This window comes from Buttiauxella sp. B2 (genome assembly GCF_006376615.1).
Taxonomy (GTDB): Bacteria; Pseudomonadota; Gammaproteobacteria; order Enterobacterales; family Enterobacteriaceae; genus Buttiauxella.
The window spans coordinates 1-102,142 of record NZ_VEXQ01000016.1 but is presented as its reverse complement, the minus strand read 5'-3'; the positions used below and the strand labels follow the sequence as shown (position 1 = coordinate 102,142).

Sequence of the window (102,142 nt, the reverse complement as noted above, 5' to 3'; positions counted from 1 at the left end):
GGTGCGAAGAGAGGGACTTGAACCCTCACGTCCGTAAGAACACTAACACCTGAAGCTAGCGCGTCTACCAATTCCGCCACCTTCGCATACCCACAATACCGAAGTATTGTAACCACGGAGGCGCATTCTAGATGTTTTCAGCGCGTCGTCAACAGTTAATTTGGTGCCGCATTTCTAATCGCTGTAAAAAGCGGCACTGCGTGTGTTAGCGCTTCTTCTTTGCCCCACGAACAACGACAGAGCGGTAAACTTTGAAACGACCCGTCTGTGCGATCACTTCGTGGTTACCAAACGTTTCATCCAGCACGTCTGGATACGCGAGGAAGGCGTTTGCCACAATGCGTAATTCACCACCAACACTCAGGTGGCGAATCGCGCCACGAATCAGTTGGTGTGCAGCATCAAGGCTAGTTTGCAGGCCATCGTGGAAAGGTGGGTTAGAAATAATCATGTCAAAACGACCATTCACTTCGGAATAGACGTTGCTGGCGATAACCTCGCCTTCAATACCGTTAGCAGCAAGCGTTGCGCGGCTAGCTTCAACGGCTGGAGCGGAAACATCGCTTAATGTCAGACGAACTTTTGGAGAGTGCTTAGCGAGTGAAACAGCTAACACACCTGCGCCACAACCCACATCCAGCACTTTACCTTTGGTATGCGGAGTTAACGTGGAAAGCAGTAATTTACTGCCGGTATCCAGGCCGTCGCGGCTAAATACGCCTGGCAGTGTTTTCACGTTCAGACCTTCGTGTTGATACTCATCCCACCAGGAATGTTCATCAAATTCCGGCTGTTTCTCCAGGCTGCCATGATAGAAACCGCAACGACGCGCACTATCAATTTTATTGAGTGGGCTGAATTCGGCGAGCATTTGCTCAGCGCTACGTACACCACTGCGGTTTTCACCCACGACAAAAATGTCGCTGCCAATCGGCATTAACGACAGGATATTCATTAACTGGAACTGTGCTTCTGGCTTGTTCTTCGGCCAGTAATAAACCAGGGTATTACAGTCGCCAATTGTGCTGGCATCAGCCACCAGACCGTATTGTGCATCTTCGCCCATTTGAGCGCTTAATACCTGCCAGTGGTGAAATTGCTGGGTATGAACGCGACTTGCTGCCGTTTCAAAACGGGCTGGCAGATCGTCTTGTAAGTCACCGGCAAACAGCACGCGGCTTTCGGTAAAATCATCGCTATGGCGCAGTAGCACTTCACTTGCCGGGGTTAACGCAGTCATCAAATTACTCCTGGAAAATCAGAACCGGGATTATACACTTCTTACTCGAAGTTGCAGCGGCGTTAACTGCACTCACTCACCCGAATCACTTACCCAAAAGTAAGCTCATCGGGATGAGCTCCCTTGTCGCCTTGCTGCAACTCCGATTAATTTGCGTAAAAGAGCTTTAATGGCGCACATTCGATGAATTTGCTATATTTGCGCCCCAATTGGCACTCTCTATCGGGTTTCGCTATGTCTCATATACCTTTGCGACGTGACTGGTTGTTACAACAACTGGGCATTACCCAGTGGGAGCTGCGACGCCCGGCCGCGTTGCAGGGCGAAATTGCAGTCTCACTGCATAAAAACGTTAAGTTACTGATGATCGCCGAAGATCTGCCTGATTTAAGCGATCCGCTGGTTACAGATGTTTTGCGCAGCTTGAACCTGGATGCTCAGCAGGTCATGCAATTAACGCCAGAACGGGCCGCGATGCTGCCAGATGAAAGCCGCTGTAATAGTTGGCGGTTGGGTGTGAGTGAACCGCTCCCCATTCCTGGCGCGCAGTTAGCGACCCCCGAATTAAACGAGCTTTATCATAATGGCGCCGCTCGGCAGGCGCTGTGGCAGCAAATTTGCGAACATGAACACGATTTCTTCCCTCACCACAAGTGACTTAGCGGCGGCTTACGCCATTGAACTTCGCAGCCATGCTTTCCCATGGAGTGAAAAAACCTTCGCCAGTAATGAAGGTGAACGCTATTTAAATTTCCGTCTGGATGTTGACGGTAAAATGGCGGCATTTGCTGTGACACAAGTCGTGCTTGATGAGGCGACGTTATTCAATATTGCGGTCGATCCTGCTTATCAACGCCAGGGTTTAGGTCGTCAGTTGCTGGAGCATTTAATCAGCGAGCTGGAAGCGCGAGATGTGTTTACCCTGTGGCTTGAAGTGCGTGCCTCCAACCGAGCAGCGATTGCACTTTACGAAAGTCTGGGCTTTAACGAGGCGACAATTCGTCGTAACTACTACCCGACAAAAGAGGGCAGGGAAGACGCTGTCATCATGGCATTGCCAATAGGTTAAAACGAAAGGTGTGGAAATGAACTGGGACTGGATTTTATTTGATGCTGACGAAACGTTGTTTACCTTTGACGCTTTTGGCGGCTTACAGCGGATGTTTCTCGATTATAGCGTGACCTTTAACGCTGAGGATTTCCAGGATTACCAGGCCGTTAACAAACCTTTATGGGTCGATTACCAGAACGGTGCCATTAGTGCGCTTCAGTTACAGCATCAGCGTTTTGAGGGATGGTCGGAAAGATTGTCAGTGCCTGCCGGCGACCTGAATGCGGCTTTTCTCAATGCTATGGCCGAAATTTGCGCGCCCTTGCCCGGTGCGGTTTCTTTGCTTAATGCACTAAAAAATAAAGTAAAAATAGGCATTATTACCAATGGTTTTACTGCATTGCAGCAAATTCGCCTCGAGCGCACAGGTCTACGAGACTATTTCGATTTGCTGGTGATTTCCGAGCAAGTTGGTGTTGCGAAGCCAGATAGTAAAATTTTTGATTATGCTTTTGAGCAAATGGGCAATCCACCGCGCGACCGCGTATTGATGGTAGGCGACACGGCGGAGTCAGATATTTTGGGCGGCATGAATGCAGGGATTGCGACCTGCTGGCTCAACGCCCACGGACGAAACTTGCCAGAAGGCATCGCGCCAACATGGGAAGTGACCTCACTAAGTGAACTGGAGCTACTGTTGTGTAATTGATGATTGCATCTACCCGCCATATTTCAAGTTGCATCTTTGTTGGCTGCATTCATTCACCCGAATCACTTACCGCCTCAATGCAGCTCGAATTATTTTGGGTACCACATTGATTGTTAAACCTGACCTGATGGGTAAAATAGCCGTCAGGTAACGTTCATTTGCCGCGCAGCCATGACTGTGCGCAATTCACAGAAGATTTCATTATGACTTTGTCTCCTTTTTTGCAAGAAGTGGGGAAACGCCGCACTTTTGCGATCATTTCTCACCCCGATGCCGGTAAAACGACCATCACTGAAAAAGTGCTGTTGTTCGGACAGGCAATTCAGACTGCGGGTACCGTGAAAGGCCGTGGCTCTAACCAGCATGCTAAATCTGACTGGATGGAAATGGAAAAGCAGCGTGGTATTTCGATTACCACATCGGTTATGCAATTCCCGTATCATGATTGCCTGGTCAACCTGCTCGACACCCCGGGGCACGAAGACTTCTCCGAAGATACTTACCGTACTCTGACCGCCGTTGACTGCTGTCTGATGGTTATCGACGCTGCGAAAGGTGTTGAAGATCGTACCCGTAAGCTGATGGAAGTTACTCGTCTGCGCGATACGCCAATTCTCACTTTTATGAACAAATTGGACCGCGATATCCGTGATCCAATGGAAGTGATGGATGAAGTTGAACGTGAGCTGAAAATCGCTTGTTCACCTATCACCTGGCCAATCGGCTGCGGCAAATTGTTTAAAGGTGTATATCACCTTTATAAAGACGAAATTTATCTCTACCAGACCGGTAAAGGCCACACCATTCAGGAAGTGCGTATTGTGAAAGGGTTAGATAACCCTGAGCTTGACGCCGCTGTGGGTGAAGATCTTGCAGCCCAACTGCGTGATGAGCTGGAACTGGTACAGGGCGCTTCCCACGAGTTTGATCGTGAGCTGTTCCTTGAAGGCGAGCTGACTCCTGTCTTCTTCGGTACTGCGTTGGGTAACTTCGGTGTTGACCATATGCTTGATGGCCTGATTGACTGGGCTCCGGCGCCGATGCCGCGCAAAACGGATACCCGTGAAGTTCAGGCTGCGGAAGATAAATTCACCGGCTTCGTCTTTAAGATTCAGGCCAACATGGACCCGAAACACCGCGACCGCGTTGCGTTCATGCGTGTGGTTTCCGGTAAGTACGAAAAAGGCATGAAATTGCGCCAGGTTCGTACCGGTAAAGACGTGGTGATTTCTGACGCTCTGACCTTTATGGCAGGTGACCGTTCGCATGTTGAAGAAGCTTACCCTGGCGATATCATCGGCTTGCATAACCACGGCACCATCCAGATCGGCGATACCTTCACCCAAGGTGAAATGATGAAGTTCACCGGCATTCCGAACTTCGCGCCGGAACTGTTCCGCCGTATTCGCCTGCGTGACCCGTTGAAACAGAAACAGTTGCTTAAAGGCTTGGTGCAGCTTTCTGAAGAAGGCGCGGTACAGGTATTCCGTCCTATTGCTAACAATGACTTGATTGTTGGTGCGGTGGGTGTGCTGCAGTTTGACGTGGTTGTAGCGCGTCTGAAAAGTGAATATAACGTTGAAGCCATTTATGAGTCGGTCAACGTTTCGACTGCCCGTTGGGTTGAAAGCACTGACGTGAAGAAGTTTGAAGAATTCAAACGGAAAAACGAAATGCAGTTGGCTCTCGATGGTGGCGATAACCTCGCTTATATTGCTCCAACTATGGTCAACCTGAACCTGACACAAGATCGTTACCCGGAAGTTACGTTCCGTAAAACCCGCGAGCACTAATCGTCTCTCAGGGCGCGGCAGCCGTCGCGTCCTGCTACTTTCCCCGTCTTATTAATCCCTTACGGAATGTTCTTAATTTCCCGTATTTCGCCCTCGCCTGCCTGTTTTTCAACCATTCCTACCATGCAATTCCGTGATTGTTGTCTATATTTAACAAAGCAATGACAAATTGGCTGGTCGAATATGCCATGAAGTATAAGGTTTTTGGCAGGTTTGATTATCCCGATTTTGATTGGCGCTATTAAAAGCTGAACGGAAAATTTTTAGGCTGTATCACTGGCCTGGTTTTTAAGGAAAGCCATTACGATAAGGCTTGCGCTCAAATTGTGAGCAAAACTATAGGAATTAATCGATGACTATGACTACGACTAAGATTTCTAAAACTCTGTTGGCTGTTGTTCTTGGCTCTGTGTTGGCGAGCGGTAGTGCGTTAGCTGAAGACACTATGCTGAACAAGACGGAATCTACAGCAAACACAGCAGGTGAAAAAATTGATAGTTCTGTAAAAGACGTCGGTAATTTCATGGATGACAGTGCAATCACCGCGAAGGTAAAAGCTGCTCTCGTCGATAACGAAGCGATCAAAAGTACCGATATCTCAGTGAAAACTGAAAAAAAAGTGGTGACGTTAAGTGGATTTGTTGAAAGCCAGGCTCAGGCTGAACAGGCAGTAACAGTAGCTAAAGGCGTGGAAGGGGTTTCTTCCGTGAGCGACAAACTCCATGTGCGTGATGCTGGCAGTCAATCCGCCAGCGGTTATGCGGGTGACACCGCAACCACCAGTGAAATCAAAGCTAAACTTTTAGCGGATGACCTCGTCCCTTCACGCAAAGTGAAAGTGGAAACTACCGACGGCGTTGTTCAGCTATCAGGCACTGTAGATTCGAATGCGCAATCTTCGCGAGCTGAAAGTATCGCAAAAGCAGTCGATGGCGTTTCAAGCGTCAAAAACGACCTGAAAGTGAAGTAACAAAGAGCATACACAAACTTTCTCCTCAGGCATCGCCGGGGGAGTAGGTCAGCAACATCGTTACTCATATATCGCCAATGAGTGCGTGTCTCGCACTCATCCAGAAGCGATTCGGGTTCACTATGGTTAAGGAGAAGCTTATGTTTCGTTGGGGCATTATTTTTCTGGTCATTGCGTTGATTGCAGCAGCACTGGGTTTTGGTACTCTCGCGGGTACCGCGGCAGGCGCTGCAAAAATTGTCTTCGTGGTAGGTATTATTCTGTTCCTGGTAAGCCTGTTTATGGGTCGAAAACGCCCGTAGCGTGCTATACCCGTCATACTTCAAGTTGTGGGGGTGTTGGCTACACTCACTTACCCCAGTCACTTACCTTAGTAAGCTCCTGGGAATAAGTTCCCTGGCCGCCTACCCACAACTCGAATTATTTAGGGTCTATACTATTTTAGAGAACAGACCAGAGAGCCAGTCTATTTTCATTTAGACTGGCTCTCGCGTATTCAAACTACATAAAAACTTAGAACTTAGGGAAGCAGGGTGGGACAACGCATACCCGTTACGCTCGGCAACATAACGCCGCTTGCGCTAAAAACGTTTCGTCCCGGTAAACTCGCCATTGTTTGTGAAGGCGGCGGGCAGCGTGGGATATTTACAGCCGGTGTGCTGGACGAGTTTATGCGCGCAAATTTCAACCCGTTCGATCTCTTCTTAGGCACCTCTGCGGGTGCACAAAACCTTTCGGCTTATGTTTGTCACCAGCCTGGTTATGCCCGAAGGGTGATTACCCGTTTTACGACGACGCGTGACTTTTTTGACCCCTTGCGCTTTGTGCGCGGCGGCCATCTCATCGATCTCGACTGGCTCGTAGAGGCTACCGCCACCAAAATTCCGCTCTCAATATCGACCGCCGAAAAACTGTTTGAATCCGGTAAAGCATTTTATATGTGCGCCTGTCGTAGCGATGACTATACGCCGGGTTATTTTTCCCCTGACAGTGCTAACTGGCTGAATATACTTAAAGCCTCCAGTGCGATTCCTGGTTTTTACCGCAGCGGTGTTGAAATTGACGGTATCGGATACCAGGATGGCGGAATCAGTGATGCGATTCCGGTGAGAGAAGCGGTGCGCCTGGGGGCCGATACTCTGGTGGTTATTCGCACTGTACCTTCGCAAATGTATTACACGCCTGAATGGTTTAAACGCATGGAGCGCTGGCTTGGCGACAGCAGTCTGCAACCGCTGCTAAACCTGGTGAATCATCATGAAGCCAGCTATCGCGAGATACAGAGCTTTATTGATAAGCCTCCAGGAAAACTGCGTATCTTCGAGATCTATCCGCCAAAACCGCTGATGAGTATGGCGCTTGGGAGCCGTTTACCCGCGCTGAACACGGACTATAAAACGGGTAGATTATGTGGACGCTATTTCCTTGCAACCGTGGGTAGAATGTTGGTGGCTCAACCGCCAATCAAGCGCCATCATCCGCGGATTGTTGTGCCAGGCTCAGTTGTCGTCCCTTCTCCAGTGGTGACTCAGGAACCTTTATCCAAAGCGGTCATTGAGACTCCAGAAGCGAACGATTCCACCTTTAATAATGAGGATTCGGCGTGACGATGATGTTTTACGATACCCACTGTCACTTCGATTTCCCCCCGTTTCGCGACGATGAACCCCATAGCCTTGCGCTTGCCGCACAGTCGGGTGTAGAGAAAATTATTGTACCGGCCATTGAAGCCGACCGTTTTGCCACGGTTCTGGCACTGGCAGACAATTATTCGGCACTGTATGCCGCACTGGGCTTGCATCCAATTATGATTCATAAGCACCAGGACGCCTCGCTGTCGTTGCTCGAGTATTATCTGCAACAACGCCGACAAAAACTGGTGGCGATTGGTGAGATTGGCCTTGATCTCTATATGGAAAACCCGCTTTTTGATAAACAAGAAGCGATGCTGGATGCTCAGCTAAAGCTGGCAAAACGTTACGATCTACCCGTTATCCTCCATTCGCGTCGTACACATGACAAACTCGCAGCCCACTTAAAACGTCACGACTTACCTCGAACCGGCGTTGTGCATGGTTTTTCAGGCAGTTTGCAACAGGCGGAGCGTTTCGTGGCATTAGGCTACAAGATTGGTGTCGGTGGGACGATAACCTATCCGCGAGCAAGTAAAACACGCGATGTGATAGCGCGTTTACCTCTCAGCGCATTAGTACTGGAAACGGATGCTCCCGATATGCCTCTTAATGGATGGCAAGGGCAACCCAACCGTCCAGAACGCATTGCTGAAGTTTTTCAAATGCTATGTACACTTCGTTCAGAACCTTCAGATGTTATGGCAAATGCTTTTATTCATAACTGCCACGAATTATTCGAAATCAAATAGTCAGTAACAAAATGTGATGATGCTCACTTTATAAGATAAACGTTTCCCTCGATTTGTAGAAATACGTGATTGCCATAGCATTTGGTGGGCCTGGTAACGCTATAATCCCGCCGGCTGTTGGCTTTTAGCTTGGTTTTCTTATTTCAATCAATACACAGGGATTCTGTATGCAACTACTCATGGGTTTGATCGGCATGATCGTTCTGCTGCTGATCGCCGTTTTACTTTCCAGTAATCGCAAAGCGATTAATCTTCGTACCGTATTGGGTGCATGGATTATTCAGGTCGGTATCGGGGCGTTGATCCTGTATGTTCCGGTCGGTCGTCAAGTCCTGCTGGCAATGTCCGAAGGGGTAGCTAACGTTATCGCTTACGGTAACGCTGGTATTTCCTTCCTCTTCGGTGGGTTGGTTTCGGACAAAATGTTTGAAGTTTTTGGCGGCGGCGGTTTTGTTTTCGCACTGCGCGTTCTGCCAATTATCGTCTTCTTCTCTTCTCTGATTGCTGTGCTTTACTACCTGGGCATCATGCAGTTAGTTATTCGTATTCTCGGCGGTGGCCTGCGCAAGATTCTGAAAACGTCGCGTACAGAATCCCTGTCTGCAACAGCAAACATCTTTGTTGGTCAGACTGAAGCGCCACTGGTTGTTCGCCCTTATATCGCCACAATGACGCGTTCAGAGCTGTTCGCAGTAATGTGTGGTGGTTTGGCATCCGTTGCAGGTTCGGTATTGGCGGGTTACGCGCAAATGGGCGTGCCACTAGAATATCTGATTGCCGCGTCCTTCATGGCAGCACCAGGCGGCTTACTGTTCGCTAAAATCATCCTGCCTGAAACTGAAACACCAAACGATGCACCTGAACTGGAGTCATTGAAAAATGATCCGGATCGCCCAGCAAACGTGCTGGATGCAGCGGCATCCGGTGCGGCTTCTGGTATGCAGTTGGCTCTGAACGTAGGTGCAATGTTGCTGGCGTTTGTGGCTTTGATTGCACTGCTTAACGGTATGCTTTCTGGGATTGGCGGTTGGTTCAACTACCCGCAACTGTCTATGGAATTGATTCTGGGCTGGGTGTTCTCACCGCTGGCGTGGGTTATCGGTGTTCCGTGGAGCGAAGCTAACGTTGCAGGTTCCTTTATCGGCCAGAAGCTTATCATCAACGAATTTGTCGCGTATCTGAACTTCGGTGAATACCTGAAAGATGACGCGACCGTTGCAGCAGCAGGCCTGCAAGTTCTGTCCTCCCACACCAAAGCAATTATTTCCTTCGCACTGTGTGGTTTTGCTAACCTTTCTTCTATCGCTATCCTGATTGGTGGCCTTGGAAGCATGGCTCCAAGCCGCCGTCATGATATTGCGCAGTTAGGTTTGAAAGCTGTTGCAGCAGGTACGCTGTCTAACCTGATGAGTGCAACAATTGCCGGGGTCTTCCTGTCATTATAAAAAGGTTATGTTAAAATTATAACATCTCTGTGAAATCAATGGCCGGCGCTTTCGTCGGCCATTTTTTATTCCTGAACAGCATTTTTACACTGTCTAACGTTGTTAAATCACATATACTGTAGAAAGTATGTAATTACACCTTTGGCTTTTGTGAAGCAAAACACAAAATCATCCGGATAGTAAATGTTATAATTATAACATTGCTACTGATGATGTGCGGTGAGAAGGATCTCAACGTGATGGTGACTCGCGTTACCTCTGCTCTTCAAGGAACCAAGTCCGCTCCAACGTGTTGAGTTTCGCAGCCAGAAACTTTCATACCCGTCATACTTCAAGTTGCATGCGCGTTGGCTGCTTTCGTTCACCCGAATCACTTACTTGAGTAAGCTCATCGGGATTCTCTCGATTGCCGCCTTCCTGCAACTGGAATTATTTAGGGTAATTATCTTTGTTGGAGAGTATTTATGACCGATTTAACTGCAAGCAGCCTGCGCGCCCTGAAATTAATGGACCTGACAACCCTGAACGACGATGACACAAATGAAAAAGTGATCGCCCTCTGCCATCAGGCCAAAACCTCAGTCGGCAACACCGCAGCTATTTGTATTTACCCGCGTTTTATCCCAATTGCGCGTAAAACTCTGAACGCACAAGGCACACCTGATATCCGTATTGCTACCGTGACTAACTTCCCGCACGGCAACGATGACATCGAAATCGCACTGGCTGAAACCCGTGCTGCTATTGCTTATGGTGCAGACGAAGTTGACGTGGTATTCCCATACCGTGCGCTGATCGCAGGTAACGAGCAAGTTGGTTTTGAGTTGGTGAAAGCCTGCAAAGAAGTCTGTGCTGCGGCTAACGTTCTGCTGAAAGTGATCATCGAAACTGGCGAACTGAAAGAAGAAGCGCTTATTCGTAAAGCGTCTGAAATCTCTATTAAAGCCGGTGCAGACTTCATTAAAACCTCAACGGGTAAAGTGCCCGTTAACGCAACTCCAGAAAGCGCACGCATCATGATGGAAGTTATTCGTGATATGGGCGTTGAGAAAACCGTTGGTTTCAAACCAGCTGGTGGCGTGCGTACTGCTGAAGATGCAGCGCTGTTCCTGTCTATTGCTGATGAACTGTTTGGTGCTGACTGGGCTGATTCCCGCCACTACCGTTTTGGTGCTTCCAGCCTGCTCGCGAGCTTGTTAAAAGCTCTGGGTCATGGCGACGGTAAAAGCGCAAGCAGCTACTAATCTCTTCCTTGCGGCGGTTTTGCCGCCGCATTTCACCTGATGAACTCAGGGGGTTACCTTGTTTCTCGCTCAAGAAATTATTCGTAAAAAACGTGATGGTCATGCTCTAAACGATGAGGAAATTCGTTTCTTCATTAATGGTATTCGGGATAACACTATCTCTGAAGGGCAGATTGCCGCGCTGGCAATGACCATTTTCTTCCACGACATGACTATGCCGGAACGCGTATCACTGACCATGGCGATGCGAGATTCGGGAACCGTGCTGGACTGGAAGAGTCTTAATCTGAACGGTCCAATCGTTGATAAACATTCAACGGGCGGCGTGGGTGATGTGACTTCTTTAATGCTCGGCCCAATGGTGGCGGCATGTGGTGGTTATATCCCAATGATCTCTGGCCGCGGTTTAGGCCATACCGGTGGTACGCTCGATAAACTCGAAGCGATCCCTGGTTTCGATATTTTCCCGGACGATAACCGTTTCCGCGACATCATCAAAAACGTTGGCGTGGCGATTATTGGCCAGACTAACTCGCTCGCACCGGCTGATAAGCGTTTCTACGCGACACGTGACATTACCGCGACCGTAGACTCTATTCCGCTTATCACCGCATCAATTCTTGCGAAGAAACTGGCCGAAGGCCTGGACGCGCTGGTAATGGATGTGAAAGTTGGCAGCGGCGCATTTATGCCGACCTATGAGCTTTCTGAATTACTCGCAGAGGCGATTGTAGGCGTGGCGAATGGTGCTGGAGTGAAAACCACGGCATTGCTGACTGACATGAATCAGGTGCTGGCATCCAGCGCAGGTAATGCTGTTGAAGTTCGTGAAGCGGTGCAGTTCCTGACGGGCGAACATGTTAACCCACGCTTGCATGAAGTCACCATGGCGCTGTGCGTGGAAATGTTACTTTCCGGTAATCTGGCGAAAGACGACGCGGAGGCACGCCTCAAACTGCAAGCCGTGCTGGATAACGGCAAAGCTGCGGAAGTATTTGGACGCATGGTTGCGGCACAAAAAGGCCCTGCAGACTTCGTAGAAAACTATGCGAAGTACCTTCCAACTGCGGTTCTTAGCAAAGCTGTTTATGCAGACCGTGCAGGTTTCGTCAGCGAAATGGACACACGTACGTTAGGCATGGCGGTGGTTTCCATGGGCGGTGGTCGTCGTCAGGCTTCTGACTCCCTTGATTACAGCGTTGGTTTCACCGACATGGCTCGTCTGGGTGAAAGTGTGGATACCGAACACCCGCTGGCAGTGATTCATGCAGCGAGTGAAGCTCAATGGCAGGAAGCTGCGCAAGCTGTGAAAGCGGCAATCAAAGTTAACGGTACAGAACCAGTCGAAACACCAGTCGTGTATCGCCGTATTAGTTAAATACTGGCATACTGATCTGATCACTTTTTGAAACGCCCCTGGGCGTTTCAGGCGCTACTTTGCAGGAGAAATTATGAAACGTGCATTTATTATGGTGCTGGACTCTTTCGGCATTGGCGCGACTGAAGATGCTGACCGCTTTGGCGATGTTGGCTCTGACACCTTTGGTCATATCGCAGAAGCTTGTGCAAAAGGCGAAGCAGACAAAGGCCGTAAAGGGCCACTGAATCTGCCAAACCTGACGCGTCTGGGTCTGGTTAAAGCCGCAGAAGGTTCTACCGGTAAAATCCCAGCAGGTATGGACGGTAACGCAGAAGTTATCGGTGCATATGGTTGGGCGCATGAGTTGTCATCAGGTAAAGATACGCCGTCTGGTCACTGGGAAATCGCTGGTGTACCTGTGCTGTTTGAGTGGGGCTATTTCAGCGACCATGAAAACAGCTTCCCGCAAGAATTACTGGAAAAGCTGGTTAAGCGTGCAAACCTGCCTGGTTACCTCGGCAACTGCCACTCTTCCGGTACGGTGATTCTGGATGAGCTGGGCGAAGAGCATATGAAAACCGGCAAGCCGATTTTCTATACCTCTGCTGACTCCGTATTCCAGATTGCATGCCATGAAGAAACCTACGGCCTGGATAAACTCTACGAACTGTGTGAAATCGCACGTGAAGAGTTGACCGAAGGCGGCTACAACATTGGTCGTGTTATCGCTCGTCCGTTCATCGGCGATAAAGCGGGCAACTTCCAACGTACCGGTAACCGTCACGATTTAGCTGTTGAACCGCCAGCACCAACTGTGTTGAAAAAACTGGTTGATGAGAAAAATGGCCAGGTGGTTTCTGTGGGTAAAATTGCGGATATCTACGCTGAAGTCGGTATCACCAAAAAAGTGAAAGCGACAGGTCTGGATGCCTTGTTTGATGCCACTATCAAAGAGATGAAAGAAGCGGGCGACGACACTATCGTGTTCACCAACTTCGTTGATTTCGACTCATCTTACGGCCACCGTCGTGATGTTGCAGGTTATGCAGCAGCGCTGGAACTGTTCGACCGCCGTTTGCCTGAGCTGATGGAACTACTGAAAGAGGACGATATTCTGATCCTCACCGCTGACCACGGTTGTGATCCAACCTGGCAGGGTACTGACCACACGCGTGAGCACATTCCAGTGCTGGTCTACGGCCCGAAAGTGAAAGCTGGCTCGCTGGGACACCGTGAAACCTTCGCGGATATCGGCCAGACTGTGGCGAAGCACTTTGGTGTTTCTGACATGGATTACGGTAAGAACATGCTCTAATTTCGTTGGGCAGATGAGCTTCTGCCCAGACGTTAACCTCTTAAAACAAGGATATAAAGATGGCAACGCCACATATTAATGCAGAAATGGGTGATTTCGCAGACGTCGTTTTGATGCCAGGCGACCCGCTGCGCGCGAAACATATTGCAGAAACTTTCCTCGAAGATTTTCGTGAAGTAAACAACGTGCGTGGCATGTTGGGTTACACCGGTACTTACAAAGGCCGCAAAATCTCTGTAATGGGCCACGGTATGGGGATCCCCTCCTGCTCTATCTACACCAAAGAACTGATCACCGATTTCGGCGTGAAGAAAATCATTCGTGTGGGTTCCTGCGGCGCGGTACGTGCTGATGTGAAACTGCGTGATGTGGTTATCGGCATGGGTGCTTGCACCGATTCTAAGGTTAACCGTCTGCGTTTCAAAGACCAAGACTTCGCAGCAATCGCTGACTTCGATATGGTTCGTAACGCAGTAGATGCCGCTAAAGCGCTGGGCGTAGACGCTCGCGTAGGCAATATCTTCTCCGCAGACTTGTTCTACACTCCGGACCCGCAAATGTTTGACGTAATGGAAAAATACGGCATTTTGGGTGTGGAAATGGAAGCTGCGGGTATCTATGGCGTGGCAGCAGAATTCGGCGCGAAAGCCCTGACTATCTGCACTGTGTCTGACCATATCCGTACTCATGAGCAGACAACTGCAGAAGAGCGCCAGACTACCTTTAACGACATGATCAAGATTGCTCTTGAATCTGTATTACTGGGCGACAAAGAATAAGTTTGCTGTTGTGTAAAAGGCGCCGATTGGGCGCCTTTTTTGTTTGTATCGGGTCTCGCTTAGCGTACCGTCTGTGCAATCCACGCGCTCAGTTCACGCAATTCCATTTCCTGTTCCGGGAAATCGACAATCAGCGTTTCGCACTGTTGCTGCAAAATATCGCTACGATACACACTACCCTGTAAACGAGTCGCCAACGCTTCTAATGGCGCAGGGTTCAGGCTGTCGGTAAATATCTGCGTGCGAGTGATATGACCTTTCTCAACATCGAAGTGCAACTCAACACCACCCCATGTGAAACGCCTCTCTAACAAGTGGCTAAATGCCGGAGCCTGGCCGAAGTTCCACTCCCAACTACTTTGGCGTGCGAAGGTTTCAGCGAAACCCGGTAAGTCAGGCAGGGCATCTGGGGAGATGTGTTCCGCCTCTGCGCGTTCCCCGTAGTAAGCAAAGAAAGACTCACATACTGCATTGCAAATTTGCTCGTGTGTCAGGCCGGGCAGGAGATCGCCGAGGTTAGCAACACGTCCGCGTACCGAGGTAATTCCTTTAGCCTGAAGTTTTTTCTCATCAGGATTCAGGTAATTTGCCAGACGGCTTAAATCAGCGTTGAGCAACAACGTGCCGTGATGGAAACCACGATCCATCGTTTCTTTATAAGCTGAGCCGGAAACTTTGCGCACACCTTCTGCCGTGGCGACTTCCAGATCGTTTCGTCCCGAAATCTTTGCATCGATACCGAGCGAATTCAGCGCATTCACCACAATTTCTGTAGACACACTTTTATCGTATTCTGGTTTTCCGGCCATAAACGTAAAACAGGTATTTCCCAGGTCGTGGAAGACTGCACCACCGCCGCTGCTGCGTCTTGCCAGTCGCACGTTATCTTCTTCCATGCGCCGGGTGTTGCACTCTTTCCACGGATTCTGTGCCCGGCCAATAACCACCGTATCTGCGTTGCGCCATAAAAAGAGCACGCGTTGAGTGGCGGGCATCTGGCGGAAAATACATTCCTCTACGGCCAGATTGAACCAGGGATCGTACGAGTCAGAAATAAGCAGACGTAACGTAGACATAGAAGAAATCCTTTCTTACTTAGGGTTTATTAATGCTCTGTTCTTCCTCATCTTCTTTAACTTCGGTATTCGCAGTTAGAAGGAAAGGAGACTGCTGCCAGCGGGTACGTTTGCCCTGTAAAAGGGTACGAGCCAGTACAATGCCAATCGCCAGTGCCAGCAACATCATCAGACGTAAAATGTTGGTAGTGTTATCCACTTGCTTGGCTTCAGTGGCGAGCGTGTGAGTATCTAGCGTGATACGCAGATAGCCAACCGGCCCATCTTTATCTTCAATCGGTTGAACAATTTGCTGATTAAAATAGCTGCCCGCTTTTTTACCATCCAGGGCCAGCCTGTCGCGCACGCCGATTCCTTCTCCGGCCCGTGCAATTTGAGCGCCGCCATCATCGTAAACGCCCGCATCTAAAATGCGGCTGTCTTTCGTTAATAAAGCCAGAACGGTTGAGATCTTTTTCTCATCCGGGTTTTCTGATTTCATCAGTGGCAGCAGGTTATAACTCACCTGACGAGCCAGCGTTTTTGCCAGATCTTCAAGCTGCACATTACGGGCTTGCTGATGTCCCTGGCTAAACCACGACGCTCCCTGCATCAGCGCGACTAAAAGTGCGAGGCAGATAAGTACAATCACTGCACGATGCAGTCTGAATTTCATTTTTGCCAGAGCCATAATGCACCTTAGGAAAATTGCCGGTTTTACTGCGCAGTTTAATGTTGCCAGAAGCCGCACAGACAAGGTAGCCTCATGCGTTGTTTTGTTCCGAATACCCTTCATCATTCGAATTACAAGGGTGTTGGCTGCACTCACTTACTTCAGTAAGCTCTTGGGAATAAGCTCCCATGCCGCCTACCTATAATCCGAATGCTGAAGGGCATATTAAATATTTTCAGGAGCTGTAATGCCAAATAGTCTGACCTGGTGCGACCTGCCGACCGATGTCTCTCTCTGGCCTGGGTTACCGCTATCGTTAAGTGGTGATGAAGTTATGCCACTCGATTACCGTGCTGGCCGCAGCGGTTGGCTTCTGTATGGTCGGAATCTGGATAAAGAGTGCCTGAATCGCTACCAGCGTAAACTGGGCGCTGCCATGGTTATCGTTACCGCATGGTGTGTTGAAGACTATCAGGTTATTCGCCTGGCGGGTTCATTAACACCTCGTGCAACTAAGCTTGCCCACGATGCCGGTCTGGATGTAGCCCCGCTGGGTAAAATTCCACATCTACGCACGCCTGGCCTGTTGGTGATGGACATGGATTCCACCGCAATCCAAATCGAGTGCATTGATGAAATCGCCAAACTGGCGGGTACCGGCGAAATGGTTGCGGAAGTGACCGAACGAGCGATGCGCGGCGAACTGGACTTCACCGCCAGCCTGAAACAGCGTGTTGCAACGCTCAAAGGTGCCAATGCTTCAATTTTGCGCCAGGTTCGTGATGAACTGCCGTTGATGCCAGGGCTGACTTCGCTAGTGCTCAAACTGGAATCACTGGGTTGGAAAGTGGCAATTGCGTCCGGCGGCTTCACTTTCTTTGCAGAATATTTGCGTGACAAGCTGCATCTGCACGCTGTTGTGGCAAACGAACTGGAAATTTGCGATGGCAAGCTGACTGGCGAAGTGATTGGTCAAATTGTTGATGCACAGTTTAAAGCTGAAACACTCAAGCGCCTGGCGGATAAATATGAAATCCCAGTCGAGCAAACTGTCGCTATTGGTGATGGAGCCAATGATTTACCGATGATTCAGTCCGCTGGTTTGGGTATCGCTTTCCACGCGAAGCCGAAAGTAAATGAGAAAACAGAAATCACTATCCGTCATGCTGATTTGATGGGTGTGTTCTGTATTCTCTCAGGTAGCCTTATCCAGGAAGAGCGCTAATGGCGAAAGCTCCAAAACGTGCCTTTGTCTGCAACGAATGTGGTGCAGATTATCCTCGCTGGCAGGGTCAATGTAGTGCCTGTCACGCATGGAACACTATCACTGAGGTGCGCATTGCTGCCTCTCCGACAGTTGCGCGTAACGAGCGTTTGTCAGGATACGCCGGAAGTGCAGGCGTCAGTAAAGTACAAAAACTTTCTGATATAAGCCTCGAAGAACTACCTCGTTTTTCAACCGGGTTTAAAGAATTTGACCGCGTGTTGGGTGGCGGTGTTGTGCCAGGTAGCGCCATTTTGATTGGCGGTAACCCTGGTGCGGGTAAATCGACTTTGCTGCTGCAAACCCTTTGCAAACTCAGCGAGCAGATGAAAACGCTGTATGTGACTGGCGAAGAATCGTTACAACAAGTCGCCATGCGTGCGCATCGTCTGGGTTTACCCACCAATAATCTGAATATGCTTTCGGAAACTGGCATCGAGCAAATCTGCATGATTGCCGAAGAAGAAGCGCCAAAACTGATGGTTATCGATTCCATTCAGGTCATGCACATGGCGGATGTTCAGTCGTCGCCAGGTAGCGTGGCACAGGTGCGTGAGTCTGCCGCTTATCTGACGCGTTTTGCCAAAACGCGCGGCGTGGCAATCATCATGGTAGGTCACGTCACCAAAGATGGTTCGCTTGCCGGGCCAAAAGTGCTCGAACACTGTATCGACTGTTCGGTGATGCTCGATGGCGATGCCGATTCCCGTTTCCGTACCCTGCGCAGCCATAAAAACCGCTTTGGTGCGGTGAATGAACTGGGCGTCTTTGCCATGACAGAGCAGGGTCTACGTGAAGTCAGCAACCCTTCAGCTATTTTCCTGAGCCGTGGTGATGAAGTGACTCCCGGTAGCTCGGTAATGGTGGTGTGGGAAGGTACGCGTCCGTTACTGGTAGAAATTCAGGCGCTGGTCGATCAATCCATGATGTCCAACCCGCGGCGTGTCGCCGTTGGCCTGGAACAAAACCGTCTGGCTATTTTGCTGGCCGTTTTGCACCGCCACGGTGGCCTGCAAATGGCTGACCAGGATGTGTTTGTCAACGTGGTAGGTGGTGTAAAAGTCACCGAAACCAGTGCCGACCTGGCGTTATTGCTGGCGATGGTATCCAGTCTGCGCAATCGTGCTTTGCCACAGGATTTAGTGGTGTTTGGTGAAGTTGGGTTGGCTGGTGAAATTCGCCCCGTCCCGAGTGGCCAGGAACGTATTTCTGAAGCGGCAAAACATGGTTTTAAGCGTGCAATCGTGCCGCAGGCAAACGTACCGAAAAAACTACCAGAAGGAATGCAGGTTTTTGGTGTGAAAAAACTCGCTGATGCGCTCTCGGTGTTTGACGACTTATAATTGAATGATTTGCGGCAGAATGCCGTATTTTTGCAGGAGGCAGGCAGCATGTCGTCTTTCGAGTATCTGAAGACCGCAATTCGTCAGCAAAGCGTTACGCTGCAACAGGTGGCAGAATCCTGCGGCATGACCAAGGGCTATCTTAGCCAGTTACTGAACGCCAAAATTAAAAGCCCAAGCGCTCAAAAACTGGAAGCATTGCACTGTTTCCTTGGCCTGGAATTCCCCCGGCGTGAGAAAAAAGTCGGTGTCGTGTTCGGTAAGTTTTATCCGCTACACACCGGACATATATATTTAATTCAGCGGGCTGCAAGCCAGGTTGATGAACTGCATATCATCATGGGTTACGACGAAACTCGCGACCGGCTGCTGTTTGAAGACAGTGCCATGTCACAGCAGCCCACAACGGGCGACCGTCTGCGCTGGCTGCTACAGACATTCAAATACCAGAAAAACATCCGTATTCATTCGTTTAACGAAGAAGGGATGGAACCGTATCCGCACGGTTGGGATGTCTGGAGTCGCGGTATCAAAGCTTTTATGGAAAGCAAAGGCATTAACCCCGACCGTATCTACACCTCAGAAGAGGGCGATGCACCGCGGTTTATCGAACAGCTCGGTATCGAAACGGTGCTTATCGATCCCAAACGTACTTTTATGAATATCAGCGGTGGGCAGATTCGTGAAAACCCGTTCCGCTATTGGGAATACATTCCAACCGAAGTAAAACCATTCTTTGTCCGGACCGTCGCTATTTTAGGTGGGGAATCGAGCGGTAAGTCGTGGATGGTGAATAAGCTTGCCAACATTTTCAACACCACCAGCGCCTGGGAATTCGGGCGTGACTATGTCTTCTCGCACCTCGGGGGCGATGAGATGGCGTTGCAGTATTCCGACTATGACAAAATTGCCATTGGTCATGCTCAGTACGTTGATTTTGCAGTTAAATATGCCAATAAAGTCGCATTTATTGATACGGACTTTGTCACCACACAGGCATTTTGCAAAAAGTATGAAGGGCGTGAGCATCCGTTTGTACAGGCGCTTATCGACGAATATCGTTTCGATCTGGTGATTTTGCTGGAGAACAATACCCCGTGGGTGGCTGATGGATTGCGCAGCCTCGGCAGTGATGTAGACAGAAAATCCTTCCAGAATCTTTTGGTGTCGATGCTAAACGAGAACAACATCAGCTATGTGCATGTAGAAGAATCTGACTACGATTCGCGATTCTTGCGTTGTGTTGAATTAGTGAAGAACATGATAGGCGAGCGCGGGTAAAGTGTCTTTGCTAAAAAAATGGGGCGCATTTAGCGCCCCCTTTTTATTACTTGGTCACACGTTTGTACTTGATGCGCTTAGGTTCCAGGGCTTCCGCACCCAGGGTGCGTTTCTTGTACTCTTCGTATTCGGTAAAGTTGCCTTCGAAGAATTCAACTTTGCCTTCATCCTGATAATCCAGAATGTGGGTAGCAACACGGTCAAGGAACCAACGGTCGTGCGAGATAACCATTGCACAACCTGGGAATTCCAGCAGGGCGTTTTCTAATGCGCGCAGGGTTTCGATGTCCAGGTCGTTTGTTGGTTCATCGAGCAGCAATACGTTACCGCCAACTTGCAGCAGTTTCGCCAGATGCAGACGGCCACGCTCACCACCAGACAACTCACCAACACGTTTGCCCTGGTCAACGCCCTTGAAGTTAAAGCGGCCAACGTAGGCACGACTTGGCATTTCGGTGTTACCGATACGCATGATGTCCTGCCCGCCGGAAACTTCTTCCCACACGGTTTTACTGCTGTCCATGGAATCACGGAACTGATCGACGGAAGCCAGTTTAACGGTTTCGCCCAGTTCAATGGTGCCACTGTCAGGTTGTTCCTGGCCGGACATCATTCTGAACAGGGTAGATTTACCCGCGCCGTTCGGGCCGATGATGCCAACAATCGCGCCTTTCGGTACGGAGAAGGACAAGTCTTCAATCAGCAGACGGTCGCCGTAGGATTTACGCAGATTGGTAACTTCAATGACTTTATCACCCAGGCGGCTGCCTGGTGGAATAAACAGTTCGTTGGTTTCGTTACGTTTCTGGTATTCGGTGCTGTTCAGTTCTTCAAAGCGAGCCAGGCGCGCCTTGCCTTTAGACTGACGGCCTTTAGCGCCCTGACGTACCCACTCCAGCTCTTTCTCAATGGATTTACGGCGGGCCGCTTCCGATGAGGCTTCCTGAGCCAGACGAGCATCTTTTTGCTCAAGCCAGGAGGAGTAGTTACCTTCCCACGGAATACCTTCACCGCGGTCAAGTTCCAGAATCCAGCCTGCAACGTTATCAAGGAAGTAACGGTCGTGAGTAATCGCCACAACGGTGCCTTCGAAGTCATGCAGGAAGCGCTCGAGCCATGCCACGGATTCTGCATCCAGGTGGTTCGTTGGTTCGTCGAGCAGCAGCATGTCTGGTTTTTCGAGCAGCAGGCGGCAAAGTGCCACGCGGCGGCGTTCACCACCAGACAGGTTAGCAATTTTTGCGTCCCAATCTGGTAGACGCAGTGCATCAGCAGCACGCTCCAGTTGAACGTTCAGGTTGTGACCGTCGTGAGCCTGAATAATCTCTTCCAGCTTACCTTGCTCGGCCGCCAGTTTGTCGAAATCGGCATCTGGTTCAGCGTACAGTGTGTACACTTCATCAAGACGTTTTAAGGCACCGACAACTTCAGCTACGGCTTCTTCAACCGATTCGCGAACTGTGTGCTCCAGATTGAGCTGTGGTTCCTGCTGTAAGTAGCCGATTTTCAGGCCTGGTTGTGGGCGGGCTTCGCCTTCAATGTCGGTATCAATGCCGGCCATAATGCGCAGCAGCGTGGATTTACCGGCACCGTTCAGACCCAGTACACCAATCTTGGCGCCGGGGAAGAAACTGAGCGAGATATTTTTCAGAATATGACGTTTCGGCGGAACAACTTTGCCGACACGATGCATGGTATAAACGAATTGAGCCACAGTGCGACTTCGCCTCTTTTTCGTGATTTAAGGAGTAGCATATCAGTGGCGAAGTGTAGCCGTTTTCGACAGGTAATCCCAGCAGGGTAAGTGGGATGTGTTACCCGAAACAGCCTTAGTGCTTTTATCGACAAAATAACGCCCTCTGACGTGGCGTAACTGCAATACCAGAGTTAGCATGAAGTTATTAGTGGCGGCATGATGCTGCCTGTGGAAATGTGAGGAGAACTTGTGGGTAGAGCCAAACAAGTCGTAGGGCGATTGCTAATAGCAATGGTGGGCCTTGCGGCACTAACTCAAGCCGTTCGTGCGGATTCGCTGGACGAGCAACGCAACCGCTACGCACAAATCAAACAGGCGTGGGATAACAAGCAAATGGATGTGGTGGCGCAAATGATGCCCACGTTGCAGGATTATCCGCTTTATCCCTATCTCGAATATCGTCAGATAACTGACGACTTAATGAATGAGCCAACCCTTGTCGTCAGCCGCTTTGTTGAAGCGAATCCTACGTTGCCACCTGCTCGTTCGCTGAAATCTCGTTTTGTGAATGAATTGGCTCGCCGTGAAGACTGGCGTGGGCTTTTGGCATTCAGTCCAGAGCAGCCGGGCACCACAGAAGCAAAATGCAATTATTACTATGCAAAATGGAATACCGGGCAGGTAGACGCTGCCTGGGCGGGTGCTAAAGACTTATGGCTCATGGGTAAAAATCTCCCGTCAAGCTGCGATCGTCTGTTTTCGGCATGGCGTTCTTCCGGGACTCAAGATCCGTTGGCTTACCTGGAACGTATTCGGCTGGCAATGAAAGAGGGCAATACATCGCTGGTCAGTAATCTTGCGAATCAAATGCCAGCAGAGTATCAGACCATTTCTTCTGCTCTTATCAGTCTGCAAAATGATCCAAACACAGTGCTGACATTTGCCCGCACTGTAGGGGCAACGGACTTTACACGCCAGGCTGCGGCGGTCGCATTTACACGTGTCGCGCGCGATGACGTAGAAAATGCCCGCATGATGATCCCCTCGCTTGTGCAAGCGCAACAGCTCAATGACTCTCAGGCCCAGGAACTAAGAGATACAGTTGCCTGGCGCTTGATGGGCAACGATGTTACCGCTGAACAGGCCGCATGGCGCGACGATGCCATCATGCGTTCAGAATCGACAACGCTGGTTGAAAGACGTGTGCGTATGGCGTTGGGAACTGGCGATCGTACGGGTCTGAATACCTGGCTTGCACGTTTGCCAATGGAAGCCAAAGAGAAAGATGAATGGCGCTACTGGCAGGCTGACCTGCTACTGGAACGTGGCCGCGATGCGGAAGCTAATGAGATCCTTCGTTCGTTGATGCAGCAACGTGGATTTTATCCGATGGTGGCGGCGCAGCGTTTAGGGGAAGAGTATCCGTTACGTGTCGACAAAGCGGTTGCCGTGAATCCTGCGTTGGTTCAGGGTGCTGAAATGGCGCGTGTACGCGAGCTGATGTATTGGAACATGGATAACACCGCACGCAGCGAATGGGCAAACTTGATAACCAGCCGCAGCAAACCAGAGCAGGAAGGATTAGCGCGTTACGCGTTCGAGCAAAATTGGTGGGATCTTAGCGTGCAGGCAACGATCGCCGGAAAACTTTGGGATCATCTGGAAGAGCGTTTCCCACTGGCTTACAAAGACATTTTCTCTCGCTATGTCAGCGGGAAAGATATCTCGCAAAGTTATGCTATGGCGATTGCGCGCCAGGAAAGTGCGTGGAATCCAAAAGTCCGCTCACCTGTCGGGGCGAGTGGTCTGATGCAGGTTATGCCAACTACCGCCACACATACCGTGAAAGTGTTCAATATTCCAGGCTACAGCAGCCCTGGACAGTTGCTCGACCCTGAAACCAATATCAATATTGGTACGACTTATTTGCAGTCTGTTTACCAGCAATTTGAGAACAACCGAATTTTCTCATCGGCTGCGTATAACGCAGGCCCTGGGCGAGTCAGAACCTGGCTTGGAAACAGTGCCGGACGTATTGACGCGGTGGCATTTGTCGAGAGTATTCCATTCTCGGAAACGCGCGGATATGTGAAAAACGTGCTGGCTTATGACGCGTATTATCAATACTTCATGGGTAAATCTGCGCCATTGCTAACGGATGCTGAGTGGAAACGCCGTTATTGATTTTGAGGTGTTTACACTCGTTAGCATTCGAGGTGCAGCAACGTCCCTCGATTTGAAGGATGACGGGTATATGTTATGCTGCTGTACTAGTTGAATGGTATGGTGGCATAACATGACTCAGCACTCTCAATACTCGGCAGAGCACGCCGAGCAAAGTAATCAAGAGTGGCTCCGCTTTGTGGAGTTGCTACAGCAATCTTTCGATAAGCAACTGCATATGCCGTTGCTTATGTTATTGCTGACGCCAGACGAACGCACGGCCCTGGGGACTCGGGTTCGAATCATTGAAGAGTTGTTACGTGGTGAAATGAGCCAGCGGGAACTTAAAAATGAACTGGGTGCGGGGATTGCCACTATTACGCGTGGTTCAAATAGCCTGAAATCCGCTCCGCCAGCGTTACGTGCATGGCTGGAGCAAGAACTGTTGAGCGGTAAAAGCTAAGCAGTGTAAACGTTATTATGAAACGGGCTCAGCGCCAGAATAACCGCCTGATGGTAAACACTGCTACGAGTGAGTTTACCGGCGGTAAATACCCCAATCGCACCTTCTTTACGACCAATCTCATTGATACCGGTATATTCTGACATCACTGGCCCTAAAGCTTCACCCGCGCGTACTTTTTCAAGAATGATGGCGGGAAGGGGGAGGGTTGCCGAACGGGCTTCGCCACGCTGATTCTGGTTTTCAATCACCACCCAGCTAAAAGTACTGCCATCATCAATTCCCGCCTCAACTGCAACCCAAAAATTAGCTTCTGGGCGAACCTGACGGGCATTCATCACCCTGCATCGTGCGCCAGTTCTCGTTTCATGGTTTCCGAAGGGTTGTTCAGGCACGCCACTATCGACGGCGACGGGTTCAATATGGCAGCATCCTTCACCATAGATGTCGTCAAATGCCTGGTGAATTGCCTGAATTTTCGCTGGATTGGTTGTTGCACAGACGACATGGTACATAATCAGTAAAACTCTCAAGAAATTGTTGCCGCAGTATAACGGATAAAACGCATGTTACAGGTATACCTTGTTCGCCACGGCGAAACGCAGTGGAATGCAGAACGTCGCATTCAGGGCCAGTCAGACAGTGCGCTGACTGAGAAAGGAGAACGTCAGGCCGAGCAGGTGGCCGAGCGGGCTAAAACGTTAGGCATTACGCATGTGATCGCCAGTGATTTGGGGCGTACTCGCCGCACCGCTGAGATAATCGCGCTCGCGTGTGGTGTTGATGTCACTCTGGATGAGCGTTTGCGTGAGCTGGATATGGGCGTATTAGAACGCCGCAATCTGGACACACTAAATGAAGAGGAAGAGGGCTGGCGTCGTCAACTGGTGAACGGTACTGCTGGTGGGCGTATCCCGGAAGGCGAAAGCATGCTCGAAATGAGTGGGCGTATGCACGCGGCTTTAAATGCTTGCCTTGATTTGCCGTCTGGCAGCCGTCCATTGCTGGTGAGCCACGGTATGGCACTAGGTTGCCTGGTGAGCACTATTCTGGGGTTACCGGCCTGGGCTGAACGCCGCTTACGTTTAAGAAACTGTTCAATTTCCCGCGTTGACCATCAGCAAAGCCCGTGGCTGGCTTCTGGCTGGGTAGTTGAAACAGCAGGGGACATCTCGCATTTGAACGCCCCTGCAATGGACGAGCTACAACGCTAACGATGTATACCCATCATCCTTCAAGCCGCAGGGGTGCTGGCTGCACTCACAAACCCCAGTCACTTACTCAAGTAAGTTCTTGGGGATTTGCTCCCTTGCCGCCTACCTGCAACTCGAAGGCTAACGGGTATGATATTAGCGACGAACAGGAATGAGGTACTCGCAACGGATCTGCAGTGGTCGGTCCTGAACACGCGCTTCTTCTTGCGGGAAGAAGCGTTCAATGTCCTGGCCTTTACGGCGAGTCAGGTTAAGTGACGGCATGCAAGTGCCGTACACCGTCAGGATAAACTCCTGCAAACCAGTGCCTGGCCCTTCGTAGTCGAACTGCACATAATCCCCCCCTTCCAGCTTGACCGGACGAGAGTCTGGCAAGAACCCATTCGCCATTTCTGGTGTCAGTGCCGTGGTATAAAATACTTCCTGCTCATCGTCTTTCTCAATACTTGGGCGTGGTTCATGCAATCCGTACAATACGCGCGGTAGAGTAGGTGCGTTGCCGAGGAATTGTGTCCAGAATTGGATACGCATTTCGTTACGGAAATCAGAAACTTGTTCAAGTGTGCAACTGTAACTCTGAGTTACGCCGACCAGATTCGTTTCCGGCAGAGTGACAAATTGCGCATGAGGTAGAGCAAAGTCATCTAAACGTAGCGGCGGACGCATACCAAAAGCGCTCCAGTCAGGGGAACGGCGATACAGTGCGGGCGTTTGCGCAAACTGTTTTTTGAAGGCGCGAGTAAACGTCTGTTGAGAGTCAAAACGGTACTGCAAAGCAATATCAAGAATGGGCCGAGCGGTTAAACGCAATGCTACAGCTGATTTCGATAAACGACGTGCGCGGATATATGCACCGATGGCATGACCCGTAACTTCTTTAAACATCCGTTGTAAATGCCACTTGGAATAACCTGCTTTGGCCGCAACATTATCGAGTGATAACGGTTGATCCAAATGACCTTCCAGCCAGGTTAATAGATCGCGAATGATCCCTGTCTGATCCATATAATATCCTCATCCTGACACGGTGAGTGCCGTTAATGTGCGCGATGATAGCACTTTTTGTTGATCTGACATTCAGAGTTTTTTTTAACAAGTCGTGCCAAAATCAGTTACTCATTCCGACAATTTTATTAATAACGTGATATTTAACGACTTTTCAGACCAATGTGTTAATAGTCTCTAAAGGCAATCTTAACTAATGGTAACAATATGAAATATAAAGTTTTAGCCGTACTGAGTTCATTACTGTTTATTTCGCTGGGCGTTAGGGCCGAACAAATCGGTTCAGTAGACACCGTATTTAAGATGATTGGCCCTGATCATAAGATCGTCGTAGAAGCATTCGATGACCCGGACGTAAAAAACGTGACTTGCTATGTTAGCCGAGCGAAAACGGGTGGCATTAAAGGTGGGCTTGGTCTGGCAGAAGACACCTCTGACGCTGCAATTTCTTGCCAGCAGGTTGGGCCGGTAGAGCTCAGCGAGAAAATAAAAGCGGGTAAAGCGCAGGGCGACGTTGTCTTCCAGAAACGGACTTCATTGGTGTTCAAGAAGCTGCAAGTTGTACGTTTTTACGATGCTAAACGCAACACGCTGGCCTATCTGGCCTACTCCGACAAAGTCGTTGAAGGCTCGCCAAAAAATGCAATAAGTGCCGTGCCGATTATGCCGTGGAAATAATTGTATGACAGCAAGGAGCACATGATGAGCCAGGCCACTATCTGGTTAGTCGAAGATGAAGCCAGCATTGCCGATACGCTTATTTATATGCTGGAACAGGAAGGATTCACGGTGCGCGGGTTTTCCAGAGGGCTGCCAGTATTGGACGCTGCGCGTGAGCAGCGTCCAGATTTGGCTATTCTGGATGTGGGATTACCGGATATTAACGGCTTCGAACTTTGCCGACGCTTGTTGGCTGATTATCCGGAATTACCGCTGCTGTTTCTTACCGCCCGCAGTGAAGAAGTCGACAGATTAATCGGCCTGGAAATCGGTGCTGATGACTACATCGCAAAACCCTTTTCCCCTCGCGAGGTATGCGCAAGGGTGCGAACCGTGCTGCGCCGTTTGCAGAAGCAGCGTCAGGCACTTGCCGCAGGTGTGCAGCGCATAGGTTTGTTCGAGCTTAATCAGATGGCGGCACAAATTTCCTGGTGCCAGCAACCGCTACAGCTCACGCGTTATGAATATCTCTTGCTGAAAACTTTCTTGCAGTGGCCTGGCCGTGTTTTTTCACGCCAGCAGCTAATGGAACAGGTGTGGAATGATGCTGAAGAGAGCTTTGACAGAACAGTGGATACGCATATTAAAACTCTGCGTGCGAAGCTGCGCCTGATTAACCCGGATCTTTCCCCCATTAATACTCACCGTGGCTTAGGTTACAGTCTGGGAGTCAGTTAATGCGTATCGGTTTGCGGCTGCTGCTAGGCTATTTTTTGATTGTGGCGGTGGCTGCCTGGTTCGTATTGTCGATTTTCTTGCAGGAAGTGAAGCCTGGCGTACGGCGTGCAACCGAAGGCACTCTCATCGATACGGCAACATTACTGGCTGAGTTTGCGCGTGCCGATATGCTAGCCAACAATGCTCAAAACGGGCAGTTGGCTCAAGCGTTTTCTCATCTTAATACTCGGCCTTTTCAGGCAAGCATCAGTGGGATCATCAAATCAAAAAATGAATATCGGGTGTATCTGACGGACGCCAGAGGAATTGTGCTGTTCGATTCCAGTGGTAAAGCGACGGGACTTGATTATTCGCGCTGGAACGATGTCTGGTTAACGTTGCACGGGAAGTACGGGGCGCGTAGCACCCCGGAAGATGGCAGTAATCCCGATAGCACTGTGATGTATGTGGCAGCTCCGGTTCGTGACGGTGAGAATATTATTGGCGTGCTCAGCGTAGGTAAACCAAATAGCGCGATGGCTCCGGTTATTCACCGCAGCGAACGGCGGATCTTATGGGCTGGTGTTGCGCTGCTGGGCATCGCGCTGCTAATTGGTCTGGGGGTTGTGCTGTGGATTAACCATTCCATCGGCAAACTAGTGCGTTACGCTGATTCAGTGACAGAAGATGACCCACTGCCGCTTCCCAATCCTTCCGGTAGCGAGCTGCGTAAGCTTGCATTGGCGCTGGAAACCATGCGCCTCAAACTTGAAGGTAAAAGCTATATTGAACAATATGTTCATGCGCTGACCCACGAACTAAAAAGCCCGCTTGCAGGGATTCGCGGTGCTGCTGAAATTTTACGTGTAGGGCCGCCACCGAACATAGTCGAAAAGTTCTCGGGAAATATTCTCCAGCAAACCACACGTATGCAGCAGTTGATCGACAATTTATTACGCCAGGCAAAGCTTGAAAGCCGCGTTGAAATAACTCCACAAATAGTAAATCTTGCAAGGTTGTTTTCCTCGCTGATTGATAATCGGGAAGCGATTGTGCGTAGTAAACAAGTGACGTTGAAAGTGGATGAATCTTCGCTGAGAGATATCGCTGTTGAGGGCGATGCTGCTTTGCTTGAACAGGCCGTGGGAAATTTGCTGGATAATGCCCTCGATTTTACTCCACAGGGGGGTGAAATAGTGCTGGGGGTAGAACGCGAAGACGGACAGGTAGTTATTCTTGTTACTGATAATGGCTGTGGTATTCCTGATTTTGCGCGCAGTAGAGTATTCGAACGTTTCTACTCTTTGCCACGCAGCAACGGCCAAAAGAGCAGTGGACTGGGTTTGGCGTTTGTCCAGGAAGTTGCTCGTCTACATCGCGGCACGATTGTTATCGAAAATTGTCCTGAGGGTGGGGTACAGGCACGTCTTACCCTGCCGGAAAAATAATTTCATCACTTCACCGTCTCTTCACACAACTTCATTTAGCCCCCACATATGCCCCTTATCCTCGCCATATCAAAAATGGAGGGGACTATGTTGAAATCTGCGTTGTTCTGGAAAGTGATGACCTTGTTGGGCTGTATGGTGTTGCTGTTAATACCGTTGAATATGCTGAATTCGTTAATCGGTGAGAGGAGCAGTTATCGGGATGATGTCGAGCATTCACTGGAACAAAGTACCAGCGGGCCGCAAACCGTGACTGGCCCACTTATTGCGATTCCTGTGACAGAGCTGACGACCGTCATAGAAGACAATAAAGAGATAAAAAGAGAGCGCCAATTCATTCGTTACTATCTGCCAGAAAACTTAAACGTTGTGGGAAATCAGGCAGTTGAACCGCGCCACATTGGTATTTATGAAGGGCAGATTTGGCGCACAGATTTAACGCTAAATGCCAGTTTCAATCGCCAGCAGCTTAAAGGTGATGAAGGCGTAGATACTCGTTTAGGGACTCCTTATGTGGTGCTGGCAGTAGGGGATTCACGCGGTATTGGCAAAGTGGGCGAACTGAATATTAATGGCCAGTCTTACCCTATAGAACCTGGAAGTAACTTACCCGGCGTTGAACAGGGTCTGCATGCAAAAATCCCTCTGGAACTGCTCCAGAGCGACAAGCTCACGTTGCGCTTCACTCTGGATTTAATGGGGACAAAACAGCTCGCTGTGGTGCCGCTTGGGCGCAATAGCCAGTTCAGTCTGACCAGCAACTGGCCACATCCCAATTTCATTGGTGATTTCTTACCACAGCAGCGCACGGTTTCTGACAGCGGCTTTACCGCAAGCTGGCAGAGCACTTGGTTTGCCAATAACCTCAATACCAATTTTACCGATGCTCGGTTGATTGATGTTAATCGGTTACCTACTTTCAGCGTCACGGTGGCCAATCCTGTTGATCAGTACCAGCTGACAGACCGCGCGGTAAAATACGCTATTTTGCTGATTGGGCTGACCTTTATGAGTTTTTTCCTCGTGGAAACGCTGACAGGGTTGCGTGTTCACCCGATGCAGTATTTGCTGGTGGGGTTGTCGCTGGTGATGTTTTATTTGGTACTGCTGGCGGTTTCGGAACACATCGGGTTCAATGCCGCGTGGCTGCTGGCAAGTCTGGTTTGTGCGGGGATTAACGGTTTTTATCTCAAAGCGGTTCTGAACGGCTGGAAAGTGAGTTTGATGTTTACTGCGGGGCTGTTGGCGCTGGATGGTATTCTCTGGCAACTGCTTCAGTCAGAAGATAGCACCTTGCTGCTGGGGACGGGCGTATTGCTCGTCGCACTTTCTGCTGTCATGTTACTGACCCGGCATATTGACTGGTACGGTATGGGTAAAAAAGATTTTACTCACTCTGAGAACGACCCTCAGACCGATTCGGAACGCTTCCGCCTATGGAAGTGACTGGTATATAAAAGAAAAGGGCGGATTAAATCCGCCCTTTCGTATTTGATTACAAGGCTATTCCTGTAAATCGCCACAGAAACGATAACCTTCGCCATGAATCGTGGCGATGATTTCAGGTGTATCTGGAGTCGATTCGAAATGCTTACGAATACGACGAATTGTGACGTCAACGGTACGGTCGTGCGGCTTGAGCTCACGGCCTGTCATCTTCTTCAGTAATTCAGCGCGAGACTGAATTTTCCCTGGATTTTCACAGAAGTGCAGCATTGCGCGGAATTCGCTACGCGGCAACTTGTACTGCTCGCCATTAGGACTGACCAATGAGCGGCTGTTGATATCCAGTTCCCAACCATTGAACTTGTAGCTTTCAACAGAACGACGTTCTTCGCTGATTGCACCCAGGTTCATGGTACGAGATAACAAATTGCGCGCACGGATGGTTAATTCACGTGGATTGAATGGCTTAGTGATGTAATCATCTGCGCCGATTTCAAGACCAAGGATTTTATCCACTTCGTTGTCGCGGCCAGTCAGGAACATCAATGCCACATTGGCTTGCTCACGCAACTCACGCGCCAGCAGCAGGCCATTTTTGCCTGGCAGATTGATATCCATAATGACCAGATTGATGTCATTATCGGAAAGGATTTGATGCATTTCGGCGCCATCAGTCGCTTCAAAAACATCATAACCTTCAGCTTCAAAAATGCTCTTTAACGTGTTGCGTGTTACTAATTCGTCTTCGACGATAAGAATGTGCGGGGTCTGCATGTTTGCTACCTAAAATTGCCAACTAAATCAAAACAGGAAGTACAAAAGTCCCTGACCTGCCTAATACATGCCATAAATTAACATGCCTGGCGTAACATGACTAAAGTACGTAATTGCGTTCTTGATGCACTTTCCATCAACGTCAACAACATCATTAGCTTGGTCGTGGGTACTTTTCCCTCTGGACCCGACGGTGTCAAAAACGGTTGTTATCCTAACCATTTTAACAGCAACATAACAGGCAGGACCGCTTTAGACATCTGATAAAACTACGCTTCGTTGACATATATCAAATTCAATTGTAGCACGTTAACAGTTTGATGAAATCATCGTAGCGTTTTGCCATCTTTTGTCACATTTTTTTAATAATCAATATAGTTACGTGAATTGATTAGTAAAGAACGTAAATCTGATTGTTGATGGTCCTTTAATGGTGTTTTTACCAGTTAAAACAATATTGTAGTGCTATTTATTGCATCTTTGTTCGCTGGTCAAACCATTGATATGCATTTGGTCTGCTTATGATTCGCATTTATGTATTTTATAAATGGATGTTATCTTAATGTAAATTTTTGATGCGTATTATCATTTGAAACTTGTGGATGTCCGAAAAAGGACACTTTTTTAAAAGAGAGTTTTAATGCGTTTTTTAATTATCTTGGTGGCGCCAGCCAGAGCTGAAAATGTGGGTGCCGCAGCCCGAGCGATGAAGACGATGGGGTTTGCTCAGCTACGTATCGTTGATAGTGAGGCCGACCGTCAGCCTGAAGCGCGATGGGTAGCACATGGTTCCGGTGATGTGCTGGAAAACGCTCAGCATTTCGATACTTTGGCAGAGGCGCTGCATGACGTGGATTTTACGATTGCGACCACCGCCCGCAGCCGCGCGAAATTCCATTACTACGCCACGCCACAACAACTGGTTCCGTTACTTGAAGAGAAGCGCAACTGGGTGGGAACTGCCGCTTTAGTGTTTGGTCGCGAAGATTCAGGGTTAACTAACGAAGAACTTGAGCTTGCGGATGTATTAACTGGCGTGCCAATGGTTGCTGATTATCCGTCTCTTAACCTTGGGCAAGCGGTGATGGTTTATTGCTATCAACTCTCAGCACTGATGCAATTGCCTTCACCAGAACACGACGAGGTAGACGTTCAACAACTGAGTGCCTTGCGTTCTCGCATTATGACGTTACTCGATAGTGTTGATGCAAGTGGTGACCAAAAAATGATCGACTGGTTACAGCAACGTCTTGGGCTCTTAGCTCAGCGTGATACGGCAATGTTGCACCGTTTGCTCCACGATATTGAAAAAAAATTGCCAGCGAATAATGCTGATAATAAGTCGAATACCAGTGCGGATGGGTTGTGATTTCCCGGTTTTTTCAGCGCAATGATCGCAGTTTATGATGATATATCAGCGTTCAGTGGCCTTGTCCCTGAGAGTGGCAAAATTAAAAATAAATTGACTTAGCCTGCCGGATACTTTAGTCAATATAGGTAAATCATATTACGAGCACACAACATCCATGATTCGCATCAGCCCAATGACAACAATTATTACAACCACCATTACCACAGGTAAAGGTGCGGGCTGACGCATACAGGAAAAACGAAAAAAGCCCGCACCTAAATAGTGCGGGCTTTTTTTTGGACTTAAAACTCAAGGGTAATAACAAATGCGAGTGTTGAAATTCGGTGGTACTTCAGTGGCAAATGCGGAGCGTTTTCTTCGCGTAGCCGACATCCTGGAAAGCAATGCCAAACAGGGGCAGGTCGCAACCGTGCTATCTGCTCCAGCGAAAATTACCAATCACCTCGTTGCCATGATTGAAAAAACCATAGGTGGCCAGGACGCTGTACCGAATATCAGCGACGCAGAGCGTATCTTTAGCGAACTCCTCAATGGCCTTGCAGAAGCACAGCCAGGTTTACCTCTCGCACAGCTCAAAACATTTGTTGAGCAGGAGTTTTCCCAGCTAAAGCATGTCTTGCATGGCATCAGCCTGTTGGGCCAATGCCCGGATAGCATCAACGCCACCATCATTTGCCGTGGTGAAAAATTGTCTATCGCCATCATGTCTGAATTGCTCAAAGCTCGCGGGCACAACGTGACGGTTATCAATCCAGTAGAAAAACTCCTCGCCGTTGGGCATTACCTTGAGTCCACTGTAGATATTACTGAGTCCACTCGCCGCATCGCTGCCAGCCGCATTCCAGCTGACCATATGATCCTGATGGCAGGCTTTACTGCCGGGAATGACAAAGGCGAATTAGTGGTATTAGGACGTAACGGATCTGACTATTCAGCCGCCGTACTGGCCGCTTGCTTGCGTGCGGACTGTTGTGAGATCTGGACCGACGTTGACGGTGTTTATACCTGCGATCCACGCCAGGTTCCTGATGCCAGGTTGTTGAAATCAATGTCGTATCAGGAAGCGATGGAGCTTTCTTACTTCGGCGCCAAAGTTCTCCACCCGCGCACCATTACCCCAATCGCTCAGTTCCAAATCCCTTGCCTGATTAAAAATACCGGCAATCCACAAGCGCCCGGTACCTTAATTGGTGCAGAAAGTGACGAAGATGGTCTGGCGGTCAAAGGCATCACCAACCTGAATAATATGGCGATGTTCAACGTTTCAGGCCCTGGCATGAAAGGCATGGTTGGCATGGCTGCTCGAGTGTTTGCTGCGATGTCTCGTGCTGGAATTTCGGTGGTGCTGATTACTCAGTCATCTTCTGAATACAGCATCAGTTTCTGCGTCCCGCAGGCTGATTGTGTTCGCGCTCGCCGTGCGATGGGTGATGAATTCTATCTCGAGCTGAAAGAAGGGCTGCTCGAGCCGCTGGCTATCATGGAGCATCTGGCGATAATTTCTGTAGTCGGTGATGGTATGCGTACTCTACGCGGCATTTCTGCCAAGTTCTTTGCCGCATTAGCGCGTGCCAACATCAACATCGTGGCAATCGCACAAGGTTCTTCTGAGCGTTCAATTTCCGTTGTGGTCAGCAATGATGATGCGACAACTGGTGTGCGTGTCACCCATCAGATGCTGTTCAATACTGACCAGGTTATCGAAGTCTTCCTGATTGGTGTGGGCGGCGTAGGTGCGGCATTGGTTGAGCAGGTGAAACGCCAGCAGGCGTGGCTGAAGCAAAAGCATATCGATTTGCGCGTATGCGGTATTGCGAATTCGAAAGCCCTGCTGACCAATATCCACGGCCTGAATCTGGATAACTGGCAAGAAGAACTGGCAGCGGCGAAAGAGCCTTTTAATCTTGGGCGTCTGATTCGCCTGGTGAAAGAATATCACCTGTTAAACCCGGTGATTGTGGACTGTACTTCCAGCCAGGCGGTTGCCGATCAGTATGCTGACTTTCTGGGGGAGGGTTTCCACGTGGTGACGCCGAACAAGAAGGCGAATACTTCCACCATGAATTACTACCACCAGATGCGTAATGCTGCGGCAAAATCACGTCGTAAATTTCTTTACGACACCAACGTAGGCGCGGGCCTGCCGGTTATAGAAAACCTGCAAAATTTGTTGAATGCGGGTGACGAATTACAACGTTTTTCTGGTGTTCTCTCCGGTTCACTATCGTTTATCTTTGGCAAACTTGATGAAGGCATGAACCTGTCAGAAGCTACCAGGGTGGCCCGCGAAATGGGATACACCGAGCCTGATCCGCGTGATGACCTTTCCGGCATGGATGTCGCACGTAAGTTACTGATTTTGGCTCGTGAAACCGGTAGCAATTTTGAGCTTTCCGATATTGTTATCGAGCCCGTCTTGCCCGAATCGTTTGATTCCACCGGTGATGTCGAATCATTTATGGCGCGTTTGCCACAGCTGGATGATGAGTTTTCAGCTCGTGTGGCAAAAGCCCGCGACGAAGGAAAAGTGCTGCGTTATGTTGGCGTCATTGAAGCTGACGGTAGCTGTTTAGTTAAAATTGATGCTGTTGATGGTAACGACCCACTGTATAAAGTTAAAAACGGTGAAAATGCTCTGGCCTTCTCCAGCCACTATTATCAGCCGTTACCGTTAGTTCTGCGCGGCTACGGAGCAGGAAACGATGTGACTGCTGCCGGTGTTTTCGCCGATTTATTGCGCACTTTGTCATGGAAGTTAGGAGTTTAAGATGGTTAAAGTATATGCCCCGGCTTCCAGTGCCAATATGAGCGTCGGGTTTGATGTACTGGGGGCGGCAGTTTCGCCTATTGATGGCTCCTTGCTTGGGGATTATGTGACGGTCGTTGCGGCAGACACCTTTAGTTTGAACAACATTGGCCGCTTTGCCAGCAAATTGCCACCGGATCCACGTGAGAACATTGTTTATCAATGCTGGGAGCGCTTCTGCCAGGAAATCGGCAAAAACATCCCTGTGGCGATGACGTTGGAAAAAAGCATGCCGATTGGTTCCGGTTTGGGATCGAGTGCTTGCTCAGTGGTTGCCGGGTTAATGGCGATGAACGAATATTGCGGGAAACCACTGAGCGACACACGCTTACTGAGCCTGATGGGCGAGCTGGAAGGGCGCATTTCAGGCAGCGTTCACTACGATAACGTCGCGCCATGTTTTTTGGGCGGTATGCAGTTGATGATTGAAGAAAATGGCATCATCAGCCAGTCTGTACCGGGCTTTGATGAGTGGCTGTGGGTACTGGCATATCCAGGGATTAAAGTTTCTACCGCAGAAGCTCGCGCTATTCTTCCGGCACAGTATCGTCGCCAGGATTGCATCAGCCACGGCCGCCATCTGGCTGGCTTTATTCACGCATGTCACACTCGCCAGCCACAGCTTGCAGCAAAACTGATGCGTGATGTTATCGCCGAGCCTTACCGCGCTAAATTGCTGCCACGCTTTAATGAAGCACGCCAGGCCGCAGCGGATATCGGCGCTGTGGCGAGTGGTATTTCGGGTTCCGGCCCAACTCTCTTTGCGCTGTGCGATAACACTGATACCGCACAACGCGTGGCTGACTGGCTTAGCCAACATTATTTGCAAAACCAGGAAGGTTTTGTACATATTTGCCGTCTGGACACGGCGGGCGCACGAGTTTTGGGATAACGCATGAAACTGTATAACCTTAAAGATCATAACGAGCAGGTCAACTTTGCCCAAGCGATTGTGCAGGGCTTGGGTAAACAGCAAGGGCTGTTTTTTCCACATGACTTGCCAGAGTTTGAACTGACTGAAATCGACGAAATGTTGAAGATGGATTTCGTCTCGCGCAGTAGCAAAATTTTGTCTGCTTTTATCGGTGATGAGATTTCACCAGAAATCCTCCAGGAGCGTGTGCGCGCAGCATTCGCATTCCCGGCTCCGGTCAAAAACGTTGAGCCGGACATCGGTTGTCTTGAGCTGTTCCATGGTCCAACGCTGGCGTTTAAAGATTTTGGCGGGCGCTTTATGGCGCAGATGCTCACTCATATTAGCGGCGACAAACCAGTTACGATCCTGACGGCCACCTCCGGTGATACCGGTGCGGCTGTGGCACATGCCTTCTATGGTCTGAAAAACGTGCGCGTGGTGATTCTGTACCCACGAGGAAAAATCAGCCCGCTGCAAGAGAAACTGTTCTGTACGCTGGGTGGCAATATTGAAACTGTTGCCATCGACGGTGATTTCGATGCCTGCCAGGCGCTGGTGAAACAGGCGTTTGACGACGAAGAGCTGAAAGTAGCTCTGGGATTAAATTCAGCCAACTCCATTAACATCAGCCGTTTGCTGGCACAAATTTGCTACTACTTTGAAGCCGTTGCACAACTGCCGCAGGAAGCGCGTAATCAACTGGTGGTTTCCGTACCAAGCGGTAACTTCGGTGATTTAACGGCTGGCCTGTTGGCAAAATCGCTCGGTTTGCCAATCAAACGTTTCATTGCTGCGACTAACGCTAACGACACTGTGCCGCGCTTCTTAACCAACGGGGAATGGGCGCCGAAAACGACGGTTGCCACGCTTTCTAACGCCATGGATGTTAGCCAGCCAAACAATTGGCCACGTGTGGAAGAACTGTTCCGTCGTAAGATTTGGCGTTTGACCGATCTCGGTTATGCGACAGTGACTGACGAAACCACTAAAACCACCATGCGAGAGCTCAAAGCAGTGGGTTACGTTTCTGAACCGCACGCGGCCATTGCCTATCGTGCGCTACGTGATCAGCTCCAGCCGGGGGAATATGGCCTGTTCCTGGGAACTGCACATCCGGCGAAATTTAAAGAAAGCGTGGAAGAGATCCTCGGTGAAACTCTGCCGTTGCCAGCCGAGCTTGCTGAACGCGCTGATTTACCGCTGCTTTCCCATAATCTGCCAGCAGATTTTTCCGCGCTGCGTGAATTTATGATGAGCAAAGCGTAAAGGGTTTAGTATTTCTTTAAACCACTCTACGGAGTGGTTTTTTTACGCCTGAATCATGGAGGAAATGTGCAGGAAACAAGGAGAGAAAAAGTAGGAATTCTCATAAAATGCGGTAGGTTATAGATTCGGATTGCGGAGAATAACAACCCTATGTCATTCGGCATAATCTTTCTTCAACGGCCCATAACGGGCATGAATGCAGTAAGGAGTAACTTATGTTGAAATCAATGATTCTGGCTTTATCAATTCTGGTTATCACTCCGCTTGCTGCGCAGGCTTCAGAAATTACGCTTATACCGGCGGTAAAATTACAAATTGGCGATCAGGACCATAATGGCAACTACTGGGATGGCGGCCACTGGCGCGACCGGGGTTGGTGGGACGATCATTACGAATGGCGTGAAAATAGATGGCATCAGCATGACCATCATGACGAGCATCGTGATGAACACCACGACAACGGCCATCATGATAAAGACCATCACGATAATGGTAATCACGGCGATAAATGGAAACATCACTAATTTTAAGGCGGGTAAATCTTACCCGCCTTGTTCGTTTTACTGCTCGTGACGCTTGAATATCAGCTCATGCTTGCCGGAAGCCGCTTCATCAAAGATATAGCCATCGGTGTTAAAACCGAGCAGTTGTTCAGGCTTGGTGAGTCGATTTTCAATGATGTAACGGCTCATCAAACCTCGAGCTTTCTTGGCGTAGAAACTGATGACTTTAAATTTGTCATTCTTCTCATCAAGAAACACCGGCTTGATGATTTCAGCATTGAGCTTTTTTGGCTTCACTGATTTGAAGTACTCATCTGAAGCCAGATTAATCACGATGTTGTTGCCCTGTGCTGCCAGCACCTGGTTTAGTTTCTCGGTGATGGTATCGCCCCAGAAGTGATACAGATCTTTACCCTTCGTGTTCTCAAGCTTAATGCCCATCTCCAGCCGATAAGGCTGCATCAGGTCGAGCGGGCGCAACACGCCATATAACCCGGAAAGCATTCGTAAATGCTGTTGGGCAAATTCGAAATCCGCATCACTGAATTCATCAGCCTGTAATCCCGTATACACATCACCTTTAAATGCCAGAATTGCCTGACGCGCGTTTTGTGGTGTGAAGTCAGGATGCCATTCGTGAAAACGTGTTTCGTTCAGCGAAGCGAGTTTGTCGCTGATATGCATCAGTGACGATATTTGCGGCGCACTAAGCTTGCGTGCCACCGCAATCAACTGCTGCGAATAATCCAACAGTTCGGGTTGTGTGTAACGATCGGTAGGGAGATCGCTTTGATAATCCAGTGTTTTTGCAGGTGAAATTAGAATTAGCATATCTGTTCCTTGCCGATTTTTAGCTGCTACTTTAGCAAATTCACTGAAAGAATCCGCCAATGGTTGCGATTAGCGTTTGGTTTCAGGGGGCTTAGGATTGTCCCAAATTCCCGGTTCCAGTTGGCTCTTAATTTCTGGAAAACGGTTAGGATCGAAAACTGGTGTAACACCGAGTCGCAGCTGGCGTAAGTAATCGGTACTGAGATCCCTGGCGATAGGAGAAAGCAGTAGAATTGCCGTGAGATTAGTAACAGCCATAAACGCCATCGCCACATCCGCCATCTGCCAGACCAGCGGTAATGGCGAAAGGGTTCCAAACATGACCATTACCAGCGCCAGGCAACGGAATAGCACGGTGGCAAAAGGGTTTTTCCGTTGTATAAACAGCAAATTGTTTTCAGCGTACGCATAATTGGCGACAATCGATGTGAATGCAAAAAGCATTACAATCAGGGCGATGAACCCAGTTCCCCATGAGCCAACCACACTGCTAAGCGCTTGTTGAACTAAAGTGATGCCATTCATCTGCGGATGAGGTGTGTCCAGAATCCCCGAGAAAAGAATAATTCCTGCCGTTGCTGAACAGATGATCATCGTATCGATCAGCACACCAAACATCTGCACCAGCCCTTGTGATGCAGGGTGTGGAGGCCAGGTTGCCGCCGCTGCGGCGGCATTAGGAGAAGATCCCATCCCCGCTTCGTTGGAGAACATACCGCGCTGGAAACCGGTAGTGATCGCCTGGCTAATGGTGAATCCAATGGCACCTGATGCGGCTTCTTTCCAGCCAAATGCACTTTTGAAGACCAAAGAAACAACCTCGGGCAGGCGTTCGATATTCATCGCCATCACCACCAGACTCATCAACACCCAGATAAGCGCCATAAAAGGTACTAACCATTGGGATATACGCGCGGTGCCACGCATTCCGCCCCATATGACGCTTGCTGTCAGGGCTACAAGACTAATACCAATCCAGGTTTTAGGGATGCCGAAAGCATGGTTGACTGCACTGGCAATTGAATTCGCTTGCACCGCGTTGAAAATCAAACCAAAGGCCAGCATCAGGAAGACGGAGAACATCACGCCCATCCAGCGCATTCCTAGACCACGTTCCATATACCAGGCTGGGCCGCCACGATAATTGCCTTCGCTATCGCGGGTTTTATAAAGCTGAGCAAGGGAGCATTCAGCAAAGGATGTCGCCATACCTAGCATAGCAACCACCCACATCCAGAAAATAGCACCAGGGCCACCGAGAGTCAGGGCAAGTGCCACACCTGAAAGGTTACCGCTGCCGACGCGTGCAGCAAGACTTGTGCAAAGTGCCTGGAATGAGGAAAGTCCGGAAGAATCGCCGCTTTTATTCGACAGAATTATGCTGCGTAGTTGAGTCAGGTAGCGAAATTGTACAAAGCCGCATCGCCAGGTGAACCAGAGACCCGCCCCGACTAATAAATAAATGAGGACTGAACCCCAAAGTATCTCGTTGATAAACAGAAAAAAATCTGCCATTAACATCCCTCGTTTGTCTGTGTTGTGAGCACAGTTAATTAGCGCTGTCCGCGCGTGTTCCTTTAGATTGCAGACAAATAATATACGTTATTTATCACTTCCGCGTTCAGTTCATGCTGATGTATTACTGCGGTTGCACCTGTTTTGCGTCGTGATATCATCAAGCCAGACCGGTTACATCCCCCTAACAAGTTACATCTAAGAGAAACACTATCATGACGGATAAATTGACCTCCCTGCGTCAGCTAACCACAGTTGTTGCGGACACCGGGGATATTGCGGCAATGAAGCTGTATCAACCGCAAGATGCTACCACTAACCCATCTCTGATCCTGAATGCTGCGCAGATCCCTGAATACCGCAAACTGATTGATGATGCGGTTGCCTGGGCGCGTGAGCAGAGCAGCGATCGTGCACAACAAGTTGTGGATGCGACTGACAAACTGGCGGTGAATATTGGTCTGGAAATCCTCAAACTGATCCCAGGCCGTATCTCTACTGAAGTGGATGCGCGTCTGTCTTATGACACCAATGCCAGCATCACTAAAGCAAAACGTCTTATCAAAATGTACAACGATGCGGGTATCAGCAATGACCGTATCTTGATCAAACTGGCTTCTACCTGGCAGGGTATCTGTGCTGCTGAGCAGCTGGAAAAAGAAGGCATCAACTGTAACCTGACTCTGCTGTTCTCCTTCGCTCAGGCGCGTGCTTGTGCTGAAGCTGGCGTGTTCCTGATTTCTCCGTTCGTAGGCCGTATCCTCGACTGGTACAAAGCGAATACTGATAAGAAAGAGTACGCGCCACAGGAAGATCCAGGCGTGGTTTCTGTTTCTGAAATCTACCAGTACTACAAGCAACACGGCTACGAGACTGTCGTTATGGGAGCAAGCTTCCGTAACGTGGGCGAGATTATCGAACTGGCAGGCTGTGACCGTCTGACTATCGCTCCTCCTCTGCTCAAAGAGCTGGCTGAAAGCGAAGGCGCGGTTGAGCGTAAACTGTCTTACACCGGTGAAGTCAAAGCACGCCCAGACCGTATGACTGAATCCCAGTTCCTGTGGAGCCACAACCAGGATCCAATGGCCGTTGATAAACTGGCTGATGGCATCCGTAAGTTTGCTATCGACCAGGAAAAACTGGAAAAAATGATCGGCGACCTGCTGTAATCATTGGCGTGACCGGAGCCTTCCGGTCACGATTTTTAGTTTTTCACCCTGTCTGCAACTCCTTTCGCCGTGTATCATTCCGTTAAGTTTGCTGATTTCCCCGGGAATGATATGAATACCTTACGCATTGGCTTAGTTTCCATCTCTGACCGCGCTTCAAGCGGTGTATATCAAGATAAAGGCATTCCGGCGCTTGTTGACTGGCTGGAACGAACCTTAACGACTCCTTTCCAGATTGAAACTCGCTTAATCCCTGACGAACAACCGCTTATCGAACAAGCTTTGTGTGAGCTGGTGGATGAAATGGCCTGCCATTTGGTGTTAAGCACTGGCGGCACAGGCCCGGCACGTCGCGATGTCACTCCTGACGCAACGCTTGCGATTGCTGACCGCGTAATGCCGGGGTTTGGCGAGCAGATGCGCCAAATCAGCCTGCACTTTGTGCCGACGGCAATTCTTTCACGCCAGGTGGGCGTCATCCGTAAGCAAGCGTTGATCCTGAATTTACCAGGGCAACCTAAGTCTATTCAGGAAACGCTTGAAGGTGTCAAAGACGCTGATGGCAAAGTTGTAGTACCGGGTATCTTTGCGAGTGTACCGTATTGTATACAGCTTCTGGATGGACCTTACATCGAGACAGACAGTAAAGTGGTAGCAGCTTTTCGTCCCAAAAGTGCAATCCGTGAAATAAACGCCTAAAAATAGGCTGATTGCGACATAAGATGTAGCGGCTCTGGTATGTGGAGTGGGGTTCGATATGGTAAGCTTTGCTTTACAGTGAAATGGAAACTAATAACCACACTCTTCTTTATGCGCAGGTTCTTATGTCACAACAACTATATGCAACACAACGCACAAGACCTCTGAATCGTCAGGATTACAAAACCCTGACCCTTGCCGCCCTCGGTGGTGCTCTCGAATTCTACGACTTCATTATTTTTGTTTTCTTCGCAACCGTTGTAGGGACGCTTTTCTTCCCTGCGGATATTCCTGAATGGCTTCGTCAGCTACAAACTTTCGGCATCTTTGCCGCGGGTTATCTGGCACGTCCGTTAGGTGGGATTATCATGGCTCACTTTGGTGATCTGGTTGGTCGTAAAAAGATGTTCACTTTGAGTATCTTGCTAATGGCGCTGCCAACGCTTGCGATTGGTATGTTGCCAACCTACGAAACGCTCGGTATTGCCGCACCGATATTGCTGCTTTTGATGCGTGTACTTCAGGGTGCGGCAATCGGCGGTGAAGTACCTGGCGCGTGGGTATTTGTTGCAGAGCACGTTTCTTATAAACGTATCGGTATTGCGTGCGGCACGTTAACCGCCGGTTTAACCGTAGGTATTCTGCTGGGTTCGGTTGTTGCCACCATTATTAATACCTCGATGACACAGCAAGCGATTCACGATGGCGGCTGGCGTATTCCATTCTTCCTCGGTGGTATTTTCGGGCTGGTGGCAATGTATCTACGCCGCTGGTTGCAAGAGACGCCAATCTTTATTGAGATGCAGCAACGTAAAGCGCTGGCAGAAGAGTTGCCGTTGAAATCAGTCATTACGAACCATAAAAAAGCAGTGGTGGTTTCCATGCTGCTGACCTGGTTGCTGTCGGCGGGTATTGTCGTGGTTATTTTAATGACGCCAACATGGTTGCAAAAACAGTTGGGCATTGCACCAGCGCTGACGCTACAGGCGAATAGCATTGCGATAATTATGTTGTGTATTGGTTGTATCGTTGCGGGGTTGGTTATTGACCGTATTGGTGCCAGCAAAACGTTTATCGTGGGCAGTCTGTTGCTGGCTGTTTGTAGCTGGATGTTTTATCACCTGACAGTAAGCCATCCCGAGCACCTGTTCTTTTTATATGGGCTGGTCGGTTTTAGCGTCGGAATTGTGGGTGCTGTTCCGTACGTGATGGTCAGAGCGTTTCCGGCGGAAGTGCGATTTAGCGGCATTTCGTTCTCTTACAATATGTCTTATGCCATTTTCGGTGGCCTGACACCTATCTTTGTCACCATGCTGATGGGCATATCTCCGATGGCCCCTGCCTGGTATGTGCTGGCACTGGCGATGGTAGGGCTGGCGTTGGGAATATGGCTTCGCAACGATTTAACACATGAGAATAAGGTGGTCGAGAGGCCGCTACAACATTCATAAAAAAACGCGGAGCCAGGCTCCGCGTTTTTGTTTTCTTACCACAGCGACTGCGGGAATTAGTGTTTTTCACCAATTGGCAACACGGTACGGCCAAACTGCTCGTTGAGCACTTCGCCCATTGCCAGATAAATGGCAGCAGAACCACAAACCAGACCAACCCAACCTGCAACATGAATGATGCCTTCGTTATCAGCAAAGTGACCGATAGAAAGCAAGGCAAACAGGACAGTCAGGCTTGCGAACACGAATTGCAGCATGCGTGCAGATTGCAGAGTACCGAAGAACATGAACAGTGTGAACACGCCCCACAGACCCAGGTACGCGCCGAGGAAATGTGCATTTGCAGCGTCTGCAAGACCCATCTTAGGCATGATCAGAATGGCGACCAGAGTCAGCCAGAAAGAGCCATAAGAAGTGAATGCTGTCAGGCCGAAAGTATTACCTTTCTTAAATTCCAACAGGCCGGCAAAAATTTGTGCGATACCACCGTAAAAAATGCCCATTGCAAGGATGTTGACATCAAAAGGGAAGATGCCGGTGTTATGCAGGTTGAGCAGAATGGTGGTCATGCCGAAGCCCATCAAGCCCAGGGGAGCTGGATTAGCCAACTTAGTGTTGCCCATAGTTCCTCTAAAATTCGTCTGAAAATGAATATACGTAATAGCCTCGCCGCCGTGAAAGGGCTGCGGGGCGCGGCATCATAATCAGGTGTAGGGCTCGAGTCTATGATCTAAACAGGTGTGAAGATGAAAATTTTTTTACCTTGCCCCTTGATGGCGAGCGTAGTGACCCCATCTTGTATGCAACCGCAGTTGATGGACCTGAAAAAAAAGCACGTTTGGGCAGTTGAAAGACTTTTGTTTGCCCGCATAACAGGTTCACAACCACATGACGAACAAATTTTAAGTGGAGACGTTTAGATGGGTAAAATTATTGGCATCGACCTGGGTACTACCAACTCTTGTGTAGCGATTATGGATGGTACTACTGCTCGCGTTTTGGAAAACGCCGAGGGCGACCGCACCACTCCTTCTATCATTGCTTATACCCAGGATGGTGAAATTCTGGTTGGTCAGCCGGCTAAACGTCAGGCAGTGACTAACCCGCAGAACACACTGTTCGCGATCAAACGCCTGATTGGCCGCCGCTTCCAGGACGAAGAAGTTCAGCGCGACGAAGCTATCATGCCGTACAAAATCATCGGCGCTGATAACGGCGACGCATGGATTGACGTGAAAGGCCAGAAAATGGCACCTCCGCAGATCTCTGCTGAAGTGCTGAAGAAAATGAAGAAAACCGCTGAAGATTACCTGGGTGAGCCAGTAACTGAAGCTGTTATCACCGTTCCTGCATACTTCAACGATGCACAGCGTCAGGCAACTAAAGATGCTGGCCGTATCGCAGGTCTGGAAGTAAAACGTATCATCAACGAACCAACCGCAGCTGCTTTGGCTTACGGTCTGGATAAAGAAGTGGGCAACCGTACTATCGCGGTTTACGACTTGGGTGGTGGTACTTTCGATATCTCTATTATCGAAATTGATGAAGTTGATGGCGAAAAAACCTTTGAAGTACTGGCAACCAACGGTGATACCCACCTGGGTGGTGAAGACTTCGATAGCCGTCTGATCAACTACTTAGTGGAAGAGTTCAAGAAAGATCAAGGTATCGATCTGCGCAACGATCCACTGGCTATGCAGCGTCTGAAAGAAGCTGCTGAAAAAGCGAAAATTGAGCTGTCTTCTGCTCAGCAGACCGACGTGAACCTGCCGTACATCACAGCAGATGCCACCGGTCCAAAACACATGAACATCAAAGTGACTCGCGCGAAACTGGAATCTCTGGTCGAAGACCTGGTGAACCGTTCTATCGAGCCACTGAAAGTTGCACTGCAAGATGCTGGCCTGTCCGTCTCCGATATCCAGGACGTAATCCTGGTTGGTGGTCAGACTCGTATGCCAATGGTGCAGAAAAAAGTTACTGAGTTCTTCGGTAAAGAACCGCGTAAAGACGTTAACCCGGATGAAGCTGTAGCAATCGGTGCGGCAGTTCAGGGTGGTGTTCTGGCGGGTGATGTAACTGACGTACTGCTGCTGGACGTTACCCCTCTGTCTTTGGGTATCGAAACCATGGGCGGTGTGATGACATCACTCATCAACAAAAACACCACTATCCCAACGAAGCACAGCCAGGTGTTCTCTACCGCTGAAGACAATCAGTCTGCGGTAACCATCCATGTGATTCAGGGTGAGCGTAAACGTGCGGCGGATAACAAATCTCTGGGTCAGTTCAACCTGGATGGTATCAGCCCAGCACCGCGCGGCATGCCGCAAATCGAAGTTACCTTCGACATCGATGCTGACGGTATTCTGCATGTGTCTGCGAAGGACAAAAATAGCGGTAAAGAGCAGAAGATCACCATCAAGGCTTCTTCTGGTCTGAACGAAGAAGAAATTCAGAAAATGGTTCGCGATGCTGAAGCTAACGCCGAAGCTGACCGTAAGTTCGAAGAGCTGGTTCAGACCCGTAACCAGGGCGACCACCTGATGCACAGTACTCGCAAGCAGGTTGAAGAAGCCGGTGATAAACTGCCAGCTGACGACAAAACTGCTATCGAATCTGCACTGAGCGCGCTGGAATCTTCTCTGAAAGGTGAAGATAAAGCAGACATCGAAGCGAAAATGCAGGCACTGGCGGAAGTTTCCCAGAAACTGATGGAACTGGCTCAGGCACAACACGCAGAGCAGCAAGCAGGTAACGCAGCAGACGCGACTACCGCTGGCAAAGACGACGATGTTGTTGATGCAGAGTTCGAAGAAGTTAAAGACAAAAAATAATCGCCCTTTGAGCGGTTGATACACTGGCACGGGCGTCGAGGTTTTCCTCTGCGCCCGTGCACGCATGTTAGGGGCAGACAAAAAAGATGGCGAAGAGAGACTATTACGAGGTTTTAGGCGTTCCGAAAAACGCGGAAGAGCGTGAAATCAAGAAAGCCTACAAACGCCTTGCGATGAAGTTCCACCCGGATCGTAATCAGGGTGATAAAGAATCAGAGGCGAAGTTCAAAGAAATCAAAGAAGCCTACGAAATCCTTACTGACGAGCAAAAACGTGCAGCGTACGACCAATATGGCCATGCTGCGTTTGAGCAAGGTGGTATGGGTGGCGGCGGACACGGTGGATTTGGTGGCGGCGGTGCCGACTTTGGCGATATCTTTGGCGACGTATTCGGTGACATCTTCGGTGGTGGCCGTCGTCAACGCGCTACTCGCGGTTCCGATTTACGCTACAACATGGACTTAACGCTGGAAGAAGCAGTACGTGGCGTTACCAAAGAGATCCGTATCCCAACGCTTGAAGAGTGTGGTGTTTGCCACGGTAGCGGCGCGAAAGCGGGCTCCAAGCCACAAACGTGCCCAACTTGTCATGGACAAGGCCAGGTACAAATGCGCCAGGGCTTCTTCACGGTGCAGCAAAGTTGTCCGCACTGTCAGGGCCGCGGTTCGATTATTAAAGATCCGTGCAACACCTGTCATGGTCATGGCCGTGTAGAAAAAACCAAAACTCTGTCGGTGAAAATCCCGGCGGGTGTTGATACCGGCGACCGTATTCGTCTTGCAGGCGAAGGCGAAGCGGGCGAGCATGGCGCACCGTCAGGTGATTTGTACGTTCAGGTTCAGGTTAAACAGCACCCAATCTTTGAGCGCGAAGGTAATAACCTGTATTGCGAAGTGCCAATTAACTTTGCAATGGCAGCTCTGGGTGGCGAGATTGAAGTCCCAACACTTGATGGTCGTGTGAACCTGAAAGTGCCTGGCGAAACGCAAACGGGCAAATTGTTCAGAATGCGTGGCAAAGGGGTGAAATCCGTACGTGGCGGGGCACAGGGTGACCTGTTATGCCGCGTTGTGGTGGAAACACCTGTCAGCCTGAATGAAAAGCAGAAGCAGTTGCTGCGCGATTTGGCTGAAAGTTTTGGTGGGCCAAGCGGTGAAAAAAACAGTCCGCGTTCAAAGAACTTCTTTGATGGCGTGAAGAAATTCTTTGATGACCTGACCCGCTAAAATTCACTCTCCTTTTCTGCAGTAAGAAAAGGTAGTGCAAAAAGCCTGAATCGAATTTTTTTGATTCAGGCTTTTTTTATGCACCAGACAATGATTAGCTTAATTTGCGATTCAGTTCGTTTTTTTCGAGTATTTATCGCTATATAATCTACTTTTATCGATGTATTGGAAGGGTTATGCTAGATACATATTAATGGCTTAAATGTTTAAGACATTCGAATAAGTTGGATGAAAGAATGACAAAAAAACTAAAATGCTTTTTTAACAATGACGCCTCAAGCGGCATCGTTTTAATCCTTGCCGCTGTGCTGGCAATGGTTCTTGCTAATCTTAGTTCCACCAGTGGGTTGTACCAATCGTTTCTGGATACACCGGTAGAAGTTCGTATCGGTTCTCTGGATATCAGCAAAAACCTGCTGTTATGGGTTAACGATGCGTTGATGGCAATCTTCTTCTTGATGATTGGCCTTGAAGTTAAACGCGAAATGGTTAGTGGCTCGCTTGCCAGCATGCGCCAGGCATCATTCCCGGTAATTGCGGCATTGGGCGGCATGGTTATCCCTGCGGCAATTTATCTGCTGTTCAACTTCCAGGACCCAATTACTCGTGAAGGTTGGGCGATTCCAGCTGCAACAGATATCGCCTTCGCACTGGGTATTTTAGCATTGCTGGGAAATCGCGTACCGCTAGCTCTCAAAGTGTTCCTGATGGCGCTGGCAATTATTGACGACCTGGGCGCGATTGTTATCATCGCCTTGTTCTACACCAATGACCTTTCAATACTCTCGCTGGCTGTCGCGGCGGGTGCTATCGCAGTACTGGCACTGTTGAATATTTGCAACGTACGCCGTACTGGTTTGTATATTTTGGTCGGTGTAGTGCTATGGACTGCGGTGTTGAAGTCGGGTGTTCACGCAACGCTTGCTGGGGTCATCATCGGTTTCCTTATTCCACTAAAAGAAAAAAATGGACGTTCCCCGGCTAAAGAGTTGGAGCATGTGCTTCATCCTTGGGTCGCGTTCCTGATTCTGCCCTTGTTTGCCTTTGCCAATGCGGGCGTATCGTTAAGTGGCGTCACCTTTGCTGGATTAACCTCGCTGTTACCGATGGGAATTATGGCGGGTCTGTTTATCGGTAAGCCACTGGGTATTAGCCTATTTTGTTGGGCGGCTCTTAAGCTGAAACTGGCGACCTTGCCAGAAGGAACTACCTGCAAGGAAATCATGGCCGTAGGCGTGCTGTGCGGGATTGGCTTCACGATGTCGATTTTCATCGCGTCACTGGCGTTTGACGGAGCCGACCCAGCGCTGATTACCTGGGCGAAACTGGGTATCTTATTAGGGTCACTGCTTTCAGCGGTGGTGGGTTATTGCATGCTGAGAAGTCGTTTCAGTACGCAATGACAGCATAATTAATATTTCCACTAACGGCTCCTGAGGGAGCCGTTAGTCAATGGATTGTTTATCAGGGAGCGAATAACGCATGTCACATATCAACTATAACCACCTCTACTACTTCTGGCATGTCTGCAAAGAAGGTTCCGTGGTGGGTGCCGCTGAAGCACTTTATTTAACACCGCAAACCATTACTGGACAGATCAAAGCATTAGAAGAACGTCTGCAAGGTAAACTGTTTCGCCGCCAGGGGCGTGGTCTGGTGCCGTCTGAATTGGGCCAGCTCATTTTCCGCTATGCGGACCGCATGTTTACGTTAAGTCAGGAAATGCTGGATATTGTGAATTATCGCAAAGAGTCCAGCCTGTTGTTTGATGTGGGTATTGCGGATGCGCTGTCAAAACGCTTGGTGAGCGGCGTGCTGGATGCGGCGGTCGTCGAAGACGAACAAATTCACCTACGCTGTTTTGAATCAACTCACGAAATGCTGCTGGAGCAATTGAGCCAACACAAACTGGACATGATCATCTCCGATTGCCCCATTGATTCGACTCAGCAAGAAGGGCTATTTTCGGTGAAAATCGGCGAGTGTGGCATTAGTTTCTGGAGCCAGAATCCGATTCCTGACCTGCCTTTCCCTGCATGTCTTGAATCCCGACGCTTATTGATTCCGGGCCGGCGTTCTATGTTAGGACGTAAGATCCTGAACTGGATTAACGGGCAGGGACTTAACGTTGAGATTCTTGGTGAGTTCGATGATGCGGCTTTGATGAAAGCCTTTGGTGCAGCACACAATGCAATTTTTGTCGCGCCAACACTGTACGGCCAGGATATCTACAACGATGAAAATATTGTTGAGATCGGGCGAGTTGAGAATGTGATGGAAGAGTATCACGCGATATTTGCTGAACGTATGATTCAACATCCGGCAGTGCAGCGTGTGTGTAACCGGGATTATTCAGCTCTGTTTAAAGAATCCTAATAAAGAACAGCAAATTTTAGATATAAAAAAACCGGCATAAGCCGGTTTTTTTCAAGCTACCAACGAAAAGGCGATTAAGCCAGTTTGTTGATTTGCGCTACAAGGTTAGCCTTATGACGCGCAGCTTTGTTTTTGTGGATCAGACCTTTGCTAGCCTGACGATCCACGATTGGTTGCATTTCGTTAAATGCTTTCTGTGCAGCAGCTTTGTCGCCAGTTTCAATCGCTGCGTATACTTTCTTGATGAAAGTACGCATCATAGAGCGACGGCTTGCGTTGTGCTTACGAGCCTTTTCAGACTGTACAGCACGTTTCTTAGCTGATTTGATATTAGCCAAGGTCCAACTCCCAAATATGATCTATGTAGACAATTCAAAGGCCGAGGAATATGCCCTCTTAGCCTTCTTTTGTCAATGGATTTGTGCAAATAAGCGCCGTTAAACTTACGACACCTCTTACGTTGTGATGGCGCGGATTCTACCAGCATCGGGCTTGCGAATACAGCCTTTAGCTAACAAAATTCGTTCAAAAGCGCGTCTTCGCGTTGAAACTGCCTCTCAGCATAATGAAATCCTTATAGCTTTATACCAAAGGGGGCAATCGCCGGTTAACCTTCACCGCGGTAATTGATATAATCCGCCGATTTCCACTGTTTTGAGCCAGCCATGAAGCTGATACGCGGCATACATAATTTACGCCAGAACCACCACGGGTGTGTCCTCACCATTGGTAATTTCGATGGCGTTCATCGAGGCCACAAGTCCCTATTAAAAGGACTGTGTGCGGAAGGGCGTGCACGCAATCTACCGGTGATGGTCATGATCTTTGAACCACAGCCGCTTGAGCTTTTTGCAGGTGACAAAGCCCCTGCGCGTCTTACACGCCTGCGCGAAAAGCTTCGTTATCTGGCCGAGTGCGGTGTGGACTACGTACTGTGTGTGCGTTTTGATCGTCGTTTTGCCGCATTCACAGCACAAAACTTTGTCAGCGAATTGCTGGTCGACCAACTCGGGGTAAAATTCCTCGCGGTGGGTGATGATTTCCGCTTTGGTGCTGGTCGCCAGGGGGATTTCTTGTTATTACAGAAGGCTGGGCAGGAATTTGGCTTTGACGTCACCAGTACGCAAACCTTCTGCGAAGGTGGCGTGCGTATCAGCAGCACGGTTGTACGCCAGGCTCTGGCTGATGATGACTTAGCGCTTGCCGAAAGCTTACTTGGCCATCCGTTTATCATCTCCGGGCGCGTTGTCCACGGTGATGAACTGGGAAGAACCATTGGTTTCCCAACGGCAAATATACCGCTGCGTCGCCAGGTATCCCCGGTGAAAGGGGTTTTTGCAGTAGAAGTCGCCGGTCTGGGTGACAAACTGCTGCCTGGCGTTGCCAATATTGGTACACGCCCGACTGTGGCGGGGTTGCGCCAACAGCTAGAAGTCCATTTACTTGACGTTGTAATGGATTTGTATGGGCACCATATTGATGTGGTGCTACGTAAAAAAATACGAAATGAACAACGGTTTGCTTCGCTTGATGAACTGAAAGCGCAAATCGCCAAAGATGTGGTAACCGCCCGCGAATTTTTTGGGCCAAATACCTGAGCAAGCTAACTACGGAACCGAGAATCTAATGAGTGACTTTAAATCTACCCTGAATTTACCGGAAACAGGGTTCCCGATGCGTGGCGATCTCGCCAAACGCGAACCGGGCATGCTGGCTCGCTGGAATGATGATGACCTGTACGGCATTATCCGTAATGCAAAGAAAGGCAAAAAATCCTTCATTCTGCATGATGGCCCTCCATACGCGAACGGCAGCATTCACATTGGTCACTCAGTAAACAAGATTCTGAAAGATATTATCGTGAAGTCCAAAGGACTGAGCGGTTTTGACTCCCCGTATGTGCCAGGTTGGGACTGCCACGGTCTGCCTATCGAGCTGAAAGTAGAGCAACTCATCGGTAAACCAGGTGAGAAAGTATCTGCATCAGAATTCCGCGCAGCATGCCGTAAATACGCAGCTGAACAAGTAGATGGTCAACGTGCCGACTTCATCCGTCTGGGCGTGTTGGGTGACTGGTCACGTCCGTACCTGACTATGGATTTCAAAACTGAAGCGAACATCATCCGTGCGCTCGGTAAAATCGTCGGTAACGGTCACCTGCATAAAGGGGCTAAACCGGTGCACTGGTGTGTCGACTGCCGTTCAGCATTGGCTGAAGCGGAAGTTGAGTACTATGACAAAACCTCTCCATCTATCTTTGTTAGCTTCCAGGCAGTTGATGCCGACGCGGTAAAAGAGAAGTTTGGTGCAACGCAGGTTAACGACCCAGTTTCTCTGGTTATCTGGACGACTACGCCGTGGACGCTGCCATCAAACCGTGCAGTCGCTCTGAATGCAGAATTCGAGTATGTACTGGTGCAGGTTGATGGCCAGGCGCTTATCCTCGCTAAAGATTTGCTCGAAAGCGTAATGAAGAGTGCGGGTATCGCCGAGTGGACTGTTCTGGGCACGACTAAAGGTGCTGAGCTGGAATTGACTCGCTACAAGCATCCGTTCTTAGAGTTTGACGTTCCGGCAATTCTGGGCGATCACGTCACGCTGGAAGCGGGTACCGGTGCTGTCCATACCGCACCAGGTCACGGCCCGGACGACTACGTTATCGGTCAGAAATATGGTCTGGAAGTGGCTAACCCGGTGGGTCCAGACGGTTGCTACTTGCCTGGTACTTACGAAGGTCTGGACGGTGTTCAGGTCTTTAAAGCCAACGACCTGATCGTCAATATCCTGCGTGATAAAGGCGCTCTGCTGCATGTTGAAAAACTGCTTCACAGCTACCCGCACTGCTGGCGTCACAAAACTCCGATCATCTTCCGTGCAACACCTCAGTGGTTTGTGAGTATGGATCAAAAAGGCCTGCGTGAGCAGTCCTTGAAAGAGATCAAAGACGTGCAGTGGATCCCTGACTGGGGCCAGGCGCGCATTGAATCAATGGTTGCTAACCGCCCGGACTGGTGTATCTCTCGCCAGCGTACCTGGGGCGTGCCAATGTCTCTGTTCGTACACAAAGACACTGAAGAACTGCACCCGCGCACACTGGAACTAATGGAAGAAGTGGCTAAGCGTGTAGAACAAGATGGCATTCAGGCGTGGTGGGATCTCGACCCACGCGACATCATGGGTGACGATGCCGACAACTACACCAAAGTGCCAGACACTCTGGACGTGTGGTTCGACTCCGGTTCAACGCATTCATCTGTTGTTGATGTGCGCCCAGAATTCAACGGCCATGCGGCAGACATGTATCTGGAAGGTTCGGATCAGCATCGCGGCTGGTTCATGTCTTCACTGATGATTTCTACTGCGATGAAAGGCAAAGCGCCTTACCGCCAGGTACTGACTCACGGCTTCACCGTTGATGGTCAGGGCCGTAAGATGTCCAAATCCATCGGCAACACTGTTTCTCCGCAAGATGTGATGAACAAACTGGGCGCGGATATCCTGCGTCTGTGGGTGGCATCTACCGATTACACTGGCGAAATGGCAGTATCAGACGAAATTCTGAAACGCTCTGCCGACGCTTATCGTCGTATTCGTAACACTGCTCGTTTCCTGCTGGCGAACCTTAATGGTTTCAACCCAGAAACCGACATGGTGAAACCAGAAGAGATGGTTAAGCTTGATCGTTGGGCTGTGGGTTGTGCTCAGGAAGCACAGACCGATATCCTGGCTTCCTACGAGAGCTACGACTTCCACGAAGTGGTGCAACGCCTGATGCGTTTCTGCTCCATCGAAATGGGCTCGTTCTACCTCGATATCATTAAAGACCGCCAGTACACCGCAAAAGCAGACAGCGTAGCGCGTCGCAGTTGCCAGACTGCTCTGTTCCACATTGCAGAAGCATTGGTTCGCTGGATGGCGCCAATCATGTCCTTCACCGCTGACGAAATCTGGGCTTATCTGCCGGGTTCTCGTGAGAAATACGTCTTTACCGGCGAATGGTACGAAGGCCTGTTCGGTTTGGCTGATAGCGAAACCATGAACAATGATTACTGGGACACGCTGTTAACTGTGCGCGGTGAAGTAAACAAAGTTATCGAACAAGCACGTGCGGATAAACGTGTGGGCGGTTCTCTGGAAGCAGCAGTCACCCTGTTTGCCGACAGCGAACTGGCAGCGAAATTGAACAGCCTGGGCGATGAATTACGATTTGTCCTGTTGACCTCAGGCGCTGAAGTTGCCGATTATGCGCAGGCAGGTGATGACGCACAGCAGAGTGAAATTCTCAAAGGGTTAAAAGTCTCTTTGCGTAAAGCCGATGGTGAGAAGTGCCCGCGTTGCTGGCATTACACCACCGATGTCGGCCAGGTAGCGGAACACGCAGAAATCTGTGGCCGCTGTGTAACCAACATAGCCGGTGACGGCGAAAAGCGTAAGTTTGCCTGATGAGTAAATCGATTTGTTCAAGCGGCCTGCGCTGGCTGTGGCTAGTGGTTGTGGTACTGATCGTCGATCTGGGCAGTAAATACCTGATCCTCCAGCATTTCATGCTGGGGGACACTGTATCCCTGTTCCCGTCGCTGAATCTGCACTATGCCCGTAACTACGGTGCTGCGTTTAGCTTCCTTGCAGATAGTGGCGGCTGGCAGCGCTGGTTCTTCGCAGGTATCGCTATCGGTATTTGTGTCGTTCTGGCCGTGCTGATGTACCGCGCGAAAGCCACTCAGAAGCTGAATAATATCGCCTATGCTTTAATTATTGGCGGTGCACTTGGCAACTTGTTTGACAGGCTTTGGCATGGTTTTGTGGTCGACATGATCGATTTTTATGTCGGCGACTGGCACTTTGCCACGTTTAATTTGGCCGATACGGCAATCTGTATCGGTGCGGCGCTAATTGTACTGGAGGGGTTCTTTGTCTCCTCCGACAAGCCCGCAAAGCAGAAAGGATAATCCATGGCTGAGTCTATCCAGGCCAATAGCAGAGTATTAGTGCATTTCACTCTGAAACTCGAAGATGGCTCCACTGCCGAGTCGACCCGCAATAACGGCAAACCGGCACTCTTCACGCTGGGCGACGAAACACTGTCGCCGGGTATGGAAGACCAGCTTGTCGGCTTGAAAGCAGGGGACAAAAAAACGTTCTCTCTGGCACCAGAGTCGGCGTTTGGTATTCCAAGTCCGGACATGATCCAGTATTTCTCGCGTCGTGAATTTATTGATGCGGGTGAGCCGGTACCCGGTGCGATTATGCTATTTACTGCAATGGATGGCAGCGAGATGCCAGGTGTAGTGCGTGAAGTTAATGGCGATTCCATCACCGTTGACTTTAACCACCCACTCGCCGGGCAAACCATTCATTTTGATATCGAAGTACTGGAAATCGATCCGGTACTGGAGGCGTTGAATGCAGATCCTGTTGGCTAACCCTCGCGGCTTTTGTGCCGGGGTAGACCGCGCTATCAGCATTGTTGAAAACGCGCTGGCCATTTACGGCGCGCCAATTTATGTCCGCCACGAAGTGGTGCACAACCGCTATGTGGTAGATAGCCTGCGCGAACGTGGGGCGATTTTCATCGAGCAGATCAGTGAGGTGCCGGATGGCGCAATCCTGATTTTCTCAGCACACGGAGTTTCTCAGGCGGTGCGCAGCGAAGCAAAAGGCCGTGATTTAACGGTGTTTGATGCGACTTGCCCACTGGTGACCAAAGTGCATATGGAAGTTGCTCGCGCCAGCCGTCGTGGTGAAGAATCCATTCTGATTGGCCATGCTGGTCACCCGGAAGTGGAGGGCACCATGGGCCAGTACAGCAACCCAAAAGGTGGCATGTACTTGGTTGAATCACCGGAAGATGTCGGCAAGCTGGATGTGAAAAACGAAACCAAACTTTCGTTTATGACGCAGACCACGCTTTCTGTGGATGACACTTCAGATGTGATTGACGCGCTGCGTAAACGCTTCCCGAAAATCATCGGCCCACGTAAAGATGACATTTGCTACGCAACGACTAACCGTCAGGAAGCCGTGCGTGCGCTGGCAGATGAAGCTGACGTGGTGCTGGTCGTGGGGTCGAAAAACTCGTCCAACTCCAATCGTCTTGCTGAGCTTGCACAACGCATGGGCAAAGCCGCATACCTGATTGACGATGCAACTGATATCCAGGATGTCTGGGTTAAAGATGCCAAGTGTGTCGGTGTGACTGCTGGGGCGTCTGCGCCAGATATTCTGGTACAAAACGTGCTGGCTCGCCTGCGTGAACTGGGTGGCAGCGAAGCGCGTGAGCTGATTGGGCGTGAAGAAAACATCGTTTTCGAAGTGCCGCGTGAGCTACGTGTGGATGTGAAAGAAGTCGAGTGATTTCGGCCATCAGACAGAATTAAATGGGGAGCCTCGGCTCCCCATTTTTATACCTGCGATTTATCAAACGTCGTCTCTATCTTGCATGATGGCACTACGCCCGCCATCCATCACAATCGTGGTGCCAGCAATAAAACCGGCGTTTTCGCTGGATAGGAACAGGCAAAGTTCGCCTACTTCTTCAGGGCGACCAATACGCCCGACAGGGTGTTTTTTGATGGTTTTTTCACGGGCGAGACGTCCGTCAGTGTGTGAATCAAACCACACCTGATTGCCGTCGGTATCGATAAAACCAGGCGCGATGCCGACGGTACGAATTTCTGGCCCCCATTCGATAGTCAGGCTCTGTACCAGCGACAGCAATGCACGTTTGCTAATGTTATAAGGTGCACATCCTGGCATGGTAGAGAACGCGTGATTTGAAGTCATGATAAGAATCACCCCTTTGCTTTTGGCTAGCGCAGGACGGGCACATTTCGCCATAAACCAATGGGAGCGCAAGTTCAGGTCAAAGTTATGCGACCAGTCGTTCTCTTCGCAATCAATCCCTTTAAAGACGTTCTTGCCTGCATTTGACACCAGCACATCAATATGGCCAAACAGTTTTTCAGCATCGGTAACAAACTGCTTTATTGACTCGGTTTTGGTGACATCGACGGAAAAGTAGAAGAAACGCTCCGGATAATCAGCCAGTAATTTTTGCGCGCCACTCGCTTTTTCCAGTGTGGAATAAGCACAACCAATGACAATATCGCCATTATTCAGATAAGTTTGCGCTATCGCGTGGCCAATCCCTTGGCTGGCTCCGGTCACGATGATTACGCGAGTAGATTGTTGGGTTTTCATAATAATTCCCTGATGAAGTTGTCAATAAGCTGATGATCTTCAGGCGTAAGATGCCAGCCAGGTTTACGGCAATAATCGGTCGCGATAAGGCCGCGCTGCATCAGAATCGTTTTCTCGACCTGAATGATGTATTCGCAGTGCGCCATCCAGCGCTGTATGTACGGTAGCAGCGCCTGGTGCAATGCCTCGGCCTGTTGCTGTTCTCCGCGCTGCCATTGTTGGTAAATGCGCACATACACTTCGCTAAACGAACAACCTGGCATCACGCCTTTGCCACCTGCCTCCAACATTTGCAGCATATACAATCCAGCATAGCCATTAAGCACGCTGGCCTGCGGAGCTTTGGCTAAGAATTCACGGGTGTAATCCACTGGCGGATTGCACTCGATTTTAAACACCGCATGGGGATAACGAACAGCGACTGCCGCTAACTGTTCTGGGGTAATCGCAAGACCTGTTTCTCCCGGTGCGTATTGCACCATCACCGGAATATCCACCGCTTCCAGCACAGCAAAAATATGTTCCTGAATCGCCTGTGGACTGGGTTGCAGGAAAAACGGTGGCAGCAGCATGAGTGCATCAGCACCCAGTGAGGCGTAATAACGCGCACGTTTTACAGCAACTTCTGTGCTGTGGTCGGTGACGGACATTGCCCGATACAACGAACTGCCCGCCAGCGTGCTGACAAGCAGTTGTGCCAGGCGGTTGCGCTCGTTGTCTTCAAGTTTTGGAAACTCGCTGGCGATGCCAAACAGCGTGGTGCCTTGTGCGCCGGTATTGCCGATATGCTCGAGCAGGCGCACAAAACTGACTTCGTCGATTTCCCCGCTAGCGGTAAACGGCATAGCGACAATCGGGTTTACCCCAACAATATCCGCCGCAGTAAAATGCTTAGCCATTAGTCATCCTCCCTGTCTGCCAATACGGCACCTTGCGCGGCAGGTAACGCCCAGCGGCGGTACAAACGCAGAAAACCGCGAGGAACTTCTTTATTGACGGGTTTCCAGTTTTCGCGGCGCGTTGCCAGAACAGTTTCTGCCACATGCAACGTCAGAGTACGGGACGGAATATCAATGGAGATTTCATCCCCGTCTTCCACCAGACCCAGTTCACCGCCATCCACCGCTTCCGGTGAAATATGGCCGACGAACAAACCGCGGTTCGAGCCGGAGAAACGCCCATCGGTAATTAATGCACAGGTATCGGACAGGCCCATCCCTTCGAGGGATTTCATCGGTTTGTACATTTCCGGCATGCCTGGGCCACCTTTCGGGCCTTCGTAGCGTAGCACCAGCACGCTACCCGGCTGGATTTGGCCGGACATAATCGCCTCGACGGATTCTTGCTCGCTGTTGAACACCACAGCAGGGCCACGGAAGACCATCAGGTTTTCCGGCACTGCCGCAGGTTTCACCACGCAACCCAGCGGCGACAAATTACCGTGCAGCACCGCAACACCGGCTTCATTACGCACCGGAATGGCGAGGGTATGAATCACTTCCGGGCGACAACTACGTTTACCAACGGCGTGCAATTCAGCTTTGGTTTTACCTGTCACTGTCAGCGCATCCATGTGCATCAGTTTGCTGATTTCATACTCCACTGCCTGCACGCCGCCCGCTTCCCAGAAATCGATCATGTCGTGTTCGGATGCCGGATAGAGCGAGGCAACCAACGGCACTCGGTGGCTGAGTTCATCAAATGCAGAAAGTGGCAGATGGCCGAGTTCGGCTTCGTAATAAATTGCCTGTAAATGTAGGATGGCATTGGTTGAGCCGCCGGTTGCCAGCAGATAAACCATCGCGTTATGAATGGATTCTGCGGTAATAATCTGGCGTGCATTAACCCCGTTGAGCACCAGTTCGACAGCCTGACGCCCTGTTTCTACAGCGCAATCGCGGCGTTCTTGCGAAACGGCAGGCAACGTACTGCTGCCTGGCAAACTCATCCCCAGAACTTCACCGATACAGCACATGGTGTTCGCCGTACCATACATGGTGCAGGAACCTGGTCCTGGTTCTGCGATGTTCTCGATATGAGCGAACTCCTCCTCGCTGATTTCGCCACGTTTCTTCCAGCCAATGGCTTCGGTAACGATGTTGCCGTCCCAGTGTTTACCTTTATATTCAGCCGGATACATTGGGCCGCCGTTGACCATAATCGCCGGGATATCCAGCCGTGCCGCCGCCATTAACATTGCCGGAACGATTTTGTCGCACGAACCGAGCAGCACCATGCCATCAAAACGGTGGGCGCGCATCATCACTTCGATTGACGCGGTAATCACCTCGCGGGCAGCGAGAATATAGCGCATTCCTAAATGCCCTTCGGCAATACCGTCGCAAGGGGCAATAGTGCCAAACACCATGCCCACGCCACCGGCTTCTTCAATACCTTCAAGCACTTTGGCTGTTAGCTCATTCAGATTGGCATGGCCCGCCGTTGCGTTGGTGTAACTGTTCACTACTGCAATAACGGGTTTACGCAGTTGCTCGTCGGTATGGCCCATTGATTTATACAGAGCACGTTTCAGCGCGCCGTCATCATCTTCAAGGATTGGGTTGAAATGCGTGCCACAACTGGCACATCCGCCACATCCACTCATATTCTCAATCTCTTTATAACGTTAGCGATTAATGTGATGGGCAGCATCAGGCTGCACATCGCTGCGTTCAGGTACTGCGATAACTTTTTTCGGGTTTGCCAGTCGGGCTGGCAGCGTGAGGATCAGCGGGGCGCAAAGCAGCAGGAAGCCCGCCAGAATGTATAAACCGGTGTCGGTACGGCCAGTCGTGTCTTTCAGCCAGCCAAGAACCGTTGGGCCAAAGAAGCCCGCCAGGTTGCCGATGGAGTTAACGAAAGCGATACCTGCGGCGGCGGCAGTACCGGAGAGCAATGCGCCGGGCAGGCTGATATAAGTTGGGATTAGCGCCAGGGTGCCGGACATCGCCACGCAAATCCACGCCATCATCCAGAAGGTGGAACCGCTGCAATATGCGCTCAGCGCAAGGCCAATGCAGCCGATCAGCGCAGGAATAGCGATATGCCAACGGCGTTCTTGTTTCAGGTCGGAGTGGCGACTGTTCCACACCATGAAGCATGCGCCGAACACATAAGGTAGTGCCGCCAGTAGGCCGATATGGAAATCATCGTTAACACCGGAGCTTTTGATTATCGACGGCAGCCAGAAATTAATGCCGTAGTAGCCGATGTTGAAGCTAAAGAACACCACTGCCAACAGCCAGACATAGCCGTTTTTCAACATGCCTTTCAGGCTGCTGTCGACTTTGCCCTGATTAGCAAGGGCGCGGTTGGCGGCGTCTTTTGCCAGGTCGTTAATCACAATCTGCTTTTCGGCATCGCTCAGCCATTTGGCCGATTTCACGTCGTTATCCAGATAACGCAGCACCACGAACGCCAACAGGAAAGAGGGAACAGCTTCGACCAAAAACAGCCACTGCCAGTTATGCAAACTGCCAACGCCTTCAAACAGCTTGAGGATCAAACCGGAAAGCGGACTACCAATAATGGTGGAAAGAGGCGTGACGAGAATAAACAGCCCGAGGGTGCGGGCGGATCGCCACGAAGGGAACCACAGCGTGAGATAAAACACGATGCCAGGAAAGAAGCCAGCTTCTGCCACGCCGAGTAAAAAGCGCACCGCGTAAAACTGCGTCGGCGTGGTGACAAACATCATGCCCGCTGAAAGCACCGCCCATGTCACCATGATGCGGGCAATCCAGAAACGTGGACCGAAGCGTTGCATCAGCAGATTGCTGGGCATTTCAAACAGGAAGTAGCCGATAAAGAAGATGCCCGCCCCAAGCCCGTAGACCGTGTCGCTGAAGTTCAGCGCATCCTGCATGTGCAGTTTGGCGAACCCAACGTTTACGCGGTCCAGGTAGGCGAAGAAATAACACAAAATCAAAAACGGAATAAGTCGCTTGGTTATCTTGCTATAGACCCGCGACTCAGCGGTAGAACCCGCTGATTTTCTTTCTATTATGCCACTCATGTTCATCTCCAGGGTGTAGGGCTGGGCTTTTGTAGGTCGGATAGCGCAGCGCCACCCGATAATTTTTTATTCTGTTGTGGCTGTTTGTCCGATATTTCCGTTTTGCGGCAGACCGATTTGGCGCAGCGGCAGGCCGCTCATCAAATTACGTTCGATGTGTTCCAGAGAAATACTTTTGGTTTCAGGGACGAAGAGAACAGTCAGTCCAATACAAATGACGTTCAGCACGCCATACAGCCAGAAGGTGTTCGGGCTGCCGATGGTGTCGATAAGCGTCAGGAAAGTGGCACCGATGATCATATTGGCAATCCAGTTCGCCATCGTGGAGCAGGTGACGCCAAAGTCGCGTCCGGCGAGCGGCTGGATTTCAGAACACAGCACCCAGATAAGCGGGCCTGCACTCATCGCAAAACCAGTGATGAAAATTAGCAGCACGATAACCGCAGCGTATTGTTCGGTTGGGTTAGTTATCCCGCTGTAGAACATATAACCGAGAATACCCATGCACACCGCCATGACCGAGAACCCTAGCTTGAGGATCGGTTTGCGTCCCCAACGGTCGACCAGCGCAATGGCAATAAAGGTGGCGAGAACGTTGGTTAAACCGGCGATAACCGTGCCCCACATTTGCTCTTTGGTGGTGGAGAACCCGGCGATCTCGAAGATCTTCGGCGCGTAGTACATGATCACCGTCATGCCGGTGAACTGCTGCATGAACTGGAGTAACACGCCCAAATAGGTGGAACGGCGGAAGTTTGCGTTGTGGCGGAAAAGCTGCAAACCGCGCTGTTTCATCTTCACACTTTCGCGGATCTGATTCAGTTCGTCCTGCGCTTCTTTGTCGGAATTACGCAGCAGTTTCAGCACTTTTCCTGCCAGCTCGTGTTTGTCTTTCATCGCTAGCCAGCGTGGGCTTTCAGGTAAGGTCAGCACGCCAACAAAGAGAATGATCGCCGGGAAGGTGATAACGCCAAGCATCCAGCGCCAGTGGCCACCTTCGCTCAGTGCGGTATCAGACAAAAATGCGGCCAGGATACCGATGGTAATCATCAATTGATAAAGCGAAATCATGCTGCCGCGGATACGTTCTGGTGCGATTTCAGACAAATACAACGGGGCGGTGAAGGAGGCAACGCCGACAGCCAGGCCGAGGATAAAACGCGATACGGAGAGGATTTCCATGTTGTGCGCAACGGCACAACCCACGGAACCAACCACAAACAGCACCGCACCCAGCAACAGGCTTTTCTTACGCCCAAGGCTTGAAGACATTGGGCCACTGCACAATGCGCCCAGTGCTGCACCCAACATCATGATACTGACCACGATTTCCTGGTGGTGGCTGCTTAAACCAAATTCGTTAGCAATAAAGGGGAGTGCGCCCGCGATAACGCCCATATCCAGGCCAAACAGCAACCCGGCTAGTGCCGCGAGGAAACAGACGAGGATCGTCTGGCGATTCGTATGTGTAGGATTAGAAATTGTGCTCATAATAACACCTTGAAAGTTATGAAAATTCTAGAGCCTGAATTTGCGGGCGAGTATGCCTGAATGAGTTGTTGTTATTTTTAAAACCGCGCCATCCAGGGCGACGGGTGCAGCGAGTCCTTCTCGTGCGGAAGTGATGTAGAGATCGGACAGATTTGGCCCTCCGAAGGTGCAACTGCTGGGTTGGCTAACCGGTAGTTTTAACTGGCTCGTTTCGGCCATTTTGTTGCCACTTATCTGGTAATGCGTCAGGGACGAACTGCCCCAGCAAGCGTTGATAAGTTCATTTTTGGTGGTGAGCGTTGAACCGTCTGGAATACCGGATACTTGATATTCTTGTTTGATGTGCAGGCCATCTGATTGCAACGTTGCGCGGTAAAACGTGTGGCGTAGTGAATCGGCGAACCAGATATTTCCATCAATCCATTGCAGGGTGTTGGGGACTAACTGGCCGCCCAGCAGGCGTTGGGGAACAGGCATTGAACGGCTAACTCGATACCAACTTCCGATAGCTTTTTGAGCCGTTGGGTCCATAGTGCTAAACCACAGCGAACCATCTGGCGCAATCGCGGCTTCGTTGGGGCGCGTTCCCGCCGCATCATCAGGCCATTCGCAAAGCGGGCTAAATTGCTGATTCTGATAGTTGTACCCAGAGATCCCGCTCTGGCTTACCACCAGAAATGTCTCGGGCAGGGTTGTCAGCAGTACCGCGCTGGTGAAAACAGGCATCGGGTGAACATCAATGCGTCCGGCCTGATTCGGCCAGTAGCGCAGCAGACGGTTTTGCAGAATATCGACCCACAGCAGCGAATCGCTGTGGCTACACCACACCGGCGTTTCACCCAACTGAGCACGATAATCACCAATAACCTCGACGTTCCCACCGATGAACTGATTCATGATTTACTCCGCACACTCGCGCCAGGCTTGTTGATATGCCAGTGCACGTTCACGCAGCAAAGCCATGCTCATTCCCGCCTGATATAACCCACCGCCCAGGCCGAAACCGTTGGCTCCTGCCTGCATGTAACTCCTCATTTGTACTGCGTTAGGCTGAATACCGCCAACTGGCAACAGCGCCACTTCGCGTGGTACTACTGCGCGAAAAGCTTTGGTAATCACTGGGCTGACATGTTCGGCTGGGAACAGTTTCAGGGCGCTGGCTCCGGCTGCAATGGCGCTGAACGCTTCGCTTGGTGTCATGATGCCCGGCATGCTTATCAAGCCAAGTTTGCTGGTGTGGCGGATAACGTCAGGGCAGCAGTTCGGGGAGATAATCAATTGGCCGCCGCATTCGGCAACAGCATCCACTTGTTCGACGGTAAGCACCGTACCCGCGCCAACGTAGCCGCGTTTGCCTACGACATCGCGCATAAGGCTAATCGACTCCAGTGGCGACGGACTGTTAAGCGGCACTTCCAGATAACGGAATCCGCATTCCAACAAAATGTCTGCCGCTTCGGCAGCTTCGGCTGGCGTAATGCCACGCAATATGGCGACCAGCGGTAGCGGCTCTTGTTGCCACTGGGTAATGAAATTTTCTGGGCTCATGATTGATTTCCCTGGAGCTGGGTGAATAGGTGCCACAGGCCATGAATGAAACATTCATGACCATTGACCGGAGAAAGATTCAGATCCATCTGGCTTGCCGCAAGCTCATAGCGGGCGGTCAGCGAGGGGCTGCCAACTACCCACGCGAGTTGCCCTGTGGGGAGCGCCTGCAATTCGTAACCGATGGTTAAACCAGACAGATAGCTGTGGACGTGGGCTTCGTTTATTTCACCCACCAGACGACGGGTGCGTGCTGAAAAGATTAAATGAGTGAAGGGCGCACCCCGCATCGCGGTTCTCACACCTAGAAGGAAGGCTTCGTTATTTTCCCGTTGCTCCGGCAATGCGCGGCCAAGAATAGAATGTTGGGATAACAGTGAGAAAATTTCACCTGTCATAAATGTGGAGAATGACGTTATCTCGCCCTGGCGCAGTTGCGCATGTTTGCTGTGCGTGCCGGGCAGTAACGCGAAATGTTCATCTGCGGGATATAAAGCACTCAAGCCGAAAAGCTGCACTTCTTCACCGCGCATCACGTCTGGCTGGTCAAACTGACTGATGGCGTTAGCGCCGGGAATCAGCCATGCCGGGCTACCCCATGGAGTGGTAAAGGCCAGCGTGTGTGATACCAAATCTTGGGCATTGCACGGCAAAGGTACGTAGGGTACTTCATGCCAGCCCTGCTGCGAACCTACCATGCCTGCCATCACAATCGGCAAATTGCCGTATTGCTCAAGCCACGTTTGCAACAGGTATTGCAGAGTCGGGGCAAATTGATCTTTTTCGACGGATAACAGCCCACAGGTCTGGCTTATACGGGAAAGTTGCTGTGCTCCTTGCATTAAGAATGCACGGAAGTTAGTGGTTCCCCAATCGATGGCAATCCAGTTATTGTTCATTCAAGTAATACAAACCATGTAATCTTGTAGTACAAGAATCTTAAGGCATAAAAAGACCACAATGTGTGAGGGCGATCGAAATTACGTCAGTTGGTGATCAAATGATGTGATCGAACATTTCCGGGCGATCTTGCCAGATGCGTTTTTTGGCGGCATTAAGCAAAATGCTGCGCATTTGCAGGCGAGCTTTATCGACTTGTTTAAGGCGAATGGCATCAAACAGCAGGAAGTGTTCATCAACGGCGGCTTTGGTCTGACGCACGTCTTTTTCTAGAGTCTGTCGAAAGGAGAGCGCCATCGCTGCGGAAAGTGCGTTGCCTAGCGCTAAAAGAAAGGGGTTATGTGTGGCGCGTAATAAAGCATGGTGAAACGCCATGTCACCTTCTTCAAACAAAGATCTTTGCGCATCGAGTTGGCCTTTACGCATTAACTGAAGTGCATCTTCCATGGCGGCTAGATCGTGTCCGTTGGCATTTAGTGCAGCAAGCGTTGCCACGTTTGGCTCAAAAATCAGACGTGTCACGATCAGTTGCTCAACCAGTTTCAGATCAAGTTCACCTTCTGCTAGCCATCCCAACACATCAATATCCAAAAGGCTCCACTGCTCCCGGGTATTCACTGTGCTTCGTTTTTTGGCCTGAATCGAGATAAGCCCCTTCGCCGCCAGAACCTGGAGTGCATTGCGTACCGAAGTTCGGGAAACTTCATATTCGGCAGCCAGTTCGTTTTCACCAGGTAGTGAAAGCCCCGGCGCGAGATCGCCGTGCATAATGCGTCGCGCAAGATGTTGAGTGACGAATTCTGAAATGTTTGCCTGTGGGAGCTTCATTACACTTTCTCGGTCGTGTTAGCACATGGAAATGAGCTACATAGTAAGCTAATCACACCGTATGTACCTAATATACCCGTCATCCTGGGGTGTTGGCTGCACTCACTTACCCCAGTCACTTACTAAAGTAAGCTCCTGGGGATAAGCTCCCTTGCCGCCTACCTGCAACTCGAATGCTAAAGGGTATTAAAGAGAGTAATTTATGAGTAAAACTTCAATCATTCTCGACACCGATCCGGGTATCGATGACGCAGTTGCCATTGCAGCGGCACTTTTTGCCCCACAGCTTGATTTAAAACTTCTGACGACGGTCGCCGGGAACGTTAGCGTTGAGAAAACCACGCGTAATGCTCTACAGCTTATGCACTTCTGGCAGAAGAACATTCCGGTTGCCAAAGGTGCCGCAGCCCCGTTGGTGCGTAAACTGCGCGATGCCGCTTATGTACATGGCCAGTCTGGTATGGAGGGTTACGCATTCGTTGAACATCAGCGCAAACCATTGGATAAACCCGCTTTTCAGGCCATTTATGAATGTTTAAATGCAAGTCCTGAAACCATCACGCTGGTGGCAATTGGTCCATTAACTAATATTGCGCTATTGCTCATCCAGTATCCGGAATGCAAAGCGAAGATCAAACGCCTGGTTATCATGGGCGGTTCGGCGGGACGCGGCAACTTCACGCCAAATGCGGAATTTAATATCGCCATTGACCCGGAAGCAGCGGCGCGCGTGTTTGAAAGCGGGCTGGAAATCGTGATGTGCGGTCTGGACGTCACCAATCAGGCGATGCTCAGCCCAGAATATCTGACAACGCTCCCAAACCTGAATCAAACCGGGAAAATGCTGCACGCGCTGTTTAGTCATTATCGCAGCGGCAGTATGTCGGCGGGTTTGAGAATGCATGACCTCTGCGCTATCGCCTGGCTGGTGAAACCAGAATTGTTCCATACCAAACCGTGCTTTGTCGCGGTGGAAACTCGCGGTGAATTCACGGCGGGTACTACGGTTGTGGATATAGAACAGCGCTACCAGCGCGAACCAAACGCCCATGTGGCGCTGGATCTGGATATAGCTGGTTTCCAGCGCTGGGTTGCAGAAGTGCTGGTGTTGGCTCCCTGATTAATTAACGCGACACAGATCTACTTTCTTCGGCCTGATAATAGGGTTAATCGATTAACCTGTTATGCTGATTGTGCAGTTCTCCTTGGGCCGGAGAAACAAAATGAATATTCCTGTCAGCTTGCCACCTGGTGTGGCATTCCTTAATGGCCATTTCACGGCTGAAGATATGATCACTAAGATCACGCATTGCGGTGATCTTGCTGGCGTATTCCACGATCAAATTACCTGGCAGTCGATCCCCTCAGAAACGACAATCTATCAAGTTGAGATGCTGAAATCGCCACAGGGGGAAGGCGAGCTTTTCGTCGGCACTACGCATTTGAATCCAGGACGTGTTGGTGATGAGTTTTATATGACTCGCGGGCATTTCCATCAACGTCGTGAGCAAGGCGAGGTGTACTTCGGCTTGCGTGGTAGCGGATTATTACTGCTTCAGAACGAGCAGGGCGAAGCGCGGCTTGAACAAGTATCGCCAGGCTCCGTGCATATTATTCCTGGATTTACCGCACATCGCTTGATCAACACCGGAACGGAAGTTCTCTCAGCACTTGCCGTCTGGCCGAGTATTGCCGGACATGATTACGCTGCTCTGGCGCAGGGCTTTTCATTGCGCGTTGTTTTGCAGGACGGAAAAATTCAGGCCAAAGAGGTGCAAAATGGCTGAACCGCACCTGAGTTTTGGGTTGGATATGAAGATCCACCACCATCCTATGGGGTTTAGCTACGGCGAAGAAGTTATCGGGCCGGTACCAGAAATCCGTAAGCTTGATCAGATCCGTGCATCACTGCGCGATCCGCACTGCAAAGGGCCGGAAGATGTTTATGCGATCGTCATGGATGTGGCGCGCTTGCAGGATCGTGAAGAACTTCGAAAGCGCATGCTGCTGTTTGGCGTGGTGACTTACGCTTCCGGGCAATTGGGCGATGAACCGATTCGCAGCCAGGGGCATATTCACCGAATCAGCAGCCACAGCGGCTGGTCGCCTCCAGAGCTTTATGAAATCTGGCAGGGAAAAGCGATTATCTACATGCAGGAAAATGTCGCTGACGATCCGGGACGCTGTTTTGCCGTTTGTGCAGGGCCTGGCGAAAAAGTGCTGGTACCACCAGGTTGGGCGCATGCCACTATTTCCGCATCACCCGATGAACCGTTGACGTTTGGTGCCTGGTGCGACAGAGAATATGGTTTCGAATATGATGCTGTACGGGCGTATAAAGGGCTGGCGTGGTATCCGCTGTTGCAGGATGAACACATCGCCTGGCAGCATAATCGCCATTATATGCCGGGGCGTTTGCAGGTGACTTCGCCGCGTTGTTATACCGAATTTGGGATTACCGATGGTCCGCTGTATCAGCAGTTTATTGAGGATCCTGCACGATTTCAGTTTATTTCGAAACCGGGACTAGCAAGCCAAAAGTGGGTGAATTTTCACCCTTAAAATCACCCGGCTCTTTTCCATCAGGATAAGGGCCGGGATGAGGATTATTTTAAAGATCAGCCGCCAAATACGTCGGGATCTGGCCCCAATCGCTTGCCGCTATCCAACTTCGCAATCTCGCCTAACTCGTCTTTATCCAGTCGGAAATCAAATACGTCGAAGTTCTCTGCAATGCGCGATGGCGTAACTGACTTCGGAATCACCACCAGGCCGCTATCCAGGTGCCAACGAATAACAATCTGCGCCGGAGTTTTACCGTATTTGTCCGCCAGATCGCGGATGATTTTCTTATCAAACACGCCTTCGCCACCTTGAGCCAACGGGCTCCAGGATTCGGTCTGGATCTTGTGAGTCGCATTCCAGGAATGAAGCTGGCGTTGTTGCAGCAATGGATGCAGTTCAATCTGGTTGATAACCGGTGAAACACCCGTTTCATCAATCAAACGCTGGAGATGGTTGAGTTGGAAATTACAGACGCCGATACTTTTGGCGAGCCCCTGTTTTTGCAGCTCAATCAGTCCTTTCCAGGCTTCAACATAATGATCTTTGCTGGGCACTGGCCAGTGCATCAAATACAGATCGACATAATCCAACTGTAGTTTTTCGAGGCTTTCTTCCAGTGCCTGACGCGGACGTTGCTGATCGTCATTCCACAGCTTGGTGGTGATAAACAGTTCATCACGCGGAATTCCGGCATGTTTTAGCGCGTTGCCCACGCCGTCTTCATTTTTGTACGCGGCCGCGGTATCAATGGAGCGATAGCCGACTTCCAGCGCTTTATTGATTGCAATCAGGACCTGGTCGTTGCTGGCTTGCCAGACGCCGAGACCTAATTGTGGCATCACATTCCCATCCTGGAGCTTGATTATAGTTGGGTTTGCCATGTATTCCTCCTTAATCAAATGATACGACTGGGGCTATGCCCCAGCGTAATAATGCATTTAAGTCTGGACCAAATACTCAAAAACGAAAACAAAAGGGCTAAATTACTTAGCGTGCAGCTTCGTAAATACGACGGCTCACATCCAGAGTGATGTCCTGATTTTCACCCAGTTGCGTCATGCCTTTTTCTTCCAGTTTAACCAGCAATGCCGGGATTGAGCTGCCATCCAGACCGTAAGCGGACAGGCGAGTTGGTGCACCCATTTGCTCGAAGAAATTACGTGTTGCATCAATTGCCGCATCAATACGTTCTTCTTCGGAGCCGTCGGTGATATTCCATACACGCTCAGCGTATTGCAGCAGTTTGCCGCGTTTTTCGTTACGTTTTTCATTCAGCAAAGAAGGCAGAACGACTGCCAGAGTCTGAGCATGATCCAGGCCATGCATCGCCGTCAGTTCGTGACCCAGCATATGCGTTGCCCAGTCCTGCGGTACGCCAGCACCAATCAGGCCGTTTAACGCCATGGTCGCAGCCCACATTACGTTGGCACGCACGTCATAGTTTTCTGGCTCTTCCAGCGCTTTCGGGCCGTCTTCAACCAGCGTTAGCAGAATGCCTTCGGCAAAGCGGTCTTGCACTTTGGCATTCACCGGATAGGTGATGTACTGCTCAACGGTATGGACAAACGCATCAACCACGCCGTTTGCGACCTGACGCGGTGGCAAAGTGTAGGTATAAACCGGGTCAAGAACGGCGAATACAGGCTGCACGTGTTCAGACATAAATGCCTGTTTGTCACCTGTTGAACGGCGAGAAACAACCGCGCCTTTGTTAGATTCAGAACCGGTTGCAGGAAGCGTCAACACCGAACCCATCGGGATTGCGCTTTTAACGTCATCACCGCGAGTCAGCAAGATATTCCACGGATCTTGATTGAGTGGGTAGTTAGCTGCCGCTGCGATAAATTTAGTACCGTCCAGCACAGAACCACCACCGACCGCTAACAGGAAAGTCACTTTCTGTTGGCGCACGACTTCCACGGCTTTCATCAGTGTTTCGTAAGTTGGGTTAGGTTCTATGCCGCTAAACTCCAGCACGTCCAGCCCTTCGAGTGCGGCGTAAACCTGGTCCAGTACGCCATTTTTCTTCACGCTGCCGCCGCCGTAAGTAATCAGTACACGGGCATCGGTTGGAATTTGTGCGCGCAATTCAGAAATGGCACCTTTACCAAACAGGATGCGAGTCGGGGTATGTAGGTTGAAGTTGTTCATTATTAATTTCCCGTAGTGGCTTATTAAAGACATTGCTTATCGAATTTGATGGTACCCATTGTCGACCCGTGACCGCTATCCCTCAATGCTTATTCCTGCCTTTGTCTTGCCTATTTCTCCTGGTGACTGGAGGAATGATAAAATTAGTTGCACACTGATACTGTCAGAAAAACCTTGTGGAGCGGCAGGATATGAAGCGGGAAGCGATTTGCCAGCAATTAACGGATAAGATTAATTCTTTGATACAAAAAGATAATAGTGGCCTGAGTTCCCTGCCTAATGTGAATTTATTGTATGGCACTAAGCCTTATGCCCGCACGCCGGTCATGTATGAACCGGGGATCATTATTCTCTTTTCCGGTCATAAAACGGGTTATTTGAACGATCGTATTTTTCGCTACGATGCTAACGAATACCTGCTGCTTACTGTTCCACTGCCGTTTGAATGTGAAACCTTCGCCACGCCTGATGTACCACTGGCTGGTGTGCGTATTAATATCGATATTTTGCAGCTTCAGGACTTGCTGATGGATATCGGCGAGGATGATTTATTGCACCCGCAAACCTGCTCAACCGGGATTAACTCCGCTAAGCTTTCTGAAGAAATTCTCTGCGCGGCTGAACGTTTATTGGATGTGCTCGAACACCCTCTTGATGCGCGTATTTTGGGTAAACAAATTATCCGCGAGATTCTCTATCACATACTGGTGGGGTCGTGCGGTGCGGCACTGCTGGCGTTGGTAAGCCGGCAAACGCATTTCAGCCTGATAAGTCGTGTGCTCAGGCGTATTGAAACGCAATACACCGAGAACCTTTCAGTCGATCAATTGGCCGCAGAAGCGAACATGAGCGTCTCGGCGTTCCATCACAACTTTAAGTCCGTTACCAGTACCTCGCCGTTGCAATATCTCAAGAGCTATCGTCTGCATAAAGCGCGGATGCTGATTTTGCATGATGGGATGAAGGCCAGCACTGCGGCAATTCGCGTAGGCTATGAAAGCGCATCGCAATTTAGCCGTGAGTTTAAGCGCTACTTTGGTGTGACGCCGGGGGAAGATGCTGCTCGGATGAGGATGATATAGCAGGAATTGCAGAGTGGATAATTCGATATTATCCACTTTGTAATTGCTTACGCAGGATTAAATTTTTTCCTGATAACCACAAACACTGTTCCAACCAGGCCCGCAACCAGCAGCACCATTGGTAGGATCATCAGACAGGTCATTACCTGGTCTTCGTGGCGTTTCACAAACGGAATCATGCTCAGAGCATAACCCAAGCTGCTCACGCTACCGACCCATAGCAGTCCACTTAACCAGTTAAACACCTGGAAGCGGCGGTTACTAAGCCCGGAGATCCCCGCCATTGTTGGCAATAATGTGCGCACAAACGCCAGAAAACGCCCGGCTAGCAGGGCGAATAAACCGTGTCGGTCGAACATTACCGTTGCACGTTGATGATACTGTGGCGGCAACTGCCGCAGCCAACTTTTCACTGCTTTGGTATTACCCAGCCAGCGGCCTTGCGCATAGCTTAACCAGCAACCGAGACTTGCCGCCATGGTTAAAATAATGACCGTCGGGACAAAATCCATGACCCCTTTTGCTACTAGTGCTCCAGCGAGTAATAGCAAACTGTCGCCGGGCAAAAACGAGGCAGGCAGCAATCCATTTTCGAGAAACAGCGTCGCAAACATGACGCAATAAACCACTCCAACAACATGAGGGTCCGCGAGTGCAGCAAAGTCATGTTGCCAAAGCGCCTGAACAATATTGTGTATAACAGCCATGGCAAATCCTGTGGAACAACTTAAATTGGCACGCCTGAATCTAAAGCAGTTAGCTTAGGTGCACCTTAGTTTTAGAAACTTACTTTTATTTAGAGATATAGTGTAACGCTAAATGGCCTGCGACATCTTGATCGCAGGCTCAACAAATCATCACGAAATAGAAAAAACTGTCCGTTCAGGCGTCCACATCTGGCAATTTTAGGCGATACGTTGGAAACCTGCGTTTAGATCGGCAATCAGATCATCCACATTTTCCAGGCCAATATGAACACGAACTAACGTCCCGGTGAAGTCAATTCCTCCCGCCGGGCGAATTTCAGCAAGCTCTTCCGGTTGGTTGGCTAGGATAAGCGATTCATAGCCTCCCCAGGAATAGGCCATGCTGAAATAGTGGAAATGGTCCAGGTAGTTTTGATATTGCTCACTATCTAAACGCTTTTTCAGTACAAATGAGAACAAACCGCTGCTACCTGTAAAGTCTCGTTTCCAGAACTCATGCCCTTTACTGCCGGGCAATGCAGGGTGATTAACGCGTTCAACCTGCGGGTGCTGCGCCAGCCATTCGGCAATTTTCAAGCTGCTTTCATGATGTTGGCGCAGACGCACACCTAAGGTGCGTAAACCTCGGCTGGTCATGTAGGCCGTATCGGCATCCAGCATTTGCCCCATCAGATAAGAGTTCTCACGTAGCTGATCCCAACAGCGGGCATTGGAAACCGCAGTACCAACCATCGCATCTGAATGACCAATCAGGTACTTGGTGCCAGCCTGAATCGAAATATCGATACCAAAATCCAGTGCCTTAAACAGAATTCCTGCCGCCCAAGTATTATCAATCATGATAATGGCTTCTGGGGCTACGCTGCGTATTGCCTTAACAATGGCTGGAATGTCATGTACTTCCATTGTGATAGAGCCAGGGGATTCCAGAAATACGACTTTAGTATTGGGTTGCACCAGTTTAGCAATACCTGCGCCAATCATTGGGTCAAACCAGGTGGTAGTTACGCCCAGTTTGGCGAGGATTTTGGTGCAGAAATCCTGGGTTGGTTCATAAGCGCTGCCAGTTACCAGCACATTATCGCCATGCTCGACGAATGCCAGAATTGCGTTGGCAACCGCCGCTGCGCCACAAGGATAAAGTGCGCAACCTGCGCCACCTTCCAGTTCACACATAGCCTCTTGTAGTGAAAAATGGGTGAGGGTGCCGCGGCGGCCATAAAATAGCTCGCCTTTAGCGCGGTTAGCCGTCGCCTGCTTTTTGGCTTCAACATTTTCAAACACCAACGATGAAGCGCGTTGAATGACACTGTTAACTGAACCTTGGGTGAATTTTTTATCGCGTCCGGCATTAACCAGCGCCGTTTCAATGTGCTTCGCAGTCATGTTCACTTTACCCTGTTTAACCATCTGGATGTCCAAATATAACTTATCATGCTTTTGCTGCGTAAGCGCAAGGAATGGATAGACAATTTAAGGCACTCTTTAAATACTAATGAGAACTACTATCAATTCGATGCCGTTTTGATATTATTGCGCACAGTTTTTGTATTATTTCGTGGTGGAGAGTAAGAGTGACGAATAATTTGATGCAGACAGACCTCTCTGTCTGGGGCATGTATCAACATGCCGACATCGTGGTAAAAATTGTGATGATCGGCCTGATTCTGGCCTCTGTCGTCACATGGGCCATCTTCTTTAGCAAAAGCGTTGAACTGATTTCGCAAAAGCGCCGTCTTAAGCGTGAACAGCAACAACTGGCTAATGCCCGCTCTCTGAATGAAGCCAGTGAAATGGCCGATACATTTGATGCGAAAAGCCTCAGCACCATGCTTATTAATGAAGCGCAGAATGAGCTGGAACTTTCCGCTGGTAGTGAAGACAACGAAGGTATTAAAGAACGTACCGGTTTCCGTCTGGAGCGTCGCGTTGCGGCTGTAGGTCGTCATATGGGACGTGGCAACGGCTTCCTTGCGACCATCGGTGCAATTTCACCGTTTGTCGGTCTGTTTGGTACGGTCTGGGGCATCATGAACAGCTTTATTGGTATTGCGCAATCGCAAACTACTAACCTGGCTGTTGTTGCTCCGGGGATTGCAGAAGCATTGTTGGCAACGGCTATCGGCCTGGTTGCAGCAATTCCTGCGGTTGTTATCTATAACGTGTTTGCCCGTGTGATTGGCGGCTATAAAGCTTCTCTGGGTGATGTCGCAGCCCAAGTTCTGCTGCTGCAAAGCCGTGACCTGGATTTAGAAGCCAGCTCTCAGGCTCGCCCGGTACGTACGGCTCAGAAACTGCGTGTAGGTTGATACCATGGCTTTGCGTTTAAACGAAAATCTCGACGATAACGGTGAGATGCATGAAATCAACGTGACACCGTTTATCGATGTTATGTTGGTCCTGCTGATTATCTTTATGGTCGCAGCACCACTTGCAACGGTGGATGTGAAGGTAAATCTTCCTGCGTCCTCAAGCCAGCCACAACCGCGTCCTGAAAAGCCGGTTTATCTATCAGTCAAAGCCGATCACAAGATGTTTATTGGTAATGATGAAGTGACCAAAGAGAGCATGATCAACGCTCTGATGGCGGCGACTGACGGCAAGAAAGACACCACGATTTTCTTCCGCGCAGACAAAACAGTTGATTACGAAACAATGATGAATGTGATGGATACGCTGCATCAGGCAGGGTATTTAAAGATTGGTTTAGTGGGGCAGGAAGTCACCAAACCCCAGTAAGAACTCAATTTAGCATTTCGAAGCGGCCTGTTAGTTGAACTAACCGGCCGTTTTTCTTTTCTACACCCAATTCAGTATTCCATCCCGCGTATTTTCATTAGCTCATCGCTGTTATCTGACTTAATTCAAATTATAAAAATCACCCGATCTTATTATTGTGAACACAAGAAAAATACATTCAGCCTAACAATATCTATCTATGCTATTTCTATACGGGATGGTTCACCCTGGAAATTAATATCAAAAGTGTGGGTAACTTAATGGCAACGATGACTGCTTTGCGTACCAACAACAAACAGCCTGACATGGTATCTCTTGCGAGCATTTACCTGCATGCTGATGTACTGATGTTTTTTGTGGTGTGGGGATTATTCGTTATTTCACTGGTTGTAGGTTGGGCATACGATTCACTTCCTGTGGCACTAATAGTGGGTAGCCTGCTTGCCGTGAGTTCCAGCATTATCAAAGTGTTACTGCCTGGTAAGTTATTTACGCGTTTATTCTATGCTTTCACATTAGTGGGTTTCGCGGCTCTACTCATTCAATTAGGAGAGGGTGAAACTGAATATCACTTTTCAGTTTTTGTATTACTGTCTGCATTATTAGCTTACCGAGATTATCGCCCTGTATTAATGGGAGCGGCGGTGGCAGCTATTCATCATGTATTATTTGCATGGTTACAAGCGAACGGTTTATTCGGTATTAACTGCTTCATGCATCCGGGTGTTCATATGGTGGTATTCCACGCCATATTCGTGGTGGCGCAAACGGCGATACTCATTTATATGGCATTGCGTATGGCAGACGACGCCCGTTCAGCCAGCGAAGTGGCACAGCTGGCTGCGCAGATAAACCATCAGCCGGGATGCCTGACGCTCACGCGCAGTGAAAAAGAAAGCCGCACTCCCTTTGCTAAAACCTTTAATACCACGCTGACTACCATGCGGAATACTCTCAGTCAGGTGAGCCAGGGCGTAGCGTCTGTGCTGACTGCATCGGAAAGCATTATCCAACGTAATGCTGCATTGTCTAAACGTACAGACGAACAGGCAGCAGCGCTTGCGGTTGCCGCCAGCGCCATGGAACAACTGAGTTCGGCGGCGGTTGTCACCAGCGAAAAAGCGCAAGGTGCGAGGATGCTGGCCACGCAAGCGAGCGGCATTGCCACGAAAGGCGGCGTAAGTATTGATGATGCGACACAAACCATGGAGCAAATTCGCGAACAGTCAGGGCGCATCAGTAACATTCTCGAACTGATTGATGGTATCGCCTTCCAGACAAATATTCTGTCGCTGAATGCGTCCGTTGAAGCAGCACGTGCGGGGGCTCATGGTCGTGGATTTGCGGTTGTCGCCTCTGAAGTTCGTACGCTGGCATTACGCTGTGAAAACGCGGCTAAAGATATTCGCCAGTTGGTCAGTGTATCGGTAGAGTGCACCAGAACTGGTTCACAGCAGGTGGGAAATGCCGGGCAAACCATGCGTGAAGTCATTGGCTCGATCAATGCCCTGGCAGAGTTGGTGGAAGAACTTTCTGACATGAGCGACCAGCAGAGTATTAGCATCACGCAAATGAATGACAGCATTGCCAGCATTGATGAAAGTGTTCAGGAAAATGTGGAACACACTGCACAAACCGTGCAGGCGGCGCGCCAGCAGCAGCAGCAGGCCGATGGCTTACAACAGGCGATTTCAGTGTTTCGTCTGGCCTGAAAACCCAGCGCCGGGGGAAAACCTCGGCGCTGACAGTCCTTCTTAATCCTCAATACGCAATCCGTAGGTTTTGAATTTCTCCAGCACAATGGCAATTTCTTCATCAGGCAGAACCGGTACCGGATCGACAATGGCGAGTGTTGTAAGGTACAGCCGCGCCAGCACTTCCACTTCGTGCGCCAGCCACAATGCTTTTTGCAGATTCTCCTCGCAGGCAATCAGGCCGTGATGTTGCAGCAACGTGGCTTTGCGATCTTTCATCGCTTGATAGACATATTCAGACAGCTTTTGAGTGCCAAACGTGGCGTATGGCGCACAAGGAACGGAGTTCCCACCCGCGACGGCAATCATGTAGTGAATGGCAGGAATAGGGCGGTTGAGAATCGACAGCGCCGTGCAGTGAACGGCATGGTTATGCACCACGGCGTTGGCGTCTGGCCTCGCCTGGTAAACCGCAAGATGAAATCGCCACTCGCTGGAAGGAATTTTCCCAGCTTCAAACTGGCCATCGGAATCAACAAAGACAATATTCGATTCAGTTAAGCGGTCGTAAGGTGTACCGGTTGGGGTAATTAACATACCACCCTGATAACGCACACTCACATTCCCTGCCGTTCCCTGGTTTAACCCCAGGCGCGTCATTTCAAGACAGGTATCTATGATTTCACGAGCCAATACATCTCTTTCCATTTCTTTTCTCCACAATAATAGTTAATACGGAATTCCGAAAATAGAAATGCAATGAATCTATACCCAGAATATCTGTAACTCGAATGCTCATGGGCATACAAAAATGTTGATTCATTTTTCGCATGAAAAATTAAAATTGAATGTAAGGGTAAATAGATATTTACCCTTTATACTTTTGAAATAATGCTTAGTAATTACCCTCACGTTTAATCAGCATCATATTAACCTTTTCAGTGTGCATTGCCGGTTTCCCGTCGATGGCATGCTGCATCAACTCAAATGCTTTCTCAGCCCAGGTATCTTCATCCTGGCGCATTGACCAGACATTGTTGGATAAAAACCCGAGCATTGGATGCTCATCGAAAGTGCCGATATTGATGTGCTGAGGAATAGCTCCGCAATGCTCGCGAATGGTTTTAACAGCACCTTCGAGCATTGGCAGCGAAGAGGCGATAAAGGCATCCGGTACACCAGCCCGCGCGATAAGTTCTTTCATCAATTGCGCACCGCCTTCCGGCGTATTGTCTTGCGCTTCCGCGACCCAGTTTTCCGCACCTAACGCGTTTTGCTCCAGCGCATGCAGATAACCTTGCAAACGGTCATGGATACTGGGCAAAGCCGTGTCACCGACTAAGAACCAAAGTGGTTTTTTCCCGGCATCAAGCATTGATTCGGTAAGCGTGACGCCACCCGCAAAGTTATCACTCTCGACCAGAGCGTTATCGGTAAATTTGAAATCACGGTCGAGTAACACCAGTGGTTTTTTTACCTGACGTAAATGATGCTGCTGGTTTTCTAGCGTCGAAGGCGCAATAAACAGCCCATCCACATTGCGGGCAATAAGGGCTTTGACCAGTTTGTTCTCATAATCAACGTCGTTATAAGTACAGCTGATCATTAATTGCAAACCAGACTTACGACAGCGTAATTCTAATTTCTCTGCCAACGTGGCAAAAAAGACGTTGGAGATGCAAGGGATAATTAACCCTAGCGTGTCAGTTTTATTTAACTTCAGACTGCGAGCTGAATGATTAATGGTATAGCCGTAACGTTCTACATGTTCATTAATACGGGTCTGGGTTTTCAGACTAATGCGGTATTGTTCCGCTTTCCCGCTTAATACCAGTCTCACCGTCGTTACCGACAAACTGAGATCCGTTGCGATCTGTTCTACCGTCTTCGCCATAACCGTTTTTCCCAGTCCGTTTTCAAAAAATGGCTGCCATTATAAATCCAAAACTTCAAACACCCACCGCAGTTTGTCATTCTCACCGGACAGCCCCTTTGCGTTAGCGCAAAGGGGTGGGTAAAGCGCTTATTTCTTCCCAAATGGATGCAACAGCTTATCGACTGCTGGATCGTTAATGTTCTTCATGCTGACGAATTTAACCGGAATATCAATTACTTTAGCCACGGCTTTGCCATTGATAGCATCATCCAGCGCTTTAATGCCCTGATAACCAATCTGGTAGGCATCCTGAACCACAAAGCCTTGCAGCACGCCAGATTTTAAGAAGCCAATAATTGCTTCGGTACTATCAAAACCGATAACTTTCACTTTGCCTTTAATACCCAGGCTATCAATTGCGTTGGCAACGCCAAGTGTTGAGCCTTCGTTGGTCGCGTAGATCCCCGCAAGATCCGGGTTGGCTTGTACCATATCGGTGGTTTTATCCATCGCTTTTTGCGGGTCACCATCGCTGTACTGCACGGGCAACACGATAATTTGCGGATACTTCTCTTTCATCTGTTTGGTGAAACCTTCAGAACGCTCAATGGCAGAACTGGTTCCGGCAACGTGAGCAATCACTCCAACTTTACCTTTGCCACCGACTTCTGCGGCCAGCGCATCTGCTGCCTCAGCGCCCGCTTTCACGTTATTGGTGGCAACAAAACTGGCGGGAATGTCTGAATTCACTCCTGAGTCGAAGGTCACAACTTTAATCCCTCGGCTGTTTGCGGTTTCAACCAGCGGTGTCAGCGCGTTGGCATCCAGTGCGGCAAGTAAAATGCCATCAGGTTTTTTCGCCATCGTGTTTTCAATAAGCTGAATCTGCTCGGCAATTTGTGTTTCGTCCGCCGGGCCAACAAAACTGGTTTCGACACCCAGATCTTTTGCCGCCGCGACAGTCCCCATTTTTACAGTCTGGAAGAATTCATGTTGGTAGCCTTTACTCACCACCGGCAGCGTTAACGTCTTCGCGTAAGCGGTACTGACCAACAGTGCAGCAAGGGAAAGTGCACCTAATATGTGTTTGGTTTTCATCTCACTAGCTCCGTTATTATCGGGTTTTTTAAAGGGTTTTAATGATGAAACAGACTGCTAACGCATTTTCTTACGTAACGTATCGAGATAAACCGCAGCGATGACCACAATACCCATCGCAACCATCTGCCAGAATTGAGATACCCCCATCAGGTTGAGGCCGTTTTTCAGCACACTCATGATGAACGCGCCAATAATGGTGCCACCGATAGTGCCAACGCCGCCCATCAGACTTGTGCCGCCAATCACCACTGCAGCAATGGCTTCCAGCTCGTAGCCAACACCCACAGTGGGTTGGCCGGAGTTAAGGCGCGAGGCGAGGATAACCCCGGCAATACCGGTTAACAGGCCGCAGAAGGCATAAACAAAGATTTTGACGCGCTGAACCTTAATCCCGGAAAGGTGGGCTGCTGTTTCGTTGCTGCCCACGGCGTAGACATATCGGCCAATCACGGTCTTTTTCAGTATCCATGCCGCAACCAACGCGATAATAAGCAGATAGAAAACAGGATACGGAAGCACATCAAACAGCCGGCCCTGCGCCAGCAGCTTAAAGGTCGGGTAATCAGAGAAATAAATGGCGCGACCGTCGGTCATTACCATGTTGATACCGCGCACCGACATCATCAGGCCAAGTGTTGCAATGAAAAGTGGGATAGTGGCGCGCGTCACCAGAAAACCGTTGATGCAGCCACATAAACCGCCAGCCAGCATTCCAGCAATCACGCAGACAATCAGCGGCATACTAAAAGAAGCACATAACCCGACCACTACGCCGGAAAATGCCACCACAGAACCTAACGACAGGTCTATGCCGGATGTGATAATGACGTAGGTCACGCCAATCGCCATAATGCCAATCACAGACGTTTGCAGCGCAATCGTCATGATATTTTCAGTATTAAAAAAGAAGGGTGAACTGAAGCTAAAAAATATCACCAATAAAACTAGGCTAAATAAGGGGGCGAGGCGCATTAAAAGCGCTTTATTCAGACGGCGTGTTTTTACCGGTTGAGTGGTGGGCGTTAATGAATCGGTCATGTTTCAGTCCTCTAACGTCGCATATTTCATAATGGATTCCTGAGAGGCGTTGGCTTTGTTTAGCTCGCCTGTTATGTGTCCGCTGCGCATGACTAATATGCGATCGCACATGCCAAGAATTTCGGGTAACTCAGATGAAATCATGATGATGGATTTTCCTTTGGCGACCAGGCGATTCATCAGTTCATAAATTTCTAACTTTGCACCCACATCAATACCCCGGGTTGGCTCATCAAAAATTAAAATATCAGTATCTTTGCAGACCCAACGGGCGATGATAATTTTCTGTTGGTTTCCGCCGCTAAGATTAAGGGCTGACTGTTGTAAGTGAGGTGTTTTAATTCGCAATGTATCAACCAGTTTCTGGCTAATATCCTGACACTGTTTTTCTTTCACAATACCAAATTTATCTGAATACTCTGGGAAGTTTCCTAGCATAATATTGAGTTCGACGGACAAACCTAATGCCAGGCCTTCTTTTTTACGGTCTTCAGTTAAATAACCAATACCTTTTTCAATGGCTTGATGGACATCATTTATTTTGGTTAATTCGCCATTAAGACAAATTTCACCGCTATCAATTGAATCTGCGCCAAATAATGCGCGTGCCAGTTCAGTACGTCCCGCACCCATTAAACCGGAAAGGCCAAGTACTTCGCCTTGATATAGGCTGAAATTGATATTGTGCAGCACACCTTTACGCTGGAGGTTTTTAACTTCCAGCACTTTGTTTTTCCCGATAAACGGCGGGCGGCGCGGATAGATATCACCCAGTTTTCGCCCCACCATTTTGGTAATCAGGTCACTGATCTGCACCGTTTCATAATCCACGGTATCTATGTATTGCCCGTCGCGCATCACGGTAGCTCGGTCTGCTATCAGCGCCAGTTCTTCAAGGCGGTGGGAGATGTAAACCACGCCGGTACCTTGTTCTTTCAGTAATCGAGTGACGCGAAACAGGCTATCTATCTCGCTTTCGGTTAATGCCGCGGTCGGTTCATCCATTACCAGAACTTTGGCATTTACCGAAATGGCTTTGGCGATTTCGACCATTTGCTGTTGGGCAACTGTTAAATCAGAAACGCGTGTTTCAGGCTTAATTTTGAGATTCAGTTTTGCCAGAATATCTTTAACCGACGCACGTTGTGCGGGTACATCAAGCCGCCAGCGATTGTTTTTACAAAACTCACGGCCAATATAAATATTCTCTTCAACCGTCAGGTCAGGAAACAGATTAAATTCCTGATGAATGATGGTGATACCCATATTTTGTGCATCGAGAGGGCTGTCGAATTTTACTTTATTGCCCTCGTAAATAATCTCGCCTTCATCTGGGCGATAAACACCGGAGAGAATTTTCATTAGTGTAGATTTACCTGCACCATTTTCCCCAAGCAATGCATGGACTTCTCCACGGCGTAAATTGAAGCTGACATTACTGAGTGCCAGAACACCGGGGAATCGTTTCGTAATATTATTCATCTGCAAAAAAATGTCAGACATGGCGCTTTCCCTTGAATTGATCAGGTGTTCGCGGTCATTGGTTAACGGGAAAGACAGATACTCAGAGAGTTATTTCACCGGAGGAAGGGAATAATTATCCTCACGCTTCTCCGGTTTTCGCTGTGTATAAAACCCGTTGGGGATTAATTTTCGCTAACTCGAGTTAGCATTTCCGTTTTAAAGCTATTCAAACTCTGTGGTTCCGACAAATTATTTGCTGTCAATTTGTGATGTGACGCAGCGTAAATGAATCATCTATTTGAATTATAATGATTTAATGATAACCCTTTAAAACTAATTATTTTCACATTTAACCTAATGCTTAAAACTCGTGAAAAGCATCACACTTCACAGATAAATTTATTGTCGATTTTATTCTCTGGTATCTATGCTAATTCGAGTTAGCAATTTTCATATTTTCGCTGTTCATACTTTCAAGTGTGTTTAAGCGACATCAGCTCGTTCACGAAAAATAGATTTACCAACATGAGGGTTCTGTATGAACCGTACTAATTCCTTACCTAAAATAGGCATCCGCCCGGTAATTGATGGCCGCAGAATGGGCGTGCGCGAATCACTTGAACAACAAACCATGAACATGGCAAAAGCGACAGCACAATTGCTCAGCGAACAGTTGCGCCATGCTTGTGGTACGACGGTTGAGTGCGTTATTGCGGATACCACCATCGCCGGTATGGCGGAGTCTGCTGCTTGTGAAGAAAAATTCAGCCGCCTGAATGTAGGATTAACGATTACGGTAACGCCATGCTGGTGTTATGGCAGCGAAACCATTGATATGGACCCGATGCGTCCAAAAGCTATTTGGGGATTCAATGGTACCGAGCGACCTGGGGCGGTTTATCTGGCCGCAGCCCTCGCCGCACACAATCAAAAAGGCTTACCCGCATTTTCAATTTACGGCCATGACGTGCAAGAAGCTGACGACACCTCGATCCCTGCTGATGTGCAGGAAAAATTGCTGCGTTTTGCTCGCGCCGGGCTCGCGGTTGCTAGCATGAAAGGCAAAAGCTATTTGTCCGTTGGTGGCGTTTCGATGGGCATCGCCGGTTCGATAGTCGATCACAACTTCTTCGAGTCGTATCTCGGTATGAAAGTGCAAGCCGTGGATATGACGGAATTGCGTCGTCGTATTGATCAAAAAATCTATGATGAACAAGAGCTTGAGCTGGCATTAAGTTGGGCTGATAAAAACTTTAAATATGGTGAAGATAAAAACGCTGAGAAGTACCACCGTTCAGAGCAGGAAAACCATGCGATTTTGCGTGAAAGCTTGCTGATGGCGATGTGCATCAGAGACATGATGCAGGGGAATACCAAACTTGCCGAGAATGGGCGCGTGGAAGAATCTCTGGGCTATAACGCGATTGCTGCTGGCTTTCAGGGCCAGCGTCACTGGACGGATCAATACCCGAATGGCGATACCGCAGAAGCGCTGCTCAACAGCTCTTTTGACTGGCATGGCGTACGCCAGCCGTACATTGTAGCGACCGAAAACGACAGCCTGAATGGCGTCTCCATGCTGTTCGGGCATTTGCTTACCGGAACCGCGCAAGTGTTTGCTGATGTTCGTACCTTCTGGTCACCGGAAGTCGTGAAACGGGTTACGGGCAAAGCGCTCACCGGGCGTGCCGAACACGGCATCATCCATTTAATTAACTCGGGTTCGGCTGCACTAGATGGCACTTGCAGGCAGGAAGATGATGCCGGAAATCCGACCATGAAACCTCATTGGCAAATCAGCCAGCAAGAAGCCGATGCCTGCCTTGCTGCAACCCAATGGTGCCCAGCGGTGCATGAATACTTCCGTGGCGGCGGTTTTTCTTCGCGCTTCCTGACCCGTGGCGGGGTACCGTTCACTATGAGCCGCATTAACCTGGTGAAAGGAATTGGTCCGGTGCTGCAAATTGCCGAAGGCTGGAGTATCGACCTGCCGAAAGACGTACACGACACGCTTGATAAACGCACCGACTCTTCGTGGCCGACAACGTGGTTTGCACCGCGTCTGACAGGAAAAGGGCCGTTCAAAGATGTTTGGTCAGTAATGTCGAACTGGGGTGCTAACCACGGTGTGCTGACGGTTGGCCACGTCGGTGCTGATTTAATTACGCTTGCCTCAATGCTGCGCATTCCGGTGTGTATGCACAACGTTGAAGACGAAGCGATTTATCGTCCGTCAGTCTGGAGTGCACACGGTATGGATAGCGAAGGTCAGGACTATCGCGCTTGCCAGAACTATGGCCCGCTTTATAAACGTTAACCCAACCCCAAGCCGCTGCCTGCAAGGTAGCGGCACTGGAAAGCAGGAGACGTTATGAAGCAAGAAGCTGTGTTAGTTCTGGATTGCGGTGCCACTAATGTGCGGGCGATGGCAGTTGAAAGCCAAGGGAAGATTGTGGCGAAAGCCACGGTCGCCAATGAAAGTCAAATTTCCGCAGAAAATCCGCATTGGCATGACTGGTCGCTCGACGACATTCTTCAGCGCCTGGAGCGCTGTTGCCAGCAGGTTATGGCACAGCTCAGGGGTTGGGAAATTCGCGCAATTACCGTAACCACCTTTGGTGTGGATGGTGCGCTAACCGACGAGCGTGGCGAATTGCTTTATCCCATTATTAGCTGGAAATGCCCGCGAACCGTCGAAACGATGGCAGCGATAAACTGCACTATCTCGCCGCACGAGTTACAAACACTTTCCGGCGTCGGCCAGTTTAGCTTTAACACGTTGTACAAATTGTTGTGGCTCAAAGAGAACCATCCGCAACTTATAGACCGTGCCGATGCGTGGCTATTTATCTCATCACTCATTAATCATCGTCTGACGGGGGAATTGACCACCGACCGCACCATGGCGGGTACCAGCCAGATGCTCGACATTCATAATTCCCGTTTTAGCGACACCATTTTGCAAGCGGCAGGTTTACCTGAACGGCTTTTCCCGCGCCAGGTTATCCCTGGCGAAATTATCGGTACGTTGCGCCCGCAAATGGCAACTGCTCTGGGGTTAACTCCGGGAATTCCAGTTATTTCCGCCGGTCACGATACCCAATTTGCGCTGTTTGGATCGGGAGCAGGTCTTTCTGCACCCGTGCTTTCTTCAGGGACATGGGAAATTCTCATGGCTCGCAGTCAGGGCGTGAATACTTCGCTGTTGCCGGAGTTTGCAGGATCAACCTGCGAGTTGGACAGCCTGCCGGGTTTGTTCAATCCAGGCCTGCAATGGCTGGCTTCCGGCGTTCTGGAATGGGTGCGCCAACTCTACTGGCATGATGTTGAGGCACCGCGTGTTTATCAGAAAATGATGGCGGAGGCAGAGCAGGTAAAGCCGGGTTGTGACGGTTTGCAGATGGATTGCGGGTTAATGACGCGCCCATCAAATGCGGGCTGGCAAGGGGTGACACTCGCCACCACGCGCGGGCATTTTTATCGCTCGACGCTGGAAAGCTTGAGCTGGCAGCTTCGCGGAAACTTGCAGGTTCTTGAATCACTCGGCGACTTCAAAGCCCAGGAGTTACTGCTGGTGGGAGGAGGTAGCCGAAACGCGCTGTGGAACCAAATTAAAGCCGACATTCTCGACCTGCCGGTAAAAGTCCTGGACGATGCAGAAACCACGGTGCTGGGGGCGGCAATGTTTGCCTGGTCCGGGTGCGGCGCGTTTAGTTCGCCTGAGCAAGCACGGGCACAAGTTGATTACCAGTACCGTTATTTTTATCCCGGTGTTCACTGCGAGGCTTATCGCAAAATTGCCGCTAAAGGAGTGTGAAATGCTAAAAAACATCTCGCCGCTTATCTCTCCAGATCTGCTAAAAATACTCGCTGAAATGGGGCACGGAGATGAAATTATTTTTGCCGATGCACATTTTCCTGCCCACAGTATCGGCCCGCAGGTCATCCGTGCAGATGGGTTACTGGTCAGTGATTTGCTGGCCGCCGTAATCCCACTTTTTGAGTTAGACAGCTACGCACCGCCGTTAGTGATGATGGCTCCGGTCAGTGGTGATGAACTGGATAGCCAGGTAGAGCAACGCTATCGCCAGGCATTATTTAAAGATGAGCATGGGCCTGCGATTGAGCGCATAGATCGTTTTGCATTTTATGAACGCGCCCAACAAGCCTTTGCGATCGTCATCACAGGGGAGCGGGCGAAGTACGGCAACATCTTGTTAAAGAAGGGGGTCACCCCCTAATATCCTGGCAACGCCGGGAGACATGATAATGAAAATCGCACGCCATCAGGAACTGGTTCAACTTGTCGAACAGTACAACAATCTGACCACACAACAGCTGGCTCATTTACTTGAAGTGAGCCAGGAAACCGTGCGTCGCGATCTGCGTATGCTGCAAAAACAGGGGAAAATTGTACGCCAGCACGGGAAAGCAAAGCGCATAAACAGTGGTGCAGATGAAAGTGGTGATCCTTTTACTTCTCGCCTGAAAAGCCATCTTAATAGCAAAGCTGAAATTGCCCATCGAGCACTCGCCTGGATTGTGCCGGGCATGGTGATAGCACTGGATGCCAGTTCAACTTGCTGGTATTTGGCCCGTTTACTCCCCGATATTCCACTTACCGTCTTTACCAACAGCGAACGTATTTGCCATGAGTTAACCAGGCGCGAGCATATCCAGCTTATTAGCACTGGCGGGCTGCTCCAGCGAAAATATGCCTGCTATATCAATGCGCCTCTTGCGGTTCATCTCAAATCTCTGGATATCGACCTGTTCCTTTTTTCCTGCGAAGGCCTGGACTGCCACGGAACATTGTGGGACACGCGTAGTTGGAATGCAGAGTTTAAAACCACGCTGCTCAAACGATCTGCACAGTCATTACTGTTACTCGACAAGAGCAAATTTGATCGCGTGAGTGAGGTGCGGATCGGTGAGCGCAATGATGTGACCGAAATTATTACCGAAGGTGATATTTGGGAGCGCACGTAACGTCTTACAAATGGGGTGTTTTGTAGTTGTTTTCCAACAGAGCACGAGTCCGCGCCAGCGTTTGTGCTTCCTCATTTCTCAACTGCTGATAAACCTCTTCGAGGCGGGCAAGGATCTCGTTTTTAAGCCTTGAGTGATGGGTGATAATTTCACTGAGTACTGCACCGTAAATTTCTTCTTTCACGCGGTAAGGGTAAATTTGGTGACGGTTATGCCACTTTTGTTCAACCAGCGCCGAGGTAATATTAATTTTGCCTTGAGCAAAGTTGTCGATATTGGCGTTTTTAATTTGCACCAGGGCGGCAATATTTTCACGCAATAACGTACTTTCAGGTGCGGTGTCATCGGTTGAAACGGTGTTTTCCAGAATGAGTGATTGCGCGTCTGACATTGATATTACTCGTTAAATGAATAAAACAGTGGCCAGCTTTTTTCCTGGGTGAGCTGGTTGACCCATATTTCCTGTAAATGATGACTTATCTGCAATTTCATATCTTCAATTAACATATGCAAATCGGCAGAGCTGATTTTTTCTTGCTCTATAAGTTCATTCACAACGGTCATTATTGCTTCTATTTTAACCACACAAAATAAACGTTCTTTTAAATGTCGGTCATTTTCTTCAAGTAGGGTATTTTTCGCCTGCCCAGCGTAGTGATTGGCGCTCAGAACCGTTTTTTCGAGAGCTAAAAGATTATCCTGAGAATTTATAGTTAGAGCGCTATGTTCTTCTGATAAAGAAATATCAGCCTGTGAGACAGGGAAAAGCACTGGCACCAGGTTGGTGGGCAGCATTAGGTGTCCTTTAATATTCGCAGAGTGAAGTTCATGGCAATCAGGTGTTACGTTGACAATATTTTGCCTCAAAATTACTATAAAAAAAACAGGAGTCCTCATGACCAGCATCTTTTATTCGATTGTATTAATATTATTGTTGATGTGCCTCGTATTGGTGCTGATGCGCGAAATTTCACATCCCAAAGTCAAATTAATGCCACAAGCGTCCCCTAAATTAAATTTAACAGATAGTGATGAGCGTGAAGATTACTTTGCTAAGTTAATATCGAAAATTACTCCTGACTATTATTGGCGGGTAAGCCATGAATATGTGGACTTTAATCATGCAACAATTAAACGCATGAGCATCGACGAACTCAGTGCAGACCCCGAGCTTTTTAATGCGCAAAGACGATGCAGTGATTTGAACTCCGCCATTTACCGCTATTACGACAACCTGAGAAAACGCTGTACTGAGGGTGAGAAAGTACCGTTTGGCGACATTGAAGTGCTGAATTTACGCCAGTGTTTTGACGAGTTCAGTCATGACGCTTACCCAACGCTAGTGGCGCTAGTATGGCCGCATTACAGCCGCCCAGTGGTCGAACTCGTCAATGTGTGAGTGCTTGCTAACTACGTTGCTAACCAAGTAAGAGTCTGTTTTTTTAGCTTTAAAAGGTTAAGTCCAGTATTGGACTGATTATAGTTTGTACAAAATTCACTCGATGGTTATTATTTGTTCAACCAAAAGGAGTTGCTCGTCCTATTACTGAAGACTCGGTAATGGTTTGTTTGCCTGTATATGAAAGATATTATTTATGCTTCGTTTTAAAAAACTCATTACCGCATCATTTTTTATCATCCCTTTGATTATCAGCACCAACTCCCATGCTTTTAATATACCAAAGGAACTTGCATCATTAGGCGTTCAGTCTCTTTCCCAACATGATATATTCTCCGAAAAAGCAGATTATATAAAGCCTAAAACTAATTATGAATCAAATAACGTAAGAAAGGCTATATTGGCACAATTTGCCAACTGGAAAGGTACGCAATATCACTTTGGTGGAACGACGCACAAAGGTGTCGATTGCTCCGCGCTAATGCAGCATATTTTCAGTGATTCTTTCCACAAAGAGTTGCCAAGAACCACCGGCCAACAAATACAAAATGGGTCTCAGGTGAGTAAAGATAAACTTCAACCGGGCGATTTAGTCTTCTTTAAGACATCTCCAGGTATGCGCCATGTCGGGGTTTATGTTGGTGATAATCAATTTATCCATGCTTCAAGCACCCAAGGGGTGACAATTTCCTCTTTGGCAAATAATTATTGGGTTGAACATTACGAAACGGCACGCCATCTGGAAGTTGTGAGTTGAGTCCAATTCGTATTTAAGCTGTTTTATTTTCCTGCTCGATTCCTTGTATTAATACTATTTTACGTTATATATCATGAATAAATGGTTTAAATGTATGGTAGTTGATCTATTCATTAACCTATATTTATATTTGGGATTTTAACGGGGATTACTCTCAAACGAATCGAAATTTAATTCGTCATATGGCGGGGCTACGATGGTCTTGCTGGTAACCAGCACTATGTTTGTAAGCTGTTACGCACGTCAGTCTGGAATTCATGCTCAAGGCCAACGCGCCAGCCAAAGAATAAACGGCAACGAAGTAGCCTTAAAATGAAATTATTTCTAAGATAGTGGGCCTCATAGAGTCATTCAGCGAAGCCCACATTTTATTATTTATCTGACGATGCCTGCCAAAGATTCAATTGCCCATCGGCGACATGCTTATCAATTGCGGCTAATTCCTCAGCGCTAAAGCGTAAATTCTCTAGTGCCTTCACGTTCTCTTCCAGTTGTTCCGTGCGGCTTGCACCAATCAAAACTGATGTCACTCGGTCATCTTTCAATAGCCAGCTTAACGCCATCTGCGCCATGCTCTGACCGCGCTGTTGAGCCATTTCGTTGAGTAAGCGCAAGCTATTGAGGTTGGCTTCTGACAGCATGTTTTCAGTTAATCCACGCGCTTTTTTCCCTTCAACTTGCATCCGCGAACCATCAGGAATGCCGTTCAGGTATTTGCCCGTCAACAAGCCTTGTGCCAACGGGGTAAACGCGATGCAGCCCGCACCATTTTGCTCAAGCGTATCCAGCAAGCCGCTCTTATCAACCCAACGGTTAAGCAGGTTGTACGAAGGCTGGTGGATAAGCAGCGGGATTTTCCACTCGCGTAGCAGGCCGGCCATTTGTTGCGTGCGCTCTGGGGAATAAGACGAAATCCCAATGTATAGCGCTTTACCGCTTTGCACTGCATGTGCCAGTGCGGCTGCGGTTTCTTCCATCGGCGTATTTTCATCTACCCGATGCGAATAGAAGATATCGACATATTCAAGACCCATGCGCTTGAGGCTTTGATCCAGACTTGCCAGCAGATACTTACGTGAACCACCGGAGCCATATGGCCCTTGCCACATGTCGTAGCCCGCTTTGGTAGAGACGATTAGCTCATCGCGATATGCAGCAAAATCTTCACGCAACAGGCGGCCAAAGTTTGCTTCTGCTGATCCCGGCGGTGGGCCGTAGTTGTTTGCTAAATCAAAATGAGTGATACCCAAATCAAAGGCTTTTTGCAGCAATGCGCGCTGAGAATCGAGCGTGTTTACATGACCAAAACTGTGCCACAGGCCAAGAGAAAGGGCGGGGAGTTTCAGGCCGCTTTGACCACAACGGCGGTATTGCATGGTTTCGTAACGGGAAGGGGAAGCCAGATACGGCATGATGTTTCCTTATAGTTGTGATTTGAAACGTTGTTTCTATACTAGCGCGATGGGCTATAACAGCAACGCCATAAACCGTAAGGGAAAGGGTAGATCACACTCTGGCGCTTTGTTATGTGGTGCAGAAAAGGTAGAGTACGTAATGATTAGCGGAAAGTGGCGAGCCATTAACGCTAATCCTGCGTATTTTCCTCATCGCTTTTGCCTTTTCTCCATGCGATACGGCGCTGGAACATCTTGTTCAATGCACGTCCGGTAGTATTTAACCAACCGGTGGGGCGTGGGTCGGCAAGCATGCTCAGTGCCCGGGCGTAATCCAGTACCAGGCCTGGTGTCCATGCCATGGTTTCAGCACGTTTGCGCAGCTGCAGCGCCACCCATAGTTCCGGTGTCGACATCAATTTCCCCATTGCCATCCAGAAACCTCGCTTCTGCCACAGCCTGCCAACTGAGCCTTCAAGTGCCGCTTCCAGCCCTCGCGCCACACCGCTCGAACAATTTCGGTGCGTCAAATTGTAGGACTCATTCTGACGATAACTTTCCCAGAACGCTTTCAGCCGCGCTTCGCTGTAATTGCGAATGCGCACTTTTCTTGTCGACGGGCACCATTTTGCGGCTTCTGTTGCATAATCTGGCTGGAAAAGCCCTGGCACGTTGTTTTCTGGTGTTGCACGCAATAAGCGTGCGAACTCATCTGGTGACTGGTCAATCAGCTCAGCAGGATAGAGACTAAGGTAAATTCCACCTGGTGATTCCAGCGCGGCGTGCCCGGTGGAGATAACGCCGTTACGGTCGACGGCGGCGATATAACGGCTAATTATCGGGCGTGGAATAGTTTCGGCTGGTGCGGAGCCAGCGGGCGTCCAGACATGAACCGTCAACGCTTTTTCATCGTCATCCGGTGGGCCATCCCACTCGACAATATCTGGGGGGAGGCTATCGGTTTCTTCCATAAAAACCGCGCCTTTAAGACCCGGGTTTTCAGCGGCCCGTTTCACACGATTGGCGAGGATAAACATATTCCACCCCGTAAAAGCGAGGCCAAGCCCAAGGCAGTAAGGCGCCGTGCCCATATAGTCAGAAGGCCACGGCTGAAAGAAGAATATAGCCAGCACAATTTCAACGACTCCAGCCCATAAAGCGGGCCGCCAACGGCGATAACGCACCACCACCGCAGAAGCGATTTGCAGTGAGCCATCAAACAAAAACAGCAGACCGAAGATCATCGACAGAACAAAATTCCCATGATGATGGCCCGCCAGAATCAGCACCGCCGCCAGAGTGAATGCTCCACCTTTGACGTAACGTAGCACCCGCTGGCCGCCCATGCCGCTATGCGCCACCATCAATGTTGCGCCGCCTTCGAGCAATAATAAGCAGGCGAAAGGTTCAATAGGAAGAAATAGCGAACCATCCAACGCATCAATAAAAATTATGACGCCAGCAATTAACGTTACCCAGCCGAAATGGCGTAACCCGCGCCAGTGAGAACGCAGAAAATCAACGCCAAGCAGGATCATGGTTAGCCGCATCATGAGTGCATTTCCGTAAATTTGCTCACCACATATATAGCCCACCAGAGGCAAGTTCGACATAAACACAAATGGTTTAACTCAGAGTCTGGTATCGCGTTTTATGATTCGTTTTTTATCTATTTTTAATAAATGATGAATGATTAATTTAGTTACCCTGCTCACGATTTCACCTCAAAGTGTCCCGGTGAAATGGATAAAGTCTGCACCGTTGCTAGTATCCTTTTGCAAGTCTTTCATCTTTAAGAGGATACAATGAAAAATAAAAATGGCCTTATTGTGAGTTGCTTTATGGCAGGGGTGGCAGCGTTATGGAGTTCGCAGGGAGCGACAGCGGAGCAAAGTAAGGATGTAAAAATCATTCGCGATGAGTACGGCGTTCCTCATATTTACGCCAACGACACCCGAAACCTGTTTTACGGTTATGGCTATGTGGTTGCACAAGACAGGCTTTTCCAGATGGAAATGGCGCGCCGCAGCACCCAGGGAACCGTGGCGGAAGTGCTGGGCCGCAAATTTCTCGATTTCGATAAAGACATTCGGCTTAACTATTGGCCTGCCAATATTCATGCCCAAATTGAAGCGTTACCCCCTGAAGAAAAAACTATCCTGCAAGGCTATGCCGATGGCATGAACGCCTGGATTGATAAGGTGAATGCGGATCCTGGCAAACTGCTGCCAAAAGAGTTTTCAACCCTCGGCTTTAAACCGCAACACTGGCAGCCTTTTGATGTGGCGATGATTTTTGTCGGCACCATGGCGAACCGCTTCTCTGATAGCTCCAGTGAAATTGACAACCTTGCACTGTATAACGCGCTGAAGGACAAATACGGTGACAAGCAGGGAATGGGTGTTTTTAACCAGATTAAGTGGCTGGTCAACCCTTCTGCGTCGACGACTATCGAGCCTGACGAGCATCGTTATCCCTTTAAACTAACCAATCAGGCCACACAGCTTGCCTATAATTTGCCTCGTTTTGACCACACTCCACCGACGTTTGAGCGATTAGCGAAAGGCAATGACGGTGCATTGCTGGCGCTGAGCCATGAGCAAAATAAGTCTGTTATCGAACAACAATTTGCCCGCAGCGGGGCCAACGGCCTGGCGGGTTATCCGACAACCAGCAATATGTGGGTTATCGGGAAGACAAAAGCGGCAGACGCCAAAGCGATTATGGTCAATGGGCCACAGTTTGGTTGGTATGCGCCGGCCTACACCTATGGCATTGGTCTGCACGGTGCCGGGTACGATGTGGTGGGCAACACACCATTCGCTTATCCCGGTTTGGTATTTGGGCATAACGGCACGATTTCCTGGGGTGCGACCGCCGGATTTGGCGATGACGTTGATATCTTCGCGGAAAAACTTGATCCCAAACGTCCTGATTATTATCAGCACCAGGGGCAATGGGTGAAAATGCTCAGCCGCACTGAAACGATCAATGTTAAAGATGGCGCTCCGGTTTCCTACACTGTCTATCGAACGGTTCACGGCAACGTTATCAAAAACGACCCGCAAACCTCCATCGGGTATGCAAAATCCCGTGCCTGGGAAGGCAAAGAGGTCGCTTCACTATTGGCCTGGACACATCAAATGCAGGCAAAGAACTGGACGCAGTGGACGAAACAGGCCGCAAATCAGGCTTTAACCATCAACTGGTATTACGCTGATAAACAAGGGAACATCGGTTATGTGCATACGGGTGCCTATCCAAAACGTAAGCCTGGGCACGACCCGCGTTTGCCGGTTCCCGGAACGGGTGAATGGGACTGGGATGGCATTTTGCCGTTCGCCAACAACCCGCAAATCTATAATCCAAAATCGGGCTACATCGCCAACTGGAACAATTCGCCAGAAGAAGGTTATCCAGCATCGGATCTTTTTGCTTTCCTGTGGGGCGCTGCCGATCGTGTTGATGAGATCAAAAAACTTATCGACGCTCAGCCGAAACTCACACACGAACAGGCGTGGGGCATTATTGCCAAAACCAGTCGCCAGGATCTGAATTTACGGTTGTTCCTGCCATCCATTGAACATGCAGTTCAGGGGTTGCCAACCAATGATCCACGCCGCCAGCTTGCTTCTCTTCTGGCGACCTGGGATGGAAATAATCGCATGAATGCGGATGACAAAACTTACCAGCATCCAGGTTCAGCGATTTTGAACGTCTGGCTGACCAGCATGCTAAAGCAGACCGTTGTTGAGGCCGTGCCTGCTCCGTTTAACAAGTGGTACAGCGCCAGCGGTTATGAAACCACGCAGGATGGCCCAACCGGTTCTATGAACATCAGTGTGGGTGCCAAAATTCTGTATGAGGCATTGCAAGGGGCGAGTTCGCCAATTCCGCAGGCTGTCGATTTGTTTGGCGGTAAATCGCCCGATGAGTTGGTCAGAAATGCTCTGCAAGAGACCTGGCAGCAGCTTTCAAAGCGTTATGGCGAGAAGCCAACGGGTTGGAAAACGCCAGCCTTGCCGCTGACCTTCAGAGCGAATAACTTCTTCGGTGTGCCGCAGGCCAATGCCGATGAAGCCGTTCACCAGGCGGAATATCAAAACCGTGGCACCGAAAACGACATGATTGTTTTTGGCGCTAAAGGCAATGAGGTGCAGGCGTGGGATGTTGTGGCACCTGGACAAAGTGGCTTTGTTGCCCCAGACGGTACGCCTGCGAAGCACTATCGCGATCAGCTGGAGATGTATAAGACATTTGGCCGCAAACCGTTGTGGCTGAGTCGCGAAGAGGTGAATGCGCATAAAGAGTCAGAAGAGGTGATTAAGAGCCTATCTCAAAAGGGATCATCGTATGATGCGTTACGGTAATTTCTGAGAGAAAAGTATGGCAGGCAGGAAGTGGCAGATAAGCGATGAACTCTGGGAAAAAATGGCTTCTTTTATCCCGGAGCACAAAACCAGCCACCCGCTGGGGAGGCATCGTAGACGTGTTGATAATCGTGCCGCAATGAACACCATTTTCTTTGTGCTCACAACGGGTTGTCGCTTTCTGTGGTTATCTTAAGGGCAAATACCCACGCTATAAAGCTGGTCGCGGATACCCTGGATGTCCTTCAGACGGGCAGACCCGGTAAAAGGCTACTCTTATAGTAACAATGGAAAAATGCCCCAGACATTGCTGGGGCATAAACGATCAATACTGATTAAACATCGTTTGGATCTGTTTAGGATCTTTGGTTTGTGTTAGTGCCAGTTGCAGCAGAACACGCGCTTTTTGTGGATTGAGTGAACCAGAAGCGACAAAGCCGTACTTCGCATCATCAACCTCAGCATCCTGGGTGGTTGAGCCAGTCGGTACGCGAGAAGAACGTACGACAACCATTCCTTTATGCGCAGCCGCCGCCAGAGTATCGAACACAGTTTTGTACAGGTTGCCATTACCGACACCCGCACTAACGATCCCTTCGTAACCCGCATCTACCAGCGCTTTTGCCGGAAGATCAGATGCATTAGCGTAATTATAAACAATACCCACCTTCGGCAATTCAGTCAGTTTAGAAACATCGAACGGCGTGGCGGTTGTGTGCTTACGCGCAGGTATCCGCTGGTAGTCAATTTTACCATTGTGAATGTAGCCCAGAGGGCCGGAGTTAACTGCCTTAAAGGTTGCAACATCCGTTGTGTTGGTCTTGGTTACGTCGCGACCATCGAGAACGGTATCGTTCATTACCACCAGTACTCCGCGATTCGCAGAGGTTTTATCTGCCGCAGTCAATACCGCGTTATAGAGGTTGAACGGGCCATCTGCGCTCATAGAAGTGGACGGGCGCATCGCCCCCACCAGCACTACGGGTTTGTTGCACTTGACGGTCAAATCGAGGAAGTAAGCCGTTTCTTCCATCGTATCAGTGCCATGAGTGATGACGAAACCATCGGTTTTATCGCACTCGGTATTGATCTTCTTCGCAAGTGTTAACCAAACGGCATCGTTCATATCCTGAGAACCAATATTAACGACCTGTTCACCTTTCACAACTGCGATATCCTTCAGTTGCGGAACAGCATTGACCAGATTATCTACGCCAACGTTGCCTGCCGTATAGTTTGATTTTGTTGCTGAGTCACCGCCTCCAGCAATTGTCCCACCGGTCGCAAGAATAGTGACATTAGGCAAGGCAAGAGCTGTGCCGCTGAACCCAATAACCAGTGCGGCAAGTACCGTTTTCCTGAAAAACTCCATGTTATTTCTCCAGTTACGTGAATTTGCCGCATTATCCCAATGTCACAGATGAATAATGTGACTTCATACAATTAAGCAGATAAATGTATTTTTAATATTGTTAAATTTAGAGGTAGATATCAAAAAATGGGTAAAAGACAAAAATCACATGATCAATGGCAGATGAGTCATTAAGGGATACAGTCTGAATGGGTAGACGGCCCGTTAAGAATTAAAAAGCAATCTAAGATCAGCGCCTTACTTAAAATCAGCAGAGGGTTTATATGCCAATTACTTTGGAATTCTAATTTTTTTCAAAAGCTCTGTGCCAGTAGCCACTCTGGATAGTCTGTTATGTTTGAGGAGCAACTTATCGCTCATGTTTCGTGCAACCAGATTGATAATGCTTAATAACCACCGGAGTCGGTGGCTGTTGCATTTCAAATTTTACTGAAATACATGGCACGGTTATTAGCACATCAATTGCGCATAATATGCGTAACATGTGAAATAACCCTATTTTTCACATTGAATATGTGCCGCCAGCACAGCGCAATCAACACATCCAATTGCTATAATTATTTTATTTTTTATTAAATAAAATAAATTAATCCCATCGGCGTTTATTTGGTAAGAATACCACCCCAACTGATCTGATTAATAATGTAATGCGTTGCGCACTATTTTCAGATTAGTCACAAGGAAATATGAAATGTTTTTAAATTTAGGGTATTCACACTGATGTGATTCACCTATTTTGTTTGAGGATCTACCATGAAGAAATCTGTATTGATGCTGCTTGCCGCTACTGCGTTGATTACCCTATCACCTGCACAGGCTACCCAACAGGCATCTCAGCGCCGTGATGCTCGTGATGTGCGTCAAGACACGCGTCAAGATTCGCGTGACGTCAAGCAAGAGTGCCGCGAAGGTCTTGTTGGTAATGCCGATTGCCGTCAGGATCATCGCGAAAATAAACAAGATGGTCGTGACACCGCACGCGATGTCAAATACTGAGTTCTTACCGGGATTCGCTTATTGCCCATTCAATTGAGCAGTAAGGATTCTGGATTGCAATGGCCGGGATTCTGGCCATTCATTAATAGCGTGACCTAGAGTGATTTATCGACAACCGTGTCGCTACCGGTAGTCAGAATACGAACCTTATCTCCCTTGTTAAAGTTCAGATTGGTCTTGTGATCCTGCACAATGTTAATCAACTTTCCGTCCTGGGTCTTAATCAAAATCTCATCAGTCTGCTTTGCCGCTTCATTACCCTGGCGATTGCGCGAAGCTTCAGCGCCTGCAACTGCTCCAACAGCAGTAGCGACTGTCTTACCATTTCCGCCACCAAATTGGTTACCAACAGCAGCCCCAATGGCTGCTGCCCCTGCGGTACGCAGTGGACGTGAAGTGTGTTGGTTTCCTTGAGTAGTAATACGGCTATCTTGCACGGTGCCATATTCAATTTGGGTGCGGGTGCCTGCAATACCAGGCTCGCTTGCCAGGGCAAGAAGGCCTAATGCGATGATTGCAATTTTCTTCAAAGTTAAACTCCGATACAGAAGGGGTAGTCGAATCTTATTTATATTCTGTGACGAACTCACAGGATAATTACGTTTAAAATAAAATTAATTAGTTAAATTCATTTTGGATTATTTCCTATCAAAATAACCTGTGCTTCCCATTCACTTGTTTTTCTTGGTCTTCCTGCCATGTCAATTTCAGAGAAGGGAAATCTCTCTGCCATTTGGTTTACTGATTTTTACGACCCGGAGTTCATGTTTTCATGTCCAGCTCGCCCTTTTTGACAGGCTTACAGCCTATCCAGTCGAGGAAAGAGGTGTCCGATGCCATCTGAACGACAGATTTTAAAGCGCATCGCTGGGTGGTAGAGAGAACGCACAGCTGGATGAACCGTTTCCGTCGCATACTGACCCGCTGGAAAAAAGTCGAAAACTATGAGGCGATGCTGCATTTTGACTGAGGCATCATTGTCTGGAATAAAATCATATTGGGATAGGCTCTAAGTGTGGCGCAGTAGTTTTATGTTGGGGCGGGTATGGTAGGCATGGCTTGCCTTACTCGCTTGCATGAGTCGATACGCTATAATCTGACCTAATGAGCCGATAATGAAAACTAATTCACTCACTGTGGTTGGTAATACACTTTGCTCTGTAACGGATGACGTTATCCCTATGTTCGGTTGATGCATTCATTAACTGAACGTCCTGAAACCGTTATCCTGTAGGATAAAAAGACCAATTAAATAACACGATAATATTTATCGTTAATAACGAAAGTGTAGTGGCGGTTGATTAATTAAGTTAATTCAATACTACTTAACTTCAGGTAAGTTTGTGTCTTTGTTTTCCTCAGCGATTGTCCGGCCTGTGGGATCGTTTTCGGTGGTGCTGACATAAGTCGTAAACGCATAGTTGAGATAGGTTTATGCGATGCTGACCCTTGTTTTGCAGGCATTCATTACACCAAATGAGCTAAGTTGAAGGCTGTTCTCTGGCATATATCAATATGTATTTATATTCACAAATAACATCATGCTATTTAACATGTGCATGAGAGGTTCTATGGTGTTCAATTAAGCGGCTTTCATTCGCAAGTGTTATAAATGTTTCACCATATCATGTTTCACTTTTGCTCATTTTTTATTATATTTAGACGGTGGCTAGAACTCAGTGGAAATAGCTTTCGTAAATGTGTTTTTTTCTACATTAAAATATGAACAATGCGAATTGAATGCGCAATAATGTGTATTTTTATACATTTCCTATATTGAGTCCTGAAGTGTAATCCCTGGTAATTGTGTATTTTTATACATTTAAAATGGCAATTATAAAATAGAGAGTATTGTTATTAATTCTTTAATAAATTCAAGTTTCCATAAAAATAACAACGATAATCAAGAGAGGGTATGGTGAGCAATTTACTCGGTGTGATCAGAGCGGTAATAGGTCAAGTTTATGTCGTCGCGGCAGATGGCTCGCAGCGTCTTCTGAAAGAAGGCGACAGAATCTTTAACGGTGAGGAGATAGTCACAGGAGATAGCGGTGCTGTCAGTGTCTCTTTGCCGAATGGGCAAACCCTTGATCTGGGTCGCAATAGCCACTGGGGCGATAGCGGTTTGCATACAACTAATAGCGCTGAGCACGATACCCAGGATGTGGCATCGCTACAAAAAGCCATTACCGATGGTGCTGACCCGACACAAGCATTAGAAGCGACGGCGGCGGGGAATGAAGCGCCGGTCTCGCTGGAAGGTGGTGGCGGCGGTCACACGGTGGTGCAGCTAGATTTAACTGGCCTTGTGGTTGATCCGACGGCGGGTTTTAAAACCGCTGGAATAGGTGCGCCGGGGACAGATACTGTGCGCTTCGATCCGGGCAATGACGCCTCATCAAATTCGTCTCCGATTCTCCCTCCCCAGGTACGCATCGAAGATTTTGCCGGTAACGACGGTTACGTTAATAAAGACGAACAGCCACACACTCCAATAAGCGGTACCAGCAATCAAAATCACGTCACGCTGGTCTTTACCGATAGCCAAAATAATACATTGACCCTTGATGTCCCGGTCAAAAATGGCCACTGGTCCGCGCAACCCGATTTAAGCCGTCTGGTGCAGGGCAATATTACCGTTGTTGCTACTGCGGTTGACGTTACAGGTCGTTCGGTGCACAGCGATGTGACGGTGGAAATCGATAATACCGGTCCAAAAGACACGATCAGTGTGGATAACGTTACGCCTGACAACGTGATTAATATCGCCGAGTCCCATAACCCGCAAACGTTAGTCCACGGCAAAGTCGGCGGCGACGCAAAGTTGGGCGACACCGTGACGCTGACAGTGAATGGGCATGATTACGGCACCACGGTCATCAATCTCGGCAACGGCTCTTTGGGTTACCAGGTCAACGTCTCGACTCAGGGTCTGCTGGATAACCCGGATATTCGCGCCACCGTAACCTCAACGGATACCGCAGGTAACACCACGAGCGCAACCAGCCTTCATCATGTTGACGCCGATTTAGATATTCATAACTCGGCCACTATCGCTACCGTGGCTAATGACGATGTGGTCAACGCGAACGAATCCCGGATGCCGACGTTTATCAGCGGCACGGTAGGCGGCGATGCGCAGGTGGGTGATGCGGTCACCGTAACCGTACAGGGTGTGAATTACACCGGCACGGTAGTAATAGGCGATAACGGCCAGTTACGCTACGAAGTGGCGGTGCCAACCAGCACACTACAGGAAGGTAAAAACGACGTTCAGGTGACGGTGGTCAGCCACGATGTGGCGGGCAACGAAGCCGTCGCCATTGAGCACCACAACGTGACGCTGGATACCCAGGCTCATAACAGCCTGACTATCGGCGATGTTGCGGGTGACAACGCCGTCAATGCGAACGAAGCGCGCATGCCAACGCTCATCAGCGGTGAGGCCAATGGCGAAGATGCGCGGGTTGGCGATCCGGTGACCGTGACCGTGCAGGGTGTGGATTACACCGGTACGGTGTTGATGAGCGATAACGGCCAGTTGCGCTATGAAGTGGTGCTACCTACCGGAAAAGACCAGCCGTTGAAGGAAGGCAAAAACGAGGTGCAGGTAACGGTGGTCAGCCACGATGCGGCAGGCAATCAGGCTATCGCCATTGAACACCTCAATGTGACGCTGGATACCCAGGCACATAACAGCCTGACGATTGGCAAAGTGGCGGGCGACAACGTGGTGAACGCCAACGAAGCGCGCATGCCGACGGTGGTAAGCGGCGAGGTGGATGGCGAAGATGCGCGGGTCGGGGATCCGGTAACCGTGACGGTCCAGGGCAAGGATTACACCGGGCATGTGGTGATGGGCGACAACGGGCAGCTACGTTACGAAGTGATGTTGCCGACCGGAAAAGACCAGCCATTGCAGGAAGGCAAAAACAACGTGCAGGTGACGATTGTCAGCCACGATGCGGCAGGCAATCAGGCCATTGCCATTGAACGCCACAACGTGAC

At 49.4% G+C, this 102,142-nt stretch carries 92 protein-coding genes, 1 tRNA gene, 3 pseudogenes and 1 other annotated feature; of the genes and pseudogenes, 60 read left to right on the top strand and 36 right to left on the bottom strand.

Annotation, left to right across the window (positions count from 1 at the left end):
• Window positions 1-2: 2 nt before the first annotated feature.
• Window positions 3-86: transfer RNA gene (locus FH968_RS17050), tRNA-Leu, on the bottom strand.
• Between the two features lie 119 nt (window positions 87-205).
• Window positions 206-1,240 carry a 16S rRNA (guanine(1207)-N(2))-methyltransferase RsmC gene (gene rsmC / locus FH968_RS17045; RefSeq protein WP_139881725.1) on the bottom strand — a complete coding sequence of 345 codons (1,035 nt, stop codon included), beginning with the start codon at window positions 1,238-1,240 and terminating at the stop codon, window positions 206-208.
• A 243-nt stretch (window positions 1,241-1,483) separates the two neighbouring features.
• Here rsmC and FH968_RS17040 point away from each other — a divergent pair, with 243 nt between their 5' ends.
• The 13 genes from FH968_RS17040 to deoD all read left to right on the top strand — a co-directional run bounded on the left by FH968_RS17040 (window position 1,484) and on the right by deoD (window position 14,289).
• Window positions 1,484-1,897 (top strand): DNA polymerase III subunit psi, encoded by a 414-nt coding sequence (locus FH968_RS17040; RefSeq protein WP_189389172.1) that lies wholly within the window; start codon window positions 1,484-1,486, stop codon window positions 1,895-1,897.
• Window positions 1,866-2,309 carry a ribosomal protein S18-alanine N-acetyltransferase gene (gene rimI / locus FH968_RS17035; protein WP_139881721.1) on the top strand — a complete coding sequence of 148 codons (444 nt, stop codon included), beginning with the start codon at window positions 1,866-1,868 and terminating at the stop codon, window positions 2,307-2,309. Before FH968_RS17040 ends, rimI begins: the two co-directional genes overlap by 32 nt.
• A gap of 16 nt (window positions 2,310-2,325) precedes the next feature.
• Window positions 2,326-3,000: a pyrimidine 5'-nucleotidase gene (gene yjjG / locus FH968_RS17030; protein ID WP_139881719.1), complete on the top strand. Its 675-nt coding sequence runs from the start codon at window positions 2,326-2,328 to the stop codon at window positions 2,998-3,000.
• Window positions 3,001-3,203: 203 nt separating this feature from the next.
• On the top strand, window positions 3,204-4,793 hold the full coding sequence (prfC, locus tag FH968_RS17025) for a peptide chain release factor 3 (RefSeq protein ID WP_139881717.1): 1,590 nt from the start codon (window positions 3,204-3,206) through the stop codon (window positions 4,791-4,793).
• A gap of 352 nt (window positions 4,794-5,145) precedes the next feature.
• Complete coding sequence (osmY, locus tag FH968_RS17020; protein WP_139881715.1) at window positions 5,146-5,763, top strand: molecular chaperone OsmY; 618 nt, start codon at window positions 5,146-5,148, stop codon at window positions 5,761-5,763.
• A gap of 140 nt (window positions 5,764-5,903) precedes the next feature.
• Window positions 5,904-6,065: a DUF1328 domain-containing protein gene (locus FH968_RS17015; protein ID WP_064513877.1), complete on the top strand. Its 162-nt coding sequence runs from the start codon at window positions 5,904-5,906 to the stop codon at window positions 6,063-6,065.
• A 231-nt stretch (window positions 6,066-6,296) separates the two neighbouring features.
• A complete protein-coding gene (locus tag FH968_RS17010; protein WP_139881713.1) occupies window positions 6,297-7,370 on the top strand; it encodes a patatin family protein in 1,074 nt (357 codons plus the stop codon).
• On the top strand, window positions 7,367-8,146 hold the full coding sequence (locus FH968_RS17005; protein ID WP_139881711.1) for a TatD family hydrolase: 780 nt from the start codon (window positions 7,367-7,369) through the stop codon (window positions 8,144-8,146). The genes FH968_RS17010 and FH968_RS17005 overlap by 4 nt, the downstream gene beginning before the upstream one ends.
• 167 nt (window positions 8,147-8,313) lie before the next feature.
• Window positions 8,314-9,591, top strand: a complete 1,278-nt coding sequence (locus FH968_RS17000) for a NupC/NupG family nucleoside CNT transporter (RefSeq protein ID WP_139881709.1) — start codon at window positions 8,314-8,316, stop codon at window positions 9,589-9,591.
• 464 nt (window positions 9,592-10,055) lie between these two features.
• Window positions 10,056-10,835 carry a deoxyribose-phosphate aldolase gene (deoC, locus tag FH968_RS16995; RefSeq protein ID WP_139881707.1) on the top strand — a complete coding sequence of 260 codons (780 nt, stop codon included), beginning with the start codon at window positions 10,056-10,058 and terminating at the stop codon, window positions 10,833-10,835.
• 58 nt (window positions 10,836-10,893) lie between these two features.
• Window positions 10,894-12,213: a thymidine phosphorylase gene (deoA, locus tag FH968_RS16990; RefSeq protein ID WP_139881705.1), complete on the top strand. Its 1,320-nt coding sequence runs from the start codon at window positions 10,894-10,896 to the stop codon at window positions 12,211-12,213.
• A gap of 73 nt (window positions 12,214-12,286) precedes the next feature.
• On the top strand, window positions 12,287-13,510 hold the full coding sequence (gene deoB / locus FH968_RS16985; RefSeq protein WP_139881703.1) for a phosphopentomutase: 1,224 nt from the start codon (window positions 12,287-12,289) through the stop codon (window positions 13,508-13,510).
• Window positions 13,511-13,569: 59 nt separating this feature from the next.
• Window positions 13,570-14,289 (top strand): purine-nucleoside phosphorylase, encoded by a 720-nt coding sequence (gene deoD, locus FH968_RS16980; protein WP_139881701.1) that lies wholly within the window; start codon window positions 13,570-13,572, stop codon window positions 14,287-14,289.
• A gap of 59 nt (window positions 14,290-14,348) precedes the next feature.
• Here deoD and lplA read toward each other — a convergent pair whose 3' ends face one another.
• Both lplA and FH968_RS16970 read right to left on the bottom strand, forming a co-directional pair.
• Entirely contained in the window at window positions 14,349-15,365 is a 1,017-nt protein-coding gene (lplA, locus tag FH968_RS16975; protein WP_139881699.1) for a lipoate--protein ligase LplA, read from the bottom strand.
• Window positions 15,366-15,384: 19 nt separating this feature from the next.
• Window positions 15,385-16,035, bottom strand: a complete 651-nt coding sequence (locus FH968_RS16970; RefSeq protein ID WP_139881698.1) for a YtjB family periplasmic protein — start codon at window positions 16,033-16,035, stop codon at window positions 15,385-15,387.
• A 229-nt stretch (window positions 16,036-16,264) separates the two neighbouring features.
• Between FH968_RS16970 and serB the strand changes: the two genes are divergently transcribed.
• Genes serB through nadR form a run of 3 tightly spaced genes read left to right on the top strand, consistent with a single transcriptional unit; the run spans window position 16,265 to window position 19,905 of the window.
• Window positions 16,265-17,242, top strand: coding sequence for a phosphoserine phosphatase (gene serB / locus FH968_RS16965; RefSeq protein ID WP_139881696.1), 978 nt, complete (start codon window positions 16,265-16,267; stop codon window positions 17,240-17,242).
• Window positions 17,242-18,624 (top strand): DNA repair protein RadA, encoded by a 1,383-nt coding sequence (gene radA, locus FH968_RS16960; protein ID WP_034498619.1) that lies wholly within the window; start codon window positions 17,242-17,244, stop codon window positions 18,622-18,624. The genes serB and radA overlap by 1 nt, the downstream gene beginning before the upstream one ends.
• Window positions 18,625-18,672: 48 nt before the next feature.
• The gene (gene nadR, locus FH968_RS16955; protein ID WP_139881694.1) at window positions 18,673-19,905 is read left to right on the top strand and encodes a multifunctional transcriptional regulator/nicotinamide-nucleotide adenylyltransferase/ribosylnicotinamide kinase NadR; all 1,233 of its coding nucleotides are present in this window, start codon (window positions 18,673-18,675) and stop codon (window positions 19,903-19,905) included.
• 46 nt (window positions 19,906-19,951) lie between these two features.
• Here nadR and ettA read toward each other — a convergent pair whose 3' ends face one another.
• Window positions 19,952-21,619: an energy-dependent translational throttle protein EttA gene (gene ettA / locus FH968_RS16950; RefSeq protein WP_139881692.1), complete on the bottom strand. Its 1,668-nt coding sequence runs from the start codon at window positions 21,617-21,619 to the stop codon at window positions 19,952-19,954.
• 231 nt (window positions 21,620-21,850) lie between these two features.
• Between ettA and sltY the strand changes: the two genes are divergently transcribed.
• Window positions 21,851-23,785, top strand: coding sequence for a murein transglycosylase (gene sltY, locus FH968_RS16945; RefSeq protein WP_139881690.1), 1,935 nt, complete (start codon window positions 21,851-21,853; stop codon window positions 23,783-23,785).
• Between the two features lie 112 nt (window positions 23,786-23,897).
• Window positions 23,898-24,227 carry a trp operon repressor gene (gene trpR / locus FH968_RS16940; RefSeq protein ID WP_139881688.1) on the top strand — a complete coding sequence of 110 codons (330 nt, stop codon included), beginning with the start codon at window positions 23,898-23,900 and terminating at the stop codon, window positions 24,225-24,227.
• Here the strand turns inward: trpR and yjjX are convergent.
• Window positions 24,224-24,742 (bottom strand): inosine/xanthosine triphosphatase, encoded by a 519-nt coding sequence (gene yjjX, locus FH968_RS16935; protein ID WP_139881734.1) that lies wholly within the window; start codon window positions 24,740-24,742, stop codon window positions 24,224-24,226. The two genes, trpR and yjjX, sit on opposite strands and share 4 nt — an antisense overlap.
• Before the next feature lie 51 nt (window positions 24,743-24,793).
• Here yjjX and gpmB point away from each other — a divergent pair, with 51 nt between their 5' ends.
• Window positions 24,794-25,441, top strand: a complete 648-nt coding sequence (gene gpmB, locus FH968_RS16930) for a 2,3-diphosphoglycerate-dependent phosphoglycerate mutase GpmB (RefSeq protein ID WP_139881685.1) — start codon at window positions 24,794-24,796, stop codon at window positions 25,439-25,441.
• Between the two features lie 135 nt (window positions 25,442-25,576).
• On the opposite strand, the gene robA is transcribed toward gpmB, so the two are convergent.
• On the bottom strand, window positions 25,577-26,446 hold the full coding sequence (gene robA / locus FH968_RS16925) for an MDR efflux pump AcrAB transcriptional activator RobA (protein ID WP_139881683.1): 870 nt from the start codon (window positions 26,444-26,446) through the stop codon (window positions 25,577-25,579).
• 207 nt (window positions 26,447-26,653) lie between these two features.
• Between robA and creA the strand changes: the two genes are divergently transcribed.
• The 4 genes from creA (at window position 26,654) to creD (ending at window position 30,717) form a co-directional block, all read left to right on the top strand.
• Entirely contained in the window at window positions 26,654-27,124 is a 471-nt protein-coding gene (creA, locus tag FH968_RS16920) for a protein CreA (protein WP_139881682.1), read from the top strand.
• Window positions 27,125-27,148: 24 nt separating this feature from the next.
• The gene (creB, locus tag FH968_RS16915) at window positions 27,149-27,844 is read left to right on the top strand and encodes a two-component system response regulator CreB (RefSeq protein ID WP_139881732.1); all 696 of its coding nucleotides are present in this window, start codon (window positions 27,149-27,151) and stop codon (window positions 27,842-27,844) included.
• On the top strand, window positions 27,844-29,271 hold the full coding sequence (gene creC / locus FH968_RS16910) for a two-component system sensor histidine kinase CreC (RefSeq protein ID WP_139881680.1): 1,428 nt from the start codon (window positions 27,844-27,846) through the stop codon (window positions 29,269-29,271). The genes creB and creC overlap by 1 nt, the downstream gene beginning before the upstream one ends.
• An 87-nt stretch (window positions 29,272-29,358) precedes the next feature.
• A complete protein-coding gene (gene creD / locus FH968_RS16905) occupies window positions 29,359-30,717 on the top strand; it encodes a cell envelope integrity protein CreD (RefSeq protein ID WP_139881678.1) in 1,359 nt (452 codons plus the stop codon).
• Window positions 30,718-30,774: 57 nt separating this feature from the next.
• Here creD and arcA read toward each other — a convergent pair whose 3' ends face one another.
• A complete protein-coding gene (gene arcA / locus FH968_RS16900; RefSeq protein WP_034459438.1) occupies window positions 30,775-31,491 on the bottom strand; it encodes a two-component system response regulator ArcA in 717 nt (238 codons plus the stop codon).
• Between the two features lie 96 nt (window positions 31,492-31,587).
• Here arcA and yjjY point away from each other — a divergent pair.
• The 7 genes and pseudogenes from yjjY (at window position 31,588) to FH968_RS16865 (ending at window position 38,375) form a co-directional block, all read left to right on the top strand.
• Window positions 31,588-31,729, top strand: a pseudogene (gene yjjY / locus FH968_RS16895) (protein YjjY).
• A gap of 402 nt (window positions 31,730-32,131) precedes the next feature.
• Window positions 32,132-32,860: a tRNA/rRNA methyltransferase gene (locus tag FH968_RS16890; protein WP_139881676.1), complete on the top strand. Its 729-nt coding sequence runs from the start codon at window positions 32,132-32,134 to the stop codon at window positions 32,858-32,860.
• A gap of 157 nt (window positions 32,861-33,017) precedes the next feature.
• Window positions 33,018-33,086 (top strand): thr operon leader peptide, encoded by a 69-nt coding sequence (thrL, locus tag FH968_RS24190; protein ID WP_139881730.1) that lies wholly within the window; start codon window positions 33,018-33,020, stop codon window positions 33,084-33,086.
• Window positions 33,025-33,141, top strand: a sequence feature (Thr leader region). Its footprint overlaps the gene before it by 62 nt.
• A gap of 26 nt (window positions 33,142-33,167) precedes the next feature.
• Window positions 33,168-35,630 carry a bifunctional aspartate kinase/homoserine dehydrogenase I gene (gene thrA, locus FH968_RS16880; RefSeq protein ID WP_139881674.1) on the top strand — a complete coding sequence of 821 codons (2,463 nt, stop codon included), beginning with the start codon at window positions 33,168-33,170 and terminating at the stop codon, window positions 35,628-35,630.
• A gap of 1 nt (window position 35,631) precedes the next feature.
• The gene (thrB, locus tag FH968_RS16875; RefSeq protein WP_139881672.1) at window positions 35,632-36,561 is read left to right on the top strand and encodes a homoserine kinase; all 930 of its coding nucleotides are present in this window, start codon (window positions 35,632-35,634) and stop codon (window positions 36,559-36,561) included.
• Window positions 36,562-36,564: 3 nt separating this feature from the next.
• A complete protein-coding gene (thrC, locus tag FH968_RS16870; RefSeq protein WP_139881670.1) occupies window positions 36,565-37,851 on the top strand; it encodes a threonine synthase in 1,287 nt (428 codons plus the stop codon).
• Between the two features lie 215 nt (window positions 37,852-38,066).
• On the top strand, window positions 38,067-38,375 hold the full coding sequence (locus FH968_RS16865; protein WP_139881667.1) for a DUF2502 domain-containing protein: 309 nt from the start codon (window positions 38,067-38,069) through the stop codon (window positions 38,373-38,375).
• 36 nt (window positions 38,376-38,411) lie between these two features.
• Here the strand turns inward: FH968_RS16865 and yaaA are convergent, their stop codons facing one another.
• Together yaaA and FH968_RS16855 are read right to left on the bottom strand one after the other, a co-directional pair.
• A complete protein-coding gene (yaaA, locus tag FH968_RS16860) occupies window positions 38,412-39,185 on the bottom strand; it encodes a peroxide stress protein YaaA (RefSeq protein WP_139881665.1) in 774 nt (257 codons plus the stop codon).
• A 69-nt stretch (window positions 39,186-39,254) separates the two neighbouring features.
• Window positions 39,255-40,700, bottom strand: coding sequence for a sodium:alanine symporter family protein (locus FH968_RS16855; RefSeq protein WP_139881662.1), 1,446 nt, complete (start codon window positions 40,698-40,700; stop codon window positions 39,255-39,257).
• Between the two features lie 215 nt (window positions 40,701-40,915).
• On the opposite strand from FH968_RS16855, the gene tal reads away from it, so the two are divergent.
• From tal to FH968_RS16840, 3 genes are all read left to right on the top strand, one after another.
• Window positions 40,916-41,869, top strand: a complete 954-nt coding sequence (gene tal / locus FH968_RS16850) for a transaldolase (protein ID WP_139881659.1) — start codon at window positions 40,916-40,918, stop codon at window positions 41,867-41,869.
• 111 nt (window positions 41,870-41,980) lie between these two features.
• Window positions 41,981-42,568: a molybdopterin adenylyltransferase gene (gene mog / locus FH968_RS16845; protein WP_139881657.1), complete on the top strand. Its 588-nt coding sequence runs from the start codon at window positions 41,981-41,983 to the stop codon at window positions 42,566-42,568.
• Window positions 42,569-42,693: 125 nt separating this feature from the next.
• Window positions 42,694-44,019 carry an MFS transporter gene (locus tag FH968_RS16840; protein ID WP_189389169.1) on the top strand — a complete coding sequence of 442 codons (1,326 nt, stop codon included), beginning with the start codon at window positions 42,694-42,696 and terminating at the stop codon, window positions 44,017-44,019.
• 56 nt (window positions 44,020-44,075) lie between these two features.
• Here FH968_RS16840 and satP read toward each other — a convergent pair whose 3' ends face one another.
• Window positions 44,076-44,642: an acetate uptake transporter gene (satP, locus tag FH968_RS16835; protein WP_139881652.1), complete on the bottom strand. Its 567-nt coding sequence runs from the start codon at window positions 44,640-44,642 to the stop codon at window positions 44,076-44,078.
• 297 nt (window positions 44,643-44,939) lie between these two features.
• Between satP and dnaK the strand changes: the two genes are divergently transcribed.
• From dnaK to nhaR, 4 genes are all read left to right on the top strand, one after another.
• The gene (gene dnaK, locus FH968_RS16830; protein WP_139881649.1) at window positions 44,940-46,856 is read left to right on the top strand and encodes a molecular chaperone DnaK; all 1,917 of its coding nucleotides are present in this window, start codon (window positions 44,940-44,942) and stop codon (window positions 46,854-46,856) included.
• A gap of 86 nt (window positions 46,857-46,942) precedes the next feature.
• Window positions 46,943-48,082 carry a molecular chaperone DnaJ gene (gene dnaJ / locus FH968_RS16825; RefSeq protein ID WP_139881647.1) on the top strand — a complete coding sequence of 380 codons (1,140 nt, stop codon included), beginning with the start codon at window positions 46,943-46,945 and terminating at the stop codon, window positions 48,080-48,082.
• Between the two features lie 236 nt (window positions 48,083-48,318).
• Entirely contained in the window at window positions 48,319-49,485 is a 1,167-nt protein-coding gene (nhaA, locus tag FH968_RS16820) for a Na+/H+ antiporter NhaA (protein ID WP_139881645.1), read from the top strand.
• A gap of 79 nt (window positions 49,486-49,564) precedes the next feature.
• On the top strand, window positions 49,565-50,458 hold the full coding sequence (gene nhaR / locus FH968_RS16815) for a transcriptional activator NhaR (RefSeq protein ID WP_139881643.1): 894 nt from the start codon (window positions 49,565-49,567) through the stop codon (window positions 50,456-50,458).
• A gap of 74 nt (window positions 50,459-50,532) precedes the next feature.
• On the opposite strand, the gene rpsT is transcribed toward nhaR, so the two are convergent.
• The gene (rpsT, locus tag FH968_RS16810; protein WP_034459390.1) at window positions 50,533-50,796 is read right to left on the bottom strand and encodes a 30S ribosomal protein S20; all 264 of its coding nucleotides are present in this window, start codon (window positions 50,794-50,796) and stop codon (window positions 50,533-50,535) included.
• A 327-nt stretch (window positions 50,797-51,123) separates the two neighbouring features.
• Between rpsT and ribF the strand changes: the two genes are divergently transcribed.
• The 5 genes from ribF to ispH are packed head-to-tail and all read left to right on the top strand — an operon-like array spanning window position 51,124 to window position 56,812.
• A complete protein-coding gene (ribF, locus tag FH968_RS16805; protein WP_139881640.1) occupies window positions 51,124-52,056 on the top strand; it encodes a bifunctional riboflavin kinase/FAD synthetase in 933 nt (310 codons plus the stop codon).
• 28 nt (window positions 52,057-52,084) lie between these two features.
• Window positions 52,085-54,901 carry an isoleucine--tRNA ligase gene (gene ileS / locus FH968_RS16800; RefSeq protein ID WP_139881637.1) on the top strand — a complete coding sequence of 939 codons (2,817 nt, stop codon included), beginning with the start codon at window positions 52,085-52,087 and terminating at the stop codon, window positions 54,899-54,901.
• Window positions 54,901-55,407, top strand: a complete 507-nt coding sequence (gene lspA, locus FH968_RS16795; protein WP_139881634.1) for a signal peptidase II — start codon at window positions 54,901-54,903, stop codon at window positions 55,405-55,407. The genes ileS and lspA overlap by 1 nt, the downstream gene beginning before the upstream one ends.
• Before the next feature lie 3 nt (window positions 55,408-55,410).
• Window positions 55,411-55,881 carry an FKBP-type peptidyl-prolyl cis-trans isomerase gene (fkpB, locus tag FH968_RS16790; RefSeq protein ID WP_139881632.1) on the top strand — a complete coding sequence of 157 codons (471 nt, stop codon included), beginning with the start codon at window positions 55,411-55,413 and terminating at the stop codon, window positions 55,879-55,881.
• Window positions 55,862-56,812: a 4-hydroxy-3-methylbut-2-enyl diphosphate reductase gene (ispH, locus tag FH968_RS16785; protein WP_139881631.1), complete on the top strand. Its 951-nt coding sequence runs from the start codon at window positions 55,862-55,864 to the stop codon at window positions 56,810-56,812. Before fkpB ends, ispH begins: the two co-directional genes overlap by 20 nt.
• Before the next feature lie 63 nt (window positions 56,813-56,875).
• Here ispH and FH968_RS16780 read toward each other — a convergent pair whose 3' ends face one another.
• From FH968_RS16780 to FH968_RS16740, 9 genes are all read right to left on the bottom strand, one after another.
• Window positions 56,876-57,658, bottom strand: coding sequence for an SDR family NAD(P)-dependent oxidoreductase (locus FH968_RS16780; RefSeq protein ID WP_139881629.1), 783 nt, complete (start codon window positions 57,656-57,658; stop codon window positions 56,876-56,878).
• A complete protein-coding gene (locus tag FH968_RS16775; RefSeq protein WP_139881627.1) occupies window positions 57,655-58,557 on the bottom strand; it encodes a dihydrodipicolinate synthase family protein in 903 nt (300 codons plus the stop codon). The genes FH968_RS16780 and FH968_RS16775 overlap by 4 nt, the downstream gene beginning before the upstream one ends.
• Window positions 58,557-60,263: a dihydroxy-acid dehydratase gene (gene ilvD / locus FH968_RS16770; RefSeq protein WP_139881625.1), complete on the bottom strand. Its 1,707-nt coding sequence runs from the start codon at window positions 60,261-60,263 to the stop codon at window positions 58,557-58,559. The genes FH968_RS16775 and ilvD overlap by 1 nt, the downstream gene beginning before the upstream one ends.
• Before the next feature lie 21 nt (window positions 60,264-60,284).
• Window positions 60,285-61,673 (bottom strand): MFS transporter, encoded by a 1,389-nt coding sequence (locus FH968_RS16765; protein WP_139881622.1) that lies wholly within the window; start codon window positions 61,671-61,673, stop codon window positions 60,285-60,287.
• A 66-nt stretch (window positions 61,674-61,739) separates the two neighbouring features.
• On the bottom strand, window positions 61,740-63,164 hold the full coding sequence (locus FH968_RS16760; protein WP_139881620.1) for a sugar porter family MFS transporter: 1,425 nt from the start codon (window positions 63,162-63,164) through the stop codon (window positions 61,740-61,742).
• 27 nt (window positions 63,165-63,191) lie between these two features.
• The gene (locus tag FH968_RS16755) at window positions 63,192-64,061 is read right to left on the bottom strand and encodes an SMP-30/gluconolactonase/LRE family protein (RefSeq protein ID WP_139881618.1); all 870 of its coding nucleotides are present in this window, start codon (window positions 64,059-64,061) and stop codon (window positions 63,192-63,194) included.
• A 3-nt stretch (window positions 64,062-64,064) separates the two neighbouring features.
• On the bottom strand, window positions 64,065-64,712 hold the full coding sequence (locus tag FH968_RS16750; protein ID WP_139881616.1) for a 2-dehydro-3-deoxy-6-phosphogalactonate aldolase: 648 nt from the start codon (window positions 64,710-64,712) through the stop codon (window positions 64,065-64,067).
• A complete protein-coding gene (locus FH968_RS16745) occupies window positions 64,709-65,611 on the bottom strand; it encodes a 2-dehydro-3-deoxygalactonokinase (RefSeq protein ID WP_139881613.1) in 903 nt (300 codons plus the stop codon). Before FH968_RS16745 ends, FH968_RS16750 begins: the two co-directional genes overlap by 4 nt.
• Before the next feature lie 97 nt (window positions 65,612-65,708).
• Window positions 65,709-66,440, bottom strand: coding sequence for a FadR/GntR family transcriptional regulator (locus tag FH968_RS16740; RefSeq protein ID WP_139881611.1), 732 nt, complete (start codon window positions 66,438-66,440; stop codon window positions 65,709-65,711).
• Window positions 66,441-66,642: 202 nt separating this feature from the next.
• Here FH968_RS16740 and rihC point away from each other — a divergent pair, with 202 nt between their 5' ends.
• The 3 genes from rihC (at window position 66,643) to FH968_RS16725 (ending at window position 69,002) form a co-directional block, all read left to right on the top strand.
• Window positions 66,643-67,560 (top strand): ribonucleoside hydrolase RihC, encoded by a 918-nt coding sequence (gene rihC / locus FH968_RS16735; protein WP_139881609.1) that lies wholly within the window; start codon window positions 66,643-66,645, stop codon window positions 67,558-67,560.
• A gap of 103 nt (window positions 67,561-67,663) precedes the next feature.
• Entirely contained in the window at window positions 67,664-68,227 is a 564-nt protein-coding gene (locus FH968_RS16730) for a glucose-6-phosphate isomerase family protein (RefSeq protein WP_139881607.1), read from the top strand.
• The gene (locus tag FH968_RS16725) at window positions 68,220-69,002 is read left to right on the top strand and encodes a glucose-6-phosphate isomerase family protein (RefSeq protein ID WP_139881605.1); all 783 of its coding nucleotides are present in this window, start codon (window positions 68,220-68,222) and stop codon (window positions 69,000-69,002) included. The genes FH968_RS16730 and FH968_RS16725 overlap by 8 nt, the downstream gene beginning before the upstream one ends.
• 56 nt (window positions 69,003-69,058) lie before the next feature.
• On the opposite strand, the gene dkgA is transcribed toward FH968_RS16725, so the two are convergent.
• Together dkgA and yqhD are read right to left on the bottom strand one after the other, a co-directional pair.
• The gene (gene dkgA / locus FH968_RS16720; RefSeq protein ID WP_139881602.1) at window positions 69,059-69,886 is read right to left on the bottom strand and encodes a 2,5-didehydrogluconate reductase DkgA; all 828 of its coding nucleotides are present in this window, start codon (window positions 69,884-69,886) and stop codon (window positions 69,059-69,061) included.
• 106 nt (window positions 69,887-69,992) lie between these two features.
• Window positions 69,993-71,156, bottom strand: a complete 1,164-nt coding sequence (yqhD, locus tag FH968_RS16715) for an alcohol dehydrogenase (RefSeq protein WP_139881600.1) — start codon at window positions 71,154-71,156, stop codon at window positions 69,993-69,995.
• Window positions 71,157-71,347: 191 nt separating this feature from the next.
• Here yqhD and FH968_RS16710 point away from each other — a divergent pair, with 191 nt between their 5' ends.
• Complete coding sequence (locus FH968_RS16710; protein WP_139881598.1) at window positions 71,348-72,238, top strand: AraC family transcriptional regulator; 891 nt, start codon at window positions 71,348-71,350, stop codon at window positions 72,236-72,238.
• Window positions 72,239-72,285: 47 nt separating this feature from the next.
• Here FH968_RS16710 and FH968_RS16705 read toward each other — a convergent pair whose 3' ends face one another.
• Window positions 72,286-72,945 carry a DedA family protein gene (locus FH968_RS16705; protein WP_139881596.1) on the bottom strand — a complete coding sequence of 220 codons (660 nt, stop codon included), beginning with the start codon at window positions 72,943-72,945 and terminating at the stop codon, window positions 72,286-72,288.
• Window positions 72,946-73,143: 198 nt separating this feature from the next.
• Window positions 73,144-74,355: a cystathionine beta-lyase gene (metC, locus tag FH968_RS16700; RefSeq protein WP_370451522.1), complete on the bottom strand. Its 1,212-nt coding sequence runs from the start codon at window positions 74,353-74,355 to the stop codon at window positions 73,144-73,146.
• A gap of 164 nt (window positions 74,356-74,519) precedes the next feature.
• On the opposite strand from metC, the gene exbB reads away from it, so the two are divergent.
• The 3 genes from exbB to FH968_RS16685 all read left to right on the top strand — a co-directional run bounded on the left by exbB (window position 74,520) and on the right by FH968_RS16685 (window position 77,396).
• Window positions 74,520-75,254, top strand: coding sequence for a tol-pal system-associated acyl-CoA thioesterase (exbB, locus tag FH968_RS16695; RefSeq protein WP_139881594.1), 735 nt, complete (start codon window positions 74,520-74,522; stop codon window positions 75,252-75,254).
• Between the two features lie 4 nt (window positions 75,255-75,258).
• Entirely contained in the window at window positions 75,259-75,684 is a 426-nt protein-coding gene (gene exbD, locus FH968_RS16690) for a TonB system transport protein ExbD (protein ID WP_139881592.1), read from the top strand.
• A 260-nt stretch (window positions 75,685-75,944) separates the two neighbouring features.
• Window positions 75,945-77,396 (top strand): methyl-accepting chemotaxis protein, encoded by a 1,452-nt coding sequence (locus tag FH968_RS16685; RefSeq protein ID WP_139881590.1) that lies wholly within the window; start codon window positions 75,945-75,947, stop codon window positions 77,394-77,396.
• A gap of 42 nt (window positions 77,397-77,438) precedes the next feature.
• Here FH968_RS16685 and fucA read toward each other — a convergent pair whose 3' ends face one another.
• From fucA to FH968_RS16660, 5 genes are all read right to left on the bottom strand, one after another.
• On the bottom strand, window positions 77,439-78,086 hold the full coding sequence (gene fucA / locus FH968_RS16680; protein ID WP_139881588.1) for an L-fuculose-phosphate aldolase: 648 nt from the start codon (window positions 78,084-78,086) through the stop codon (window positions 77,439-77,441).
• Between the two features lie 187 nt (window positions 78,087-78,273).
• Window positions 78,274-79,272, bottom strand: coding sequence for a LacI family DNA-binding transcriptional regulator (locus tag FH968_RS16675; protein ID WP_139881586.1), 999 nt, complete (start codon window positions 79,270-79,272; stop codon window positions 78,274-78,276).
• A gap of 129 nt (window positions 79,273-79,401) precedes the next feature.
• A complete protein-coding gene (locus FH968_RS16670) occupies window positions 79,402-80,352 on the bottom strand; it encodes an ABC transporter substrate-binding protein (RefSeq protein WP_139881584.1) in 951 nt (316 codons plus the stop codon).
• Between the two features lie 57 nt (window positions 80,353-80,409).
• Window positions 80,410-81,393: an ABC transporter permease gene (locus FH968_RS16665; RefSeq protein WP_139881581.1), complete on the bottom strand. Its 984-nt coding sequence runs from the start codon at window positions 81,391-81,393 to the stop codon at window positions 80,410-80,412.
• A 3-nt stretch (window positions 81,394-81,396) separates the two neighbouring features.
• A complete protein-coding gene (locus FH968_RS16660) occupies window positions 81,397-82,896 on the bottom strand; it encodes a sugar ABC transporter ATP-binding protein (protein ID WP_139881579.1) in 1,500 nt (499 codons plus the stop codon).
• A gap of 499 nt (window positions 82,897-83,395) precedes the next feature.
• Here FH968_RS16660 and fucI point away from each other — a divergent pair, with 499 nt between their 5' ends.
• Genes fucI through fucR form a run of 4 tightly spaced genes read left to right on the top strand, consistent with a single transcriptional unit; the run spans window position 83,396 to window position 87,846 of the window.
• Window positions 83,396-85,174 carry an L-fucose isomerase gene (gene fucI, locus FH968_RS16655; protein ID WP_139881577.1) on the top strand — a complete coding sequence of 593 codons (1,779 nt, stop codon included), beginning with the start codon at window positions 83,396-83,398 and terminating at the stop codon, window positions 85,172-85,174.
• Between the two features lie 54 nt (window positions 85,175-85,228).
• The gene (gene fucK / locus FH968_RS16650) at window positions 85,229-86,674 is read left to right on the top strand and encodes an L-fuculokinase (RefSeq protein WP_139881575.1); all 1,446 of its coding nucleotides are present in this window, start codon (window positions 85,229-85,231) and stop codon (window positions 86,672-86,674) included.
• A 1-nt stretch (window position 86,675) separates the two neighbouring features.
• A complete protein-coding gene (gene fucU / locus FH968_RS16645) occupies window positions 86,676-87,098 on the top strand; it encodes an L-fucose mutarotase (RefSeq protein ID WP_139881573.1) in 423 nt (140 codons plus the stop codon).
• Between the two features lie 28 nt (window positions 87,099-87,126).
• Complete coding sequence (gene fucR / locus FH968_RS16640) at window positions 87,127-87,846, top strand: L-fucose operon activator (RefSeq protein ID WP_139881571.1); 720 nt, start codon at window positions 87,127-87,129, stop codon at window positions 87,844-87,846.
• A 4-nt stretch (window positions 87,847-87,850) separates the two neighbouring features.
• Here the strand turns inward: fucR and FH968_RS16635 are convergent, their stop codons facing one another.
• Window positions 87,851-88,237 (bottom strand): cytoplasmic protein, encoded by a 387-nt coding sequence (locus FH968_RS16635; protein ID WP_139881569.1) that lies wholly within the window; start codon window positions 88,235-88,237, stop codon window positions 87,851-87,853.
• Window positions 88,238-88,242: 5 nt separating this feature from the next.
• Window positions 88,243-88,641 carry a hypothetical protein gene (locus FH968_RS16630; RefSeq protein ID WP_139881567.1) on the bottom strand — a complete coding sequence of 133 codons (399 nt, stop codon included), beginning with the start codon at window positions 88,639-88,641 and terminating at the stop codon, window positions 88,243-88,245.
• 100 nt (window positions 88,642-88,741) lie between these two features.
• On the opposite strand from FH968_RS16630, the gene FH968_RS16625 reads away from it, so the two are divergent.
• Both FH968_RS16625 and FH968_RS16620 read left to right on the top strand, forming a co-directional pair.
• Window positions 88,742-89,245 (top strand): ESA_00282 family adhesion-associated protein, encoded by a 504-nt coding sequence (locus FH968_RS16625; RefSeq protein ID WP_139881565.1) that lies wholly within the window; start codon window positions 88,742-88,744, stop codon window positions 89,243-89,245.
• A 196-nt stretch (window positions 89,246-89,441) separates the two neighbouring features.
• Window positions 89,442-90,002 (top strand): NlpC/P60 family protein, encoded by a 561-nt coding sequence (locus FH968_RS16620; protein ID WP_139881563.1) that lies wholly within the window; start codon window positions 89,442-89,444, stop codon window positions 90,000-90,002.
• Between the two features lie 371 nt (window positions 90,003-90,373).
• Here the strand turns inward: FH968_RS16620 and FH968_RS16615 are convergent, their stop codons facing one another.
• Window positions 90,374-91,414 carry an aldo/keto reductase gene (locus FH968_RS16615; RefSeq protein ID WP_139881560.1) on the bottom strand — a complete coding sequence of 347 codons (1,041 nt, stop codon included), beginning with the start codon at window positions 91,412-91,414 and terminating at the stop codon, window positions 90,374-90,376.
• 173 nt (window positions 91,415-91,587) lie between these two features.
• Window positions 91,588-92,949, bottom strand: a complete 1,362-nt coding sequence (locus tag FH968_RS16610; RefSeq protein ID WP_139881558.1) for an HdeD family acid-resistance protein — start codon at window positions 92,947-92,949, stop codon at window positions 91,588-91,590.
• Between the two features lie 252 nt (window positions 92,950-93,201).
• On the opposite strand from FH968_RS16610, the gene FH968_RS16605 reads away from it, so the two are divergent.
• Both FH968_RS16605 and FH968_RS16600 read left to right on the top strand, forming a co-directional pair.
• A complete protein-coding gene (locus FH968_RS16605; RefSeq protein ID WP_139881556.1) occupies window positions 93,202-95,766 on the top strand; it encodes a penicillin G acylase in 2,565 nt (854 codons plus the stop codon).
• A 16-nt stretch (window positions 95,767-95,782) separates the two neighbouring features.
• Window positions 95,783-95,947, top strand: a pseudogene (locus tag FH968_RS16600) (transposase); the annotation flags it as partial.
• 144 nt (window positions 95,948-96,091) lie between these two features.
• Here FH968_RS16600 and ansB read toward each other — a convergent pair.
• Complete coding sequence (gene ansB, locus FH968_RS16595) at window positions 96,092-97,138, bottom strand: L-asparaginase 2 (RefSeq protein WP_139881554.1); 1,047 nt, start codon at window positions 97,136-97,138, stop codon at window positions 96,092-96,094.
• A gap of 753 nt (window positions 97,139-97,891) precedes the next feature.
• Between ansB and FH968_RS16590 the strand changes: the two genes are divergently transcribed.
• Window positions 97,892-98,134: a hypothetical protein gene (locus tag FH968_RS16590; protein ID WP_139881552.1), complete on the top strand. Its 243-nt coding sequence runs from the start codon at window positions 97,892-97,894 to the stop codon at window positions 98,132-98,134.
• Between the two features lie 95 nt (window positions 98,135-98,229).
• Here the strand turns inward: FH968_RS16590 and FH968_RS16585 are convergent, their stop codons facing one another.
• Complete coding sequence (locus tag FH968_RS16585; RefSeq protein ID WP_139881550.1) at window positions 98,230-98,664, bottom strand: glycine zipper 2TM domain-containing protein; 435 nt, start codon at window positions 98,662-98,664, stop codon at window positions 98,230-98,232.
• A gap of 323 nt (window positions 98,665-98,987) precedes the next feature.
• Between FH968_RS16585 and FH968_RS16580 the strand changes: the two are divergent.
• Both FH968_RS16580 and FH968_RS16575 read left to right on the top strand, forming a co-directional pair.
• Window positions 98,988-99,104 (top strand): annotated as a pseudogene (locus FH968_RS16580) (IS5/IS1182 family transposase); the annotation flags it as partial.
• 945 nt (window positions 99,105-100,049) lie between these two features.
• Window positions 100,050-102,142: retention module-containing protein (locus FH968_RS16575; RefSeq protein WP_223271331.1), on the top strand; the 2,093-nt coding region annotated here is incomplete at its 3' end.

Bases quoted from the DNA above. Each gene is read 5' to 3' on its own strand.
- rsmC (WP_139881725.1), bottom strand. From the start codon at position 1,240: ATGACTGCGTTAACCCCGGCAAGTGAAGTGCTACTGCGCCATAGCGAT.
- rimI (WP_139881721.1), top strand. From the start codon at position 1,866: ATGAACACGATTTCTTCCCTCACCACAAGTGACTTAGCGGCGGCTTAC.
- yjjG (WP_139881719.1), top strand. From the start codon at position 2,326: ATGAACTGGGACTGGATTTTATTTGATGCTGACGAAACGTTGTTTACC.
- prfC (WP_139881717.1), top strand. From the start codon at position 3,204: ATGACTTTGTCTCCTTTTTTGCAAGAAGTGGGGAAACGCCGCACTTTT.
- osmY (WP_139881715.1), top strand. From the start codon at position 5,146: ATGACTATGACTACGACTAAGATTTCTAAAACTCTGTTGGCTGTTGTT.
- FH968_RS17015 (WP_064513877.1), top strand. From the start codon at position 5,904: ATGTTTCGTTGGGGCATTATTTTTCTGGTCATTGCGTTGATTGCAGCA.
- FH968_RS17000 (WP_139881709.1), top strand. From the start codon at position 8,314: ATGCAACTACTCATGGGTTTGATCGGCATGATCGTTCTGCTGCTGATC.
- deoC (WP_139881707.1), top strand. From the start codon at position 10,056: ATGACCGATTTAACTGCAAGCAGCCTGCGCGCCCTGAAATTAATGGAC.
- deoB (WP_139881703.1), top strand. From the start codon at position 12,287: ATGAAACGTGCATTTATTATGGTGCTGGACTCTTTCGGCATTGGCGCG.
- deoD (WP_139881701.1), top strand. From the start codon at position 13,570: ATGGCAACGCCACATATTAATGCAGAAATGGGTGATTTCGCAGACGTC.
- lplA (WP_139881699.1), bottom strand. From the start codon at position 15,365: ATGTCTACGTTACGTCTGCTTATTTCTGACTCGTACGATCCCTGGTTC.
- FH968_RS16970 (WP_139881698.1), bottom strand. From the start codon at position 16,035: ATGGCTCTGGCAAAAATGAAATTCAGACTGCATCGTGCAGTGATTGTA.
- serB (WP_139881696.1), top strand. From the start codon at position 16,265: ATGCCAAATAGTCTGACCTGGTGCGACCTGCCGACCGATGTCTCTCTC.
- radA (WP_034498619.1), top strand. From the start codon at position 17,242: ATGGCGAAAGCTCCAAAACGTGCCTTTGTCTGCAACGAATGTGGTGCA.
- nadR (WP_139881694.1), top strand. From the start codon at position 18,673: ATGTCGTCTTTCGAGTATCTGAAGACCGCAATTCGTCAGCAAAGCGTT.
- trpR (WP_139881688.1), top strand. From the start codon at position 23,898: ATGACTCAGCACTCTCAATACTCGGCAGAGCACGCCGAGCAAAGTAAT.
- yjjX (WP_139881734.1), bottom strand. From the start codon at position 24,742: ATGTACCATGTCGTCTGTGCAACAACCAATCCAGCGAAAATTCAGGCA.
- gpmB (WP_139881685.1), top strand. From the start codon at position 24,794: ATGTTACAGGTATACCTTGTTCGCCACGGCGAAACGCAGTGGAATGCA.
- robA (WP_139881683.1), bottom strand. From the start codon at position 26,446: ATGGATCAGACAGGGATCATTCGCGATCTATTAACCTGGCTGGAAGGT.
- creA (WP_139881682.1), top strand. From the start codon at position 26,654: ATGAAATATAAAGTTTTAGCCGTACTGAGTTCATTACTGTTTATTTCG.
- creB (WP_139881732.1), top strand. From the start codon at position 27,149: ATGAGCCAGGCCACTATCTGGTTAGTCGAAGATGAAGCCAGCATTGCC.
- creC (WP_139881680.1), top strand. From the start codon at position 27,844: ATGCGTATCGGTTTGCGGCTGCTGCTAGGCTATTTTTTGATTGTGGCG.
- creD (WP_139881678.1), top strand. From the start codon at position 29,359: ATGTTGAAATCTGCGTTGTTCTGGAAAGTGATGACCTTGTTGGGCTGT.
- arcA (WP_034459438.1), bottom strand. From the start codon at position 31,491: ATGCAGACCCCGCACATTCTTATCGTCGAAGACGAATTAGTAACACGC.
- FH968_RS16890 (WP_139881676.1), top strand. From the start codon at position 32,132: ATGCGTTTTTTAATTATCTTGGTGGCGCCAGCCAGAGCTGAAAATGTG.
- thrA (WP_139881674.1), top strand. From the start codon at position 33,168: ATGCGAGTGTTGAAATTCGGTGGTACTTCAGTGGCAAATGCGGAGCGT.
- thrB (WP_139881672.1), top strand. From the start codon at position 35,632: ATGGTTAAAGTATATGCCCCGGCTTCCAGTGCCAATATGAGCGTCGGG.
- thrC (WP_139881670.1), top strand. From the start codon at position 36,565: ATGAAACTGTATAACCTTAAAGATCATAACGAGCAGGTCAACTTTGCC.
- FH968_RS16865 (WP_139881667.1), top strand. From the start codon at position 38,067: ATGTTGAAATCAATGATTCTGGCTTTATCAATTCTGGTTATCACTCCG.
- yaaA (WP_139881665.1), bottom strand. From the start codon at position 39,185: ATGCTAATTCTAATTTCACCTGCAAAAACACTGGATTATCAAAGCGAT.
- FH968_RS16855 (WP_139881662.1), bottom strand. From the start codon at position 40,700: ATGGCAGATTTTTTTCTGTTTATCAACGAGATACTTTGGGGTTCAGTC.
- tal (WP_139881659.1), top strand. From the start codon at position 40,916: ATGACGGATAAATTGACCTCCCTGCGTCAGCTAACCACAGTTGTTGCG.
- mog (WP_139881657.1), top strand. From the start codon at position 41,981: ATGAATACCTTACGCATTGGCTTAGTTTCCATCTCTGACCGCGCTTCA.
- FH968_RS16840 (WP_189389169.1), top strand. From the start codon at position 42,694: ATGTCACAACAACTATATGCAACACAACGCACAAGACCTCTGAATCGT.
- satP (WP_139881652.1), bottom strand. From the start codon at position 44,642: ATGGGCAACACTAAGTTGGCTAATCCAGCTCCCCTGGGCTTGATGGGC.
- dnaK (WP_139881649.1), top strand. From the start codon at position 44,940: ATGGGTAAAATTATTGGCATCGACCTGGGTACTACCAACTCTTGTGTA.
- dnaJ (WP_139881647.1), top strand. From the start codon at position 46,943: ATGGCGAAGAGAGACTATTACGAGGTTTTAGGCGTTCCGAAAAACGCG.
- nhaA (WP_139881645.1), top strand. From the start codon at position 48,319: ATGACAAAAAAACTAAAATGCTTTTTTAACAATGACGCCTCAAGCGGC.
- nhaR (WP_139881643.1), top strand. From the start codon at position 49,565: ATGTCACATATCAACTATAACCACCTCTACTACTTCTGGCATGTCTGC.
- ribF (WP_139881640.1), top strand. From the start codon at position 51,124: ATGAAGCTGATACGCGGCATACATAATTTACGCCAGAACCACCACGGG.
- ileS (WP_139881637.1), top strand. From the start codon at position 52,085: ATGAGTGACTTTAAATCTACCCTGAATTTACCGGAAACAGGGTTCCCG.
- lspA (WP_139881634.1), top strand. From the start codon at position 54,901: ATGAGTAAATCGATTTGTTCAAGCGGCCTGCGCTGGCTGTGGCTAGTG.
- fkpB (WP_139881632.1), top strand. From the start codon at position 55,411: ATGGCTGAGTCTATCCAGGCCAATAGCAGAGTATTAGTGCATTTCACT.
- ispH (WP_139881631.1), top strand. From the start codon at position 55,862: ATGCAGATCCTGTTGGCTAACCCTCGCGGCTTTTGTGCCGGGGTAGAC.
- FH968_RS16780 (WP_139881629.1), bottom strand. From the start codon at position 57,658: ATGAAAACCCAACAATCTACTCGCGTAATCATCGTGACCGGAGCCAGC.
- FH968_RS16775 (WP_139881627.1), bottom strand. From the start codon at position 58,557: ATGGCTAAGCATTTTACTGCGGCGGATATTGTTGGGGTAAACCCGATT.
- ilvD (WP_139881625.1), bottom strand. From the start codon at position 60,263: ATGAGTGGATGTGGCGGATGTGCCAGTTGTGGCACGCATTTCAACCCA.
- FH968_RS16765 (WP_139881622.1), bottom strand. From the start codon at position 61,673: ATGAGTGGCATAATAGAAAGAAAATCAGCGGGTTCTACCGCTGAGTCG.
- FH968_RS16760 (WP_139881620.1), bottom strand. From the start codon at position 63,164: ATGAGCACAATTTCTAATCCTACACATACGAATCGCCAGACGATCCTC.
- FH968_RS16755 (WP_139881618.1), bottom strand. From the start codon at position 64,061: ATGAATCAGTTCATCGGTGGGAACGTCGAGGTTATTGGTGATTATCGT.
- FH968_RS16750 (WP_139881616.1), bottom strand. From the start codon at position 64,712: ATGAGCCCAGAAAATTTCATTACCCAGTGGCAACAAGAGCCGCTACCG.
- FH968_RS16745 (WP_139881613.1), bottom strand. From the start codon at position 65,611: ATGAACAATAACTGGATTGCCATCGATTGGGGAACCACTAACTTCCGT.
- FH968_RS16740 (WP_139881611.1), bottom strand. From the start codon at position 66,440: ATGAAGCTCCCACAGGCAAACATTTCAGAATTCGTCACTCAACATCTT.
- rihC (WP_139881609.1), top strand. From the start codon at position 66,643: ATGAGTAAAACTTCAATCATTCTCGACACCGATCCGGGTATCGATGAC.
- FH968_RS16730 (WP_139881607.1), top strand. From the start codon at position 67,664: ATGAATATTCCTGTCAGCTTGCCACCTGGTGTGGCATTCCTTAATGGC.
- FH968_RS16725 (WP_139881605.1), top strand. From the start codon at position 68,220: ATGGCTGAACCGCACCTGAGTTTTGGGTTGGATATGAAGATCCACCAC.
- dkgA (WP_139881602.1), bottom strand. From the start codon at position 69,886: ATGGCAAACCCAACTATAATCAAGCTCCAGGATGGGAATGTGATGCCA.
- yqhD (WP_139881600.1), bottom strand. From the start codon at position 71,156: ATGAACAACTTCAACCTACATACCCCGACTCGCATCCTGTTTGGTAAA.
- FH968_RS16710 (WP_139881598.1), top strand. From the start codon at position 71,348: ATGAAGCGGGAAGCGATTTGCCAGCAATTAACGGATAAGATTAATTCT.
- FH968_RS16705 (WP_139881596.1), bottom strand. From the start codon at position 72,945: ATGGCTGTTATACACAATATTGTTCAGGCGCTTTGGCAACATGACTTT.
- metC (WP_370451522.1), bottom strand. From the start codon at position 74,355: ATGGTTAAACAGGGTAAAGTGAACATGACTGCGAAGCACATTGAAACG.
- exbD (WP_139881592.1), top strand. From the start codon at position 75,259: ATGGCTTTGCGTTTAAACGAAAATCTCGACGATAACGGTGAGATGCAT.
- FH968_RS16685 (WP_139881590.1), top strand. From the start codon at position 75,945: ATGGCAACGATGACTGCTTTGCGTACCAACAACAAACAGCCTGACATG.
- fucA (WP_139881588.1), bottom strand. From the start codon at position 78,086: ATGGAAAGAGATGTATTGGCTCGTGAAATCATAGATACCTGTCTTGAA.
- FH968_RS16675 (WP_139881586.1), bottom strand. From the start codon at position 79,272: ATGGCGAAGACGGTAGAACAGATCGCAACGGATCTCAGTTTGTCGGTA.
- FH968_RS16670 (WP_139881584.1), bottom strand. From the start codon at position 80,352: ATGAAAACCAAACACATATTAGGTGCACTTTCCCTTGCTGCACTGTTG.
- FH968_RS16665 (WP_139881581.1), bottom strand. From the start codon at position 81,393: ATGACCGATTCATTAACGCCCACCACTCAACCGGTAAAAACACGCCGT.
- FH968_RS16660 (WP_139881579.1), bottom strand. From the start codon at position 82,896: ATGTCTGACATTTTTTTGCAGATGAATAATATTACGAAACGATTCCCC.
- fucI (WP_139881577.1), top strand. From the start codon at position 83,396: ATGAACCGTACTAATTCCTTACCTAAAATAGGCATCCGCCCGGTAATT.
- fucK (WP_139881575.1), top strand. From the start codon at position 85,229: ATGAAGCAAGAAGCTGTGTTAGTTCTGGATTGCGGTGCCACTAATGTG.
- fucU (WP_139881573.1), top strand. From the start codon at position 86,676: ATGCTAAAAAACATCTCGCCGCTTATCTCTCCAGATCTGCTAAAAATA.
- fucR (WP_139881571.1), top strand. From the start codon at position 87,127: ATGAAAATCGCACGCCATCAGGAACTGGTTCAACTTGTCGAACAGTAC.
- FH968_RS16635 (WP_139881569.1), bottom strand. From the start codon at position 88,237: ATGTCAGACGCGCAATCACTCATTCTGGAAAACACCGTTTCAACCGAT.
- FH968_RS16630 (WP_139881567.1), bottom strand. From the start codon at position 88,641: ATGCTGCCCACCAACCTGGTGCCAGTGCTTTTCCCTGTCTCACAGGCT.
- FH968_RS16625 (WP_139881565.1), top strand. From the start codon at position 88,742: ATGACCAGCATCTTTTATTCGATTGTATTAATATTATTGTTGATGTGC.
- FH968_RS16620 (WP_139881563.1), top strand. From the start codon at position 89,442: ATGCTTCGTTTTAAAAAACTCATTACCGCATCATTTTTTATCATCCCT.
- FH968_RS16615 (WP_139881560.1), bottom strand. From the start codon at position 91,414: ATGCCGTATCTGGCTTCCCCTTCCCGTTACGAAACCATGCAATACCGC.
- FH968_RS16610 (WP_139881558.1), bottom strand. From the start codon at position 92,949: ATGATGCGGCTAACCATGATCCTGCTTGGCGTTGATTTTCTGCGTTCT.
- FH968_RS16605 (WP_139881556.1), top strand. From the start codon at position 93,202: ATGAAAAATAAAAATGGCCTTATTGTGAGTTGCTTTATGGCAGGGGTG.
- ansB (WP_139881554.1), bottom strand. From the start codon at position 97,138: ATGGAGTTTTTCAGGAAAACGGTACTTGCCGCACTGGTTATTGGGTTC.
- FH968_RS16590 (WP_139881552.1), top strand. From the start codon at position 97,892: ATGAAGAAATCTGTATTGATGCTGCTTGCCGCTACTGCGTTGATTACC.